Raw genomic sequence first — 115,083 nt, 5'->3', positions numbered from 1 at the left:
CGACTCGGGTCTGGTGATCCGGGTCGAGTCCGACGCGCAGAAGTACGGCGACGAGTTCCTGGCCGGGTTCGGGAAGACCGCCCGGGACGGGCTGCACCTGAAGGCCGCGGCGGTCCGCGACACCTGTGACGTCGTGATCAGCAACGTCGTCGTCATCGACGCGGTGCTCGGCATCCGCAAGGTGTCCATCGGCATCCGCGAGGGCCGCATCCACGCCATCGGCCGGGCCGGCAACCCCGACACCCTGGACGGGGTCGACGTGGTCGTGGGCACGGGCACGACCATCGTGTCCGGCGAGGGGCTGATCGCCACCGCCGGAGCCGTCGACACCCATGTCCACCTGCTGTCGCCGCGGATCATGGAGGCGTCCCTCTCCTCCGGGGTCACCACGATCATCGGGCAGGAGTTCGGCCCGGTGTGGGGCGTCGGCGTCAACTCGCCGTGGGCGCTCCGGCACGCGTTCAACGCGTTCGACGCGTGGCCCGTCAACATCGGCTTCCTCGGCCGCGGTTCGTCGTCCGACCCGGCTCCGCTGGTGGAGGCGCTGGCCGAGGGCGGTGCCTCGGGTTTCAAGGTGCACGAGGACATGGGCGCCCACACCCGCGCCCTGGACACCGCGCTGCGGGTCGCCGAGGAGCACGACGTACAGGTCGCCCTGCACAGCGACGGGCTGAACGAGTGCCTCTCCGTCGAGGACACCCTGCGGGTCCTGGAAGGCCGTACGATCCACGCCTTCCACATCGAGGGCTGCGGCGGCGGCCATGTGCCCAACGTGCTGAAGATGGCCGGTGTCCCCAACGTCATCGGCTCCTCCACCAACCCGACCCTGCCGTTCGGCCGGGACGCGGTCGCCGAGCACTACGGAATGATCGTCTCCGTCCACGACCTCAAGACCGACCTGCCCGGCGACGCCGCCATGGCCCGCGACCGCATCCGCGCCGGCACCATGGGCGCCGAGGACGTCCTGCACGACCTCGGCGCGATCGGCATCACCTCCTCCGACGCCCAGGGCATGGGCCGCGCCGGTGAGACCGTCCGCCGCACCTTCGCCATGGCCGGGAAGATGAAGGCCGAACTCGGACCCCTGGACGGCGACGGCGAGGGCGACGACAACGCCCGCGTCCTGCGCTACATCGCCAAGCTGACCGTCAACCCGGCCATCGCCCACGGCCTCTCCCACGAGATCGGCTCCCTCGAACCCGGCAAGCTCGCCGACATCGTGCTGTGGCGCCCCGCGTACTTCGGCGCCAAACCGCAGCTCGTCCTCAAGTCAGGCTTCCCCGCCTGGGGCGTCACCGGCGACCCCAACGCCGCCACCGACACCTGCGAACCCCTCGTCCTCGGCCCCCTCTTCGGCGGCCACGGGGCCACCCCCGCCGACCTCTCCGTCGCGTTCGTCGCCCGTGCCGCCCTCGACCAGGGCCACGACACCCTGCCCACCCGGCGCCGCCGCGTCGCCGTGCGCGGCACCCGTGGCATCGGCCCCGCCGACCTGCGGCTGAACGCCCGTACCGGCGCGGTCGACGTCGACCAGCGCACCGGCCTCGTCACCCTCGACGGCGATCCGCTGCGCTCCGAACCCGCCGACTCCGTCGCCCTCAACCGCCTCTACTTCCTCTAGGGAGCCGTGACATGACCACCCCGGCAGCCGACGGCTTCCGCATGCCCGCAGAGTGGACCCCGCACGAGCGCACCTGGATGGCGTGGCCGGGCCCCAACGCCACCTTCGCCGAGCCCGGGAGCCTCGCCGCCGCCCGCCGCGCCTGGGCCGGGGTCGCCCGCGCCGTCCGCCGCTTCGAACCGGTCACCGTCGTGTGCGGGCCCGGACAGTCCGGGGAGGCACGAGCCCTGCTCGGCGAGGGCGTCGACACCGTCGAACGCGACCTGGACGACGCCTGGATGCGCGACATCGGGCCCACCTTCCTCACCGACGGCGCGGGCCGGCTGGCCGCCGTGGACTGGACGTTCAACGGCTGGGGCGCCCAGGAGTGGGCCCGCTGGGAGCACGACGCGAAGATCGCCGGGCACGTCGCCGGTCTCGCGGGCGCGCAGACGTACCGCTCGGACCTGGTCAACGAGGGCGGCGCCATCCACGTCGACGGCGAGGGCACCGTCCTGCTCACCGAGACCGTCCAGCTCGGCCCCGAGCGCAACCCGCACCGGACGAAGGAGGAGGTCGAGGCGGAGATCCACGCCCACCTCGGCACCCGCAAGGCGATCTGGCTGCCCCGCGGCCTCACCGCCGACTACCCCCCGCACGGCTTCGGCACCCTCGGCCACGTCGACATCGTCGCCGCGTTCGCCCGCCCCGGCGTCGTCGTCGCCCACCACCAGCCCGACCCGGCCCACCCCGACCACGAGATCACCCGCGAGGTCATCGGCATCCTCAGGTCGGCGACCGACGCCCACGGCCGCCCGCTGGAGGTCGTCGAGGTGCCCGCCCCGACCGTCCTGGAGACCGACGGCCACTGGGCCGACTACTCCTACATCAACCACTACCTGTGCAACGGCGGCGTCGTGCTCTGCGGCTTCGACGACCCCCGCGACGAGACCGCCGCCGGGATCTTCCGCCGGCTGTTCCCGCGGCGCACGGTCACCCTGGTGGACGCCCGGCCCGTCTTCGCGGCCGGCGGCGGCATCCACTGCATCACCCAGCAGCAGCCGAGGGTCCCCTGACGGCCCCCGTCGGGTACAACAGACGGGTGAACGTCCAGGTCCGCGCGGCCCGCGGCCGCCGTCCCGGCGGCCCGCCGCACCCGCTGCCCGCGCCGTCCCCCGGGCGCGCCGCACCGCCCGAGAACCGCCAGCCCGACGCCGTAGGGACGGTCACCGCATGAGCCCGGCCTCCTCCTCCCGCCGCCGCACCCCCGCCCCGCCGCGCGAGGAGGTGCTCGCCGCCGCGATGGACATGATCGCCGAGCGCGGCCTGGAGAAACTGACCATGGCGGGACTCGGCGACGCGGTCGGGATGAGCAGCGGACACCTGCTCTACTACTTCCGCTCCAAGGACGAACTGCTGCTCCAGGCCCTGGAGTGGAGCGAGGGCCGGCTCGGCGCCGAGCGCGCCCGGCTGCTCACCCGGCCGGGCGGCGCGCGCGAGCGGCTGGAGGCCTACGTCGAGCTGTACGTCCCCGACGGCGACCGCGACCCGCACTGGACGCTGTGGCTGGAGGTGTGGAACCGCTCGCGCGGCGCCGGCGACGACGCCCGCGAACGGCAGGCCGCCATCGAGGGCGCCTGGCACCGCGACCTCGTCGCCCTGATCGCCGAGGGCGTCTCGCGCGGGGAGTTCCGGCCCGTGGACGCCGACCGCTTCGCCACCCGGCTGCGCGCCCTCCTCGACGGCTTCTCCATCCACGTCGCCGTCGGCCTGCGCGGCACCGACCGCGAGCGGGTCCTCGCCCATGTGAGGGAGTTCCTCACCGGCGCCCTGCTCACGCCGGACGCCTGAGCCCCCCCGGCGCCCCGCGCGCCCCACTTGTCCCGCGTGCCCCACGCAATCTTGTCCCGCGTGCCCCACGCAATCCGCTGCCCCACGCGTCCCGTGCGCCCCACGCCTCCCGCTCGCACCTTGTGTCCCGTACGCACCTCGTGCCCCTGCCGTCCCACGGGGCGGGTCGCGCGAGCCCGCATCCTGAGACGGACGGTGAGACGAGGGGCACTCTGTGCCAGACTGCCCCTCGTGCTCTCGTTCGCCATGATTATGGGCAGCAGGCGCGCCGGTCCGCAGTGACCACCTCGCACGACCAGGTGCGGGTGGCACCGTCGTCCTCGACCCGCGCGCAGACCTCTCGCACCCGCGAGGGGTTTTTCGTTTTCCGGCCCACCTTCAGCCGGAGACGTGGCGCGAGGGACCATGGGGGACGGTGGAGCCGGTCATCCGGAAGACCGACATCTCCGACAGGAGCCTTGAGACCATGACGGAAACCAGCGAACTCGACGACTCGTTCCACGTCTTCGACACCACGCTGCGCGACGGCGCGCAGCGCGAGGGCATCAACCTCACCGTCGCGGACAAGCTGGCCATCGCACGGCACCTCGACGACTTCGGCGTGGGATTCATCGAGGGCGGATGGCCGGGCGCGAACCCCCGCGACACCGAGTTCTTCGCCCGGGCCCGGCAGGAGATCGACTTCCGCAACGCCCGGCTCGTCGCCTTCGGCGCCACCCGCCGCGCGGGCGCCAGAGCCGCCGACGACCCGCAGGTCAGGGCGCTCCTGGAATCCGGCGCCCCGGTGATCACCCTGGTGGCCAAGGCGCACGACCGGCATGTGGAGCTGGCCCTGCGCACCACCCTGGACGAGAACCTGGAGATGGTCCGCGACACGGTCTCCCACCTGTGCGCGCAGGGCCGCCGGGTCTTCGTCGACTGCGAGCACTTCTTCGACGGCTACCGCGCGAACCCGGAGTACGCCAAGGCCGTCGTCCGGACCGCCGCCGAGGCCGGCGCCGACGTCGTCATCCTCTGCGACACCAACGGCGGGATGCTCCCCGCGCAGATCCACGCCGTCGTCGCCACCGTCCTCGCCGACACCGGCGCCCGCCTCGGCATCCACGCCCAGGACGACACCGGCTGCGCCGTCGCCAACACCCTCGCCGCCGTCGACGCGGGCGCCACCCACGTGCAGTGCACGGCCAACGGCTACGGCGAGCGCGTCGGCAACGCCAACCTCTTCCCGGTCGTCGCCGCCCTGGAGCTGAAGTACGGCAAGAAGGTCCTGCCCGACGGACGGCTGCGCGAGATGACCCGGATCTCGCACGCCATCGCCGAGGTCGTCAACCTCACCCCCTCCACCCACCAGCCCTACGTCGGCGTCTCCGCCTTCGCGCACAAGGCCGGCCTGCACGCCTCCGCGATCAAGGTCGACCCCGACCTGTACCAGCACACCGACCCCGGCCTGGTCGGCAACACCATGCGCATGCTCGTCTCCGACATGGCCGGCCGCGCCTCGGTCGAGCTGAAGGGCAAGGAGCTGGGCATCGACCTCGGCGGCGACCGCGAGCTGATCGGCCGGGTGGTCGACCGGGTCAAGGAGCGCGAGCTCAAGGGCTACACCTACGAGGCCGCGGACGCCTCCTTCGAGCTGCTGCTCCGCGCCGAGGTGCAGGGCAAGCCGCTGAAGTACTTCGAGGTCGACTCATGGCGGGCCATCGTCGAGGACCGCCCCGACGGCACCCACGCCAACGAGGCCACGGTCAAGCTGTGGGCCATGAGCGAGCGCATCGTCGCCACCGCCGAGGGCAACGGCCCCGTCAACGCCCTCGACCGGGCGATGCGCGTGGCCCTGGAGAAGATCTACCCGCAGCTCGCCAAGCTGGACCTGGTGGACTACAAGGTCCGCATCCTGGAGGGCAAGCACGGCACGAACTCCACCACCCGGGTGCTGATCTCCACCAGCGACGGCGCCGGCGAGTGGTCCACGGTCGGCGTCGCGGACAACGTCATCGCCGCCTCCTGGCAGGCCCTCCAGGACGCCTACACCTACGGTCTGCTGCGCGCGGGAGTGGAGCCGGCCGCCGCCCAGTAGCGACCGGCGCGGCGGGCCCGCGAGCGGGTCAGGGGGCCCGCCAGACGTTGTCGTAGGCGTCCTCCTCGATCCGGCGGCGCTGGCGCACGGCCTCCAGCTCGGTCAGGGCCTCGCCGACGGCGGCCAGGACGGTCGCCACCTGGTCGTCGGTGATCTCGGCCGTCTGCGTCCCGGAGGTGTCCTCGATGCCGAGGGCCTCCGCCAGATCCACCAGGACCGGTTCGTGCGCCGCCCAGCGGTCGGCCGCGCGGCGGCGGTCCGGCGAGTCCGGGGGAGCGGAGTCCGCGGAGCGCCGGCGCAGCCAGTGCCGCCGGGTCCCGGCGGGCGTCTCCCGCTGCTCCAGATCGGTGGCGTAGGCGTCGGCGAGACCGCGTCCGCGCCGCCACAGCCAGTCCTCCACCGTCTCGTACGGCGTCTGCCGCACGAGAGAGGCCGAGGCCCCGTCGAGCAGCACGTCACCCGTGACGCGCTCGGCCGAGGGCACGACCCGGGCGTCCTCCACCACCAGCGCGCCCACCTCCAGCAGGTCGAGCAGCTCGGCTCCGGCGAGGGCGAGCGACAGGTCGCCCTGGGCGGGCCGGCCGGCCGCCGGGGCGTCCAGGGCGACGATCAGCAGGTCCTGGGCTGTGGTCATCTGCGGCTCCCGATGGCATGGCGCGCTGCGGCCTCGTACCACCACCATGTCGTCCGGGACGCCGATCCGCAGCCGGACCGCCCGATCCGCGGGCTCACGGCGCCCCGGAACCGCCGCGGGCCACGGGGCCGCGGGGCCGCGGCCCGCCGTGGCTCACGGTGCCGCGGAACCGTCGCCGGGATCGTTGGGGTGGGGCTCCAGCGGGGTGATCTCGAAGGTCATCCACGGCGCCAGCGGCAGGGTGCCGAGCACCTTCGCGCGCAGCTCCTCCTCGTCGGCCGCCCGCCAGACGCCGACGCTGCGCAGCTCGCCGACCGGCCGCCACAGCCGCGCCAGATGTCCGGCGGCCGCGAGCTCCCGGGCCCGGACGGCCTCCGCCGCCCTCCGCCGGTCCGCCTCCTGCGGCGCGGTGCCCTCGGGCACGGTGGTGGTGATCCTGACCAGGAACTCACGCATGACCGGCTCCCTTCCGCGAACGGCCCGGCCCGGATGCGGTGCCGGATCCCTCCGCCATCGTCCGCCCGCGGCCGCTCCCGGGCCACAGCCCGGCAGCGGCCGCGCGGACGGACGGCGGACCGCCGCGGGCGCGGGGCTACTGCAGATGCCACTTCTGGTTGGCGGCCCCGGTGCACGACCAGATCTGGGCGCGGGCCCCGTTCGCCGACGAGTTGTCCGTCACGTCCAGGCACTTGCCGGCGGCGGTGTTCACGACGTCGCCCGTGGCCGGGTCGTAGCTCCACCGCTGCGCCCCGGTCCCGTTGCAGTCGTACAGCTGCGTCTTCGCGCCGTCCGCGGTCGAACCCCCGGTCACGTCCAGGCACTTGCCGAGAGCCTGCACGGACCCGTCGGTCTGTACGGTCCAGGCCTGCGCCGCGCTGCCGTTGCAGTCGTAGAGCTGCACCGCCGTACCGTTCGCGCTCGAACCGCCCGCCACGTCCAGGCACTTGCCGGCCAGGCCCGTGAAGGCACCGCTGCGCGCGCCGCCGCCCGACGGGGTGCCGGACCAGGTGAAGGTCGCCGAGGTCCGCGCCGGCAGGGAGTACGTGGCGTGCTGCCCGCCCCAGCCGACGGTGACCGTCCGCGCCGAGGTGGACCCGTTGTACGCGATCAGCGCCTTGCTGCCGTCCGGGTTGCGCCAGGCCACGTTGGGCACGGCGGCGGACGCGGTCGAGGCGATGCGCTGGGCGCCGGGCCGCACGAACTTCGTCAGGTGCCCCATGTCGTAGTACTCGACGGTGTAGTCCACGCTCCCGCCCTGCGCGTCGCCGTTGTGCACGGTGACCAGGCCGGTGCAGGTGCCGCAGCCTCCGTTGTGCGGGCCCATGTTCTGGTCCACCGCCAGCGACCACTTGGTCACCGACTTCGCCCAGTTGCGGGTGTAGTCGATGATGTTCGACATGTCCTCGCGCTGCTGGTCGGCGATCCAGGTGCCGCCGGAGTGCTCGGTGCCGAAGGCGTCCAGGCCGGGGTACCGGTCGTGGACGGCCGTCTGCTTCGCGATGTCGCCGCCGTACCCGTGCCAGGCGATCCCGCCGAAGTTGGGGTGGGCGCGCACGGCGGGGTCGTCCACGGTCTGCGCGGCGTAGGAGTCGTAGGTGTCCCAGTTCCAGTCGTGCGCGAGCACCTTCGTGGACAGGCCCGCCGCCTGGAGCTTCGGCAGCAGCTCGCTCTTGGTGAAGTAGGCCAGCCCGCTCGCGTTCCAGCTCATCGACGGATAGCCCGAGCAGCACGTCGGCTCGTTCTGCGCGGTGACGTAACCGACGTCCACGCCCTGGGCCTTGTACGCCTGGAGGTACTTCACGAAGTACGAGGCGTACGCCCCGTAGTCCTCGGCCTTCAGCCAGCCGCCGTTCAGCGAGCCGCTGTCCTTCATCCACGCCGGGGCCGTCCACGGCGACGCCATCACGGTCAGCGCGGGGTTCAGCTGGACCGCCTGCCGGGTCAGCGGGGCGACGTCGGCGAGGTCGTGCGCGAGGGAGAACTTCGCCAGCGAGGGGTCGCTCTGCCCGGCCGGCACGTCGTCGTAGGTGTACCCGGAGCGCGCGAGGTCCGAGGCGCCCATCGGGTTGCGCAGGAAGGACAGCCCGATCCCGTCGGCCGGCGAGAACAGCTTGCGCATGGTCGCGTCCCGCGTCGCCTGCGACAGCGCCCCGCTGCTGTTCATCAGCCACGCCGCGGTGTCCGTGAAGGAGGCGCCGCCGCCGGTGAACGTCTGGTACCGGGTGTTCTCGTCCACGGTGATGTTCTCGCCGGCGCCCCCGGCCCCGGACTGGAAGGCGAACGGGGTCTGCGCCTGGAGGCCGCGTACGACGTGCCGTCCCGCGGAGTCGTCGGTGGTGGTGAGCCAGACCGTCACCTGCTCACCGGCCGCGTGCGCGGGGATGCCCGCGGCCGTCAGTCCGGCGGTGGCGAGCAGCCCGGCCAGCAGCAGCCGGGCAGCGCGCAGGGGTCGTCTCATGGTGCGCCGTCCCTTCATGAGGTGGGGGGTGGGGAGGCGTGCGAGCCGTGAGTCAATGACGGCTCGGCGGGCGCGTCAAGGGGTCGCGCATTCAGAAGCCGAACACGCGACCGCGCCGATCCGGCCGCCCCGTGAGCCCCCGTCACTTCTGACGTGAACTCTTGACGGCTTCATGAGGCCCGAGTTAACTCACGCCCTGATCTAAGTCATGAGTGAATCGAGAGCCCCCAGAGGGTGTCTCCGCGGCCCGCACCGCGAGGACCGCGCGGACACCCGCCAGAGAGCCAAGGGAAGGGTCCATGCGAAGAACCGCCCTGCTCGCCTCCGCCGCTCTGCTGACCGCGCTCCTCCCGCTGACCGCCGCCGCCACCGCCTCGGGCGCCGCCGATCCGCCGCCCGTGCCCGTCGACCGCTTCGAGGGCGAGGTGCCCTTCGCCGCCCAGCCCGCCGAGGGGATCTTCACCTGGGGCGGCGACGCCGACGACCCGCCCGCGCTCCGGCTGGCGGACCGCCCCGACGCCCCCGAGGGCGCCAAGGTCCTCACCGGCACCTACGACATCAGCGGCTACGGAGGCTTCACCCACGACTTCGCCGCCGGCGAGCCCGCCCACGACTGGTCCGCGCACCGGGGCATCCGCTTCTGGTGGGAAGGCCGGAACACCGGCAAGAAGATCGCCTTCGAGATCAAGGACGGCGGCGCCAACGGCGAGGCGTCCGAACTGTGGACGACGTCCTTCACCGACGACTTCACCGGCTGGAAACAGGTCGAGATCCCGTTCGGCGACTTCACCTACCGTACGGACTACCAGCCCGTCGGCGGCATCGACCACGTCCTGGGGCTGACCGCGATGTGGGGGTACGCCCTCACGCTCCCCACCGGCGTCCAGGGCAGCTTCGCCATGGACGACGTCGAGCTGTACGGCCGGGCCGACCAGTCGCTGCGCGCCTCGGTCACCACCGGCGCGACGGTCCTGCCGGTGAAGGAGGGCGGCACGGCCACCCTGAAGGTCGGCGTGTCCACCACCGGCGCGGCCCCCCTCGACGAACCCGTGACGGTCGCCTACGCGACCGGCGGCGGCACCGCCGAGCCCGGCAAGGACTACACCTCCGCCTCCGGCACCCTCACCTTCCCGGCCGGCACCGCCTCCGGCGCCTCGCGGACCGTCCAGGTCCACACCCTGAAGGACAAGGCCGCCGAGTCCGCCGAGTCGATCCCGGTCACGCTCACGGTGACCGGCGCCAAGGCTCCCGCCGAGACCCCGCAGGTCGTCATCGACGCCCACGGGCTGCCGTACCTCGACAGCCGGCTGCCCGTGAAGAAGCGGGTGGCGGACCTCCTCGGGCGCATGTCCCTGGCGGAGAAGGCCGGCCAGATGACCCAGGCCGAGCGCGGCGCGGTCGGCACGGGCGGCGACATCACCGCCTACGGCCTCGGCTCGCTGCTCTCCGGCGGCGGCTCCACCCCGACGCCCAACACCCCCGCGGCCTGGGCGCGGATGATCGACGACTTCCAGCTGCGGACGCGGGCCACCCGCCTCCAGATCCCGCTGATCTACGGCGTCGACGCGGTGCACGGCCACAACAACCTCGTCGGCGCCACGGTCATGCCGCACAACATCGGCATCGGCGCCACCCGCGACCCCGCGCTCGCCGAGCGGACGGGCGCCGTGACGGCCGCCGAGGTCCGGGCCACCGGCATCCCCTGGGACTTCGCGCCCTGCCTGTGCGTCAGCCGCGACGAACGCTGGGGCCGCTCCTACGAGTCCTTCGGCGAGGACCCGGCGCTGGTCGAGTCCATGGAGACGGTCGTCCAGGGCCTCCAGGGCCGCGCCGACGGCAAGGACCTGGGCCGCGGCGACAAGGTCCTCGCCACCGCCAAGCACTTCGCCGGCGACGGCGGCACCGCGTACGGCTCCTCGACGACCGGGTCCTACAAGATCGACCAGGGCGTCACCCGGGTCACCCGCCAGGAACTGGAGGCCGTCCACCTCGCGCCGTTCGCCACGGCCGTCGACCGGGGCGTCGGCACGGTCATGCCGTCGTACTCGTCCCTGGACGTCATCGGCGACGGGCAGGGCCCGGTGAAGATGCACGCCCGCGCCGACATGATCAACGGCGTCCTCAAGGGCCGCATGGGCTTCGACGGCTTCGTGATCAGCGACTGGAACGCCATCGACCAGCTCCCCGGTGACTACGGCTCCCACGTCCGCACGTCGGTGAACGCGGGCGTGGACATGATGATGGTGCCGTACTCCTACAAGGACTTCACCGGCACGCTGACCGCCGAGGCCGGCGCCGGCCGGATCACCGCGAAGCGGATCGACGACGCGGTCTCCCGCATCCTCACGCAGAAGTTCCGCCTCGGCCTGTTCGAGCACCCCTACGCCGACACCCGCGGCGCCGCCGCCATCGGCTCCCCGGCCCACCGGGCGGTCGCCCGCCGGGCCGCGGCCGAGTCCCAGGTGCTGCTGAAGAACAGCGGCGGCCTGCTGCCCCTGAAGAAGAGCCAGAAGGTCTACGTCGCCGGTTCGAACGCCGACGACATCGGCAACCAGACCGGCGGCTGGACCGTCACCTGGCAGGGCGCCCCGGGGAACACCGTGCCCGGCACCACCGTCCTGCAGGGCATGCGGGAGGCCGGCGGTAACGTCACCTGGTCCAAGGACGCCTCCGCGCCGACCGGCGGGTACGACGTCGGCGTGGTCGTCGTCGGCGAGACCCCGTACGCCGAGGGCGTCGGCGACGTCGGCAACGGCCACAGCCTGTCCCTCACGGCCGCCGACCAGGCCGCCGTGGACAAGGTGTGCGCGGCCATGAAGTGCGTGGTGCTGATCGTCTCCGGCCGCCCGCAGCTGATCGGCGACCGGCTCGACGGCATCGACGCGCTGGTGGCCTCCTGGCTCCCCGGCACCGAGGGCGAGGGCGTCGCCGACGTCCTGTACGGCAAGCGGCCCTTCACCGGGCAGCTCCCCGTCACCTGGCCGAGGTCCGAGGCCCAGCTCCCCGTCAACGTGGGCGACACGTCGTACGACCCGCAGTACCCCTACGGCTGGGGTCTGACCACGCTCACCCGGGTGCCGGACGGCGGCGCGGCCGAGCTGCGCGCGCTCGGCCGGGCGGCCGCGGCGGCCGAACGGACCGGCTCGGCCCGCACCGGGCGGGAACTGGTCGCCGAGGCGCGGCTGATCGTCCAGCGCGCGGCCGGGCAGCGGATCACCGAGGCGCTGTCCAAGCCCTTCGCCGACGCCGACCACCTGCTGCTGACCGGCCGGTACGGGAAGGCGGTGGAGAAGCTGGCGCAGGCCTACCGGGCCGCCTGACCCGGAGGCCCGCTCCCGGCCGCCCCGCCCGGCACCGGGCACATGTGCCGAGTATGGACGGATTCGGGATGGTTGAGGAGGCTTTCGGGTAGCTTCGAAGCATGAAGGCCGTCCCGCGGACCCGAAGCCTCCCGGCCCTGCTGCTGGCCGTACTCGCGCTGGCCGTCCTGGCCGCGCTCGCTCCCGGAGCGAGCGCGGCCACCGGCGTCTCCACGATCGGCGAGGCCCTGCGCAAGAGCCCCGTCTACGTCGACCCGGCGGCCTCCGGACAGCTGTCCGCGGCCGACGCCGACGCGCTGGCCCACCGCATCAAGGACGCGAACAAACCCCTGTTCGTCGCGGTCCTCCCGGCGGGCACCCCGACCGAGGGGCTCCTGGGCAAGGTGCGCACCGCCACCGGCGTCACGGGCCTGTACGCCCTCCGCGTCGGCGACCGCCTCTACGCCGGCTCCGACCCCTCGGTCATGCCGACGACCGCGCGCCGCAATCTGGTGGCCAGCGTCCAGGGCGAGGACACCAAGGCCCAGCTGACCGACTTCACCGACCGCGCCCTGGCCAACATGGGCGGCCGCGCGCCCGCGAGCTGGGGCACCGTGCACGGCGAGGGGGTGTCCACGACCGCCCTGATCGTCGCGGGCGCGGTCGTGGTGGCCGGCGGCGCGGGCGCCTACGCGCTGGTCCGGCGAGGCCGCCGGCGCCACGAGGAGGAGCAGCGGGCCGCGCTGGAGCGGCTGCGCGTCGTGGTGGACGAGGACATCACCGCCTTCGGCGAGGAACTCGACCGGCTGGACTTCCATCCCGCCGAGCCGGGTGCCGACGACGCCATGCGCGCGGACTACGAGCGCGCGCTGGACGCCTACGAGAACGCCAAGCGGCGGATGGCCGAGGCGAGCAGACCGGAGGACGTCCGCCCGGTCACCGAGGCGCTGGAGGACGGCCGCTTCTCGCTCACCGTACTGGCCGCCCGCCGCGCGGGCCGTCCGCTGCCCGAGCGGCGCCCGCCCTGCTTCTTCGACCCGCGCCACGGCCCGTCCGTGGCCGACGCCACCTGGATCCCGCCCGGCGGCAGCTCCCGGGAGGTCCCGGTCTGCGCCGCGGACGCGACCCGTCTGGCCGACGGCCGCGACCCGGTGGTCCGCGAGGTCGACACCGCCTACGGCCGCCGCCCCTACTGGGACGCGGGCCCCGCCTACGGCCCCTGGGCGGGCGGCTACTTCGGCGGCGGGATCCTTCCCGGCCTGCTCGTCGGCACCCTGCTGGGCAGCGCGATGGCCACCCCGTCCTACGCGGCCGACTACGGCAGCGGGTACGGCGACTTCGGCGGAGGCGGCTACGAGGGCGGCGACGTCTCCGGCGCGGACTTCGACCCCGGCGGCTTCGGCGACGACGGCGGCTTCGGTGACGGCGGCTTCGGCGGAGGCGACTTCGGGGGCGGGGATTTCGGCGGAGGCGATTTCGGCGGCAACTGAGGGACCGCGGGGGAGCGCCGGGGCTCAGCCGGCCCCTCCCGCACGAGCGCCCGCCCTTCCTTCTCGGGGAGGGGCGGGCGGGTGCGGATGCGCCCGGGGCGCGGGAGCCGGCGGGGGAGCGGGGGTCACGCCTTCTTGATGGCGGAGATGTCGAAGATCAGCTTGATCTTGTCGGAGACGAGGACGCCGCCCGTCTCCAGCGCCGCGTTCCAGGTCAGGCCCCAGTCGGAACGCAGGAGCTCGCTCTTGCCCTCGAAGCCGACACGCTCGTTGCCGAACGGGTCCTTCGCCGCGCCGTTGAACTCCAGGTCGATGGTGATCGGCTTGGTCACGCCGAGGATCGAGAGGTCACCGGTGATGCGGTAGTCGTCGCCGCCCAGGTGCTCCGCCTTGGTGGAGCGGAAGGCCATGACCGGGAACTCGTCGGTGCGGAAGAAGTCGGCGGACTTCAGGTGGGTGTCACGGTCGGGGTTGCCGGTGTCGATGCTGTCCATCTGGACGTCGAGGGTGGCGGAGGACTTCGCGGGCTCGGCACCGTCGAGGTGCAGCGTGCCGGAGAAGTCCGTGAAGCCGCCCTTGACGTTGGTGATCATCGCGTGGCGGGCCACGAAGCCGATCGTGGTGTGCGCGGGGTCGATGGTGTAGTCGCCGGTCAGCGCGGAGAGGTCCGCGGCGGGCACGCCGGAGGCGGTGGGGGCGGCGGTTTCCTTGCGGCTGAAGATACCCATGAGGTGCTCCTTGGAGAGGTCTTGCGGCGGGGTGCGGGGGATGCGCGGCACGGGTGCGGAGGGCCGCGCGCCGATTCTGTTTAACGTTCAACGAAACCGACGGATACGACCGTAGACCCTTTCGGTTCAATATTCAACATCATCCGCAGAGTGTTCTCAGGGTAACGCACAGTGATGTCGTACGCCCTCTGGCGGACGCGCGTAGAACTCGGGCACCATCTGCATGCACCACCTGCACAGCCGCCCCACAGGACGCTCGGCCAACCGCAGGAAGGTTCCCCCATGAAGCTCCGCTCCGCCGTGACCGCGCTCGCGCTCGTCGTCGCCCCCGGTGTCGCCGTCGTCGGTACCGCCACCGATGCCTTCGCCGTCACCAAGATCAGCCAGGCCACCGCCGAATCGATGTTCCGCTCGTCCGGGATCACCTGGTCGTCGTCGGGCGGCTGCACCAACCGCAACAACTCGACCTGTACGTCCTTCGACCAGCTCAACCTCGCCACCGCGCAGGGCGCCCAGACCCTGAAGAGCTCCAGCGGCTGCGCCCTCAACATCACCGGGGGGACCGAGACCGGCCACGCCTCCGGCACCTACTCGCACTGGAACGGCTACAAGCTCGACTACGGCAAGAACACGTGCATCACCAACTACATCAAGAACAGCTTCACTTACATCGGTCTGCGCGGCGACGGCTACCCGCAGTGGCAGGCGGCCTCCGGCAACCTCTACGCCGACGAGGGCAGCCACTGGGACGCGACGTACTACACCTGCGGCTGCTGATCCCCCGGGATCGGTGACGGCCGCGCGAGCGGCAGGCGGCGCCCCGGACCCGACCGGGGCGCCTCCGCCGCGTCCGCGGCAGGCGGTACGGTGGGGGTCGCCGCCTCGCGGCCCTCGCGCCGCCCCGCCGCGCACCCTCCCGGACGCCCGCGGACTCTTTCGGCGGGCACCCGTCCGAGGCCCCGTTTTCACTCCGGCGATGGCATGTGGGCTCTCGGAGTGAGCTCACTCACGGGTGATGCCTTTGTGGCACCCCTACAACGGCAGTGGCCCCTGAGCAGTCGGAACGGCTGCATGTTGGTGTGGTTCTGTTCAGTGCTACCAGGAAAACGCTCCGGAGACTGTACGGAGTCGACGGCTCGCAATCCGCGGTGCTCTTCGTAAGGTCACTACATGACCGTTTTGGAAGAGACGAAGGGTGAGCCGACGGCCGAGCCGGCGGACGCGCGCGGCCGGGTCGCCGAGCTGCACGAGATCCGCGCCCAGGCCGTGGCGGGTCCCAGCGAGAAGGCGACCGCGGCACAGCACGCCAAGGGCAAGCTGACGGCCCGCGAGCGCATCGAGCTGCTCCTCGACTCCGGCTCCTTCCAGGAGGTCGAGCAGCTGCGCCGGCACCGGGCGACCGGGTTCGGCCTGGAGGCGAAGAAGCCCTACAGCGACGGTGTCATCACCGGCTGGGGCACGGTCGAGGGCCGCACGGTCTTCGTCTACGCCCACGACTTCCGGATCTTCGGCGGCGCGCTGGGCGAGGCCCACGCCACCAAGATCCACAAGATCATGGACATGGCCATCGCGGCCGGTGCCCCCCTGGTCTCCCTGAACGACGGCGCGGGCGCCCGTATCCAGGAGGGCGTCTCCGCCCTCGCCGGCTACGGCGGCATCTTCCAGCGCAACACGAAGGCCTCGGGTGTCATCCCGCAGATCTCCGTGATGCTCGGCCCCTGCGCGGGCGGCGCGGCCTACAGCCCCGCCCTGACGGACTTCGTCTTCATGGTCCGCGAGACCTCGCAGATGTTCATCACCGGTCCGGACGTCGTGAAGGCGGTCACCGGCGAGGAGATCACCCAGAACGGCCTCGGCGGCGCGGACGTGCACGCCGAGACCTCGGGTGTGTGCCACTTCGCCTACGACGACGAGGAGACGTGCATCGCCGAGGTGCGCTACCTCCTGTCGATGCTGCCGCAGAACAACCGCGAGAACCCGCCCCGCGCCGAGTCCGGCGACCCGGTGGACCGCCGCGGCGACGCCCTGCTCGACCTGGTCCCGGCCGACGGCAACCGGCCGTACGACATGACCAAGGTCATCGAGGAGATCGTCGACGACGGCGAGTACCTCGAGGTGCACGAGCGCTGGGCCCGCAACATCATCTGCGCCCTCGCCCGGCTGGACGGCCAGGTCGTCGGCATCGTCGCCAACCAGCCCCAGGTCCTCGCGGGCGTGCTGGACATCGAGGCGAGCGAAAAAGCTGCGCGCTTTGTCCAGATGTGTGACGCTTTCAATATCCCGATCGTCACCTTCCTGGACGTCCCCGGATTCCTCCCCGGTGTCGACCAGGAGCACGGCGGAATCATCCGTCACGGCGCGAAGCTCCTCTACGCCTACTGCAACGCGACCGTCCCGAGGATCTCCCTGATCCTGCGCAAGGCCTACGGCGGCGCCTACATCGTGATGGACAGCCAGTCCATCGGAGCCGACCTGACGTACGCCTGGCCGACGAACGAGATCGCCGTCATGGGCGCCGAAGGTGCCGCCAACGTCATCTTCCGCCGTCAGATCGCCGAGGCCGAGGACCCCGAGGCGATGCGGCAGAAGATGGTCAAGGAGTACAAGGCCGAGCTCATGCACCCGTACTACGCGGCGGAGCGCGGCCTGGTGGACGACGTCATCGACCCCGCGGAGACCCGCGAGGTCCTCGTCAAGTCCCTGTCGATGCTGCAGTCGAAGCACGCCGACCTGCCCTCGCGCAAGCACGGCAACCCGCCGCAGTAACCGACCGGACCGGCCGCGGAAACCCCGCGGACTCCTCTCTCACGGAGATTGACACCCATGAACCTGCCTGACATCCGCGTCGAGAAGGGCCACGCCGACCCCGAGGAGGTCGCCGCCATCACGGCCGTGCTCCTCGCCCGCGCCGCCGCCCAGCCGGCCCCTCAGGCCCACCGCGGCCGCCCCCGCGCGGGCTGGCGCCGCCTGGAGCGCGAGCCCGGCTTCCGCGCCCCGCACAGCTGGCGCTGAGTCTCTCTCCGAGCCCGTCCGAAGGCCCCGCCCCTCCCCTCAGGGAGGAGCGGGGCCTTCGCCGTACCGGGATCCGCCCCGGGCACGCCGGAGGCGCGGGTACGGCGAAGGGGCCCTCTCCGGGAGGAGAGGGCCCCTTCGGGGGAGACCGGATTACCGCAGGCGGGCCATGAGGGCGTGCTCGACCAGAGTGATCAGCGCGCTCTTGGCGTCCGCGCGGTGGCGGGCGTCCGTGGTGATGATCGGCGTGTCGGGGCCGATCTGGAGCGCCTCGCGCACCTCGTCCGGCTGGTACGGCTGGCTGCCGTCGAAGCCGTTGAGGGCGATGACGAACGGCAGACCCGAGTTCTCGAAGTAGTCGACCGCGGGGAAGCAGTCGGCGAGACGCCGGGTGTCGACCAGGACGATCGCGCCGATGGCGCCGCGTACGAGGTCGTCCCACATGAACCAGAAACGGTCCTGACCGGGGGTACCGAAGAGGTACAGGATCAGGTCCTGGTCCAGGGTGATACGACCGAAGTCCATGGCGACCGTGGTCGTCTTCTTGTCACCGGTGTGGGTCAGGTCGTCGATGCCCGCGGACGCGGACGTCATGACGGCCTCGGTACGCAGCGGGTTGATCTCCGAGACGGCGCCGACGAACGTGGTCTTGCCCACGCCGAAGCCGCCCGCCACCACGATCTTCGCGGACGTGGTGGAGCGGGAAGGCCCTCCGCTAGAGCTTGCGAAGTCCACTGAGCACCCTTTCGAGCAAAGTCACGGCTGGCTGGCCACCGGCGTTCTCGTCGCCGCCGGGCTGATGGATGGCGACCAGGCCCGCCTCCGCCAAGTCGGCGACGAGGATCCTGGCCACGCCGAGGGGGATCGTGAGGAGGGCCGAGACCTCGGCCACCGACTTGATCTCCCGGCACAGGTTGCAGATCCGCTGATGCTCGGGCAGCTGGCCCTGCATCTGGTGCGGAGCGGCGGTGGTGTGCACCAGCGCCTCGATGGCGAGCTGGTAGCGCGGGCGCGTCCGGCCGCCGGTCATGGCGTACGGGCGCACCAAGGGGTTGCTGGCCCCCGCCGGAGCGGACGCCGGCTCGGAACGGCGCGGGGGCGGCTGTACCGGCTGGATCCGAGGCGCGGCCGGCTGCTCGTACGGCGAGGGACCGGGTCCCGGTGCGTACGGCTGCTGGTGGCCAGGGGCGGAGGGGAAGTTGTACGGGTTCGCCGAGCCGTCGTTCTGACCCTGAACAGGTCCGTACGACCAATTGCCCGAAGACGATCCGCCTGGGGGTGTTGCCACTTTCTCCTCCTCCGACTGTGCCGGGCACCCATCGCTGTGGAGCCGCGTCCCGAAACCTTACGGCCCTGGGACGCGAACCCGCACCGTCCGATTGCTAGTTGAGAAGGCTTCCCTGGAGCTCCGCACGGAGATCCGGGGTGAGGACCGTGCCCGCGCGGTCCACCAGAAGGGCCATCTCGTACCCAATGAGACCGATGTCCGCTTCGGGGTGGGCAAGAACCGCGAGAGCGGAACCGTCGGATACGGACATGAGGAAGAGGAATCCTCGCTCCATCTCCACAACTGTCTGGTTCACGGCACCTCCCTCGAAGATCCGGGAGGCGCCTGCCGTCAGAGACGTCAGACCGGAGGCGACGGCCGCGAGCTGGTCGGCGCGGTCGCGGGGGAAGCCTTCGGACATTGCCAGAAGGAGTCCATCGGCGGAGACCACCACGGTGTGGGACACCCCCGGGGTGTTGTCCACGAAGTTGGTGATCAACCAGTTCAGGTTCTGTGCCGCCTGGCTCATCGGGCTCACACTAACGCTCCTGGTTGTAGGTGCTGTCAGGACCGAAGCCCTGGCCGTTCGTTTCACTGCCTGCGCTGCGTCCGCGCTGGACGCCCCGACGCAGGTTGCTCAGTCGGCCCCGGACGTCCTCCGGGGCGCGGGAGACCTGGGGGCCTCCCTGGGGGGTGGTCTCCGCGGCGCCCTCGACCAGATTGGCCTTGGGCACCCGCCGCGGCAGGCCGGAGGAGGTGACCCCGCCCGCCTTGGGCTTCCGCAGCTGCGAGGCCTGCTGCCAGCGCTCGTCGTTCGCCGAACGCCAGTCGCTGTCACCGCCGTCGTTGTCGGCCGGAGAGTTCGCCGGCGCGGGGGCCGGCGTCTCCGCCCGCATGGGCGCCGTACCGTTCGAGCCGCTCGCCCCGTGGGAACCGTTCGCGAGAGGACCCCGGCGGGGCAGCCCGGCATCGGTCATCCGGTGGGGGGTGGAGGGGGACGGGCCCGGTCGGTCGAAGCCTACGCGGTTCCGCTCGTCCACGTCACCGGCCTGCGGTGATTCCGCTTCCGGAGCGTACTGGGCCGGGTAGCCGTTCTGGAACCCGGCGTCGTTCTGGAAGCCGTTCTGCTGCGGCCAGTCGTCCTGAGCGGGCTCCGCGAACGCGGGGTCGGGATAGCCGCCGCCGGCCTGGAAGCCGTCGTTCTGCGCCATCCCGCCGTTCGGCGCGAAGTACTGGTCGTCGTACGGCTTTTCGTACGACTCCTGCTGCTGCTCCTGGTACGCCTGCTGGGGCTGCTCCTGGTACGCCTGCTGCCCGTCGAACGCACCGGGCTGCGCCGGCTGCTCGTTGTACCCGGTGGTGCTGCCGTCGTAGCCGGTCTGCCGCGCCCCGAACTCGTCGGGGTACGCCTGCTGCGGCTGGTCGGACTGCGGTCCGTGGGTCTGGGCCTCCAGCGCCGCGCGGCGGTCGCCGCGGCTGAGCGAGCGGTTGACCGGGTCCAGGTCGCGGATGTCGTCCGGGACCTCGTAGCGGCTGTCGTCGAAGCCCAGTTCGGCGGCGGTGCGCAGCTGAGGCTGCTGCGGCTGCGGCTGGTTGAAGCTCTCACCCTGGAACTGCTGCTCCGGGATGATCTGGGAGACCGTGAACTCCTCGCGGTCCAGCTGCGTCTCGCCACCGCCACCGTGGGTGATCGCGTCCGGCAGCATGACCAGGGAGGTCGTACCGGCCTGCTCGCCCGAGGGGCGGAGCTGGACACGGATGCCGTGCCGGTCGGACAGCCGGCCGACCACGAACAGACCCATGCGCTGGGAGATCGCGGCGTCCACGGTCGGCGGGTTCGCCAGCTTGTGGTTGATGTCCGCGAAGTCCTCGGCGGTGAGGCCGATGCCCTTGTCGTGGATCTCGATCATCACGCGGCCGTCGGGAAGACGGGTCGCGGTGACGCGGACCTTGGTCTGCGGGGAGGAGAACGTGGTGGCGTTCTCCAGCAGCTCGGCGAGCAGGTGCACGAGGTCGGTGACCGCGCGGCCGTGGATCTCGGCCTCCGGGACGCCGGACAGCTCGATGCGCTCGTACTGCTCCACCTCGGAGGAGGCGGCGCGCAGGACGTCGACCAGCGGGACCGGCTGGTCCCAGCGGCGGCCCGGCTCCTCGCCGGCGAGGACGAGGAGGTTCTCGCCGTTGCGGCGCATACGGGTCGCGAGGTGGTCCAGCTTGAAGAGGTTCTCCAGCTGGTCCGGGTCGGCCTCGTTGTTCTCCAGGTCGGTGATCAGGGTCAGCTGACCCTCGATGAGCGACTGGTTGCGGCGCGACAGGTTGGTGAAGATCGCGTTGATGTTGCCCCGCAGCAGGGCCTGCTCGGCGGCGAGCCGGACCGCCTCGCGGTGGACCTGGTCGAAGGCGCGGGCGACCTCGCCGATCTCGTCCTTGGTGTGGATCGGGATCGGGGCGACCCGGGTGTCGACCCGGCCGGGGTCGGTGCGGGAGAGCTGGTCGACCAGCATCGGCAGACGCTGCTCGGCGATGCCGAACGCGGCGTTGCGCAGCTGGCGCATCGAGCGGCTCATCTGGCGGGCGACGTTACCGGCCAGGAAGAAGGCGAGCAGCAGCGCGAGGACGACGGCCGCACCGGTGATGAGCGCCGAGGTCTTGGCGTCGTCGGCGATGCCGGAGGCCTCGGTCACGGCCTTGTCGGACATGTCCGACTCGATCGACCCGTAGGCGTCGAACTTGAGGGTGTTGACCGCCCACCAGTTGGCGGGGGTGATGCCCTGGGTGGCCGCCAGCTGCTGGCGCTCCGTGGGGTCGGCGGTCTTCAGCGAGGCGAGCGCGACCACCATCGCCTGCGGGTTGGCCGGCGGCGGGACATAGTTCGGGTCCTTGGCCTTGGCTTCCTTGGCCAGCTCCGTGGCCTTGGCCGTGACGTCCTGCGTCTCGGCGTTGAGCCGGTCGGCGTCGGCCTGGGTGCCACCGCCGAGGTACTCCTCGGAGGCGATGCCCTCCAGGTAGGCGTACGAGGCGAGGGCCGTGCGCTGGCTGGTCAGACCCGGCTGGTCCGGACCCGGCTTGATCAGCATGTGCATGCCGATCGAACGTTCGAGGGAGAGCGCGGCCTTGGTCAGCGAGATCGCGTAGACGGTACGGCCGTAGGACGTGATGTTGCCGGTACCCAGACCGAGCTCGTTGGCGAACTCCATCAGCGGGTGGGCGATCTTGACGTAGCCCTCTTCGGTCTGCACACCGGGGAACTTCGACGTGTACGCGTCCTGGCGCAGCGTCTGCAGGTCGGGCTCGGTGTCGCTGAAGAGCTTCAGACGGCGGTCCAGGCCGGCGGTGTGCGGAGCGTCCTGCGCGACCTGGTGGAAGACCGTGGCGGCCTTGTCGGTCCTGGCGCGGATCCCGGCCACCGCCTGCTTGTCGGCAGCGGTCTCCAGCTTGCCCTTCAGCAGGTACTGAGCGGTCATGTCCCGCTCGTTGTACAGCTGGTTCGCGTAGGAGAGCGACGCCTGCACCAGGCGCGCGGTCTTCTCCGCGTCCTGTGCGTCCTGCCAGGTGTCGATCGAGCTCTTCACCTGGAAGCCGCCCATGACCAGGCCGACCGCCACGGGTATGAGCAGGATCGCGTTCAGGCGGGTCGGCACTCTCCAGTTGCGCGGGGAGAAACGGCCTCCGCTCGACGCGGGGGGTTCCTCCGGCTCAGCGCTGGGTACAACTGGGCTTGGCGCCGCAGCGCGCGGCGGCGGGGTGAAGTTGCCCCGCGCCGACGGCTCGGGACCGTTCTTGCTTCGCCTCACTCGACCAACAACCTCTCGGCGGGTCGGCACCTTCGACGTGCCGCAGTCTCTCAGAGCCCCTTTTGTCGTCGACGGCTCAGTACGACGTCGACCAACGGGCAGTTCAGGCATTCCAGCACGTGGACCAGCGCAGTTCCAAACGTTGGAGAGCGCCGGACCATGCCCTTGTACGTCCCAGATAAAACGGTCATAAAGAGCGAGCCCCGCCAAATGGCGGGACGTTTGTGCGCGGACAGGCATCGTGCGACCGCGTCGCGTGGCCGATGCCCGCCGATTCCTCTGCCGAACTGTTATGAACACCGGAGCCGACCGTGTCAAAGGCCACAGTCGGCTCCAGGTCTTCTACGACAACTGCCGTATGGCAAGTCCCACTTGAGGGTCAGCGCAGGCGGGCCATGAGGGCGTGCTCGACCAGAGTGATCAGCGCGCTCTTGGCGTCCGCGCGGTGGCGGGCGTCCGTGGTGATGATCGGGGCGTCCGGACCGATCTGGAGCGCCTCGCGCACCTCCTCCGGCGTGTACGGCTGGCTGCCGTCGAAGCCGTTGAGGGCGATGACGAACGGCAGACCGGAGTTCTCGAAGTAGTCGACCGCGGGGAAGCAGTCGGCGAGACGCCGGGTGTCGACCAGGACGATCGCGCCGATGGCGCCGCGTACGAGGTCGTCCCACATGAACCAGAAGCGGTCCTGACCGGGGGTACCGAAGAGGTACAGGATCAGGTCCTGGTCCAGGGTGATACGACCGAAGTCCATGGCGACCGTGGTCGTCTTCTTGTCACCGGTGTGGGTCAGGTCGTCGATGCCCGCGGACGCGGACGTCATGACGGCCTCGGTACGCAGCGGGTTGATCTCCGAGACGGCGCCGACGAACGTGGTCTTGCCCACGCCGAAGCCGCCCGCCACCACGATCTTCGCGGAGGTGGTGGTCCGGCCCGAGTCAGAGCTTGCGAAGTCCACTGAGCACCCTTTCGAGCAGCGTCACATCAGGAGCGCCGCCGTTGTTCTCGTCGCCACCAGGCTGGTGGATGGCGACCAGGCCGGCCTCGGCGAGGTCGGCCACCAGGATCCGGGCCACACCGAGCGGCATGGTCAGCAGCGCGGAGACCTCCGCGACCGACTTGACCTCGCGGCACAGGTGGCAGATGCGCTGATGCTCCGGGAGCATCCCCATGAGCGCTGCCGGATCGGCCGTGGTGCTGATCAGCGCCTCGATGGCGAGCTGATAGCGCGGCCGGGTCCGGCCACCGGTCATCGCGTAGGGGCGAACCAGCGGCTGGTCGCCCTCATCTCCGTACGGTTCCGCGTACGGATCATGAGAGGCGGTGGGCGGGGTCATGAATCCTCCGGGCGGGACAGCAAGTTGGTCAGTCGTGCCGTCTGACGGGGCCGGTGGGGGGATTGTGGCGGCCGGACGGTGGTTTTGTGAGGTGGGTGGTGCCGGGGCGGGTCAGTGGAGCAGACTGCCTTGGAGTTCGGCGCGCAGATCCGGAGTGAGTACCGCGCCCGCACGCTCGACGAGCAGTGTCATCTCGTAGCCGACGAGGCCGATGTCGCACTCGGGGTGGGCCAGGACCGCGAGGGACGACCCGTCCGAGACGGACATGAGGAAGAGGAACCCGCGTTCCATCTCCACGACGGTCTGCGCGACGCTGCCGCCCTCGAAGATCCGGGAGGCCCCGGCCGTCAGGGAGGTAAGCCCGGACGCGACTGCCGCCAGCTGGTCGGCGCGGTCACGCGGGAAACCCTCGGACATCGCCAGCAAGAGGCCGTCGGCGGAGACCACCACTGTGTGGGACACCCCCGGGGTGTTGTCCACGAAGTTGGTGATCAACCAGTTCAGGTTCTGTGCCGCCTGGCTCATCGGACTCAACTAACGCTCCTGCTGGTGAGTGGGGCTCGGGAAGCTGCCGGTCTGGCCGCCGCCGGCCTGACGGCCCTGAGCGATACCCCGACGGAGATTGGTCAGACGGCCGCGTACGTCATCAGGCGCACGCGAGACCTGCGGACCGCTCTGCTGCTGTTGCTGTTGCTGCTGTGCCGCCCCCGGGACGAGGTTCGCCCGGGGCACCCGGCGCGGAAGGCCGGAGGTCGTGATGCCGCCCGCCGCGGGCTGCCTGACACGCTCCGCCTGCCGGACGAGTTCGTCGTTCGGAGACGTGCGCCAGGAGCCGTTGGCCTGGGCGGAGGGGGAGGCGGAACGCTGCGGGGCGGCCGCGGGGGCGGCCGTCTGCTGCGCCTGCTGCTGCGCGGGAGCCGCCTGCTGCTCCTGCGGACCGCCGTGGAACCAGTTGGTCTCCAGGTTGTCGTACAGCGGGGTACGACCGTCGCCCTGGCTCGGAGCCGCCGGGAGCGCCCAGTTGTCGGCCGGGCGCGCCTGGTTGTCCTGGCGCTGCGGGGCCGCCTGGCGCTGGGCGCCGAAGTCACCCTGAACGCCGGGCTGCGGACGCTCGTACTGACCGGTGTCCGACGGGTTCTGGGCGGGACGGCCCGGCAGCGCGTGCTGTCCGGTGGAGCCCGCGTCGTAACCGCCGTCGTACGCCTGGGGAGCGGCGAACTGGCCCGTGTGGTGCTGCTGGTCCTGTGCGCCGCCGTACTGCTGCTCCTGCGGGACCGCGAACTGGCCCGTGTGGTGCTGCTGGTCCTGTGCGCCGCCGTACTGGCCCGCGTGCTGCTGCTCCTGCGGAGCGGCGAACTGGCCGGTGTGGTGCGGCTGGTGCGCGGGCGCCGGCGTGCCGAACAGGTCGGGGCGCTGGAACTGGCCGCTGTTGTCCTGCTGGGCGTACTGGTTGCCCTGCGGGGTGCCGGGCCGCTGGAACTGGCCCGTCTGCTGCGACTGGTCCGCGCCGGGACGGGCGAACTGGCCGGTTTCCTGAGGGCCGTTGTAACCGTTCAGGTCGCCACGGGCGAACTCGCCGGTGGAGGACGGGTCCTGGCCCGCGCCGATGCGAGGCATCTCCGCGGTCGCGCCCGGACCCTGCCGGTCGTCGACGCGCGGCATGCGCCCGGTGCGGCCCGGGGCCTGCTCGTCGTGGCCGCGCGGAGCGTCCAGCGAGGCACGCGAGACCGGAGCCTGGCCGGTGTCGCCCCACTCCGGGGTGCGCTGCTGCGGACCGCCGGGCAGCTCGGCCCGCGGGCCGCCGCGCGGCGGCAGCTGGGGCTGACGGTTCTGGTCGTTGCCGCCACCGCGCTGCGCGGCCGGACCGCGGCCGCCGAAGGCGTCCTGCTGCGGACCGCCGGTGCCTGCGGACTGGAGACCCTGCGGGGCACCCGGCGTCTGGCCGGCGCCGAAACCGCCGGCGCCTCCGGGAGCCTGCCGGTTCTGCTGGCCCTGCTGGCCCGCGCCGGGACCCTGCTGGCCGCGGGCACCGCCCGGAGCACCCGGGCCCGCCGGACGGCCGCCCTGGCCGGTGCCGGGCAGCGCGGCCCGGGGACCCTGGCCGGCGCCGACCTGGCCGCGCGGGCCGGGACCGGCGGTGAGACGTCCGCCGCCGGCGGGCGGGACGCCGAGAGCGCCGCCCTTGCCGCCGTTGTTGCGGCGGGCCGCCGCGGCACCCGCGGCAGCCTGCGCGGCGGCGGGGCCACCGCTCGACACGGGCGCGCCGGGCTTGCCGGGAACGGGCTTCTTGCCGCCCTGGGCCACGTCGACGGGCAGCATGACCAGCGCGGTCGTACCACCGGAGTCGGACGGGCGGAGCTGGATGCGGATGCCGTGACGCTGCGACAGACGGCCGACCACGAACAGACCCATGCGGCGGGAGACCGACACGTCCACGGTGGGCGGCGCGGCGAGGCGCTCGTTGATCGCGGCGAGGTCCTCGGGGGACAGACCGATACCGGTGTCGTGGATCTCGATCAGCACACGGCCGTCGGGCAGCGCGTGACCGGTGACCTTGACCTTGGTCTGCGGCGAGGAGAACGAGGTGGCGTTCTCGAGCAGCTCGGCGAGGAGGTGCACGAGGTCGTTGACGACGCGGCCGGCGACCTCGGTGGTCGGCACCGAGGCCAGCTCGATGCGCTCGTACTGCTCCACCTCGGACGCGGCGGCGCGGAGCACGTCGACCAGCGGGACCGGGCGGGTCCAGCGCCGGCCGGGCTCCTCACCGGCGAGGACGAGGAGGTTCTCACCGTTACGGCGCATACGCGTCGCGAGGTGGTCGAGCTTGAAGAGCGAGGACAGCTGGTCCGGGTCGGCCTCGCGGGACTCCAGTTCGGAGATGAGCGAGAGCTGACGCTGGATGAGGCCCTGGGAACGGCGCGAGAGGTTGGTGAACATCGCGTTGACGTTGCCCCGGAGGAGGGCCTGCTCGGCGGCGAGGCGGACGGCCTCGCGGTGCACGTCGTCGAAGGCCGCGGCCACCTGGCCGATCTCGTCCCGGGAGTGCACACCGACCGACTCCACGGACGTGTCGACGTCCTGCGGGTCGGACTCGGACAGCTGCTTGACCAGCTCGGGCAGACGGTCCTGGGCGACCTTGGTGGCGGTCTCCTGCAGGCGGCGCAGCGAGCGGATCATGGAGCGCGCCACGACGAAGGCGCCGACCAGCGAGACGCCCAGCACCAGCAGGATCAGCGCACCGGAGATGATGGCTTCCTGCTCGGAGGTGGACTTCAGCTCACGGGCCTTCTGCTCCATCTGCTCCAGCAGCTGGCGCTCGATGTTCTTCATCTGCTGGATCTTGGTGGTGCTGTCGTCCACCCAGTCCAGGTACGAGCGGACCTGCTGGCCGGCCAGACCGTCGCGGCTCTCGAAGGTGCGCTTCGCGTAGCTGTCCGAGGCCTGGATGATCGAGTTGGTGCCGTCGATCGGCTGGAGCAGGACCTCGGCGTCCTTGTCGGAGTAGATCTGCCGGAAGATGTTGAGCTCGGAGGCCTCGCTGTCGTACGCCGACTGGCCGTACAGGCGGTCGTTCTCCGAGAGCTTGGCGGCGGTGGTGCGCGGGTTGGTCGGCAGCGCCGCGGCGATGACGGCCCGCTGCACCGACGCGTACTCCTTGGCGGTGGAGAACGCCGCCAGGGCGCGGGTGCGCTGGATCATCTCGGGGTTGCTGGACGCCTCGGCCATGTCCTGCGAGAGGCCGATCAGCTGGGTGATCAGCCGGTGGTAGGCCTCGACGGTCTGCGTCGAGTTCTGCGGCGAGGTGTAGGCGTCGTGGCGGATGCGCTCGAGGTTGTCGAGCTGTCCGACCAGACCGACCAGGGCGTCACGGACACCCTGGAGGTTGCCGTCCTTGCTCGCCGAGTCGATGGTCTCGGCGGAGGTCTTGAACGTGTCCTCGGCGCGGTCGGTCTTCTGCCGCAGACCCTTGATGGAGTAGTTGTTCGCCGCCAGGCCGTGGCTCAGCGGACCGGCGGACTGGTCGCGCTCGTCCTGGAGCGCGGCGGCCAGCTCGGTCGCCTGCTGGGTCATCTCCGTCAGCAGCTGCATGTTGTCGAGCTGCTGGATGTCGTTCATGGAGTCGCCGATACGCAGCGCGCCCAGCGACGTGGCCGCGACCACGGGCAGGGCGAGCAGCGACACCAGGCGCGTGGAGATGCGCCAGTTGCGCAGTGCCATGCGCGAACCGGGTCCTGGGACCCCCTTGGCGGCGGTGGTGACCGGCGTCGGACTCACCGGCCCCGAGGCACCCGCCGAGGCGGAGGTGCCGGCGCGCCCGGAGCGCTCGCCACCGTCACTGGACGGGGTCGTACCCGGGCCCTGGGCGTGCTGGGGCGAGGAGCCGCGGTCGGTCCCGCCGTGCGGCTCCGGCTCCGCCGAAGCGCTGCCATCCCTCTTGAAACGTCCCTGCACTAGCGTCGCAACCTCTGGACCAGGCGCCCCCCCGCGTGAACGAAGGGACACGGTGTCGGCGTCGTGGAGAGCGCCCTGAATACGCCCCCCAAATGGTCTTGAGTGGCCGGCGCAGCATTCCCCCAGCCCGCCGCCACTCGGCGCTGCGTTGCGCCCCCTGCGCGCCGGCTCGATCCCGCGGCGGTTCCGAGGAATTCCAGCACAGTGCAGGATCTCCAACAAGGGCCGTGGCCCGAGGTGTGCTCTCTGTCACAGAAAGTGAGGGGTGGGCAACGGTGCGTACAGGCTGTTCCGGTTCAAAAGGGGGCGTACCTCTGCGAGTCGACGCGCTGTGACGGGTGTCCCAGTCGCCATGATCAGGAGCGGAATGGCGGCTTCAGTGGCCCAATGTCCCTTTCGTGCAGGACGGTTGAGGGTCCGAGTTGACCGGTTTGTACTCGCGGGCGTGAGCAAACTCACACGTCGATCAAGGGCAGTTCACGGCTCTGGCGGCGAATCGGATGTTTAGCCTGGCGCTTTACAGGATGACCTGATCTGCCGAGCCCACAGGACGACAACGGTGAAGACGACGATGATGTTCCGCAACATAGCCAACCCGCGGCGCACGACGCTGGCGCACCTCGACGACGCCGGCGAGCTGCAGATCCCGGAGCTGCCGGAGCACTCCATCGACCTCCCGGCCCAGACCGCCAACCCCCGCCGCACCATCCTGATGGAGATCCCGGCCGGCGCCGGCGTCGCCGCCGAGTAGCCGAGCGGCCCCGACGGTCCGAGAGCGCGGCCCGGAAGATCACGCACCTGGCGTGGTCCTCCGGGCCGCGCTCCTTTTGTTCCCGCCCCCTGGCGTCCGTCTGGTTGTTCCCGCCCCCTGGCGCCCGTCTGGCGTCCGTCGTGGGGCACCCGTGCGCGGCGGACCTTCCGTGCCGGCCCCTCTCCCCTTCATACAGGTGGCCCAGCGGCACAAAGACGCTTCCGGCGTCTTCCCGGCCCCGCTCATCCCGGGCGGGGGAAAGCCCGGCCCCTTTCCCCCGCCCCGGCCGGGAATGCGGGGCGCGGGCCACCGGACCCCTATTCCTTACCGTCGTCGCCATGAACGGTCCTCCGCCACGGAAAAGACCCGCGGAGCTTCCCGGGCGGCCGGACGGGCAGCCTGATGGGCGGGCCGCCGGCCGGACGGGCGGGCGGCCGGTCGGACGGGCGGAGGGTGTGCGGCATCGCGACGGGGCCGGACGGCCGGACGCCCTGACGGTCCCGGGCGGAGCCGGAGGCGTGCCCCGTGCCGGGCCCGGTCCGGCGGCACCCCTGGGGCCCCGCCCCCCTGAGCCCCGGCCCCCGGAGCCTCCCGGCCGGAGCGTCCCGCCCCCTGGGGGCCCGGAAGTGATTTCCGGGTCGATATCCACCCCGTATCCGCCCCGGCCGATTGCGGTTACCGCCGCGGACCGGACCGGAACTCACAGAATTCGGAATTCCGGCGGGCCGTTTCCCGGGCCCCGAAATCGCCCCCGCCACGCCACACGACCGAACGCCGGACCCCCGGACCGGTTAACCTGGGGCGTCAGTAAGCCGGTTCTCAGTGAGAGGCGCAAGGATCCCGTGCGCATCGCCAGGTTCTCCATCGACGGGAACGTCGCCTTCGGCGCGGTCGAGGGTGACAAGCAGGACGAACTCGTCCTCGACATCATCAAGGGCATTCCGTTCGCGGACCACGAGCTGTCCGGGACGAAGGTGCCGCTGAGCAAGGTCAGACTGCTGCCGCCGGTCCTCCCCAACAAGGTCGTGGCCTTCGGCCGCAACTACGCCGACCACGCCAAGGAGCTGGGCCACGAGGTGCCGGAGGCCCCGTTCGCCTTCTTCAAGCCGTCCACCTCGGTGATCGGCTCCGGCGACGAGATCCAGTACCCGTCCTTCTCGACGGACCTCCACTACGAGGCCGAGCTGGCCGTCGTCATCGGCCGCATGTGCCGGGAGGTCCCGCGCGAGCGCGTCAAGGACGTCATCCTCGGTTACACCTGCGCCAACGACCTCACCGCCCGTGACGTGCAGAAGCGCGAGAAGCAGTGGGCCCGCGCCAAGGGCTTCGACACGGCCTGCCCGCTCGGCCCCTGGGTCGAGACGGACCTCGACCTCGCCCGCGCGAACGACCTGACGATCCAGCTCACCGTGAACGGCGAGCAGCGTCAGCTCGGCAGCACGAGCCAGATGATCAACCCCATCGAGGACCTGATCGTCAACATCTCCGAGGCGATGACGCTGCTCCCGGGCGACGTCATCCTCACCGGAACCCCCGCAGGAGTCGGCTCCCTGCACGTCGGCGACGAGGTCGCCGTCACCATCGAAGGCATCGGCACTCTCACCAACAAGGTTGTCAAGCGTGGCTAGCGCACCTGTACGCGTCCGTTTCTGCCCGTCCCCGACCGGTAACCCCCACGTGGGCCTGGTCCGCACCGCCCTGTTCAACTGGGCGTTCGCGCGGCACCACCAGGGCACGCTGGTCTTCCGCATCGAGGACACCGACGCGGCCCGCGACTCGGAGGAGTCGTACAACCAGCTGCTGGACTCGATGCGCTGGCTCGGCTTCGACTGGGACGAGGGCCCCGAGGTCGGCGGCCCGCACGCGCCCTACCGCCAGTCGCAGCGCATGGACATCTACAAGGACGTCGCCGGGAAGCTGCTGGACGCCGGCCGCGCGTACCACTGCTACTGCTCCCAGGAGGAGCTGGACACCCGCCGCGAGGCCGCCCGCGCCGCCGGCAAGCCCTCCGGCTACGACGGCCACTGCCGCGATCTGAGCGACGCGCAGGTCGAGGAGTACAAGGCCCAGGGCCGCGAGCCGATCGTCCGCTTCCGGATGCCCGACGAGGCGATCACCTTCGAGGACCTGGTCCGCGGCGAGATCACGTACCTCCCGGAGAACGTCCCGGACTACGGCATCGTGCGCGCCAACGGCGCCCCGCTGTACACGCTGGTCAACCCGGTCGACGACGCGCTGATGGACATCACCCACGTCCTGCGCGGCGAGGACCTGCTCTCCTCCACCCCGCGCCAGATCGCCCTCTACAAGGCGCTCATGGACCTGGGCGTCGCGCAGCGGATCCCGGCCTTCGGCCACCTGCCGTACGTGATGGGCGAGGGCAACAAGAAGCTCTCCAAGCGCGACCCCGAGTCGTCCCTCAACCTCTACCGCGAGCGCGGCTTCCTGCCCGAGGGTCTGCTCAACTACCTGTCCCTGCTGGGCTGGTCGTTCTCGGCGGACCAGGACATCTTCTCGATCGAGGAGATGGTCGCGGCCTTCGAGATCTCGGACGTGAACCCCAACCCGGCGCGCTTCGACCTGAAGAAGTGCGAGGCGATCAACGCCGACCACATCCGCATGCTGGACGCCAAGGACTTCGCCGAGCGCTGCGCCCCGTGGCTGAGGGCCCCCTTCGCCCCCTGGGCGCCGGAGGACTTCGACGAGGCCAAGTGGGAGGCGATCGCCCCGCACGCCCAGACCCGTCTGAAGGTGCTCTCCGAGATCACCGACAACGTCGACTTCCTCTTCCTCCCCGAGCCGGCCTTCGACGAGGCCAGCTGGACGAAGGCGATGAAGGAGGGCTCCGACGCCCTGCTGCGCACCGCCCGCGAGAAGCTGGAGGCCGCGGACTGGACGTCGGCCGAGTCCCTCAAGGAGGCCGTCCTGGCCGCCGGTGAGGCCCACGGCCTCAAGCTCGGCAAGGCCCAGGCCCCGGTCCGTGTGGCCGTGACCGGGCGCACGGTCGGCCTGCCCCTGTTCGAGTCCCTGGAGATCCTGGGCAAGGACACCACGCTGGCCCGCATCGACGCCGCGCTGGCGAAGCTCGCCGCGTAACGCACACCGCACGCCGGAGGGGCGGCACCCGGAGATCCGGGTGCCGCCCCTCCGTCGTACGCCCCTCACCCGCCGCCCGCCCGTACCGGGGCGGTCCCCCTGTTGGCGCAACCCGCCTCCCCGGACCGGAACGCGGTCCTATGGTGGGCGGTGTGACGATCAGAGCCGTGGTCTGGGACGTGGACGACACCCTCTTCGACTACACGACCGCCGACCGGGAGGGCATGCGCGCCCACCTCGCCGCGGAGGGGCTGCTGGAGGGGTACGGCGGCCCGGAGCGGGCGATCGCACGGTGGCGCGAGGCCACCGAGCTGCACTGGGAGCGCTTCGCGGCCGGCCACGGCACCTTCGAGGGGCAGCGCCGCGACCGGGTCCGCACCTTCCTGGACGCCTCCCTGAGCGACGACGAGGCCGACGTCTGGTTCCAGCGCTACGTCGGTCACTACGAGGCCGCCTGGAGCGTGTTCCCCGATGTGCTGCCCGCCCTGGACGCCCTCGCCGCCGGCTACCGCCACGCGGTGCTGTCCAACTCCAGCCTGAAGGTCCAGGAGCGCAAGCTGCGCACCCTGGGCCTGCGCGACCGCTTCGAGACCATGCTGTGCGCCGCCGAGCTGGGCGTCTCCAAGCCGGAGGCCGGCGCGTTCCTGGCCGCCTGCGAGGCGCTGGAGCTGCCCGCGCACGAGGTGGCGTACGTCGGCGACCACCCGGAGATCGACGGGCGCGGGGCGGCCGGGGCCGGGCTGCTGTCGGTGTGGATCGACCGGGGCGGGCCGTTCGGGGAGGACGCCGGCGGACCCCTCGCCCACCGGATCACGACCCTCGCCGAACTCCCCGCGGTCGTCCGTGCGGATACCCGTTTTGGAGCCCCGTCCACCTTCGGGTAATGTTCTTCCTGCGCCGAGGGAAACGGGCCGAAAGGGCCGGAACCCGAGGAGCACGCTAGAACGAGATCCCCCGCACAGGGGCTTGAGTTCCAGTGGCCTATGGTGTAATTGGCAGCACGACTGATTCTGGTTCAGTTAGTCTTGGTTCGAGTCCAGGTAGGCCAGCTCGCAGAGCTCATCTGCAAAGCCCCCGTTGTGTAGCGGCCTAGCACGCCGCCCTCTCAAGGCGGTAGCGCCGGTTCGAATCCGGTCGGGGGTACTGGTTCCGGTCTTACGTCGGAGCCGCTAGGGCCCCCGTTGTGTAGCGGCCTAGCACGCCGCCCTCTCAAGGCGGTAGCGCCGGTTCGAATCCGGTCGGGGGTACGACTGGTCTAAACCATCATTGGTCTATGGTGTAATTGGCAGCACGACTGATTCTGGTTCAGTTAGTCTTGGTTCGAGTCCAGGTAGACCAGCTCGGACCTGCGGAAACGCAGGTTCTAGGCCCCCGTTGTGTAGCGGCCTAGCACGCCGCCCTCTCAAGGCGGTAGCGCCGGTTCGAATCCGGTCGGGGGTACAGAAGACGAAGGCCCTCCACTCAAGTGGAGGGCCTTCGTCGTCGTCCGGGGCCGTGGCGTCACGCCGGCCCCTCCGCCGGCGCCCTCGCGCGGCGCGTCAACTGCGCCCGGGCCGCGAGCAGTTCGCCACCATGCGACTCCGCCCCGGGAAGAGCCGCCGCGGCGTTGAGGCGGCTCTGTCCCGGGGCGGTGCGGTCGCGGAAGGATCAGCCCGAGCGGCGCAGGGCCTCGGACAGGCGGGCGGCGGAGTCGATCACGGCCTGGGCGTGCATACGGCCCGGGTGGCGGGTCAGCCGCTCGATGGGGCCGGAGACCGAGACGGCGGCCACCACGCGGTTGGACGGCCCCCGCACCGGCGCCGAGACCGAGGCGACGCCCGGCTCGCGCTCGCCGATGGACTGGGCCCAGCCGCGGCGCCGCACACCCGACAGGGCCGTCGCCGTGAAGCGGGCACCCTGCAGTCCGCGGTGCAGCCGCTCCGGCTCCTCCCAGGCGAGCAGGATCTGCGCCGAGGAGCCCGCCTTCATGGTCAGCGTGGAGCCCACCGGGACGGTGTCCCGCAGGCCGGACAGCCGCTCGGCCGCCGCCACACAGATCCGCATCTCGCCCTGCCGGCGGTAGAGCTGCGCGCTCTCCCCGGTGACGTCCCGGAGATGCGTGAGCACCGGGCCGGCCGTGGCCAGCAGACGGTCCTCGCCCGCCGCGGCGGCCAGCTCCGCCATGCGCGGTCCGAGGATGAACCGGCCCTGCATGTCGCGCGCCACCAGGCGGTGGTGTTCCAGGGCCACGGCCAGCCGGTGGGCCGTGGGTCGTGCCAGTCCGGTGGCCCCGACCAGACCCGCGAGGGTGGCCGGACCGGACTCCAGAGCGCTCAGGACGAGGGCTGCCTTGTCCAGAACGCCGACGCCGCTACTGTTGTCCATGAAACGATACTCACGTCTCACTCTGTGAAACGCAAGTTCAATTTTCGGCGGAACGCGCAACCCTTGGTCGACAGAGGCCCGCATTTTCACGGGACCGGTGACACATGCCCGAGAGCAGCGGCGAGCGAGCCGAAGGGGTGCGCCGGTACCGAGGGGCCGAACGCGCGGAGGCCCCTAGGGGCGAGCACGATCGGCCCCTCGGCACCGGCTGGAGCGCCCCGGAGACGAGCGAGCCCCGGGAAAAGGGGAAAGCGATGGGTAGGACACTCGCGGAGAAGGTCTGGGACGACCATGTCGTCCGGCGCGCCGAGGGCGAGCCCGACCTCCTCTACATCGATCTGCACCTGCTGCACGAGGTGACGAGCCCGCAGGCCTTCGACGGCCTGCGCAAGAACGGCCGCCGGATCCGCCGCCTCGACCTCACCCTCGCGACCGAGGACCACAACACCCCGACCCTGGACATCGACAAGCCCATCGCCGACCCCGTCTCGCGCACCCAGCTGGAGACCCTGCGCAAGAACTGCGCCGAGTTCGGGGTGCGGCTGCACCCGCTGGGCGACGTCGAGCAGGGCGTCGTCCACGTGGTGGGACCGCAGCTGGGCCTGACCCAGCCCGGCACCACCGTGGTCTGCGGCGACTCGCACACCTCCACGCACGGCGCCTTCGGCGCGCTCGCGTTCGGCATCGGCACCTCCCAGGTGGAACACGTGCTGGCCACCCAGACGCTGCCGATGGCCCGCCCGAAGACCATGGCGATCACCGTCGAGGGCGAGCTGCCCGACGGCGTCACCGCCAAGGACCTGATCCTGGCGATCATCGCGCGGATCGGCACCGGCGGCGGTCAGGGCTACGTCCTGGAGTACCGCGGCTCCGCCGTCGAGAAGCTCTCGATGGAGGCGCGGATGACCGTCTGCAACATGTCCATCGAGGCCGGCGCCCGCGCGGGCATGATCGCCCCCGACGAGACCACCTTCGCCTACCTCCAGGGCCGCCCGCACGCCCCCGAGGGCGCCGAGTGGGACGCCGCGGTCGAGTACTGGCGGACCCTGCGCTCCGACGACGACGCCGAGTTCGACGCGGAGGTCGTCATCGACGCCGCCGAACTGTCGCCGTTCGTCACCTGGGGCACCAACCCCGGCCAGGGCGCACCGCTTTCGGCGGCCGTCCCCGACCCGGCATCGTACGAAGACGCTTCGGAGCGCCTGGCCGCCGAAAACGCCCTGGCGTACATGGGGTTGGAGGCCGGACAGCCGCTGCGCTCCATCGAGGTGGACACCGTCTTCGTAGGCTCCTGCACCAACGGCCGCATCGAGGACCTGCGTGCCGCCGCCGCGGTCCTGCGCGGCCGCAAAGTCGCCGACGGCGTACGGATGCTGGTCGTCCCCGGCTCCGTACGGGTCGGGCTGCAGGCCGTCTCCGAGGGCCTGGACGCGGTCTTCAAGGAGGCCGGCGCCGAATGGCGGCACGCGGGCTGCTCGATGTGTCTCGGCATGAACCCGGACCAGCTGGCCCCGGGCGAGCGCTCCGCCTCCACCTCCAACCGCAACTTCGAGGGCCGGCAGGGCAAGGGCGGCCGTACGCACCTGGTGTCGCCGCAGGTCGCGGCCGCCACCGCCGTCCTGGGCCACCTGTCCGCGCCCGCCGACCTGTCCGACGCCCCCGTGCCCGCTGGAGTCCGATAACCATGGAAGCCTTCACCACCCACACCGGCCGGGCCGTCCCGCTGCGCCGCGGCAACGTCGACACCGACCAGATCATCCCTGCTCACTGGCTCAAGAAGGTGACCCGCGACGGGTTCGAGGACGGGCTGTTCGAGGCCTGGCGCAAGGACCCCTCCTTCGTCCTCAACCGGCCCGAGCGGCAGGGCGCCACGGTCCTGGTCGCCGGCCCCGACTTCGGCACCGGCTCCTCCCGCGAGCACGCCGTGTGGGCGCTGCAGAACTACGGCTTCAAGGCCGTGATCTCTTCCCGCTTCGCGGACATCTTCCGGGGCAACTCGCTGAAGAACGGGCTGCTCACGGTGGTGCTCGACCAGAAGGTCGTGGACGCGCTGTGGGAACTGACCGAGGAGGACCCGCAGGCGGAGATCACCGTCGACCTCCAGGACCGCGAGGTGCGCGCCAAGGGCGTCACCGCCTCCTTCGACCTGGACGAGAACTCCCGCTGGCGGCTGCTGAACGGCCTGGACGACATCTCCATCACCCTCCGGAACGAGGCCGACATCGCCGCCTTCGAGGCCAAGCGGCCCACCCACAAGCCGCGGACGCTCCAGAACTGACCCACAAGGGCCCGCCCGGCCCGTCCGGCACCCCCGGACCGACGGGTTTCGGCCACCTCGAACCCAGGCTGTACCCCCGATCGCCACGATTGGGGGTACAGCCGTTTTCGCGTCCGGATGAACTCGCGCGCGACGGGCGGGGTGCTCAACTTCCCACGTTAAGCGGGGCGTTGCCGGGGTACGCGACCGTTGGGCCGGTGGCGCCCCAAAGGCCCTGGAGGGCCGGGAACGGCGGCAGTTGCCCCCTGCGCAGGCGACAACTCGCCCCAGATGGCACAATCTGTGCATGGGACACGACGGCCAACTCCAGCTCTATGCGGCAGTCGCGGACCAACTGAAAGAAGCGCACACAAGAGTGCGCGCACTGCAAGTCCCGGAGGGCGTACGGATGGCGCTGACCCGGAAGCTGCTGGTCATTACGGCCGTGGCCAAGCACGATCTCGCCGACGCGGCAAGGCGTCTCGAACGGTTCGCCGGGGACCTCGACGAGGGTCGACTCCCCGAAGAGGACCGCTGAAGAGTCCGAGACAACCGAATCCGTTGCGGCACAAGGGTGATAAGCCCGTTTCGTGTTTGATTTGCGGTATATATCTGCCTAACGTGCGAAAAAGCTTGAACACATACGTTCTGGCGATGTCTCCGAAGGGGAAGACGTGAACAAGGCGCAGCTCGTAGAAGCGATTGCCGACAAGATGGGCGGCCGCCAGCAGGCCGCCGATGCTGTCGACGCCGTCCTGGACGCCATCGTCCGCGCCGTCGTCGCGGGCGACCGGGTCTCGGTCACCGGCTTCGGGTCCTTCGAGAAGGTGGACCGCCCCGCCCGTTACGCGCGCAACCCCCAGACGGGCGAGCGTGTTCGGGTCAAGAAGACGTCCGTGCCGCGCTTCCGTGCCGGTCAGGGCTTCAAGGACCTGGTCAGCGGCTCGAAGAAGCTGCCGCGTGGTGGCGAGGTCGCCGTGAAGAAGGCGCCCAAGGGCAGCCTGACCGGTGGCGCTTCCGCGACGGTGAAGAAGGCCGCGGCCAAGAAGGCCACGAAGGCCGCCGCGAAGAAGACCACCGCCGCCAAGAAGGCCACGCCGGCGAAGAAGACCACCACCGCCGCCGCCGCAAAGAAGGCCACGGCGAAGAAGGCCACCGCCAAGAAGACCACGGCGGCCGCCAAGACCACCGCCGCGAAGAAGACCACCGCCAAGAAGGTGGCGGCCAAGAAGGCCCCGGCGAAGAAGGTCACCGCCAAGAAGGCTCCCGCCAAGAAGTCGACGGCGCGCAAGACCACCGCCAAGAAGACCACCGCCCGCAAGGCCTCGTAAGCAAGGTCGCCAGGGCACACACGCGCCGGGCCGGACTCCCTGGGGGAGCCCGGCCCGCGGCGTATGCGGTATGTGTGACGTACGTGGCGCGTGTGACGCAGGGGAGGGTCTGCAAGGCCTGGAAGGCCAACAGGACCTAGAAGGTCTGGAGGGTCACCAGGGTGATCCGGCCGCCGTCGCCCTCGTCGCCGGCTCTCTCGATCCGCACCCGCTGACCGGGCCGCAGCAGTCTGAGCCCGCCCGCGTCGAAAGCCGCCGCGTCGAAGGGCACCGGGGTGCCGTCGTCCAGCAGCACCTGTCCGCTGCGGGTGCCGGGGTCGTACGTGTATGCGGTCGCCTGCATGACGGCAGCCTACTGCCCGGCGATCGCCAGCCGCGCGCTCACCACCGCGGTGCGCGGGCCCACGCCCAGCGTCAGCGCCGCCCGCAGATCGGCGCCGGTGTCCACGTCCTGCCGTACGGAATCCACCCCGGCCAGCTCCAGTTCCGCCGCTCCCGAGGCCCGGTGCCGCACCCGGGAGGCGGTGCCGAAAAGCGGGCGCAGGGCGTGACCGGGGGCCGCCGCGAGCAGGGTGGTGCCGAGAGCCGCCGCGTCCGGGAGAAATGCCCGCGGAAATACGGCGGCCGCTTCCAGGACGCGTGACAATTCCAGCGGGCGCAGGGCCGGCAGGTCGGCGTTCAGCGCGGCCACGGCGGACCGGGGCCGCAGGGACCTGACGACGGTCTCCCCGTGCTCCAGCGCGGCGTTCAGGCCGGTTCCCGGGGTGTCCGGGACGATCCTGGCGCCCAGTGCGGCCAGCTCGCGGCCGGCCAGCTCGTCGTCCGTGACGACCGCCACATCCGCGACCGCCGGGCAGTCCAGCGCCGCGGCCACCGTGTCCTGCGCGAACGCGAGGACCAGCCGTGGGCGCACCCCGTCCGAAGCGGTGTCCGCAAGCCTGCTCTTGGCCCGCGCCAGAGGCTTCAGCGGGATGACCAAGGTCCACTGCACCGGCGTACCGTCCCTCTCTCTCCGCGCCCATTGTCACCCGGCCCTTCCGGTGGGGGCGGCGGCGGGGCGTACCGTGTTCTCGACAGACCGGCGGCCTGGGGCGACACTTGTGCGGCCCCTCGGCGGCCCCCCGCCCGAGGTGACAAGCCCTTGAGGCCCTAGAGGAAGGTGTCCGCGTGCCCCGCCGCAGAATCGGCTTCTGGTACCGCTTCGCCGCGGTGATCTGCAAACCGCCACTGGCGGTTCTGCTCAAGCGGGACTGGCGTGGAATGGAGCACATGCCGGCCGAGGGTGGATTTATCACCGCGGTGAATCACAATTCCCACGTGGACCCGTTCGCGTACGCCCATTATCAGTACGACACCGGCCGGGTTCCGCGATTCCTGGCGAAGAGCGGCCTTTTCAAGAAGGGATTCGTCGGTGCCGTCATGCGCGGTACCGGGCAGATCCCCGTCTACCGCGAGAGCACGGACGCGCTCAGTGCTTTCCGGGCCGCCATCGACGCCGTCGAGCGCGGCGAGTGCGTCGCCTTCTACCCCGAGGGCACCCTCACCCGCGACCCCGACGGCTGGCCCATGACCGCCAAGACCGGTGCCGCCCGCGTGGCCCTGCAGACCCGGTGCCCGGTCATCCCGGTCGCCCAGTGGGGCTGCAACGAACTGCTCCCGCCCTACGCGACGAAGCCGCACCTCTTCCCGCGCAAGACCCACCGCGTCCTCGCCGGGCCGCCGGTGGACCTCTCCCGGTTCTACGGCCGGGAGATGACCGCCGAGATCCTCAAGGAGGCCACGGAGGTCATCATGGCCGCCGTCACCCGCCAGCTGGAGGAGATCCGCGGCGAGAAGGCCCCCGAGACGCCGTACGACCCGCGGCGCGAGCGGATCGAGCAGCGCCGCCGCACCCAGGCCCAGACCGAGGCCCAGGCCGAGGTCCAGGGCCACGCACCAGCCAAGCAGCCGGAAGGGCAGGGTAAGTGAGCAAGCCGGACAAGCCGGTCAAAGCTGCCGTCTTCAGTGCCGGTTCGTGGGGCACCGCCTTCGCCATGGTGCTCGCCGACGCCGGGTGCGAGGTCACCCTGTGGGCGCGCCGCACCGAGGTCGTCGAGGCGATCAACACCACCCGGACGAACCCGGACTACTTTCCCGGCGTCGAACTCCCGCGGAACATCCGCGCCACCGCCGACCCCGCGGAGGCCGCCGCGGGCGCCGACTTCACGGTGCTGTCCGTGCCCTCGCAGACCATGCGCGCCAACCTCGCCGAGTGGGCCCCGCTGCTGGCCCCCGGCACCGTCCTGGTCTCCCTGATGAAGGGCGTCGAGCTCGGCTCCACCATGCGCATGAGCGAGGTCGTCGAGGACGTCACCAAGGTCGGCGCCGACCGCGTCGCCGTGGTCACCGGCCCCAACCTGGCCCGTGAGATCGCCTCCCGCATGCCCGCCGCCGCCGTGGTCGCCTGCACCGACGAGGCGGTCGCCCGGCGGCTCCAGGCCGCCTGCCACACGCCGTACTTCCGGCCGTACACCAACACCGACGTGATCGGCTGCGAACTCGGCGGCGCGGTCAAGAACGTCATCGGCCTCGCGGTCGGCATCGCCGACGGCATGGGCCTCGGCGACAACGCCAAGGGCTCGCTCATCACCCGCGGCCTCGCCGAGACCACCCGGCTCGGCATGGCGCTCGGCGCGGACCCGCTGACCTTCTCCGGACTCGCCGGCCTCGGCGACCTGGTGGCCACCTGCTCCTCGCCGCTGTCCCGCAACCACACCTTCGGCACCAACCTCGGCCGGGGCATGACCCTGGAGGAGACCATCGCGGTCACCCGCCAGACCGCCGAGGGCGTCAAGTCCTGCGAGTCCGTGGTGGATCTGGCGCGCCGGCACGGGGTGGAGATGCCCATCGCCGAGACGGTCGTGGACATCGTGCACGAGGGCAAGCCGCCGGTGGTCGCCCTCAAGGAGCTGATGTCGCGCAGCGCCAAGCCCGAGCGGCGCTGAGCCGGTCGGCCGAGCCGACGCTGTCCCGGGGCTCTACCAGCGGGTACGCTCAACGCGATATGAGCACCGAGAACCTCCCCCAGAGCCCCGGGCAGCCGTCCCGCAAGCCGCGTGTGGCCGTCGTCTTCGGCGGCCGCAGCTCCGAGCACGGGATCTCCACGGTCACCGCCGGCGCCGTCCTGAACGCCATCGACCGGACCAAGTACGACGTCCTGCCGATCGGCATCACCAGGGAGGGGCGCTGGGTCCTGACGGCCGACGAGCCGGCGCGGATGGCGATCACCGACCGCCGCGTCCCCGCGGTCGAGGAACTGGCGGAGTCCACCGAGGGCGGCGTGGTGCTTCCCGTCGACCCCGCCGTGCGCGAGGTCGTCTACAGCGAGCCCGGCTCGGTGCCCAAGGCCCTCGGCGAGGTCGACGTGGTCTTCCCGGTCCTGCACGGGCCCTACGGCGAGGACGGCACCCTCCAGGGCATGCTGGAGCTCTCCGGGGTGCCCTATGTCGGCTGCGGGGTGCTCGCCTCGGCCGTCGGCCAGGACAAGGAGTACATGAAGCGGGTGTTCACCTCCTTCGGGCTCAAGGTCGGCCCGTACGTGGTGATCCGCCCCCACGAGTGGGAGCGCGACGAGCCCGCCGCCCGCCGCAAGATCGTCGAACTCGCCGCCGAGCACGGCTGGCCGCTCTTCGTGAAGCCTGCCCGCGCCGGCTCCTCGATCGGCATCACCAAGGTCGACGACCCGGCCGGCCTGGAAGAGGCCGTCGCGGAGGCCCGGCGCCACGACCCGAAGATCATCGTGGAGGCCGCGCTGCGCGGCCGCGAGATCGAGTGCGGGGTCCTGGAGTTCGAGGACGGCCCGCGCGCCTCGGTCCCGGCCGAGATCCCCCCGCCGAGCGCCCACGCGTACTACGACTTCGACGCCAAGTACATCGACTCCACCCCCGGCGTCGTCCCGGCCCCGCTCAGCGACGAGGAGACCGCCGAGGTGCGGCGGCTCGCGGTCGAGGCGTTCGAGGCGGCCTCCTGCGAGGGCCTGGTCCGCGCGGACTTCTTCCTCACCGAGGACGGCGAGTTCGTGATCAACGAGATCAACACCATGCCCGGCTTCACGCCGATCTCGATGTACCCGAAGATGTGGGAGGCCACCGGCATCGGCTACGCCGAGCTGGTGGACCGCCTGGTGCAGGCCGCCCTGCGGCGTTCCACCGGGCTGCGCTAGCGGCTCCGGCTCCGGGGGCACCGCCCCCGGTCCCGCCGTACCCGCGCGGTCAGCGCATGGAGGCGATCCCCCCGGGGATCGCCTTCTTCACGGCCGGGGCCAGGTCGATCAGCACCTGGGAGCTGTGGTCCGGCCCGGACCGGTCCCCGGACAGCGTCACCTGCACGTAGGCACGGCGGTTGGCCGTGGTGAACCGCCACGATCCGCCGTCCTGCTTCTCCATCAGCCACTCCACGCCGTCGACCCCGCCGGCGATGGCGTCCGGGTCGTCGCCCTGGGCCACCCTGCCGTCGATCATCTTCGGCGGCCGGACCACGCCGCAGCGCAGTATGATCGCCGGGCCTCCCCAGCCCGCCGTGTAGACGGACCGGGGAACGGGGTCGTCGCGGTGCTCGCCGTCCACCTTCCCGGGCAGTTCCCGGTGCAGCTGGCGGCACAGGGGGGCGGTCCTGGCGTCGGGGCGGGGAACCGCCACCGTGGCGTCGTCCGCCGACGAGCAGCCCGCGACCGCGATCAGCAGGGCGGGCGCGAGCAGGGCGAGCGGCCGGTGACGGAAGAAGTTCACCGGCCAAGGGTAGACGGGGGCTACAGATGCACGACCGGACAGGTCAGGGTGCGCGTGATGCCGTCCACCTGCTGGACCTTCGCGACCACCATGCGGCCGAGATCGTCGACCGTGTCGGCCTGTGCGCGCACGATGACGTCGTAAGGACCCGTCACGTCCTCGGCCTGGATCACTCCGGGAATTCTGCTGATCGTCTCGGCGACGGTCGACGCCTTGCCGACCTCCGTCTGGATCAGGATGTACGCCTGTACCACGGAACCTCCAGGGCGGCCACGAGGATCATGTGGGGAAAAGGAACGCCACGGTATCGCGTCGCCGCTCTCCGGGGGGAGACCTGCGGGGACCGGGCTTGCGCGCCAGGGTGCAGGCACGACAGAGGTTGACGGCCACCTCGACCGTATCGGGGACACTGAAGAGGCGCGACCGGGCACGGACCGGCACAGAGACGGCCGGCACGCACCGGCACAGAAGGGGCTTGAGGCCATGAAGGGCACAGTGGGCGAGCTGGGTGAGTTCGGGCTCATCAGGGAGCTGACCTCACGTCTCACCAGCACCCCGGCGGTCCGGGTCGGCCCGGGTGACGACGCCGCGGTGGTCGCCGCCCCGGACCGCCGGGTGGTGGCCAGCACGGACATCCTGCTGGAGGGACGGCACTTCCGCCGCGACTGGTCCACGGCGTACGACGTCGGACGCAAGGCGGCGGCACAGAATCTCGCGGACATCGCCGCCATGGGCGCGGTGCCGACCGCGCTGCTGCTCGGCCTGGTCGTACCGGCCGAACTGCCGGTCACCTGGCCCACCGAACTGATGGACGGCCTGCGCGACGAGTGCCAGGTCGCGGGCGCCTGCGTGGTCGGCGGCGACGTCGTGCGCGGCGACCAGATCATGGTGTCGATCACCGCGCTCGGCGATCTGCGCGGCCAGGAGCCGGTGACCCGGGCCGGCGCCCAGCCCGGCGACCTCGTCGCCGTCACCGGCTGGCTGGGCTGGTCCGCGGCCGGCTACGCGGTGCTCTCCCGCGGCTTCCGCTCGCCGCGCGCCTTCGTCGAGGCCCACCGGCGTCCCGAGCCGCCGTACCACGCGGGTCCCGCGGCCGCCGGGCTCGGCGCGACCGCGATGTGCGACGTGAGCGACGGACTCATCGCCGACCTCGGGCACATCGCCGAGTCCAGCAAGGTGCGTATCGACATCCGCTCCGGCGCGATCGACATCCCCACGCAGATGAACGACATCGGTCAGGCCGTGGGGGTCGACCCGATGCAGTGGGTGCTGACCGGGGGAGAGGACCACGCGATCGTGGCCACCTTCCCGCCGGACACCAAACTCCCCGCCCGCTGGAAGGTGATCGGCGAGGTGCTCAACCCCTCGGCGCTTCCCCAGGTGACCGTCGACGGCGCCCCCTGGACCAGCAAGGGCGGCTGGGACCACTTCGGAGACATAGAGTCGTGATACCCCGTGTACTGACCGTGGCCGGCTCGGACTCCGGCGGAGGCGCCGGCATCCAGGCCGACCTGAAGACGATGCTCGCGCTCGGTGTGCACGGGATGAGCGTGATCACCGCCGTGACCGCGCAGAACTCCGTGGGTGTGCAGGGCGCCTGGGAACTGCCCGTGGAGGCGGTGCGGGCGCAGTACCGCAGCGTCGTGGACGACATCGGTGTCCAGGCCGTGAAGACCGGCATGCTCGCCTCGGCGGAACTGGTCGAGGCGGTCGCCGAGTTGATCTCCGGCACGGACGTGCCGGCCGTGGTGGACCCGGTGGGCGTCTCCAAGCACGGCGACCCGCTGCTCGCCGCCTCGGCGCTGGACTCGGTCCGCACCAGGCTGCTCCCGGCGGCGACCGTGGCGACTCCGAACCTGGACGAAGTGGCCCAGCTCACAGGGGTCCTGGTCGAATCGGAGGGCGATCTGCCGCGGGCCGCCGAGGCCGTGCTGGCGTACGGGCCGCGCTGGGTGCTGATCAAAGGCGGTCATCTGTCCGGCGAGGCCGTGGACCTGCTCACGGACGGCTCCGAGGAGCACTGGCTGCGGGCGCCCCGGCACGACAACCGGCACACCCACGGCACGGGCTGCACCCTCGCCTCGGCCATCGCCTCGGGCCTGGCCAAGGGCCGTTCCGTGCCGGAGGCGGTCGGCGAGGCCAAGGAGTACGTCACCGGGGCGATCGCCGCCGGGTTCCCGCTGGGAGCGGGGATCGGGCCGGTGGACCACGGCTGGCGGTTCAGGACACGAGGCTGACGGCGGGGGCCGTCGCCCGGCGGGGGATCCACCCGCCGGACGACGGCCCCTGTGACGTGTGAGGTACGGCGGACGGCCCGGCCGGGCACAGCAAAAAGCCGGCCCACCGTGAGGTGGACCGGCTCAGTGCGGCGAACCAGCAGTGGCCGCGCTGTACGTCAGCGCGCGACCTTGCCGGCCTTGATGCACGAGGTGCAGGCGTTCACGCGCTTCGGCGTCCCGCCGACCACGGTACGCACGCGCTGGATGTTCGGGTTCCAGCGACGGGGCGTACGGCGGTGCGAGTGCGAGATGTTGTTGCCGAAGCCCGGCCCCTTGCCGCAGACGTCGCAGTTGGCAGCCACGGGTCACTCCAAAGACTTCAGATGCACTTACGGTTGATCCCGGCATGCCGGGATCAAGATCCGAAGATCTATGATCTCTAGTGGCGTTGCCAGGGGGAATGGCCCGACCGGGATCGGGCAACCGGAGCAGCATACAACGGCTGCTTCCGTACAACGAAACTACCATGGCTGATCGGGCTTCCGTTCCCGGCCCTCTTCCGGAGGGCACCTCCGCTCGGTCTACGCTGCGTCCACGTCCAGCCACTCAGGGAGGCGCAGGTGGCGCAGGTGCCGCAGACATTCCTCGATGCTCTCGCGGTGCGCGCCTGGTGCGGTCTGGCACTCGGGGCGCTGGCGCGGGCGCGCGAGGAGATCGACGCGATCAACGTCTATCCCGTCGCCGACGGGGACACCGGGACCAATCTCTGTCTGACCCTGGAGTCGGCGGCGGACGCCGTGGAGGCGCTGTTCGCCGGGCAGGGCACGGGCGCCGAGCCGCCCCCGCTCGCGGACGCCGTGCGCGCGATGGCCCACGGGGCGCTCATCGGGGCCCGGGGCAACTCCGGGACGATCCTGGCGCAGATCCTGCGGGGCATGGCACAGGTGCTGGCCGCGGAGGGCGCGACGGCACAGGGCCGCTCCGGCGCCGCGGACGCCGCGAACGGCACGGCCGCCCAGAGCACCGCCGGCGCCGGACGCCCGTGCGGCGGCGGTGACCTGTCTCACGCCGACGGCAAGGGGCTCGGCCTGGCCCTGCGGTGCGCCGCAGACTCCGCCCGCGAGGCCGTGGCCCACCCGGTCGAGGGCACCGTCCTGACGGTCGCCTCCGCCGCGGCGGACGCCGCCGAGCGGGCCGGGGGCGACTGCGGGTCGGTCGCGAGGGCCGCCTACGAGGGCGCGCGGACCGCCCTGGCGGCGACCCCGGGCCAGCTGCCGGCGCTCCGGCGGGCCGGAGTGGTGGACGCGGGCGGACGCGGGCTCGTGGCGGTGCTGGGGGCACTGGTGGAGGCGGTCACGGGGGAGGCGCCCGGTGAGGCGGAGGCGCCCGTTGAGGCGGAGGCGCCCGTTGAGGCGGTCGCGCGGGCGGAGGAGCCCTCCGGCGCCACCGTCCCCGCCGCCCGCACGCGCGGGGAGGATGTCCCCGGACCCGCCGATTCCTGCGCCGAGGGTTCCGGGGCGGGCGGCCCCGCCTTCGAGGTGATCTACCTCCTGGAGGCGGGGGACGAGGCCGTGGCGCGGCTGCGGGCGCGGCTCGACGACCTCGGGGACTCCCTCGTCGTCGTCGGCGGCGACGGGCTCTGGAACGTCCACGTGCACGTCGACGACGCCGGTGCCGCCGTGGAGGCGGGGGTCGAGGCGGGCCGGCCGTACCGGATCCGGATCACGCACTTCGGGCTCGACGACGTGCACACCGGCGGCGAGGGGCCGCCGCGCGAGCGCGTCCAGCGGGCCGTCGTCGCCGTCGTGCCCGGCGAGGGGCTGGCCGGGCTGTACGCCGAGGCCGGCGCCACCACGATCCTGGCCCGCCCCGGGGAGCCGCCCGCCGGCGGTGAGCTGCTGCGGGCTCTGCGCCGGGCCCACGCGCGCGAGGTGGTCCTGCTGCCCAACGACGCCGAGCTGCGCCACACGGCCGCCGCGGCCGCCGAGCAGGCCCGCGCCGAGGGCATCCGGGTCGCCCTGATCCCGACCCGCTCGGCCGTCCAGGGCATCGCGGCACTCGCCGTGCACGAGCCGGACCGGCGCTTCGACGAGGACGTCGTCCAGATGACCTCGGCGGCCGGCGCCACCCGCTACGCCGAGGTCGTCGTCGCCGAGCGCCAGGCCTGGACGTCGGCCGGGATCTGCCAGGCGGGCGACGTCCTCGGTCTCATCGACGGCGACGTGGCGGTGATCGGCCCGGACGTCACCGCCACCGCCGAGACCGTCCTGGACCGCATGCTCCGGGCGGGCGGCGAACTGGTCACCCTCGTCACCGGCGACGACACCCCCGAGACCGTCGCCACCCATCTCGAGACCAGGGTCCGCGAGACCTACCTCGCCGTGGACACCGTCGTCTACCGGGGCGGCCACCAGGGCGCCCTCCTCCTCATCGGCGTGGAATGACCCCACCCCGGCGGGCCCTGCCGCCCCGATGGCCAGGAGGCCGGGTGGCAGGGCCGGCCACCCCTCAACGTTCCGGGGTGGCCTCGGGCGGGCCGAGGATGTCGGCGGCCTCGGCGCGACGGGCGCGCGTGGTTTCGTCGCCGGGAACGGTGTCCTCGTAGGCCGCGAGCACCGCACGCGCGCGGGACGCGGCCTCGGCGGGCCGGTCCAGGGCGGCGGCCAGCCGGGCCGCGGCGAGTTCCGCCCCGGTACGGCTGTGCAGTCCCTCCGCGCCCAGCGAACCGAACACCTCCGCCGCGCGGTCCATCCGGACCAGCGCCTCCCCGAGCGCCGCCCGGATCACCCCCTCCTCGGTCTCCCCGGCGACCGAACGGGCCAGCAGCTCACCGAACTGGCGGTGCGTACCGCCCAGTTCGGCGGCGAGCTGCTCCCGGGCCACCGGGTCGGCGGCGTCCTGGAGCGCGCGCTCGCAGGTGCTCACCGCCTCCGCCATCAGCTCCCGCGCGCCGTCGGCCCCGGAGCCCCCGCGCAGCGCCAGCCACCCGCGGGCCCGCACCGAGCGGACGAGGAAGAGCGGGTTGCCCAGCTCCCGCCACAGCTCGCCCGCCCGCAGATACGCCCGCTCCGCCTCCGCCACCAGACCCGCGTCGCTCAGGGACTCCGCGGCGAGGTGGGCCAGCGTGGCGTGGTCCTGCTGCTCGGGCCAGTGCCGGGCGATGTCGGCGGCCCGCAGCCGCCGCTCCGCGGCGTCCCGGTGCTCGCCCAGCTCGCTCAGGCAGTCCCCGAGCCACCACCACGCCTGGACGACCGCCCCCTCGCCGTGCGTCTCGGCCGTCAGGTCGGGCAGCACCGACTCCAGCACCTCCGCCGCCTCCGCGCACCGCCCCTGGCGCAGCAGGAACCCGCCCAGCTGATGCCGCGCCCAGGCGCCCAGCGTGACGCTCTCGTCCGCCTCGTCGGCCCAGTGCGCGGCCTGGAGCGCGTGCTCCGCCGCTTCCCCGGCCGCGCCCCGGGCGCCCGTCACCTCGGCGAGCTGGAGATGCAGCTGAGCCCGCCCGGCCGCCTCCACGTACGGTCCGCCGTGCTCCAGCGCGGCCCGCAGCGCCCGCTCGGCCTCGGCCGGATCGGTGAGGTGGGACAGCGCGGCGACCCGCACCTCGTACTCCACCGCGCACCACGGCAGCCCGGCGTCCACGTACGCGGCGGCGGCCTCCCCGAACAGGCCCACCGCCCGCCGTACGTCCCCGGACCGCTCCGCCAGCTCGCCCAGCATCGCCCGCGCCTCCGCGCCCCGCGCCGCCAGCCGCACGTCGTCCCCGGCCCGCCCGTCCACGAGCGCCAGCACCTCGCGCACGGCCCGCTCGGCCGCGGCCCCGGCGGACGTGACGGACGCGGCCGCGGCGGACGCGGGCTCGGCCCCGGCGGACGCGCCACCGCCCTCCGCGCCCGGCGCGTGCCGTGAGGGCTCCGCGCCGGGGGCCGTCCCCGAGCCCTCACCGTCCGGGCCGGTCCCCGGGCCGCTGTCGGCGGCCCCCGTCCGCTCCGGCGCCCCGTCCGCCCCGCCGGTCCCGTCCGCTCCGGCCGCCCCGGCCGCCTTTTCGTCGACGCGCCGCATCAGCACGCGCGCGTGGCTCATCAGCACCGATGCCGTCTGCCGTACCCCCGTGGCCTCCGCCGCGTACAGCGCGAGCGCCTCGTCACGCAGGGCGTCGACGGCCGTCAGAGCGGTGTCCACGTCGCCGGCCAGGGCCCGCATGTACGCCCCGCGCGCGCGGGCCGCCAGCGCCTCACCGGGGTCGCCCGCCTCCGCGTACAGCGCGGCCGCCCGGTCGAACAGGGGTATGCCCCCGGGGCCGAGCGACATCGCCTCGTGATCGGCGACCGCCCCGCGGTCCCACGGGTCCAGCCCGGTGTCCCCGGTGTCCTCGGTGTCCTCGGTGTCCCCGGCGGCCCGGCCGACCGCCGCCCAGGCCTCCAGCGCGTGCGGGCGCAGCGTCTCCGAGAGACGGCGGGCCTCCGCGACCAGCGCGGGCAGACCGGCGGGACCCGGCTCGGCCGCCGCGGCCTCCGCCACCGGCACGGGCGGGTTCACCGGAGACACCGCCGGCCGTACCGTCCGCACACCCAGCGGCAGCCGGTCCACCAGCGGCCGCCGGGCCAGCCGCGCGCGGACGGCGTCACCGACGGCCGGGGTGCCGTTGCGGGCGTCGAACCGGCCGGCCAGCTCCAGGGTCCCCGCACGCGCGTGGGCCGCGAGTTCCGCCGCGGTCCAGGTCCGTCCCGCGGGCCCCGGCACCCGCTGTCCGCCCAGGCCGAGCGCGGTCAGGCGGTCCATGAGCAGGGTCACCGCGGCCAGGAAGTCCATCCGGCTGCGCGGCTGCCCGTCGTCCGTGAAGTACGCGGGCCGTTCGGCGAGCAGCTCCAGACCGCGCGCCTCGTTGCCGGTCAGCGCGCAGAACTCCACATGGTCCGCGAAGGCGCCCCGCATGCTCTCCATGGGCCGCACCAGCCGGAACCCGCGCAGATGATGGGCCCGCGCCTCGTCCACGCGGCCCAGGCGCAGCAGCGGCACCAGCGAGGACGCCAGGACCGTGTGCGGCTCGTGCGCGCAGCTGTACTCGCCCTCCAGCACCGGCCGCCACAGCTCCAGCGCCTCGGCGTCCCGGCCCAGTTCGGCCTGCCACACACCCTGCCCGTGCAGTTCACAGGCGGGGCAGTCGGCCATCTCGTCCCGGTCCGCCGCCAGCCACGCGGCGTACGCCCGCCGCGCCCGCGCGCGGTCACCGATGTGCTGGGCCACACTGAACTCGGCGCTGCGCACGGCCCGTTCGGAGTGGCCCGCGAGCCGGTAGCGGTGCGCCATCTCGGCGAGCCACTTCTCGGCGGAGGCGAGCGGGATGTGCGGCTGGTCCAGCATGCCCGCCGACACCCACTTGAAGACCCAGTGCAGCGAGTGCGCCTCGTACGCGTCGAAGTCCCCGGGCCGCTCGTCCCACATCCGCAGCAGCCGCGCGAACGGCACGAACATGCGGTCCTTCTCGGAGCTGTAGTTGTAGACCTTCAGCTGATGCCCGAGCACCTCGATCACGGCGAGCGGGATGCCCAGCCCCTCCGCCGCGGCCAGCAGCTCCTCCGCGCGCGCGTTGCGGGCCGGCCCCTCGGGGCGCTCGGAGTTCTCCGCCATGGCCCGGCGCAGCGCGTCGAAGTCCGTGATCCCGGTCATCGGCGACCGTCCTCCCCGTGTGTGGCCCACTCCAGCAGGCCGATGAACGCCCGGTTCAGCAGCGCCGAGTCGGCCGGCCGCAGCGGACGCTGCGCCATCAGCAGCGCCTGCCCGTACAGCGACTCGGCGGCGGTGCCGACCAGTTCGGGATCCCTGAGCGAACTGATCCTGCGGATCAGCGGGTTGAGGTGGTTGAGCACCAGACGCGCACGCGGGGCGCTGCCGCGCAGCGAGCCCAGGATGCCCGCCCACAGGTCGTCGGCCCGCTCCTCCGCCTCCGCCCGCGCCTGCTCGTGCCGCGCGCCGCGGTCGTCCAGGTGCAGCGCGGGCACCGACAGCGGATGGAACGCGCGCAGCACCACGTCGCAGCCCAGCGGGTCCAGCCTCGCCCGGGCGGCGGCCAGGAAACCGGACAGCGCCAGTTCCTCGGCCGGGTCGACGGCGTCCAGGTGGGCGGTCACGGTGTCCGCGTCCAGCTCGGCGACCACCGTCCCCGGCCGCACCGACGGCAGCGCCTCGACCAGCTCGCTGTCGTACGTGTAACCGCCGTTGACCACCCCGACGCCCTGCGCGGCGGCGATCGGCGCGACCTGCCGGTACTCCTCGACCGTCCGCGTGAAGTGCACCACCGGGTGCCGCCGCGCGAACTCCTCCAGCGACAGCTGCCCGTCGGTCGTCTCGAACGGCAGCCAGGGCAGCATCGTGCGCAGCATGTCCCGGTCGTGCCGGGCCAGCGACTTCACGCCCAGGTGGTGCACCGCGAGGAACGCCGACAGCCGCTCCGGATCGCCCGTCGCGAGCCCCGTCAGCCAGGACCTGATCCGCTCGCCGAGCGCCTCACGCACGACGGCGAGCGTCTCGTCCTCGTACAGCGACTCGCGCGAGGCAGTGGGCCGCAGGCTGTCGGTGTCCAGCACACAGCGCACGAAGAACGCCCAGTCGGGCAGCAGCTGTTCGGCCCGCTCGGTCAGCAGCATGCCCTTCAGATGCACCCGGTGCGAGGCCCGCTGCGCCGGACCGACCGCCGACGGCAGCACGTACGCCACACCCCGGACCCCGGCCGGCGGCACGTCCAGGCCGATCGAGTCCAGCGGGGTGAAACCGAAGAGATCGTGACAGTGCGCGGCCAGCGCCACCCGGCGCGCGGCGGGAGAGGGGTACGGGCGGTCCCAGGGCGCCGGGAGCTCCGTGACCGCCTCGCCGTCCACCCGGACGTCGCAGGGCAGCAGCGAGCCGAAGTCCCGCGCCAGGGCACGCACCCGCCCGGGCGCCAGCCACTCGGCCGCACCCGCCCGCGCCACCAGGTGCACGGTGGTGCCCGGCTCGGTGCGGGCCGAGTCCGGGAGCGTGCGGACGGTGTACGAGCCGTCGTCGGCCGCCGTCCACTCCACCGGCGGTGCCCCGGGCTCGCGGGCGCTGCGGCTGACCACCCGGATGCGCTCGGCGACCACGAAGCAGGCCAGCAGCCCGATGCCGAACTGCCCGAGGAACTCCGAGCGCGCCTCCTGGAGCCCGTCCGCGCGCTTGGAGCTGCGGCCGATGGTCGCCAGCAGGCTGTGCACGTCCGACTCGGTGAGTCCGACGCCGCTGTCCTCCACCCGCAGCGCGGCGCCCCCGTCGGACGCCGTGTACAGCCGCACCCGCGCCGGGGCCGAGGGGTCCAGGGCCCGCCGGGCGGTGACGGCGTCCACGGCGTTCTGCAGCAGCTCGCGCAGATAGACCTTGGGGCTGGAGTAGAGGTGATGGGAGAGCAGGTCCACCAGACCACGCAGGTCGACCTGGAACGTATGAGGTGTCTGGGGTCCCGGGGAAGCCGGGGATGACTGTGGGGTCTGGGAGTCCATCGTCGCAGCGCCGGTGGGGGGAAGCAGAGTGCGGCGCGGGGTCGGGCGGTCCGGGTGGGGCGGTGACCGCGGGATGGCCGGAGCGCGCCATCCTAGGCCCTGTCGTCGAACTCCCGCCTGCTCTGCGACGCCATGCGCACACTCTCGCCGCACCGGGCCCCGGCCCGCGTACGTCCGGGACGAGGGCCGGGGCCCGGTGCGCGGGGGAGACGGGGGCCGGTGCACAGAGGAGACGGTGCACAGAGGAGATGGTGCACAGAGGAGACAGTGGAGGCGGTGCACAGAGGGGACGGCGACACCCGCGCGGCACGAAAGGGCCGGTGCGCGGGGAGCGTGTACGCCATTGTCGGTGCCGTGGTGTGCAATGGATCCCGTGTCCGCACTGCGAGAAACCCTGAAACAGCCGCTGAAGTCAGTGCTCGGCCCCGCCACCGCGAAGGTGATGGCCGAGCACCTCGGCCTGGACACCGTCGGCGACCTCCTGCACCACTACCCGCGCAGATACGAGGAGCGGGGCCAGCTCACCCACCTCGCCGACCTCCCCATGGACGAACACGTCACGGTGGTCGCCCAGGTCGCCGACGCCCGGCTGCACAGCTTCGCCTCGGCCAAGGCCCCACGCGGCAAGGGCCAGCGTCTGGAAGTCACCATCACGGACGGCCACGGCCGCCTCCAGCTGGTCTTCTTCGGCAGCGGTGTGCACAAGCCGCACAAGGAGCTGCTGCCGGGCACCCGCGCGATGTTCTCCGGCAAGGTCTCCGTCTTCAACCGCCGTCTCCAGCTCAACCATCCCGCCTACGAGCTGCTGGGCAAGGGTGCGGGGGACGACGAGGACGCGGCCGGGACCGCCGAGACCGTCGAGAACTGGGCCGGCGGCCTCATCCCGATCTACCCCGCCACCGCCAAGCTGGAGTCCTGGAAGATCGGCAAGGCCGTCCAGACGGTCCTGCCCAGCGCCGTGGAGGCGCTCGACCCGCTGCCGCCCGCCCTGCGCGAGGGCCGGGGCCTGGTCACCCTCCCCGAGGCCCTGCTCAAGATCCACCGCCCGCACAGCAAGGCCGACATCGCCGACGCCCGCGCCCGCCTGAAGTGGGACGAGGCCTTCGTCCTCCAGGTCGCCCTGGCCCGCCGCCGGCACGCCGACTCCCAGCTCCCTGCCGTCGCCCGCCGCCCCAAGCCGGACGGCCTGCTCACCGCCTTCGACGACCGCCTGCCCTTCACCCTGACCGAGGGCCAGCAGAAGGTCTCCAAGGAGATCTTCGACGACCTCGCCACCGAACACCCGATGCACCGCCTGCTCCAGGGAGAGGTGGGCTCGGGCAAGACCATGGTGGCCCTGCGCGCCATGCTCGCCACCGTCGACGCGGGCGGTCAGGCCGCGATGCTCGCGCCCACCGAGGTGCTCGCCCAGCAGCACCACCGCTCGATCACCGAGATGATGGGCGAGCTCGCCGAGGGCGGCATGCTCGGCGGCTCCGAGCACGCCACCAAGGTCGTGCTGCTCACCGGCTCCATGGGCGCCGCCGCCCGCCGCCAGGCCCTGCTGGACATCGTCACCGGCGAGGCCGGCGTCGTCATCGGCACCCACGCCCTGATCGAGGGCAAGGTCCAGTTCCACGACCTCGGCCTGGTCGTCGTCGACGAACAGCACCGCTTCGGCGTCGAACAGCGCGACGCCCTGCGCGGCAAGGGGAAGCAGCCCCCGCACCTGCTCGTCATGACCGCCACCCCCATCCCGCGCACGGTCGCGATGACCGTCTTCGGCGATCTGGAGACCTCGGTCCTCGACCAGCTCCCGGCCGGCCGCTCCCCGATCGCCACGCACGTGGTGCCCGCCGCCGACAAACCCCACTTCCTGGCCCGCGCCTGGGAGCGGGTCCGCGAGGAGGTGGAGAACGGGCACCAGGCCTACGTCGTCTGCCCCCGCATCGGCGACGACGAGGAGGCGGCCGAGACCAGGAAGGGGAAGAAGTCCCCCGAGGACGAGGCGGAGAAGCGCCCGCCGCTCGCCGTCCTCGACGTCGCCGGCCACCTGGCGCAGGGTCCCCTCCAGGGACTCAGGGTCGAAGTGCTGCACGGCCGCATGCACCCCGACGACAAGGACGCCGTCATGCGCCGCTTCGCGGCCGGCGAGACGGACGTCCTGGTCGCCACCACGGTCATCGAGGTCGGCGTCAACGTCCCCAACGCCACCGCCATGGTGATCATGGACGCCGACCGCTTCGGTGTCTCCCAGCTCCACCAGCTGCGCGGCCGCGTGGGCCGCGGTTCGGCGCCCGGCCTCTGCCTCCTCGTCTCCGAGATGCCCGAGGCCAGCCCGGCCCGCCAGCGGCTGAACGCCGTCGCCTCCACGCTCGACGGCTTCGAGCTCTCCCGCATCGACCTCGAACAGCGCCGGGAGGGCGACGTCCTCGGCCAGGCCCAGTCCGGCGCCCGCACCAGCCTGCGGGTCCTGGAGGTCATCGAGGACGAGGAGATCATCGCGGAGGCGAGGGAGGAGGCCACGGCGGTCGTCGCGGCCGACCCCGACCTGGCCGGGCTCCCGGGCCTGCGCACGGCCCTGGACGCCCTCCTGGACGAGGAGCGCGAGCAGTACCTGGAGAAGGGCTAGGGGGCGTCTCCCCGGGCGGGCCGCGGACGGGACCGGGGAGCGTGCCGGCCGGTCACCGAGCCGGTACACCCCCGGCCACCGGCCGCCCGTACCCCCACGGCGATCAAGCACCCCCTTCCCCGGGCTGCCAGACTGGCCCCATAACGCCGCCTATCGAAGAAGGACCCCGAAATGACCCGCGTGATCGCCGGCGCAGCCGGTGGACGCCGCCTGGCCGTTCCGCCAGGGACCGGCACCCGGCCGACCTCCGACCGCGCACGCGAGGGCCTCTTCTCCACCTGGCAGTCCCTCCTCGGCGGCCCCCTGGACGGTGAACGCGTCCTCGATCTCTACGCCGGCTCCGGAGCCGTGGGCCTGGAGGCGCTGTCCCGGGGCGCGGGCCACACCCTGCTCGTCGAGGCGGACGCCCGAGCGGCGCGGACCGTCCGCGAGAACGTGCGGAACCTGGGCCTTCCGGGCGCCGAGGTGAGAGCGGGCAAAGCGGAACAGGTCGTCAGGACCGCGCCGCCCGCCGAGCCGTACGACCTGGTCTTCCTGGACCCCCCATATGCGGTCACAGACGACGATCTTCGGGAGATTCTGCTCACACTCCGCTCGGAGGGCTGGCTCGCCGCCGAAGCCCTCGTCACCGTGGAGCGCAGCACCAGAGGCGGCGAATTCCGCTGGCCGGACGGCTTCGAGGCACTGAGGTCCCGTCGCTACGGCGAGGGAACGTTTTGGTACGGTCGCGCCGCCTCTACGTGCGAAGACGCACGATGACCGGACCGGAGAGCGAGGGATCTCAAGTGCGCCGCGCCGTCTGTCCCGGGTCGTTCGACCCGATCACCAACGGACATCTCGACATCATTGCCCGCGCCTCCCGCCTGTACGACGAGGTGTTCGTCGCGGTGATGATCAACAAGTCCAAGAAGGGCCTGTTCGACGTCGAGGAGCGGATCGAACTGATCCGCCAGGTCACCGCCGACTACGCCAACGTCCGCGTCGAGGCCCACCACGGCCTCCTCGTCGACTTCTGCAAGCAGCGGGACATCCCCGCCATCGTCAAGGGTCTGCGCGCCGTCAGCGACTTCGACTACGAGCTCCAGATGGCCCAGATGAACATGGGCCTCACCGGGGTGGAGACGCTGTTCGTGCCCACCAACCCCACCTACAGCTTCCTGTCCTCCTCGCTGGTCAAGGAGGTCGCGGCCTGGGGCGGCGACGTCTCCCACCTGGTGCCGCCGCAGGTCCTGGACGCCCTCGCCGGACGCCTGACGGCGAACTGAGCCCGCACGGCGGGGCCGGTGGAGGCCCGGCGAGGCCCACGACGGCAGGGCGAGGCCGCCGCGGGTCCGCGCGAAGGTGACAACGCGTCACCCGGTGTCCGGCGGCGGGGCCATGGCCGTACAGTCGTGCCGTCCGTCTTCAACACAGCTGTAGAGAGTGGCGAGCGCCGGTGGACGTCCAGATGAAGCTCGACGAGATCGTCTCCGCGGTCTCCAGCGCCCGGTCCATGCCCATGTCCGCCTCGTGCGTGCTCAACCGTGCCGAACTGCTCGCGCTCCTCGACGAGGTGCGCCAGGCGCTGCCCAGCTCGCTCGCCCAGGCCCAGGAACTCATCGGCGACCGCGAGCAGATGGTCGAGCAGGCCCGCGTCGAGGCCGAGCGGATCATCGGTGACGCCCACGCCGAGCGCGGCTCGCTGATCTCCGACACCGAGATCGCCCGCCGCTCCCAGAGCGAGGCCGACCGGATCCTCGCCGAGGCCCGCACGGAGGCCGAGGAGGTCCGCGCCGAGGCCGACGAGTACGTCGACTCCAAGCTCGCCAACTTCGAGGTCGTCCTCACCAAGACCCTGGGCTCGGTCGGCCGCGGCCGCGAGAAGCTCCTCGGTACCGGCACCGGCCTCGACGAGGACGGCTACGAGGACGAGGACGCCCCCGAGCGCAGCCAGGACCCCGAGACCCTGCGGCACAACGCCGACGCCTACGTGGACGCCAAGCTCGGCGCCTTCGAGGCCGTCCTCGCCGCGACCCTGGAGGCCGTCGGCCGCGGCCGGCAGAAGCTGCACGGCCGGATCGCCACGGACGACCTCGGCGCCCTCGCGGACGACACCACGACCTACCAGCACTCCAGCGACGCCGACTACCTCGCCGACCTCGCGGCCCTCTCCGACGACGCCCAGGCCGAGCGCCCGGGCCGCCAGGCCGCGCGGCCCAAGCCGTCGTACGAGCCGCAGCCCGAGCCGTCGTACGAGCCCCAGCCCGTCTACGGCTACCAGCAGCAGCCGGACGCCTACGACCAGCAGCCCGACGCGTACGAGCAGCAGGACCCCTACTCCCCCACCTCCGGCTACGCTCCGGCGGGAGGTGCCCCCACCTTCCCGCAGCAGGGCGGCTACGCCCAGCAGGACCCCTACGGCTACCCGCAGGCCGACCCCTACGCCGCGGCCGGCTACGCCCAGAACGGCGGCGCCCCGGCCTACCAGGGCTACGACGGCCGGCAGGCCGGTTACGACCCGAACCAGGCGCAGCAGCCGCACCAGCCCCCACAGCAGCCGCACCAGTCCCAGCAGGGATACGCTCTCGACGAGACCAGCCTGTTCGACACCAGCATGATCAGCGCGGAGCAGCTGCGCGCGTACGAGCAGGGGCGCGGGCTGTAGAACGGCCGGCACGGGCCGCTGGGCGGGGAGCGCGGGTCCGATCCGCCGCTCCGTGGGCCCCGGGTTCCCGGGGTGCGGCAGCCGGATTGGGCCCTGAGCGAAAGGTCCAGTATCCTGGCTCTTCGGTCACGTGTATGCCCGTGATCGGCGCTGCCCGGAACACCGTGGGGCGGCGTCCCTTCGAGTTCGAAGATCGAAAGCAGGAATGGCTTCCAACGCTCGCCTCGACCACCGCAACCCCCTCGTGATCGATACGCACGAGCTGGGCCGGCGGCCTGGTGCGCTGCAGCGCCTGACCCGCGAGATCGACGCCCCCCGCGACTTCGGTATCGAGGGCGTCATCGGAGTGCCGGAAGGCGCCCCGGTGGAGCTCGACCTCCGGCTCGAGTCGGTCATGGAAGGGGTGCTTGTCACAGGCACCGCCCGTGCACTGGCGAAAGCGGAGTGCGTAAGGTGTCTGGAGCCCTTCGAGTACGAGCTCGATGCGGACTTCCAGGAGATGTTCTCGTACCCTGACGCCGACGACCGGGGCCGCGTGATCGCGGAACCGGGCGACGACGCCGAGGACGACGAGGACAGGCTCTACATCGAGGACGGCCTGATCGACCTCGAGCCTGTGCTGCGTGATGCGGTGGTGCTCGCACTGCCGATGCAGCCGGTGTGCCAGGACGACTGTCCGGGTCTGTGCTCCGAATGCGGAGCGCGGCTCGCGGACGACCCGGACCACCACCACGACGCCGTCGACATCCGTTGGGCGGCATTGCAGGGACTCGCCGGTTCACTCGAAGACGGCGAGAAGGACGAGATGAGCGGCGGCGCGCTTCCTTCAGCACGCGCCGACGAGAAGCAGGAGAAGTAGCCGTGGCTGTTCCGAAGCGGAAGATGTCGCGCAGCAACACGCGCCACCGCCGGTCGCAGTGGAAGGCTGCGGTCACCCCCCTGGTTGCGTGCGAGCGCTGCCACGAGCCCAAGCAGCAGCACATCGCGTGCCCGTCTTGCGGCACCTACAACAAGCGCCAGGTCCTCGAGGTCTGAGCGGGCTGGTGAGAGGCACTGTGTCCACTGCCAAGAAGAACACTTCCCGCGTGAGCGGGGGTGGACCGGCGGACAACCAGGCCTCGTCCCACACGCTTCTGGAAGGGCGGCTCGGCTACCACGTCGAGTCCGCCCTTCTGGTGCGCGCGCTGACCCATCGTTCCTACGCGTACGAGAACGGCGGTCTGCCGACGAACGAGCGGCTGGAGTTCCTCGGGGACTCCGTGCTCGGCCTCGTCGTCACGGACACGCTGTACCGCACCCACCCCGACCTGCCCGAAGGCCAGCTGGCCAAGTTGCGGGCCGCGGTGGTCAACTCTCGTGCGCTGGCGGAGGTCGGCCGTGGGCTCGACCTGGGCGCCTTCATCCGGCTCGGCCGCGGTGAAGAAGGAACGGGTGGCCGGGACAAGGCATCCATTCTCGCCGACACCCTTGAAGCGGTGATCGGCGCGGTCTATCTCGATCAGGGCCTCGACGCGGCGTCCGAGCTGGTTCACCGGCTCTTCGACCCGCTGATCGAGAAGTCCTCGAACCTCGGAGCCGGCCTGGACTGGAAGACCAGTCTCCAGGAGCTCACCGCGACGGAGGGACTCGGCGTGCCCGAGTACCTGGTCACGGAGACCGGCCCCGACCACGAGAAGACCTTCACTGCTGCTGCCCGCGTCGGAGGCGTCTCGTACGGCACCGGCACCGGCCGCAGCAAGAAGGAGGCGGAGCAGCAGGCCGCCGAGTCCGCCTGGCGGTCCATCCGGGCCGCCGCGGACGAGCGGGCCAAGGCGGCCGAAGAAGCCGCCGGGCAGGGCGATCCGTCGTCCGCTGCCACCGCCTGACCTGAAGAAGCAGTAGTCCGAGCGCCCGTCCCCGTCGGTCACGGCGGGGCGGGCGCTCGGTTCATCCACCGGTCCGCACCGGTCCGTTCCCCGTACGGCCCGCGGACCCGACGGGGGTCCTGATGCCCGAGTTGCCCGAGGTCGAGGTCGTCCGGCGCGGTCTGGAGCGATGGGTCGCCCATCGCACCGTCGCCGCCGCCGAGGTGCTCCACCCCCGTGCCGTACGACGGCACACGGCGGGCGCCGAGGACTTCGCGCGCCGCCTCGAAGGCCACACCGTCGGCACCCCGAGCCGCCGCGGCAAGTACCTGTGGCTGCCGCTGGAGGACACCGACCAGTCGGTCCTCGCCCACCTCGGCATGAGCGGCCAGCTCCTGGTCCAGCCGCACGCGGCGCCCGACGAGAAGCACCTGCGGGTCCGGGTCCGCTTCGCCGACGCCGTCGACACCGAGCTGCGCTTCGTCGACCAGCGCACCTTCGGCGGCCTGTCGCTGCACGACAACACCCCCGACGGCCTGCCCGACGTCATCGCGCACATCGCCCGCGACCCGCTCGACCCCCTCTTCGACGACGAGGCCTTCCACCAGGCCCTGCGGCGCAAGCGGACCACGATCAAGCGGGCCCTGCTGGACCAGTCGCTGATCAGCGGCGTCGGCAACATCTACGCCGACGAGGCGCTGTGGCGCGCCGGCATCCACTACGAGCGTCCGACCGCGCATCTCACGCGCCCGGTCACCATGAGCCTGCTCGGCCATGTCCGGGACGTGATGAACGCGGCCCTCTCCGTCGGCGGCACTAGCTTCGACAGCCTGTACGTCAACGTCAACGGCGAGTCGGGCTACTTCGACCGGTCCCTGGACGCGTACGGCCGCGAGGGCCTGCCCTGCAACCGGTGCGGCACGCCCATGCGGCGCCGCCCGTGGATGAACCGGTCCAGCTACTTCTGCCCGAAGTGTCAGAAGGCGCCGCGCGTCTCGTCGTAACGGGCGCGGGCGGCCAGGACGTCGTCCATGGAACCCTCCACGCAGTGGATCAGCGCCAGCAGCCGTTCGGCGACGGCGCGGCCCAGGGCGGTCAGTTCGTAGTCCACGCGGGGCGGGTTGACCGGCTGCGCCTCGCGGTGCACCAGGCCGTCGCGCTCCAGCGCGTGCAGGGTCTGGGAGAGCATCTTCTCGCTCACCCCGTCGATGCGGCGGCGCAGCTCGTTGAAGCGCAGCGAACCCTCGTACAGCGCGCCGAGCGTCAGTCCGCCCCAGCGTCCCGTGACGTGCTCCAGCGTGCCGCGCGAGGGGCAGGCCTTGGCGAACACGTCGTAGGCGAGGTCGTCCTGGTCCTGGGTGCGGCCGCTCATGGAACCAGCGTACGCGAGCACAGCGCTCACCGCGAGTTTGCACTAACCAAAAGTTAGTGCTTTCCTTTGGTTACCGCCGCGCCGCGGTGTGCCGAGGTGCGGGCTCTCTTGGGCCCTCATCCCCTTTTCTTCCGGTTTATCCATTCTCCGCTGCTCAAGGAGCGCATCACCATGACCGTTCCCGCCCCTGTCGTGTCCATCGCCTACCACTCCGGCTACGGCCACACCGCCGTCCTTGCCGAGGCCGTCCGCGCCGGTGCCGCCGAGGCGGGCGCCGAGGTGCACCTGATCAAGGTCGACGAGATCACCGACGCGCAGTGGGAGATCCTGGACCGATCCGACGCGATCGTCTTCGGCTCGCCCACCTACATGGGCACGGCCTCCGGCGCCTTCCACGTCTTCGCCGAGGCCACCTCCAAGCGCTGGTTCGGGCAGGACTGGAAGGACAAGCTGGCCGCCGGCTTCACCAACTCCGGTTCCAAGAGCGGCGACAAGCTGAACACCCTGCAGTTCTTCCAGGTCCTCGCCGGCCAGCACGGCATGAACTGGGTCAACCTCGGTCTCCACCCGGGCTGGAACAGCAGCGAGTCCTCCGAGAACGACCTCAACCGCCTCGGCTTCTTCGCCGGCGCCGCCGCCCAGACCAACGTGGACCAGGGCCCGGAGGGCGTCCACAAGTCCGACATCGCCACGGCCGAACACCTGGGCCGCCGGGTCGCGGACACGGCAGCCGTCTTCAACCGCGGCCGCGCCGCGGCCTGAAGCCCTCGGCCGGCCCCGGCCCGGCCACGGCCGGGTCACGCCTGAGCCTGGTCGCCCGGGGCCTGGTCGCCCGGGGACGGGTCGCGGCCTGAAGCCCGGTCGCCCGGGGCCGGGTCACGGCCTGAAGCCCGGGGTGCCGTACGCGCGGATCGCCGCGGTGACCCCGATCCCCGCGCGGTCGGGTTCGCCGCGGCGGCGCGCCCCTGGTACCGGATCCCTCCTGCACCTCTGCGAGGATGCCGCGCGGGAGTGACCGGTCGCGGGTGGAGGGGGAACGGTGATGCTTCGCGGGGTGCTCGCGCTGATGGCGGGCGGCTTTCTCACCCTGGTCGCCGGCGGCTTCCGCAACCTGGACGTGTGGGTGTGGGACCGGGCGGACGCGTACTTCTCGCCGCATCACAGGACCGCGTGGGGAACACCCTGGAAGAGCCTCGGGCGCATGAGGCTGCAGTGCGGGGTCGTGGGAGCCGGACTGCTGATCCTGGGCCTCGCGATCACACTGTCCCGGCTCTCTCAGTAGCCGAAGTCCTCAGTCCACCAAGGGCCGCCCGGGCCGAAGTGGACGCCGACGCCGAGGGTCTTGAAGTCGCAGTTCAGGATGTTGGCGCGGTGGCCGGGGCTGTTCATCCAGGCCTGCATGACGGCTGCCGCGTCCGACTGGCCGCGGGCTATGTTCTCCCCGCCGAGACCGGTGATGCCGGCCTTCGCCGCCCGGTCCCACGGGCTGTGCCCGTCGGGGTCGGTGTGGTCGAAGAAACCGCGCGCGGCCATGTCGGCGCTGAAGGAGGCGGCCAGCGCGCTCAGCGCGGAGTTCGCCGACACGGCGCTGCAACCGGCCTTCGCCCGCTCGTCGTTGACGAGGTTCAGCACCTCCGCCGCGGCGACCGTCTCCACCGAGACCGTCACCGGGGCGGAACTCGCCCGCGGTGGCGCCGGAGACTTCGGCGCGCTCGGCGAGGAGGTGCTTCCGGGCGCCGGGGTGGCGGTGGTGGCCGCGCCCGCAGTCGCCGACGGGGACGGAGTGGCCGTGGGGGAAGGGGCCTGCTTCTCCGGGGATGCGGTGGCGGCCGCGGACGCCGGGAGTCCGGGCAGGGACGGCAGCCGGACGCCGCCGCCCGTCCCGAGGCCGCCGGCCGAGGACTCGGCGCTGCCCGAGGAGCCGCCCTGCTCGGTGGCGGAGTTGCCGGGGGAGTCCACGGCCCGTACGTGGCCGCCGCTGCCCGAACCGCCGCCCAGCCGGTAGTTCTGCAGCCCGGGTATGAGGCCCGCGGCCACCGCGACCGTGCCGAGCGCCACGGCCGCGGTCACCCCGAGCAGCCCCGTGCGTACGGGCGGCACGGCCTTCCTCCGCCGCCGGTGGCCTCGCGGCCCGCGCCCCGTGGGGCCAGTGCCGTTCGCGGCGGCCGTCGGGGAGCTCGTGTGCGCGCCGCCGAGCGAGGTGAGGCGGGTGCGCGTGCCGCCGGCCCCACCGCCGGGCGGGACACCAGGCCCTCTCCCGGGCGTACTGCCGGCCCCGCCGCCGAGCGCGCCGTCGGAGCCTTCACCGGCCCCGCCCGGCCGCTCGCAGGCGTCGTCGGTCCCGAACAGGTACGCCGTGCTGCGCGCGTTGGTCTCGGCGTACGCCTCGGAGTTCGGATACGGGGCGATGCCCGGACGGAAGCCGTCGTCCGTCGGTGAGCGCCGCCCGCGAGCCGCCGCACCGGAGCCCGAGCCGGGCCCACCGCCGGAGCCCGCGCGAGAGTCCCCGGGGAAGCCGGTCCCGGAGAAGTCCGCGGGGAAGCCGGCGCCCGAGCCGTGGCCGGGGGAGCCCGCCGGTGAGCCGGCGCCCGAGCCCGCGCCGGAGGAGCCCGCGCCGGACGCGTCCGTACCGGAGGAGCCCGTGCCGGAGGGGTCCGCGTCGGCGCGCCCGGCTGCGGAGCGGCGGTGGCGTCCCATGCCCTTGCCCTCTTCCTCGTTCTCGCGGTCGGCCGGCGCCGTGACGGCGGACGAAGCCCTCTGGCCGATCCGACTCACTCGATCGAGTGAGTTTCATATGAGATGTATCGGATCGGGACGCTACCGCATGGCCCGGGGGGAGGGTGCGGAGCGGTGGACACCGGCTGGTTAGGTTGCCTCCATGAGTGAGGACGTACGGATGGTGGCCTGGGTTCGCGGCCGCGTCCAGGGTGTGGGTTTCCGCTGGTTCACCCGCGCGCGGGCGCTGGAGATCGGCGGGCTGAGTGGTTTTGCTCTCAATCTGGGCGACGGACGCGTCCAGGTGGTCGCGGAAGGATCGCGCGAGAACTGCGAGGGACTGCTCGACTGGCTCCAGGGTGACGACACGCCCGGACGCGTAGACGGCGTCACCGAGATCTGGGACACACCGCGCGGCGGCTACGACGGCTTCGCCATCCGCTGAGACGTTTCCGTAAAGCCCCGCAGGTGGGGGCGGAACAAGTTGCTCCGGGCATGTGCCCGGAGCAGAAATGGCCTGGTGGTTGCCAAGAACGCCGCCGCGTGGCAGGCTCCCCAGATACAGCTGGTCACCACTCCCTGAGGGCCCCGCAGGAGACACAGCGCCACCGCACAGCCGGTCGCGCGCCCCGGGTTCGCCCGCCAATACAGGGTGTGATCGTGTTGACCGTCAAACTTTTTGGTGAGACGCTGAAAGCCCCGCGCACCTTAGCTGTTTGGCATGTAGAGCGGCAGAGCAACACTCCAGTGTGTCAAGCACCGCGGGTGCGATCCCTCACGACCCACACCGCATCGGTCGGTCACTCAGTGTGGAGGACCATCCATCATGGCAAAGGCGCTTCTCGGTTACGTCGGCGGCTCCGACCCGCGACTCCTCGCCGAGATGCGACGGCTGCAGCAGCGTGTCCAGGACCTGGAGTCCGAACTCGGACGCATCCAGGCGGAGAACGACGCGCTGACGGCTGCCGCCTCTCAGGACAGGATCATGGAGAGCATCGACGCACACCAGGCGGAGCCTGCGCTCACCTGATCGCTGCATCGCTCCACGAAAGCAGAAGCAGTGGTTGGGCAGCCCCTATCAACCGCTCAATGATCAGACAACACAAGCCCAGTTGTCAGAGCTGCAAGGGACGCTTCGGCGTCCCTTCCTTCTTTCCCCCGTGCATCCTTTCACGTTCTTCAACATCTGGTGTGCCCTGCATGTTCATGGGCGAAACCGTAGGGGTTGCGAGTGTTCGCCCCTTGAGATAGCGACGGACGGTAAAGTCCCACGGCGTGCACCTCAAGGCTTTGACCCTGCGTGGGTTCAAATCGTTCGCCTCGGCGACCACGCTCCGGTTCGAACCGGGGATCACGTGCGTCGTCGGGCCGAACGGCTCGGGCAAGTCCAACGTGGTGGACGCGCTCAGCTGGGTCATGGGCGAGCAGGGTGCCAAGTCGCTGCGCGGCGGCAAGATGGAGGACGTCATCTTCGCCGGCACCACCGGCCGCCCGCCGCTGGGCCGCGCCGAGGTGTCCCTGACCATCGACAACTCCGACGGGGCGCTGCCCATCGAGTACGCCGAGGTCACCCTCACCCGGATCATGTTCCGCAACGGCGGCAGCGAGTACCAGATCAACGGTGACACCTGCCGGCTGCTGGACATCCAGGATCTCCTCTCCGACTCCGGCATCGGCCGGGAGATGCACGTCATCGTCGGACAGGGCCAGCTCGACTCCGTGCTGCACGCCGATCCGATGGGCCGCCGCGCCTTCATCGAGGAGGCCGCGGGTGTGCTCAAGCACCGCAAGCGCAAGGAGAAGGCGCTGCGCAAACTCGACGCGATGCGGGCCAACCTCGCGCGCGTGCAGGACCTCACCGACGAACTGCGCCGTCAGCTCAAGCCGCTGGGCCGCCAGGCCGCCGTCGCGCGCCGGGCCGCGGTCATCCAGGCCGACCTGCGCGACGCGCGTCTGCGGCTGCTCGCCGACGACCTCGTACAGCTGCGCGAGGCGCTCAGCACCGAGATCGCCGACGAGGCCGCCCTGAAGGAGCGCAGGGAGAGCGCCGAGGCCGAGCTGAGGAAGGCCCTCCAGCGGGAGTCCCTCCTGGAGGAGGAGGTACGGCGGCTCACCCCGCGCCTCCAGCGCGCCCGCGAGACCTGGCACGAGCTGTCCCAGCTGGCCGAACGCGTGCGCGGCACCGTCTCGCTGGCCGACGCCCGGGTGAGGAGCGCCGACGCGGCGCCCCCCGAGGAGCGGCGCGGCCGCGACCCCGAGGACATGGAACGCGAGGCCGCCCGCGTCCGCGAGCAGGAAGCCGAACTCGAAGCCGCCCTGGAGGCCGCCCGCCACGCGCTCGACGACACCGTCGCCCACCGCGCCGAGCTGGAGCGGGACCTGGCGGTCGAGGAACGCCGGCTGAAGGACGCCGCCCGCGCCATCGCCGACCGGCGCGAGGGCCTGGCCCGGCTGTCCGGACAGGCCAACGCGGCCCGCTCGCGCGCCGCGTCCGCCCAGGCCGAGATCGACCGGCTGGCCGCCGCCCGCGACGAGGCCCAGGAACGCGCGGCCGGCGCCCAGGAGGAGTACGAGACGCTCAAGGCCGAGGTCGACGGCCTCGACGCGGACGACGCCGACATAGGTGAACGGCACGAGCAGGCCAGGCGCCTGCTCACCGGGGCCGAGGCCGCCCTGAGCGCCGCCCGCGAGGCCGTCACCGCCGCCGAACGCCGGCGCGCCGCCACCCAGGCCCGCCACGAGACGCTCTCCCTCGGCCTGCGCCGCAAGGACGGCACCGGCACCCTCCTCCAGACGCGCGACCGGCTGACCGGAGTCCTGGGCCCGGCGGCCGGACTGCTCACCGTGACCCCCGGCCACGAGACCGCCCTCGCCGCGGCCTTCGGAGCAGCCGCCGACGCGGTCGCCGTGAACGGCACCGGGGCCGCCGCCGAGGCCATCAGACTCCTCCGCAAGGAGGACGGGGGCCGCGTGACCCTGCTGACGGCGGGGTTCCCGGACGACCTCGGCCGCCCCGGCGGCGCCCCCGGTCCCCGCGGCTCCCTTCCCGCCGTCGACCTCGTGCGCGGGCCCGCCGAACTGATGCCGGCCGTACGGCGGCTGCTGCGCGGGATCGTCGTCGTCGGGACGCTGGAGGACGCGGAGGACCTGGTCCACGCGCACCCGGAGCTGACCGCGGTGACGGCGGAGGGCGATCTGCTCGGAGCTCACTTCGCCCAGGGCGGATCGGCCGGGGCGCCGAGCCTGCTGGAGGTGCAGGCCTCGGTGGACGAGGCGGCACGGGAGCTGGCGGAGCTGGCCGTGCGGTGCGAGGAACTGGCCGAGGAGCAGCGTGCCGCGGCCGGGCAGCGCGCGGAGAGCGCCGCGCTCGTCGAGGAACTGGGGGAGCGGCGGCGGGCGGCCGACCGGGAGAAGTCCGCCGTGGCCCAGCGGCTGGGGCGGCTCGCGGGGCAGGCGCGGGGCGCCGCCGGAGAGGCCGAGCGCTCGGCCGCCGCGGCCGCGCGTGCGCAGGAGGCCCTGGAGGCCGCCGTACTGGATGCCGGGGAGCTCGCGGAGCGGCTGGCGGTGGCCGAGGAGGCACCGGCCGACGAGGAGCCCGACACCTTCGCGCGCGACCGGCTGGCCGCCGACGGAGCCAACGCGCGCCAGACCGAGATGGAGGCCCGCCTCCAGGTCCGTACCCACGAGGAGCGGGTCAGGGGGCTCGCGGGGCGGGCCGACTCCCTCGACCGGGCCGCCCGCGCCGAACGCGAGGCACGCGCGCGTGCGGAGCAGCGGCGGGCGCGGCTGCGGCACGAGGCCGCCGTCGCCGGGGCCGTCGCCTCCGGGGCGCGGCAGCTCCTCGCCCACATCGAGGTGTCCGTCGGGCGGGCCGACCGGGAGCGGGCCGCGGCCGAGGCCGCCAAGGACCTGCGCGAGCGGGAACTGGCCGCCGCGCGCGGCGAGGGACGCGAGCTCAAGTCCGAGCTGGACAAGCTGACGGACTCGGTGCACCGGGGTGAGGTCCTCGGTGCCGAGAAGCGGCTGCGGATCGAGCAGCTCGAAGCCAGGGCGCTGGAGGAACTGGGCGTCGAACCGGCGGGGCTGGTGTCCGAGTACGGCCCGCAGCAGCCGGTGCCGCCGTCGCTCCCCGCCGAGGGCGAGGAGCCGCCCGAGACCGGACCCGGGGGAGGCTCCGCCGCGGCCGGGGACCCGCGCGACCTGCCCAGGCCCTTCGTGCGGGCCGAGCAGGAGAAACGGCTCAGGGCCGCCGAACGCGCCTACCAGCAGCTCGGCAAGGTCAATCCGCTGGCCCTGGAGGAGTTCGCGGCGCTGGAGGAGCGGCACAAGTTCCTCAGCGAGCAGCTCGAAGATCTCAAGAAGACCCGCGCCGACCTCCTTCATGTGGTGAAGGAGGTCGACCAGCGGGTCGAACAGGTCTTCACCGAGGCGTACCGGGACACCGCCCGCGAGTTCGAGGGCGTCTTCGGCCGGCTGTTCCCCGGCGGTGAGGGGCGGCTGATCCTCACCGACCCCGACAACATGCTCACCACCGGCGTGGATGTCGAGGCCCGGCCCCCGGGCAAGAGGGTCAAGCGGCTCTCCCTGCTCTCCGGCGGCGAGCGGTCGCTGACCGCCGTGGCCCTCCTCGTGTCGATCTTCAAGGCGCGGCCCAGCCCCTTCTACGTCATGGACGAGGTCGAGGCCGCCCTCGACGACACCAATCTCCAGCGCCTGATCCGGATCATGCAGGAGCTCCAGGAGTCCTCGCAGCTCATCGTGATCACGCACCAGAAGCGCACGATGGAGGTCGCGGACGCGCTCTACGGCGTCTCGATGCAGGGTGACGGTGTGTCAAAGGTCATCTCGCAGCGGCTGCGCCAGGTCTAGTTCAAGATCAAATAACGTCTCCTTCACTTCTTGAACGCGAGGTGGGGGACTCGTATCGAAAAGCTCACACTCGTTGAGCTATTGACTTCGAAACTTGAAGGCATAGTCTCTGCAACGTTGTATTTACCTTCAGGTGTGAGCGGCGCCAACCTGTGCGCCACTGGAAACCTGGAAGGGCTCACCCCCACCCCGGCAGCGTTGCCGGTGGCCCGAGGAGTTACTAAGTGACCAGCACAGCGCAGGCGCCCTCGCCCGGAGCCAGGGCGGCTCATCCCGAGCATCTCGGGCATGTCATCTTCATCGCCGCGGCCGCCGCCATGGGCGGTTTCCTCTTCGGCTACGACAGCGCTGTGATCAACGGTGCCGTCGAGGCGATCCGTGGCCGCTACGACATCGGCCCCGCGGCGCTTGCCCAGGTCATCGCCATCGCCCTGATCGGCTGCGCCGTCGGCGCCGCGACCGCCGGCCGCATAGCCGACCGGATCGGCCGCATCCGCTGCATGCAGATCGCCGCCGTCCTCTTCACCATCAGCGCCGTCGGCTCCGCGCTGCCCTTCGCGCTGTGGGACCTCGCGTTCTGGCGCATCATCGGCGGCTTCGCCATCGGCATGGCCTCCGTCATCGGCCCCGCCTACATCGCCGAGGTCGCCCCGGCCGCCTACCGCGGTCGTCTGGGTTCCTTCCAGCAGGCCGCGATCGTCATCGGCATCGCCATCTCGCAGCTGGTCAACTGGGGCATCCTGAACGCCGCCGGCGGCAACCAGCGCGGTCACCTGATGGGCATCGAGGCCTGGCAGGTCATGCTCGGCGTCATGGTCATCCCGGCCGTCCTCTACGGCCTGCTCTCCTTCGCGATCCCCGAGTCGCCGCGCTTCCTGATCTCCGTCGGCCGCGAGGCCCGCGCCCGTGAGGTGCTCGCCGAGGTCGAGGGCAACAGCGTCGACCTGGACGCCCGCGTCGCCGAGATCGAGCACGCCATGAAGAGCGAGCACAAGTCCTCCTTCAAGGACCTGCTCGGCGGCAGCTTCTTCTTCAAGCCGATCGTCTGGGTCGGTATCGGCCTGTCGGTCTTCCAGCAGTTCGTCGGCATCAACGTCGCGTTCTACTACTCCTCGACGCTGTGGCAGTCGGTCGGTGTCGACCCGTCGCAGTCGTTCTTCTACTCCTTCACGACGTCGATCATCAACATCGTCGGCACCGTGATCGCGATGATCTTCGTGGACCGCGTCGGCCGCAAGCCGCTCGCCCTCATCGGCTCCGCCGGTATGGCCCTCGGCCTGGCCCTGGAGGCCTGGGCGTTCAGCGCCCACCTGGTCGACGGCAAGCTGCCGCACACGCAGGGCCTGGTCGCGCTGATCGCCGCCCACCTGTTCGTGCTCTTCTTCGCCCTGTCCTGGGGTGTGGTCGTGTGGGTCTTCCTCGGCGAGATGTTCCCGAACAAGATCCGCGCCGCCGCCCTCGGTGTGGCCGCCTCCGCGCAGTGGATCGCCAACTGGGCCATCACCGCGAGCTTCCCGTCGCTGGCCGACTGGAACCTCTCCGGCACCTACGTGATCTACGCGATCTTCGCCACGCTCTCCATCCCGTTCGTCCTGAAGTTCGTCAAGGAGACGAAGGGCAAGACGCTGGAGGAGATGGGCTGAGCCCACCCCCTGAGCCGAGGAGAAGGGCCAAGTCCCCGCTGCCCCTCTCCTCGTACCTTCCCGCCGCCCCCGCACCGGTCACTGCCCGGAGCGGGGGCGGCGGTCTGCTGTCCGGGGGCGGACAGCAGACCGCCGGTCGAGGGGCCGCCTCCGGTCGCCGGTCGAGGGGCCGCCTCCGGTTGCCGGTCGTGGGGCCGGCTCCGGTCGCCGGGGCCTGGTGGGCGCGTGCGGGTCGCTCCGCGGTGTGCGGGGGGCGCGCCCGATCCGGCCCTCGTGCGCGCTGTACGACGGGCCGTCGCGCACGGGTCCGTCGTGTCGGGCCGTCGTACAGCCGCCGGGCGTGCATCGGCGCGGAGTCCGGAGCGGGCAGGAGCGGGCGGGGCGGTCCACGCCGTACCGGTGCGCCGGGGCCTGTCCGCGCGGGGTCGTACGGCCGCCGCTCGGACGGACGCCCCCGGTGGCGGGCACGTGCGGGCGGTGCGGCGGTAGGCCATGGCGGCCCGGGGCCTGCGTGGGCCTCGCGGCCTGCCGGGTCACTTCCCTGGTCCCGCCCACCGGGGGCCTGTCCCGGTCCCGCCCACCGGGGGCCTGTCCCGGTCCCGCCCACCGGGGGCTCGCCCTGCTCCCGCCTGTTCCGGTCCCGCCCGCCCTGCTCCTGCCCTGCTCCGGCGCTGCTCTTGGTCAGGCTCCGCCCAGGCCTGCCGTTTCCACCGAGGTCTGTCGGGGCCTGCCGAGGTCCGCCCGGCTCCGTCGGGGCTTGTCGGGTGCCGTGCCCCGGGTATGCGAAAGTCCCCCTCCGGTGCAGCTCGGTGGAGGGGGACTTCGGCCGGTCGTGCGGGGGAGCGGCCGGGTCGGTCAGACGCCGGCGGACACGCTTTCCGCGGCGGCCTCGGCGGGCCCGGCCGTCTCTGCCGCCTCGTCGGGGCCGGCGGACGGCGCCGGAGCGGCCACCGCCGGCTTGGGCAGCACCAGGTACAGCACGCCCGAGATCACGATCGCGGCGATCCAGCCGAGGCCGTACCGGCCGATGACGTTGTTCTTCGCGAGCGGGCCGGTGAACCAGTCCGAGGTGGTGAACATCAGGCCCATGACCAGACCGATCGCCCACGCGGCCACGGCGGTGGGGGAGAAGCCCGCCCGGTACCAGTAGGCGCTGGTGCGGGTCGTGTCGGCCATGGCCCGGCCGTCGTAGGACCTGCGCCGGAACATGTCCGCGCCGAAGACACCGGTCCAGGCGGAGAAGGCCACCGCCAGCATCGACAGGAAGGCGATGAAGGAGCCAAGGAAGCTGGTCGCCACCAGCATCAGGACGCCGCCCAGGGCCAGCGAGATGACGGCGTTGACGGAGACCGCCCAGTGCCGGGGGATCCTGAAGCCGAGGGTCTGGGCGGTGAAGCCGGCCGAGTACATCGACATCGAGTTGATCAGCAGCATGCCGACCACGGCGATCAGCAGGTACGGCACCGCGATCCAGAGCGGCAGGATCTTGCCGACGAAGGAGACCGGGTCGGAGGCCGTGGCCAGGTCCGGCGTCGCGACCGCCATCACGGCGCCCATCAGCACCAGCGGCATCACGACGATGCCGGCGCCGCCCATCGTCGTCCCCACGATCGCCTTCGACGAGGCCGTGCGCGGCAGATAGCGCGTGAAGTCCGGCGCGGAGGGGATCCAGCTCACGCCACCCGCCGCGATCATGCCGACGGCGGTGATCAGGGAGGCCGTGGAGCCGGCGCCCTGGTGCATCACCGCGGACCAGTGGGTGTGCACGGCGAGGTAGCCGAGGACCAGCACCGAGAAGACACCGAAGAGGTAGGTCGCGTACTTGCTGCACGTGCGCACGGCGCCGATGCCGAGACCGGAGATCGCGAAGGTCGCGATGACGAAGAGCAGCAGGGTGACCAGGTCCAGTACCGGGCTCGCCTTGATGCCCAGGCCGAGGTCCAGGATCGTCAGCAGGGCGTACGCGCCGGTCACGGCGTTGATGGTCTCCCAGCCCCAGCGGGCGACCCAGATCAGCGCGCCGGGCAGCAGATTGCCGCGCTGGCCGAACACCGCTCGCGACAGCGCCATGCCGGGCGCCGCGCCGCGCTTGCCGGCGATGCCGATGAAGCCGACCAGACCGTAGGAGACCGCGGGCGCGACGAACGCGACGACGAGCGCCTGCCAGAAGTTCAGGTGGTACGCCACCACCAGGCTCGCGCCCATCGTGAGCAGCAGCACACTGATGTTCGCGCCCACCCAGGTCGGGAACAGTCCGCGGGTCTTCGCCGTGCGTTCCGCATCGGGTACCTGCTCGATGCCGCGGGTCTCGAGTGCGCCTTCGGTCTCGGCCGTTGCGCTCATGGCCGTCTTGCTCATGGCGGTTCTGCTCATGAAGAGGTGTGCCCTAGCGGTGGGGGGAAGGGGACGACGGGACCGCGCGCGCGGTGGACGGGACACTCCGCGCCGCAAGGAAACCCAGGCCATCGTACTTTAATCCGACTACTTCACCCGAGTGGCATTTGTCTCCTGTGCGAAGCTCCAAGCGGGGACAGGCCGGGAGTACGCACAAGCGGGGGTGGGCCGCACCTCATGGCCGATACTGGAGCCGTTATGGAAACCGTCATCCTTGCTGTAGTCATCGCTGTGGTGGTGCTCGCGGCGCTCGGCGGGCTCATCGTCGGCAGCCGGCGCCAGAAGACGCTGCCCCCGCCGCCGCCCTCCACGCCCGACATCACCGCGCCCCCGGCCGAGCCGCACGTCGGCGACGAGGCCGAGACACCGCGCGACGAACCGCGCCGGTCGATCGAGGAGGTGGACCTTCCGGGCGCGGGCGCGACCGTCGCCGTGGAGGAACCCCCCGCGGTCGAGGCCCCCGAGATCGAGATCCCGGAGCCCACCGCCGGCCGGCTCGTCCGCCTGCGCGCCCGCCTGTCCCGCTCCCAGAACGCCCTCGGCAAGGGGCTGCTCACGCTGCTGTCGCGCGAGCACCTCGACGAGGACACCTGGGAGGAGATCGAGGACACGCTGCTCACCGCCGATGTCGGTGTGCAGCCCACCCAGGAGCTGGTGGAGCGCCTGCGCGAACGCGTCAAGGTGCTCGGCACCCGCACCCCCGAGGAACTGCGCACCCTGCTCCGTGAGGAGCTGCTCAAGCTCATCGGCACGGACGTCGACCGCACCGTGCGGACCGAGCCCGAGGACCGCAAGCCGGGCATCGTGATGGTCGTCGGCGTCAACGGCACCGGCAAGACCACCACCACCGGCAAGCTCGCCCGAGTCCTGGTCGCCGACGGCCGCACCGTCGTCCTGGGCGCCGCCGACACCTTCCGCGCCGCCGCCGCCGACCAGCTCCAGACCTGGGGCGAGCGCGTCGGTGCCCACACCGTGCGCGGGCCGGAGGAGGGCGACCCCGCCTCCGTCGCGTTCGACGCGGTGAAGGAGGGCAAGGAACTCGGCGTCGACGTCGTGCTCATCGACACCGCCGGCCGCCTGCACACCAAGACCGGCCTCATGGACGAGCTGGGCAAGGTCAAGCGGGTCGTGGAGAAGCACGCGCCGCTCGACGAGGTGCTGCTCGTGCTGGACGCCACCACCGGCCAGAACGGTCTGGTCCAGGCCCGCGTGTTCTCCGAGGTCGTCGACATCTCCGGCATCGTGCTCACCAAACTGGACGGCACCGCCAAGGGCGGCATCGTCATCGCCGTCCAGCGCGAGCTGGGCGTGCCGGTCAAGCTGATCGGACTCGGCGAGGGCGCGGACGACCTGGCGCCGTTCGACCCCGAGGCGTTCGTGGACGCGCTCATCGGCGACTGAGCGGCCCGTGGACTTACCGACCGCCCGCGCGAGAAGCGCCCGCCCCAGGATGCAGCTGGGGGCGGGCGCTTCGTCATGTGCGGGGAGTGCGGCAAGCGGGACGGGTTCAGGAGACGGCGGGGCGGAGGCGGCGGAAGCGGCGGAAGCGGCGGAAGCGGGGTGGGCGCGGGGAGCGGCCGGCCGTGGCGCCCCGCGCCTCAGGATCCGGCTCGAGACCGGTGGGCCACGTACGCCAGTGTGCCCAGCAGCAGCCGGGCCGCCGGAGGCCTGGTCGCGGAGTCCAGCGCGGGAGGCCGCAGCCAGCGCACCGGGCCGAGACCGCCGAGGTCGGAGGGCGGGGCGGTGATGTGCGTCCCCGGGCCGAGGCCGGTCAGGTCCAGGGCCGAGGGGTCGTCCCAGCCCATGCGGTACAGGAGCCGGGGGAGTTCGGCGGCGGCTCCGGGGGCGACGAAGAAGTGGGCGCGGCCGTCCGGGGTCGCGGCGACCGGGCCGAGCGGAAGACCCATGCGCTCCAGGCGGACGAGAGCGCGCCGGCCGGCCGCCAGGGCGACCTCGATGACGTCGAACGCGCGGCCGACGGGCAGCAGTACGGAGGCTCCGGGGAACTCCGACCAGGCCTTGGTCACCTCGTCGAGCGTGGACCCGGCCGGCACCTCGGAGGCGAATCCGAGCGGATGCGCGCCCGGCGCCCGGCACCCGGCGTGCCCGCAGGAGCAGGCTCCCGCCGCCGCCCGCGCGCCCGGCACGACGTCCCAGCCCCAAAGTCCGGTGAACTCGGCGACGGCGATGCACTCCGACGCGCGACCGCGCCGGCGTGTGCCGGTGCGGATCTCCCGGATGCCACCGATCGTGAAGCCCATGCCCCCTCCAACGGGTCCAGCGCGCCGGCGGTTACGACACGGAGCGAGACGAAAGCGGAGTGTGACGCTACGGCTTCGCTTCCCCCGCGCCTGTGAGGCCAAGGCGGCGCCTTGCGGCACTCGAGGTGGTGCATGGGAGCCCGCGCGCCCCGGGATGCATCACTCCGCCCACTACCGGCTGTCCTATGTCAAGTGAATCGCGTGGAGGCGATCGTGAGTTCATTCGAAGGGGTGGCGAATGGTGGCGTTTCCAGGGTCACCATGGCTGGGCCGGTGATCGTAGGATTACTGTGAGTGTGCGAGTCCCAGGGGCACATGCACTCGTGGGTATGCCCGAGGCAAGTCGCCGACGCGTTCGAAGGGTGAGAACCACCGGACGGGAGGCCCTATTTACCGGCATTCTGATAGGGCTTGGCGCACTCGGTGACAAGTGGTCTCAGGGATGGGGGCGTTCCAGTGGGCGGCAACGGCGGTAGCGGGGCGAACGCTGAGAAGCGCCCCAACGAGCTGCTCGGCTCGTGGTTCGTGCGCAGCGGCTGGTCCAAGGGCGAGCTGGCCCGCCAGGTGAACCGCAGGGCACGCCAGCTGGGTGCCAACCACATCTCCACGGACACCTCGCGGGTGCGCCGCTGGCTCGACGGCGAGAACCCGCGCGAGCCCATCCCGCGCATCCTGTCCGAGCTGTTCTCCGAGCGCTTCGGCTGTGTCGTCTCCATCGAGGACCTCGGCCTGCGCGCCGCACGGCAGTCACCCTCCGCGACCGGTGTCGACCTGCCCTGGACGGGCCCGCAGACGGCGGCCCTGCTCGGCGAGTTCTCGCGCAGCGACCTCATGCTGGCGCGGCGCGGCTTCCTCGGCACCTCGCTGGCGCTCTCCGCCGGACCCTCCCTCATCGAGCCCATGCAGCGCTGGCTCGTGCCGGCCCCCCTCTCCGCGGCCACGGCCGAGCCCGAGTCGCCCCACGAGTCCCGCAGGCCCGGCCGGCTCTCCGCGCCCGAGCTGGAGCTGCTGGAGTCCACCACGCGCATGTTCCGCGAGTGGGACGCCCAGTGCGGCGGCGGCCTGCGCCGCAAGGCGGTCGTCGGCCAGCTGCACGAGGTCACCGACCTCCTCCAGGAACCCCAGCCCGAGGCCACCACCCGCAAGCTCTTCAAGGTCGCCGCCGAACTCGCCGAACTCGCCGGCTGGATGTCGTACGACGTCGGGCTCCAGCCCACCGCGCAGAAGTACTTCGTCCTCGCGCTGCACGCCGCCAAGGAGGCCGGCGACAAGCCGCTCGGCTCGTACGTCCTGTCCAGCATGAGCCGCCAGATGATCCACCTCGGCCGGCCCGACGACGCCCTGGAACTGATCCACCTCGCCCAGTACGGCAGCCGCGACTGCGCGAGCCCGCGCACCCAGGCGATGCTGTATGCGATGGAGGCCCGCGCCTACGCCAACATGGGCCAGCCCGGCAAGTGCAAGCGGGCCGTCCGCATGGCCGAGGAAACGTTCGCCGAGGCCGACGAGTGGGACGACCCGGATCCCGACTGGATCAGCTTCTTCTCCGAGGCCGAACTGCACGGGGAGAACTCCCACTCCTTCCGCGACCTCGCCTATGTCGCCGGCCGCAGCCCCACCTACGCCTCCCTGGCCGAGCCGCTGATGCAGCGGGCCGTGGAGCTGTTCGCCAAGGACGGCAAGCACCAGCGGTCGTACGCGCTCAACCTGATCGGCATGGCCACCGTGCACCTGCTGCAGCGCGATCCCGAGCAGAGCACGGAGTACGCCAGGCAGGCCATGGAGATCGCCACGAAGGTCCGCTCCGAGCGTGTGAACACTCGTATCCGAAAGACGGTCGACACCGCCGTGCGCGACTTCGGCGACCTCACCGCCGTCGTCGACCTCACCGACCAGCTCGCCGTCGACCTGCCCGAGACCGCCGCGGCGGTCTGACCTCCCCGTCCCCGTCACAGCCACCCGCGCGACACCCACGCCCCGGCCGCGGCCGGTCCTCCCGAACAGCACCGACTCGGCTCCCCCATGCCAGGTCATCGAGAGGCCGCCGCGGCCGGCCCATGTCCCGCGCCACCCGCGCTTCACCGCCACGTAACACACAGGGCGTCTTCGTCACCCCGGCGAAACAACGAGGGGCTCCCACGGAAACCGCGCTGCGTCACTCTCATGCGCACAGCCGGCCAGCCCCCACCGACCGGACCGCCCCGGCACCGCCCGCACGGGCCGTACCCACCGACGAGGAGACGCCGATGGCCCCAGCCATCACGCTTGCCGCGGAGGCACCCAAGCTGTCCGCCGCGAACACGGGCTTCATGCTGATCTGTTCCGCCCTGGTGCTGCTCATGACCCCGGGCCTGGCCTTCTTCTACGGAGGCATGGTCCGCGTCAAGAGCACGCTCAACATGCTGATGATGAGCTTCATCAGCATCGGCATCGTCACGATCCTCTGGGTGCTCTACGGCTTCTCCCTCGCCTTCGGCACCGGTTCCAGCCTCATCGGCTGGAATCCCGACTGGCTCGGGCTCAGTGACATCGGCCTGACGGAGCTGTGGGACGGCTACACCATCCCGATCTTCGTCTTCATGGTCTTCCAGCTGATGTTCGCCGTCATCACCCCGGCCCTGATCAGCGGCGCCATCGCCGACCGCGTCAAGTTCACGGCCTGGTCGCTCTTCGTCGTCCTGTGGGTCACGGTCGTCTACATCCCGGTCGCCCACTGGGTCTGGGGCGCCGACGGCTGGGCCTTCAAGCTCGGCGTGATCGACTTCGCCGGCGGTACGGCCGTCCACATCAACGCCGGTGCCGCCGCCCTCGGCGTCATCCTGGTCATCGGCAAGCGCGCCGGCTTCAAGAAGGACCCGATGCGCCCGCACAGCCTCCCGCTGGTCATGCTCGGCGCGGGCCTGCTGTGGTTCGGCTGGTTCGGCTTCAACGCCGGCTCCTGGCTCGGCAACGACGACGGCGTCGGCGCGCTGATGTTCGTCAACACCCAGGTCGCCACCGCCGCCGCCATGCTGGCCTGGCTCGCCTACGAGAGGATCCGGCACGGCGCCTTCACCACCCTGGGCGCCGCCTCCGGCGCGGTCGCCGGACTCGTCGCCATCACCCCGTCCGGCGGCGCGGTCTCCCCGCTCGGCGCGATCGCCGTCGGCGCCATCGCCGGCGTGGCCTGCGCCGCGGCCGTCGGTCTGAAGTTCAGGTTCGGCTACGACGACTCCCTCGACGTCGTCGGCGTCCACATGGTCGGCGGCATCATCGGCTCCCTGCTCATCGGCTTCTTCGCCACCGGCAAGGGCCAGTCCGCCGCGACAGGCGTCTTCTACGGCAACCACAGCTTCGACCAGCTGTGGAAGCAGTGCGCCGGCGTCTTCGCGGTCCTCGCCTACTCCCTGGTCGTCTCCGCGGTCCTCGCCTTCCTGCTCGACAAGACCATCGGGATGCGGGTCTCCCAGGATGAGGAGATCTCCGGCATCGACCGCGCCGAGCACGCCGAGACCGCATACGACTTCAGCGGCGCGGGCGGCGGTGTCGCCGGCTCCGCCGCCCCGGCCCCGGCCGCCTCGCAGACCAGGAAGGTGGACGCATGAAGCTCATCACCGCCATCGTCAAGCCCCACCGGCTCGACGAGATCAAGGAAGCCCTCCAGGCCTTCGGCGTCCACGGTCTGACCGTCACCGAAGCCAGCGGCTACGGCCGCCAGCGCGGGCACACCGAGGTCTACCGCGGCGCCGAGTACACCGTCGACCTGGTCCCCAAGATCCGCGTCGAGGTGCTGGCCGAGGACGATGACGCCGAACAGCTCATCGACGTCGTCGTCAAGGCCGCCCGCACGGGCAAGATCGGAGACGGCAAGGTCTGGTCCGTGCCGGTCGAGACCGCCGTACGGGTCAGGACCGGCGAGCGCGGCCCCGACGCGCTCTGACACACGCAAGGACAGGAGTCGCTGAGTGACGTCCACGAATGTGCCGAAAGAAGCGGATGCCTCGGGACCCAGCGGCTACGCGGCGGCCCGGCTGCGCCTCCTCACCGAGGGGGCGCGGTCCGGGCCGCCGCGCCGTGCCGCCCTCGCCGAGCTGACCGACGGCTGGCTGGCGGCCCTGTTCGGCGCCGCAACCGAGGGCCTGCGCGGCGTCTCCCTCGTCGCCGTCGGCGGCTACGGCCGCGGCGAGCTGTCCCCGCGCAGCGACCTCGACCTCCTGCTGCTGCACGACGGCAACGACCCCGCGGCCGTAGCCGCCGTAGCCGACCGCCTCTGGTACCCCGTCTGGGACCTCGGCCTCGATCTCGACCACTCCGTCCGCACCCCCGCCGAGGCCAGGAAGACCGCCGGTGAGGACCTCAAGGCCCACCTCGGCCTCCTGGACGCCCGCCACCTCGCCGGCGACCTCGGCCTGACCGCCGGACTGCGCACCGCCGTCCTCGCCGACTGGCGCAACCAGGCGCCCAAGCGCCTGCCCGAACTCCGCGACCTGTGCGCCGAGCGCGCCGAACGCCAGGGCGAGCTGCGCTACCTCCTCGAACCCGACCTCAAGGAGGCACGCGGCGGCCTGCGCGACGCCACCGCCCTGCGCGCCGTCGCCGCCTCCTGGCTCGCCGACGCCCCCCGCGAGGGCCTCGCGGACGCCCGCCGCCGCCTCCTCGACGTCCGCGACGCCCTGCACCTCACCACCGGCCGCGCCACCGACCGGCTCACCCTCCAGGAACAGGACCAGGTCGCCGCCGAACTCGGCCTCCTCGACGCCGACACCCTGCTGCGGCAGGTCTACGAGGCGGCCCACGTGATCGCCTACGCCGCCGACGTCACCTGGCGCGAGGTGGGACGCGTCCTGCGCTCACGGGCCATGCGCCCGCGGCTGCGCGCCATGCTGGGCGGCGCCAAACCCTCCGCCGAGCGCACCCCGCTCGCCGAGGGCGTCGTGGAACAGGACGGCGAGGTGGTGCTCGCCCGCACCGCACGCCCCGAACGCGACCTCGTGCTCCCCCTGCGCGCCGCGGCCGCCGCGGCCCAGGCGGGCCTCCCGCTCTCCCCGCACGCCGTACGGCGCATGGCCGCCACCGCGCGCCCGCTGCCCGCGCCCTGGCCCGCGGAGGCCCGCGAACAGCTCGTGACCCTGCTCGGCTCCGGCCGCCCGACCGTCGAGGTCTGGGAGGCCCTGGAGGCGGAGGGCCTGATCAGCCGCCTCCTGCCCGACTGGGAACGGGTCCGCTGCCGCCCGCAGCGCAACGCCGTCCACATCTGGACCGTCGACCGGCACCTGATCGAGACCGCCGTCCGCGCCTCCGCGCTGACCCGCCGCGTCGGCCGCCCCGACCTGCTCCTCGTCGCCGCCCTGCTGCACGACATCGGCAAGGGCTGGCCCGGCGACCACTCGGTGGCCGGTGAGATCATCGCCAAGGACGTCGCCACACGCATCGGGTTCGACCGCGCCGACGCGGCCGTCCTGTCGGCCCTCGTCCGCCACCATCTGCTCCTCGTCGAGACGGCCACCCGCCGTGACCTGGACGATCCCGCCACCGTCCGTGCCGTCGCCGAGGCCGTCGGCACGCAGAGCACCCTGGAACTCCTGCACGCCCTCACCGAGGCCGACGCCCTGGCCACCGGACCCGCCGCCTGGTCCTCCTGGCGCGGCTCCCTCGTCGCCGACCTCGTCCGGCGCGTGTCCGCCGTCCTCGCCGGAGACACCCCCGACGAACCCGAACCCGCCGCGCCCACGGCGGAACAGGAACGGCTCGCCATCGAGGCCCACCGCACCGGCGGCCCCGTCCTCGCCCTGCGCGCCCAGCCCGACCCCCCGCCGGACGCCGAACCCACCGGCGAGCCCGAGCCGCTCGGCGTCGAACTGCTCATCGCCGTCCCCGACCAGCCCGCCGTACTGCCCGCCGTCGCCGGCGTCCTCGCCGTGCACCGCCTCACCGTGCGCACCGCCGAGCTGCGCACCCTGCGCCTGCCCGACGGCGTCGACGACGGCAGCGTCCTGCTGCTGAACTGGCGCGTCGCCGCGGAGTACGGCTCCCTGCCCCAGGCCGCCCGGCTGCGCGCCGACCTGGTGCGCGCTCTGGACGGCTCCCTCGACGTCGACGGCCGGCTCGCGGAGCGGGACGCGGCCTACCCGCGCCGCCGCGGCTGGCCCGCGCCGCCGCCGAGGGTGACCGTGGCCCCGGCCGCCTCCCACCACGCGACCGTGATCGAGGTGCGCGCCCAGGACGCCCCGGGGCTGCTGTTCCGGATCGGGATGGCGCTGGAGAAGGCGGGGGTGCGGGTGCGGAGCATGCACGTGAGCACCCTCGGCTCCAACGCCGTCGACGCCTTCTACGTCACCAGCGGGGCGGGCGTGCCCCTGGTCGGGGAGGACGCCGCGGCCATGGCCCGGGGACTGGAGGAGACATTGCGGGGATGACCCTGCCCCGGTGACTTCGGCGCCGGGATACTCTGGAGGGCGATTCCCAGTAGCCATCCCCGACCCCGAGGACCGCGAGCGCCGTGTTCGACACTCTCTCCGATCGCCTGTCAGCGACTTTCAAGGGCCTGCGCGGCAAGGGGCGGCTCAGCGAAGCGGACATCGACGCCACCGCACGCGAGATCCGCATCGCGCTCCTCGAAGCCGACGTGGCCCTGCCGGTCGTCCGCACGTTCATCAAGAACGTCAAGGAGCGGTGCCTCGGTGCCGAGGTCTCGAAGGCGCTGAACCCCGCCCAGCAGGTCCTGAAGATCGTCAACGACGAGCTCGTCACGATCCTGGGCGGCGAGACCCGCCGGCTCCGCTTCGCCAAGCAGCCGCCCACCGTGATCATGCTGGCCGGTCTCCAGGGTGCCGGTAAGACCACCCTCGCGGGCAAGCTCGGCCGCTGGCTGAAGGAGCAGGGCCACTCCCCGCTCCTCGTCGCCGCCGACCTCCAGCGCCCCAACGCCGTCAACCAGCTGAGCGTCGTCGCCGAGCGCGCCGGTGTCGCGGTCTACGCCCCGGAGCCGGGCAACGGCGTCGGTGACCCGGTCAAGGTCGCCAAGGACTCCATCGACTTCGCGAAGTCCAAGGTCCACGACATCGTGATCGTGGACACCGCCGGCCGCCTCGGCATCGACCAGGAGATGATGCAGCAGGCCGCGGACATCCGCGACGCCGTCTCCCCGGACGAGATCCTGTTCGTCGTCGACGCGATGATCGGCCAGGACGCGGTCAACACCGCCGAGGCGTTCCGCGACGGCGTCGGCTTCGACGGCGTGGTCCTGTCCAAGCTGGACGGCGACGCCCGCGGTGGCGCGGCCCTCTCGATCCGCCAGATCACCGGCAAGCCGATCATGTTCGCGTCGAACGGCGAGAAGCTCGACGACTTCGACGCGTTCCACCCGGACCGGATGGCCTCCCGCATCCTCGACATGGGTGACCTGCTCACCCTGATCGAGCAGGCGGAGAAGACGTTCAGCCAGGAAGAGGCCCAGAAGATGGCCTCCAAGCTGGCGTCGAAGAAGGGCCAGGACTTCACCCTGGACGACTTCCTGTCCCAGATGGAACAGGTCAGGAAGATGGGCAGCATCAGCAAGCTGCTCGGCATGCTCCCCGGCATGGGCCAGATCAAGGACCAGATCAACAACATCGACGAGCGCGACGTCGACCGTACGGCCGCGATCATCAAGTCGATGACCCCGGTCGAGCGCCAGGACCCGACGATCATCAACGGCTCCCGCCGCGCCCGTATCGCCAAGGGTTCCGGTGTCGAGGTCAGCGCCGTGAAGAACCTCGTCGAGCGGTTCTTCGAGGCCCGCAAGATGATGTCCCGCATGGCCCAGGGCGGCGGCATGCCGGGCATGCCGGGGATCCCGGGCATGGGCGGCGGCCCCGGCCGCAGCAAGAAGCAGCCGAAGCAGGCCAAGGGCAAGCAGCGCTCCGGCAACCCGATGAAGCGCAAGCAGCAGGAGCTGGAGGAGGCCCGGCGCCGCGAGGCCGCGGCCCAGGGCGGCAACGCCTTCGGCGTTCCGCAGCAGGGCTCCCAGGACTTCGAGCTCCCGGACGAGTTCAAGAAGTTCATGGGCTGACCTGCCCCGACGCACGTCCCCGAGTGCGCCCTTCTCCGGAAGGGCGCCCTCGGGCGTTCGTGCGGGTGCCGGGCGCCGGAGGGTGGCGTAACGTCCCGATATGACCAACCCCGCGCCGCCACGCAAGTCGCCCGACCAGCCCTGGCGTACCGAAGGCGCTCCGGAGGACTCGCCGAAGAAGTCCGGCGGGCGCGGAATGCGGGGCGGGAGCTGGTGGCGGCTGCTCCTCGCCGCGCTGGTCGTCTACCTGATCGCCAACCTGGTGCTGTCCAGCATCGGCGAGGCCAACGAGCCGACGATCTCGTACACCGAGTTCAGCAAGCAGGTGAACGCCGACAACGTCTCCAAGATCTACGCCAAGGGCGACGCCATCCAGGGTCAGCTCAGGAAGGAGCAGGCCAAGCCGGGCGGCAGCGGGAAGTACAGCAAGTTCAACACCCAGCGGCCGGCGTTCGCGGGGGACCAGCTGTGGCAGACCCTCACCAAGCACAACGTCACCGTCACCGCCGAGCCGGTCGTCCAGCACCGCAGCTTCCTCTCCAACCTGCTGCTCTCCCTGGCGCCGATCGTGGTGCTGGTCGCCGTCTGGCTGTTCATCGCGCGCCGCATGAGCGCCGGGCTCGGCGGCGCGGGCGGCATGCTCGGCCGCAAACCGCCCCCCAAGCCGGTGGAACTGGTGCCGGGGCAGAAACGCACCACCTTCGACGACGTGGCCGGCATCGACGAGGTCGCGGGCGAGCTGAACGACGTCGTCGACTTCCTGAAGAACCCCGACGACTACCGCCGCATGGGCGCCAAGCTGCCCCGCGGCGTCCTGCTCGCCGGGCCGCCCGGCACCGGCAAGACGCTGCTCGCGCGGGCGGTCGCGGGGGAGGCGGGCGTGCCGTTCTTCTCGGCCTCCGCCTCGGAGTTCATCGAGATGATCGTGGGCGTGGGCGCCTCCCGGGTGCGGGAGCTGTTCGCGGAGGCCCGCAAGGTCGCCCCCTCGATCATCTTCATCGACGAGATCGACACCATCGGCCGGGCCCGGGGCGCCGGTTCCGGCATGGGCGGGCACGACGAGCGCGAGCAGACCCTGAACCAGATCCTCACCGAGATGGACGGCTTCTCCGGGTCCGAGGGCGTGATCGTCATCGCCGCGACCAACCGCGCCGACGTCCTGGACCCGGCGCTGACCCGGCCCGGCCGCTTCGACCGGGTGGTCCAGGTCTCGCCCCCGGACCGCGGCGGCCGTGAGGCCATCCTGGAGATCCACACCCGCGACATCCCGCTCGCCCCCGGCGTCGACCTCGCCCAGGTCGCCCGTACGACACCGGGCATGACCGGCGCCGACCTGGCCAACCTCGCCAACGAGGCCGCCCTCCTCGCGGTCAAGCGCAAGCAGCACGCGGTGACCCAGTCGGACATGTCCGACGCCCTGGAGAAGGTCCAGCTGGGCGCGGAACGGCCGCTGGTGATGCCCGAGGAGGAACGCCGGCGCACCGCGTACCACGAGAGCGGCCACGCGCTGCTCGGCATGCTCCAGCCCGGCGCCGATCCCGTCCGCAAGATCACCATCGTGCCGCGCGGCCGGGCGCTCGGCGTCACGCTGTCCACGCCGGACGCCGACAAGTACGCGTACACCGAGGAGTACCTGCGCGGCCGGATCATCGGCGCCCTCGGCGGCATGGCCGCGGAGAACGTCGTCTACGACGTGATCACCACCGGCTCCGAGAGCGACCTGGAGCAGGTCACCAACATCGCGCGCGGCATGGTCTCCCGCTGGGGCATGAGCGAGGAGGTGGGCCGTCTCTCCGCGCTCCCCAACGACGCCCAGCAGGCCTACGGGCTGGCCGCCGCCCCGCAGACCCTCGACGTCATCGACAGCGAGATGCGCCGCATCGTCGACGAGTGCTACGAGGAGGCCTGCCACAAGCTGCGCGAACACCGCGGGCAGCTGGACGCGCTCGCGAAGGCGCTCCTGGAGAACGAGACGCTGGAGGAGGCGGACGCCTACCGCATCGCCGGCATCCCCCGGTTCACCAAGGACCACGACACCGGACCCCAGGACGCCGACGCGCACGACGATGCCGGCGCGCACGACGCCGGGACCCAAGGCGCCGGGACCCAGGACGCCGGGGTGCGCCACACCGGGACCCACGACACCGGGACCCGTCCCGAGCCCGGCCCGGAGCACGGTTCCGGGCGTGCCACCGGTCCGGAATCGGGGCCCGGCACCGGTCCGGGTCCCGGGGACAGACCCTAGGGAACCCGGGCGACGAGGTAGCGGAACACGTTCGGCATCCACACCGTGCCGTCCGGGCGCCGGTGCGGATGCAGGGCCTCCACCAGCTCCTTGTCCACCTGCTTGCGGTCGGTCGCCGCGATCGCCGCGTCGAACAGCCCCGTCGACAGCAGACCCCGTACGGCGCTGTCGCTGTCGGCGTAGCCGAACGGGCAGGCCACCCGGCCGGAGCCGTCCGGCCGCAGCCCGGCGCGCTGGGCGACCTCCTCGAGATCGTCGCGGCGGGCGGGCCGCCAGCTGCGCGCGCTGCGCAGCGGGTCGGCCAGCTTCGTCGCCACCCGCAGCACCGACGCGGTGGCGCACCGCTCCGGCGGCCCCCAGCCGGCCAGGACCACGGCCGTCCTGCGTTCCATGAGCGGCAGCGCGGAGGCCAGCAGTTCGGCGAGCCCCTCGGAGTCACCGGCGAGGCAGCCGATCGGCTCGAAGACGGTCACCAGCGAGTACGCGGGCGCCCCGGTGTCCGCCGCGTCCCCGGGCGTGCCCTCGACGAGCCGGGCCTCCGCCCGCGCGCGCGTGCCCCGCTGCGTGTCCGGACGCAGCCGCTCGCGCGCGAGGGCGAGCAGTTCCGGACACGGGTCGATCCCGGTGACCGCGGCGCCCCGGGCGAGCGCCGTGAGCAGGGCGAGCCCGGAACCGCAGCGCAGACCCAGCAGCCGGGTGGCCGGGCCCACCTCGAGCCGGTCGTAGACGGCCTCGTGGAGCGGGACCAGCATCCGCTCCTGGATCTCGGACCAGTCACGCGCGCGTGCGCACACGTTCACGCGGGGTGGCCGGGAACCCGCGTGCGACAGGTGCTCCCGCACGAGCGTAGGTGTCATAGTCAAGCGCCCCAATCCGCCGACAGTTCGACGCAGTGCCCGATCGCGTGGCCCCCGTGCCGTGCGTGCGCACTTCCCACGTATGCCAGGTAACTCCCGGCTCGCGAAGTCGTCCAGGGGTCGTGAGGGCCGGCTTGCCCGCGACCGCCCGATGTGGCGAGATTTCACATCCCGGCAACCTGGGGGAAGGGGCGGTGCGGGGCCGGGCGGGAGCACCCGGTAACGTCACCGTCGTGACGGACGAACGTCACGGTCGTCACAGACGCTGTACGAGGTACGGGCCGGGCCGCCGGAGCGGCCGGAACGCCTCTTGCGTATCCGCCGGCCCCAGCCGTGCCGGTGTGCCGACGGAGGCTACGCGCGGGGTCGTACGGGGGACTACGCACCGACTTGGCACGAGCTGTGCGGCTTCTCCGCAGTTCGGCGCACCCGCCCTCCTCGGGACGCATCAGCGGCAACTGACGGGTTAGTGCAAATTATTTGGGATGGCCCGGAATAGGAACACAGCGGTACCTCCGCTCGTTGTGATTACGTGAGCACGACACAGACACCACCTGTTCTCGCCGCGGAGCTGGCACAGGCGTGGGCCGACATTCAGCGGTACCACCCCGAGCTGCCCGACCTCGCCGCGCCGGAGTCCCTGATCGGAGAGTCGTCGTCCGCGTGCGGACACGAGCTCTCCTTCGAGCGACTGCTTCATGAGGCAGTCCACGGCATCGCCGCCGCCCGAGGGGTTCGCGACACCTCCCGGGCCGGCCGCTACCACAACCGCCGCTTCCTGGCCATCGCCGAGGAACTGGGCCTGGACCACCCCGAGGAGCCGCACCCGAGCAGCGGTTTCTCCCTGGTCACGCTCAACCCCGAGGCGAAGCGCCGCTACCGTCCGACCATCGAGAGGCTCCAGCGCGCGCTGAAGGCCCACACGGTGGCCACCTCCGCCGACACCTCCCGCACCTTCCGCGGCCCGGCCGCGCGCCACGGTTCCTCGGGTGGCGGCGTCCGCGTCAAGGCCGTCTGTGACTGCGGGCGCAACGTCCGGGTGGTCCCCTCGGTCCTGGCCCAGGCGCCGATCGTGTGCGGCGGCTGTGGCAAGCCGTTCCGCATCCCGGAGGGCGTGGGGGCGGCGGCGGGCTAGGACCCCGGCTGCTCGTGGCAGCCGAGGCCCGCCCCGGCACCGTTCCCTCCGCCGGCAGGGTGACGCACCCGACGTACCTCCCGTCCGCGCCGGGTGCCGCCCAGCCGTGCCCCGGGCCGCCGGGATCCCACGGCGGGAAGCGACCCGCGGGGTGTGGCACAATGGCTAGCTGTACTCGACAGTCGCACAGGAACCCTCTCTCCTCCGGCTGACGCGTCCGTCGGGCATATCGGGTACCGCAACCCCACGCGGCAGCTCGCCGTGCCCACCACGTCAAAACCAGGAGAATCCACTCCCGTGGCAGTCAAGATCAAGCTGAAGCGTCTGGGCAAGATCCGTTCGCCTCACTACCGCATCGTCGTCGCCGACTCCCGTACCCGCCGTGACGGCCGGGCCATCGAGGAGATCGGCAAGTACCACCCGACCTACAACCCGTCGGTCATGGAGGTGGACGCCGAGCGCGTCGCCTACTGGCTGGGTGTCGGCGCGCAGCCGACCGAGCCGGTTCTCGCCATCCTGAAGAAGACCGGCGACTGGCAGAAGTTCAAGGGCGAGCCCGCCCCGGCGCCGCTGCTCGTGGCCGCTCCGAAGGCCGCGCGTCCGTCGTTCGAGGCTCTCGGCGGTGACGACGAGGGTAAGGGTGAGGCCATCACCCAGAAGAAGAAGGCTGAGAAGAAGGACGAGGCCGCGGCTGAGTCCGAGTCGGCCGAGGCCTGAGCATCATGCTCGAAGAGGCGCTTGAGCACCTCGTGAAGGGCATCGTCGACAACCCCGACGATGTGCAGGTCGCCTCGCGCGACCTGCGCCGGGGGCGCGTGCTGGAGGTCCGGGTCCACCCCGAAGACCTCGGCAAGGTGATCGGCCGCAACGGTCGCACCGCGCGTGCTCTGCGTACCGTCGTGGGCGCCATCGGCGGCCGCGGTGTCCGTGTCGACCTCGTCGACGTGGACCACGTTCGCTGACGCTTCATAGCAACCGGCTCGGGCCGGGGAGGGCCACTGGGCCGTCCCCGGCCCGCAGTCGTATGACAGGAGATATGGACTCGTGCAGCTGGTAGTCGCGCGGATCGGCCGTGCTCATGGCATCAAGGGCGAGGTCACCGTCGAGGTACGTACCGACGAGCCGGAACTGCGGCTCGCCCCGGGCGCCGTCCTGGCCACCGACCCGGCCTCGACCGGGCCCCTCACCATCGCCACCGGCCGCGTGCACAGCGGCCGCCTCCTCCTGCGCTTCGAGGGCGTCAGCGACCGCACCGGCGCCGAAGCCCTGCGCAACACCCTGCTGATCGCCGACGTCGACCCCGAGGAACTCCCCGAGGACGAGGACGAGTACTACGACCATCAGCTCATCGACCTCGACGTGGTCACCTCGGACGGCACCGAGGTCGGCCGCATCACCGAGATCTCGCACCTGCCCTCCCAGGACCTCTTCATCGTCGAGCGTCCCGACGGCAGCGAGGTGATGATCCCCTTCGTGGAGGAGATCGTCGCCGAGATCGACCTGGAGGAGCAGAAGGCGGTCATCACGCCCCCGCCGGGCCTGATCGACGACCGCGCGGAGGTCGCCTCCACGCGGGACGCGGAGGCTGCCGAAGGCGCCGAGGGTGCTGAAGGTGCCGAGGGCGCTGAGGGTGCTGAGAGTGCCAAGGGTGCCGAAGGCACCGGACCGGCCGGGGAAGAGTCGTAAATGCGCCTCGACGTCGTCACGATCTTCCCCGAGTACCTCGAACCGCTGAACGTCTCCCTCGTCGGCAAGGCCCGCGCGCGCGGGCAGCTCGACGTGCACCTCCACGACCTGCGGGACTGGACCTACGACCGGCACAACACGGTCGACGACACGCCCTACGGCGGCGGCCCCGGCATGGTCATGAAGACCGACCCCTGGGGCGACGCGCTCGACACCGTCCTCGCCGACGGCTACGAGACGGGCGACCGGGCCCCGGCGCTGATCGTCCCGACCCCGAGCGGCCGGCCGTTCACCCAGGAACTGGCCGTCGAGCTCTCCGAACGCCCCTGGCTGATCTTCACACCGGCCCGCTACGAGGGCATCGACCGCCGTGTCATGGACGAGTACGCGACCCGCATGCCCGTCTACGAGGTCTCCATCGGCGACTACGTCCTCGCCGGCGGCGAGGCGGCCGTCCTCGTCATCACCGAGGCCGTCGCACGGCTGCTGCCGGGCGTGCTCGGCAACGCCGAGTCCCACCGGGACGACTCCTTCGCGCCCGGCGCGATGGCGAACCTCCTGGAAGGGCCCGTCTACACCAAGCCGCCCGTGTGGCGCGGCCGTGACATCCCGGAGGTGCTGCTCAGCGGCCACCACGGGAAGATCGCCCGCTGGCGCCGTGACGAGGCCCTGCGGCGCACGACGGTCAACCGGCCCGATCTGATCGAGGGCTGCGACCCCAAGGCCTTCGACAAGAAGGACCGCGAGATGCTCTCCATCCTGGGCTGGGCCCCGGACCCGGAGGGCCAGGCCCACGGCCGATTTTGGCGCAGGGCCGAGGCCATGGAAGAATAGACAGCTGTTGTGCGTCCGTCCGGCGTGCGCCCCTGCCACAGGGGGACACGACGCCCGCATCGACACGCACGGCACACCCCTTGTACATCTATCTCCCGTTGATGACCTGTGGCATCAGCGAAGAAAGCAGACGATATGTCTCACCTGCTCGACACCGTCGACGCCGCGTCGCTGCGTACCGACGTCCCGGCCTTCCGCCCGGGTGACACCGTCAACGTCCACGTCCGCGTCATCGAGGGCAACCGCTCCCGTGTGCAGCAGTTCAAGGGCGTTGTCATCCGCCGTCAGGGCAGCGGTGTCCGCGAGACCTTCACGGTCCGCAAGGTCTCGTTCTCCGTCGGCGTCGAGCGCACCTTCCCGGTGCACACCCCGATCGTCGAGAAGATCGAGCTCGTCACCCGCGGTGACGTGCGTCGCGCCAAGCTGTACTACCTCCGTGAGCTGCGCGGCAAGGCCGCGAAGATCAAGGAGAAGCGCGACAACTGAGTGCCTTACCGGGGTCACAGCGGAGCCGGATAACATCTGGCTCCGATGGACACCGAAGCACAGTCGACGCAACGCGACCGTTCCTCCCGCCCCGGCATTCCGGGACCGGAGGAGCGGTCGCGTTTCGCGTTGCCGGGCCGGATCGCGGACCGGGTGCCGGGCGGCCGGATCACCCTCGGCGTCCTCGTGTGCCTCGTGTTCCTGCTGCTCCTCAACACGTTCGTGGTGCAGCCGTTCCAGATTCCCAGCGGATCCATGGAGCGGGGGTTGAGGATCGGGGACCGCGTTCTCGTAAACAAGTTGGCGTACCGTTTCGGTGCCCGGCCGCGCCGCGGTGACGTGGTCGTCTTCGACGGCACCGGGTATTTCGGGGACGCCGACTACATCAAGCGCGTTGTCGGAGTGGGGGGCGACCATGTCGTCTGCTGCGACAGGCAGGGGAGGCTCGAGGTGAACGGCCGGGCGGTCGACGAGACGGCGTTCCTGTATCCCGGGGACAGACCGTCCGCCGTGCCCTTCGACGTCCTCGTGCCCCCGGGCCGGCTCTTCCTGCTCGGTGACCACCGCGCCCGCTCCAGCGACTCCCGCGACCACCTCGGCTCGCCGGGCGGCGGGATGGTCCCCGTCGACGCCGTGATCGGCCGGGCCGACTGGATCGCCTGGCCGTACCCCCACTGGGCCGGCATCCGGCGGCCCGCCGCCTACGCGCGCGTGCCCGCCGCCGCACCGGACCCGGCCGCCCCGGGGAAGAACGACTCACGACCGGAGGGCGTCCATGGGTAACCGTGGCAGACCGCACGGCGCTCCCAGCTCGCCGGCCGAGAACCTGCTGCCCACCGGCTCCCGCCGGACCTCGAAGCCGGGCAGCGGACGTTCACGCGCCGACCGGCGCAAGCTCCAGCGCAAGGTCAAGCGCAAACGGAGGCGTTCGGCCGTACGGGAGATCCCGCTCCTGGTCGGCGTGGCGGTCCTCATCGCGCTGGTGCTGAAGACCTTCCTGGTCCAGGCGTTCGTGATCCCGTCCGGCTCCATGGAGGAGACGATCCGGATCGGCGACCGGGTCCTGGTCGACAAGTTCACGCCGTGGTTCGGCTCCGAGCCGCACCGCGGGGACGTCGTCGTCTTCCACGACCCGGGCGGCTGGCTGGCGGGCGAGCAGACGGCCAAGAAGAACGACCCCGTCGTCGTCAAGCAGGTCAAGGAAGGCCTCACCTTCATCGGACTGCTGCCCTCCGACAACGAGAAGGACCTCATCAAGCGGGTCATCGGCGTCGGCGGGGACCACGTCAAGTGCTGCGACGCGCAGGGCCGGGTCACCGTCAACGGTGTGCCGCTCACGGAGGGGGACTATCTCTACCCCGGCAACGCCCCCTCCCTGATGCCGTTCGACGTCACGGTGCCCAAGGGACGCCTGTGGGTGATGGGCGACCACCGCGGCAACTCCGCGGACTCGCGCTACCACCAGAACACGTCGTACAAGGGAACCGTCGCCGAGACCTCGGTGGTCGGCCGTGCCATGGTGATCGGGTGGCCGTTCGGCCACTGGACCCGCCTGCGGGAACCTAAAACCTTCGCAAGCGTTGGCGACTCCGTGTCGGGCGCGTCTGCGGCTCCCTCGCCGTCGCATAGGGTTGCCTCCGACGATCCGAACAAGGCAATGACCCAGCTCCCGACCCCTGCGGAACTCCCGCTCGTTATGGGAGTGGTGGGCCTGCACCGGCTGCGGGGCAGGCGGCGGCACAGAGTGAGGAGTTGGCGTGGGGGATGTGGCGGTTGGCGCACGGTCGGGACACGACGGCGAGGAGCACCGCGGGCACCCTGCGGACGCGAACGGCCCCGGTCAGGACGGCACCATGAACTCCGCGAACGGCTTCGCGGCGTCCGGCGACGGCACGCCGGAGGAGCAGCGGCCCCGGACCGGGAGTGAGGGCCAGGACAAGGACGAGGCGGCACGCGAGCCGAAGAAGCCCCGCTCCTTCTGGAAGGAGCTGCCGATCCTGATCCTCATCGCGCTGGTCCTGGCGCTGCTGATCAAGACGTTCCTGGTCCAGGCGTTCTCCATCCCGTCGGACTCGATGCAGAACACCCTCCAGCAGGGTGACCGCGTCCTGGTCGACAAGCTCACCCCGTGGTTCGGGTCCAAGCCCGAGCGCGGCGAGGTGGTCGTCTTCCACGACCCCGACAACTGGCTGGCGGGCGAGCCCACGCCCACCCCGAACGCCGTGCAGAAGGCGCTCAGCTTCATCGGCCTGATGCCCTCGGCCGAGGAGAAGGACCTGATCAAGCGCGTGATCGGGGTCGGCGGCGACACGGTCGAGTGCAAGGGCACCGGCCCGCTGCTGGTCAACGGCAAGGCGCTGAACGAGGAGTCCTACGTCTACGCGGGCAACACTCCGTGCAGCCAGGACGACCAGGGCGGCCAGTTCAAGGTGAAGGTCCCCAAGGGCTTCATCTGGGTGATGGGCGACCACCGCCAGAACTCCCGCGACTCCCGCTACAACCAGGCCGACAAGAACCACGGCATGGTCCCCGTCGACAAGGTCGTCGGCCGCGCCATCGTCAAGGCCTGGCCCATCAACCGCTGGGGCACGCTGCCCATCCCGGACACGTTCGACCAGCCCGGCCTGGACAAGCAGCAGGCCTCCGCGGCCGCGTCCCTCCCGGTGGCCCCGCAGGGCGTCGCCCTCGTGGGCGTGCTGCCGGTGGCCGTGTGGCGGCGCCGGCGGCGTGCCGCGTCCGCCCCGACGCGCTGAACGGGCGACGGGTGCCGCGTCCGCGCCGACCGCGGACGTGACACCCCGGTGAGCCCGGTGAGCACCGGGCCGACGTGGCACCCCCCCGGTGGGCACCGGGCGGCCGTGCATCACCGGGTGATCCATCGGGTGCATCGGGCGGTCCGCCGGGTGGTCCGGGGTAGGTCTGTGTACGGTCCGTGCGAGGTGGGTGCGAGGTCCGTGCGGACTCCGCGGTCCGGATGTCCGGTAGCCGGTTCCCGGCCGCTGGGAGGGCTGGGCCCGGCCGGTACCGCCGGGTAGGGTGCGGGTCCATGAGTGGCGAGAGCACGAACACGGCACCGGCCCGCGGCAGCCGGGCGGGGCAGATCCTGTCCGGGGTGGCCGTCGCACTGGGCCTGGCGCTGTTCCTCGGCGGATTCGGCTGGGGGGCATGGGTCTACCGGCCGTACACCGTGCCCACCAGCTCCATGAGCCCGACCATCGCCGCCGGCGACCGCGTGCTGGCCCAGCGGGTCGACGGCTCCGAGGTCCGCCGCGGCGACGTGGTCGTCTTCAAGGACAAGAGCTGGGTCACCAACGCCGACGTCGTCAAGCGCGTCGTCGCGGTCGGCGGCGACACCGTCTCCTGCTGCACCGACGGCCATCTCACCGTCGACGGCAAGCAGATCAAGGAGCCCTACCTCCCGGAGGGCTCCCTCGCCGAGATCAAGAACTTCCCCACCGTGACCGTGCCCAAGGGCCGGCTGTTCCTCCTCGGCGACGAACGCCAGGGCTCGCTGGACTCCACCGCCCACCTCACCGACGCGGCCGGGGGCACGGTGTCCCGCGGCGCGGTGTCCGCCCGCGTCGACTCCGTCGTCTGGCCGATGAAGGGCGTGCTCGGGCGCCCCACGGGCTTCGAGTCCCTGGGTGCGCTCTCGCAGCCCGGCCCGGTCCGGATCATCGAGCTGATGATCGTCGCGGGCGCCGTGCTGGTGATGGCCGGCGGCGCGTACGGCCCGATCGAGGCGCGCCTGGTCCGCTCCCGCTCCCGTGCCCGCACCGCCCCGGAGCCCGCCGGTGTCCGCTGAGGCCGCACGGCCCCCGGCCGAGGCGCCCGGGGACCTGCGCAAGGTGGCCCGGGTGGTGCTGCTCGACCCCGAGGACCGGATCCTCCTCCTGCACGGCCACGAGCCCGACGATCCGGCCGACGCCTGGTGGTTCACCCCCGGCGGCGGGCTGGAGGGCACGGAGACCCGGGAGGAGGCCGCGCTGCGGGAACTCGCGGAGGAGACCGGCATCACCGAGGTCGAACTCGGTCCGGTGCTCTGGCGCAGGCGCTGCTCCTTCCCGTTCGCCGGGCGCCGCTGGGACCAGGACGAGTGGTACTACCTGGCCCGGACGAGGCAGACGGCCACCGCCGCCCTCGGGCTGACGGAACTGGAGCGGCGCAGTGTCGCCGGAGCGCGCTGGTGGACGTGCCGGGAACTGACCCGGGCGCATGAGACGGTGTATCCGACCAGACTCGCCGGGCTGCTGCGTACGCTGCTCGACGAAGGTCCCCCCGCCAGACCCGTCACTCTGGACACGGAAATCGTCTGAGGGTTCGTCGGACTGGCGCACAATGGTGGGATCGCACGGCTGAAGGGGAACATGCCATGAGCGCCGAGGACCTCGAGAAGTACGAGACCGAGATGGAGCTGAAGCTCTACCGGGAGTACCGAGACGTCGTCGGTCTGTTCAAGTACGTGATCGAGACCGAGCGGCGCTTCTACCTCACCAATGACTACGAGATGCAGGTGCACTCGGTCCAGGGCGAGGTGTTCTTCGAGGTGTCCATGGCGGATGCCTGGGTCTGGGACATGTACCGACCGGCTCGGTTCGTCAAGCAGGTTCGCGTCCTGACGTTCAAGGACGTGAACATCGAGGAGCTCAACAAGAGCGACCTCGAACTTCCGGGCGGCTGACGAGCGGGGTGACCCGCCGGCGGGGCCCGCCGGGGTGCAGGGGGCGCCTGCCGGGGTGCAGGGGGTGCCCGCCGCCTCGCCGTCCGGGGGTGCCTGCCGGGCCGGCCCGCCGTGGCCTGCGGTTTCCCGTTCGGGTGACGGAGTTCTCCACAACCGCCGGATCATCCACCAAGATCCACTTCTTGCGGCGCGACGCGTGACGGTTGGCACCGGAGGTGGTGCCGACATGAACAAGGCACGCAAGGGACTCGGCAGGTACGGCGAGGATCTGGCCGCGCGGCGGCTGGCCGCGGCCGGCATGGAGATCCTGGAGCGCAACTGGCGCTGCGGGCGGACCGGCGAGATCGACATCGTGGCGCGGGACGGGGACACCCTCGTCCTGTGCGAGGTGAAGACCCGCAGCGGCGGCCGCTATCAGCATCCGATGGCCGCCGTCACACCCGAGAAGGCCCGGCGCCTGCTGGGCCTGGCCGAGCGCTGGATCCAGGCCCACGGAGGAGCCCCGCCGGGAGGCGTCCGCATCGACCTCGTCGGTGTCCTGCTGCCCCGGCGCGGCGCACCCGCCGTCGAGCACGCGCGGGGGGTGGTCTGAGATGGCGTTCGCGCGCACGTGCTCCGTGGCCCTGGTCGGCGTCGAGGGCGTCGTCGTGGAGGTCCAGGCCGACCTGGAACCCGGGGTGGCCGCCTTCACGCTGGTGGGCCTTCCGGACAAGAGCCTCACCGAGAGCCGGGACAGGGTCCGGGCGGCGGTGGTGAACTCGGGCGGCGAGTGGCCGCAGAAGAAACTCACCGTGGGACTCAGCCCCGCCTCGGTGCCCAAGTCCGGCTCCGGCTTCGACCTGGCCGTGGCCTGCGCGGTGCTCGGCGCCGCCGAACGCATCGACCCCCGGGTCCTCGCCGACATCGTCATGATCGGAGAACTCGGGCTGGACGGCAGGGTACGGCCGGTCCGGGGCGTCCTGCCCGCGGTGCTCGCCGCCGCCGACGCCGGATACGAGCAGGTCGTCGTTCCCGAGTGCGCCGCCGCCGAGGCCTCCCTGGTCCCCGGGGTGTCGGTGCTCGGCATCCGCAGCCTGCGCCAGCTGATCGCCGTCCTCGCCGACGAGCCCGTGCCGGAGGAGGAACAGGACGCCCAGGGCCGCCCCGACTCCCTGACGGCCGGCCTGCGGGTGCCCGGCACCGGCGCGGCCACGGGGATGCGGGGCATCGGCGCCGCGCACTCCGGCCCGGACCACGACCTGGCCGACGTCGTGGGCCAGCCCTCGGCGCGCACGGCGGTGGAGATCGCCGCCGCGGGCGGACACCACCTGTTCCTCGAAGGTCCGCCGGGCGCGGGCAAGACCATGCTCGCCGAGCGGCTGCCCGGAGTGCTTCCCCGGCTCGCCCGGGAGGAGTCGCTCGAAGTCACCGCGGTGCACTCGGTGGCCGGGCTGCTGCCCCCGGGCAAGCCGCTCATCGACGTCGCGCCCTACTGCGCCCCGCACCACTCGGCGACCATGCAGTCACTGGTCGGCGGCGGCCACGGCATCGCCCGGCCGGGCGCCGTGTCCCTGGCCCACCGGGGCGTGCTGTTCCTGGACGAGGCCCCCGAGTTCCACGGCCGGGTCCTGGACGCCCTGCGGCAGCCGCTCGAGTCCGGGTACGTGGTGATCGCGCGCAGCGCCGGGGTGGTCCGGTTCCCCGCCGGATTCCTGATGGTGCTGGCGGCCAACCCCTGCCCCTGCGGGCAGTTCTCGCGGCGCGACGCCCTGTGCGACTGCCCGCCGTCGGTGATCCGCCGCTACCAGGCCCGGCTGTCCGGGCCGCTGCTCGACCGTGTCGACCTGCGCGTCGAGGTCGATCCGGTCACCCGCGCGCAGCTCACCGCGCCCGGCGCCCGGGGCGAGCCCACCGCGACCGTCGCCGACCGGGTGCGCGAGGCCCGGCAGCGGGCGGCCGCCCGGTTCGCCGGGACGGCGTGGCGCACCAACGGCGAGGTGCCGGGACGGGAGCTGAGGAGCCGGTTCCACGCCGCCGCCGGGGCCATGGAGGAGGCCGAACGCAGCCTGGAGAGAGGCGTGCTCACCGTCCGCGGGATCGACCGGGTGCTCCGCGTCGCCTGGACGGTCGCGGACCTCGCCGGCCACGACCGCCCGGACGCCGGCGATGTCGCCCTCGCCCTGCACCTGCGCACCGGGGTCCCGCGGGGCGCGCCCCTGACAGCGGGGGCACCGACGTGACCGGAGCCGCCGGTCCGGACGGGGGACCGCTCGGGCGGGCGTTCCTCGCCCGGGTGCTCGAACCGGGGGACGAGGTGGGCGGGCGATGGCTCAGGGAGTTCGGGGTCGAGGAGGTGGTGCGGCGGCTGCGTGACGGCGGAAGACCGCTGCCGGGGGTGAGCGGGGTGCGGTGGTCCGGCCTCGCGGCGCGGGCCAGGGCGGCGGATCCGGAGCGGGATCTGGAGACGGCCGGGGCCGCCGGGGTGCGGTTCGTGTGCCCGGGGGACACCGAGTGGCCCGCACAGCTCGACGACCTGGGGGACGCGCGCCCCACGGGACTGTGGGTGCGCGGCCGGCCCAGCCTGCGGATGTGGGCGCTGCGGTCCGTGGCCGTCGTCGGGGCGCGCGCCTGCACCGCGTACGGCGCCCACGTGGCGGCCACCCTCGCCTCGGAGCTCGCGGAACGCGGATGGGTGGTGGTGTCCGGAGGCGCGTACGGGATCGACGGCGCCGCCCACCGTGGCGCCCTCGCCGCCCAGGGAGCCACCGTCGCCGTCCTGGCCTGCGGGGTCGACCGCCCCTACCCGCGCGGGCACGCCGCGCTGATCGGCCGGATCGCGGAACAGGGACTCGTCGTGGGGGAGTTGCCGCCGGGCGATCACCCCACACCGAGCCGGTTCATCCTGCGGAACCGGGTGATCGCCGCGCTGACCCGGGGCACGGTCGTCGTGGAGGCCGCCTGCCGCAGCGGCTCGCTCGCCACCGGGCGTGCCGCGCAGCGCCTGGGCCGGTACACCATGGGCGTCCCCGGCCCCGTCACCAGTGCGCTCTCCGCCGGCGTGCACGAACTGCTGCGCGGCGAGGCGGTCCTGGTCACCGACGCCGCGGAGGTGGCCGAACTCGTGGGCGCCATCGGCGAGCTGGCCCCGGCCCGGCGCGGCCCCGTCCTCCCCCGGGACCTGCTGGAGCCGGCCGCCCGGTCCGTCCTCGCCGCCCTCCCCGGGGACCGCGCGGCCTCCGCGGAGGAGGCCGCACGCGGCGCGCGGACCTCGCGGGACGAGGCCATCGCGAGGCTGTACGAGCTTCGAGCACTTGGTTACGTCGAACGACACGGCGACGGCTGGAAGTTGACACGCCAGGCGATGATCTCGGTCCGGCAGGGTCGCCGTCCATGCTGACGGACCGTGTTCGGCCGTCCGGAGTAATCCCGTACCCCCTTGGCTTTTCCCGGAGTTGGCGCCTCGGGGCGATCACGCAGAGCGAGGTCCGGCGCGCGGAGGTCCGGCCCGCGGAGGGGCTCCGCGCACGGGTGGAGCCTCGCCGTTCGCACACCGCGACTCCTCAGTCACGCTACGCTCACGAAAGCCCGCGGTGCAGACCGCGCCGACCCGGCACCGGACCGACGCCGGGCCGCCGGCTCACCCGGGTGGCCCACAGAGGCCCACGGCCTTCCCCGCGACCCCTACGACCTCCCGCGGCCCCCCACCGCGGCCCCTCGGCACCATCCCGCTCGACACCGCAGCATCCCGCTCCGTACCGGTTGTACCGCTCGATCCGGCTCCACCCGCTCGATCCCGCTCCGGCGCGATCCACCCCGCAGCACTTCACGGCACTTCACAGCACTTCACGGCAGAACGGCACAAGGCGACGAATGCCCCAGCACACCTCCGGGTCCGACAGGGCGGCGGTCCCCCCGGCCGCCCGCGACGGTGGCAGCGTGCGGCCGCCCGCTCCCTCGACGCTCGACGAGCTGTGGCGGTCGTACAAGGCGACGGGGGACGAACGGCTGCGGGAGCAGCTGATCCTGCACTACTCGCCCCTCGTCAAATACGTGGCCGGCCGGGTCAGCGTCGGCCTGCCGCCCAATGTCGAGCAGGCCGACTTCGTCTCCTCCGGGGTGTTCGGACTGATCGACGCGATCGAGAAGTTCGACATCGACCGGGAGATCAAGTTCGAGACGTACGCGATCACCCGGATCCGGGGCGCGATGATCGACGAGCTGCGCGCGCTGGACTGGATCCCCCGGTCCGTACGGCAGAAGGCGCGCAATGTGGAGCGGGCCTACGCCACCCTGGAGGCGCGCCTGCGGCGTACGCCCACGGAGGTGGAGGTGGCCGCCGAGCTGGACATGGAGGTGGAGGAACTCCACGCCGTGTTCAGCCAGTTGTCGCTGGCCAACGTGGTCGCCCTGGAGGAGCTGCTGCATGTCGGCGGCGAGGGCGGGGACCGGCTCAGCCTCATGGACACGCTCGAGGACACCGCCGCCGACAACCCGGTGGAGGTCGCCGAGGACCGGGAGCTGCGCCGGTTCCTGGCGCGCGCGATCAACACGCTCCCCGAGCGGGAGAAGACCGTCGTCACCCTGTACTACTACGAGGGGCTGACCCTCGCCGAGATCGGCAACGTGCTCGGGGTGACCGAGAGCCGGGTCAGCCAGATCCACACCAAGTCGGTACTCCAGTTGCGGGCCAAGCTGGCGAGCTTCGGGCGCTGACCAGTCCCGTCCCGGGCACGGGGTCCGTAAAGTGGTCGACGTGCCAAGGATTCGTGCGGCCTCCGTGGCCGAGCACCGGTCGATGCAGCGAGCCGCCCTGCTGGACGCGGCTCGCTCCTTGCTGTCCGAGGGCGGGACGGAGGCGCTGACCTTCCCGGCCCTCGCCGAGCGGACGGGGCTCGCCCGGTCGTCCGTCTACGAGTACTTCCGGTCGCGGGCCGCCGTCGTCGAAGAGCTGTGCGAGGCCGACTTCCCCGTGTGGGCGGCGGAGGTCGCGGCGGCCATGGAGCAGGCGGACACCGCCGAGGCGAAGGTCGAGGCGTACGTGCGCCGGCAGCTCGCGCTCGTCGGGGACCGGCGGCACCGGGCCGTCGTGGCGATCTCGGCCAGCGAGCTGGACCAGGGCGCCCGGGAGAAGATTCGCGCCGCGCACGGGGGGCTCGTCGCGATGATCGTCGAGGCGCTCGGCGACATGGGCCACGAGCGGCCCCGGCTCGCCGCGATGCTGCTCCAGGGCGTCGTGGACGCGGCCGTGCGGCGGATCGAGCTGGGAGTGGCCGAGGAGCCGTCCGAGATCACCGAAGCAGCCGTCGTCATGGCGCTGCGAGGCGTACGGGGCTGAGCCGCGGCACGGAGGCCGCGCCCGGGACCCCGGCGGCTCCGGTACGGCGTGCGCCGCCGAGCGACCGGCACCGCCGCCCGGCCGTGCGCGTCCCGCCCGGCTCGTATGCCCCCACCCCGCTGTGCGTTCCCCACCCCGTCGTACGTACCCGGTCGGCCAGGCGCGCCCGTCCCGCCGTACGCGCCCGGTCGGCCAGGCGCCGTGCGCCCGGCCGTGCGCCTGGCCGGCGCGGAGGCGGTGGCACGTCCAGTACTGGTAGCAGCCTCGGTGGGGTAGGGCGCAGCAGGCCGGGCGGCAGCAGGGACAGCGGGTTCAGGTAGGCGTCGCCGCGCCGCAGGCCCCAGTGCAGGCAGGCGCCGGGGCAGTGCGGCCCGGCCGGCCCGGCCGTGCCCACCACGTCGCCCGCCGCCACCACGTCACCCTCGCGCAGCGACGGGACCACCGGCTCGTACGTCGTACGGAGATCCGTGCCGGACAGCTCCACCGAGACCACCCCCTGCCCGGCCACCCGCCCCGCGAAGGACACCCTCCCCGGCGCCACCGCGCGCACCGGGGCGCCCGCCGGCGCCGCCAGGTCCACCCCGCGGTGCCCGGGGCCGTACACCGTCGCGGGCGGCTCCCAGCCGCGCAGCACCACCGGCCGTACCCCCACCGGCCACATCCGGGCGACAGCCGGAACCGGCGCCTGCGGAGCGGGCGGGGGCGCAGGGCGCGGGGCTCCCGCCCAGGCCGTCCAGGCCAGAAAAGCCATGGTCAGCACCGCCGAGACCACCGGCGGAACGGCCCACCACGTCACAGATCGCCTTGCTCGTCGCATGCGGACACCGTCCCGCAACCCCGGTGATCACGGCGGAGCCTGTGGACCACCGCCCGGTTGTGGACAGTGGCGTCACCCGGCACTCCCGGCGTCCCGTACACTTCTTCTGGCGATCCGGGTCACCGGGTCGACTTCGCACGCCCCGATACGAGGTCCGGAGACGGTTCGTATCAGCGCCCCTCGGTCCTTCGCGGCTCGGCGCAACGCGGGCGTCAGGCGCGACCGCCGTCCGGCGGACGCGGCACAACCGAGAAACTCAAGGAGATGGCCATGGCCGTCGTCACGATGCGGGAGCTGCTGGAGAGCGGCGTCCACTTCGGTCACCAGACCCGTCGCTGGAACCCGAAGATGAAGCGCTTCATCTTCACCGAGCGCAACGGCATCTACATCATCGACCTGCTCCAGTCGCTGTCGTACATCGACCGCGCCTACGAGTTCGTCAAGGAGACCGTCGCCCACGGCGGCACGGTCATGTTCGTCGGTACGAAGAAGCAGGCGCAGGAGGCCATCGCCGAGCAGGCGACGCGCGTCGGCATGCCCTTCGTCAACCAGCGCTGGCTGGGCGGCATGCTCACCAACTTCTCGACCGTCTACAAGCGTCTGCAGCGCCTCAAGGAGCTTGAGCAGATCGACTTCGAGGACGTCGCCGCCTCCGGTCTGACCAAGAAGGAGCTGCTGGTCCTCTCCCGCGAGAAGGCCAAGCTCGAGAAGACCCTCGGTGGTATCCGCGAGATGCAGAAGGTGCCCAGCGCCGTCTGGATCGTGGACACCAAGAAGGAGCACATCGCGGTCGGCGAGGCCCGGAAGCTCAACATCCCGGTCGTCGCCATCCTCGACACCAACTGCGACCCCGACGAGGTCGACTACAAGATCCCGGGCAACGACGACGCCATCCGCTCCGTCACCCTGCTCACCCGCGTGATCGCCGACGCCGTCGCCGAGGGCCTCATCTCCCGCTCCCGCGTCGCCACCGGTGACAAGGGCGAGAAGGCCGCCGCCGCCGAGCCGCTGGCCGAGTGGGAGCGCGACCTGCTCGAGGGTGAGAAGAAGGACGAGGCCGTCGAGGCCGCCGCCGAGACCCCCGCCCCCGACGCCAAGGTCTCCGAGGCCGTCGAGGAGGCCGCCGCCGAGGTGGCCGAGGGCGAGCAGGCCTGACAACGGCGTTGACGGTGGGGGTGGCATGAACCCCGCCCCCACCGTTCACCCGTAGGCAGTCACGACGCCCGCGATCAGGCCCAGGCCGGTCGCGGGCCCGTGCGGATCTCCGATCTTTCAAGACTCCAGAAAGACTCACAGACTCATGGCGAACTACACCGCCGCCGACGTCAAGAAGCTCCGTGAGCTCACCGGCGCCGGCATGATGGACTGCAAGAAGGCGCTCGACGAGGCCGAGGGCAACGTCGAGAAGGCCGTCGAGGCGCTGCGCATCAAGGGCCAGAAGGGCGTCGCCAAGCGCGAGGGCCGCTCCGCCGAGAACGGCGCCGTGGTCTCCATCATCGCCGACGACAACTCCACCGGCGTCATCGTCGAGCTGAAGTGCGAGACGGACTTCGTCGCCAAGGGTGACAAGTTCCAGGCCGTCGCCAACACGATCGCCGAGCACGTCGCCAAGACGAACCCGGCCGACATCGAGGCCCTGCTCGCCTCCGAGATCGAGCCCGGCAAGACCGTCCAGGCGTTCGTGGACGAGGCCAACGCCAACCTCGGCGAGAAGATCGTCCTGGACCGCTTCGCGCAGTTCTCCGACGGCTTCGTCATGGCCTACATGCACCGCACGATGCCCGACCTGCCCCCGCAGATCGGTGTCCTCGTCGAGCTGGACAAGCCGAACGCCGACGTCGCCAAGGGCATCGCCCAGCACATCGCCGCCTTCGCGCCGAAGTACCTCTCCAAGGACGAGGTCCCGGCCGAGGTCGTCGAGACCGAGCGCCGCGTCGCCGAGGAGACCACCCGCGCCGAGGGCAAGCCCGAGGCCGCGATCGCCAAGATCGTCGAGGGTCGCGTCAACGGCTTCTTCAAGGACGCCACGCTGCTCGGCCAGCCGTACGCGCTGGACAACAAGAAGTCGGTCCAGAAGGTTCTGGACGAGGCCGGTGTCACCCTGAAGCGCTTCTCGCGCATCAAGGTCGGCATCTGAGTCCGTACCGCGATCGACGCGCGACCCCGGTAGGGTCGACAGCAGTCGTCCGCGCACACTGCCGCACCCGGGCATCTGGCGGACGGCAGCAGATCTGACGAGGAGGCCATTGCCGCGTATGGGAGCGAACAGCGACCGCACCGGCAATGGCCTTCTTCGTATGTGCACCACATGAAAGAGGCGGGATCCCCATGACCACCAAGGCCCAGAAGAGCGACGACGGCAAAGTACGCGGCCGGTTTCTGCTGAAGCTGTCCGGAGAGGCCTTCTCCGGTGGCGGGGGCCTCGGCGTCGACCCCGACGTGGTGCACAAGATCGCCCGCGAGATCGCGGCCGTCGTCCGTGACGGCGCCGAGATCGCGGTCGTCATCGGCGGCGGCAACTTCTTCCGCGGCGCCGAGCTCCAGCAGCGCGGCATGGACCGTGCCCGCTCCGACTACATGGGCATGCTCGGCACCGTGATGAACTGCCTCGCCCTCCAGGACTTCCTGGAGAAGGAGGGCATCGACAGCCGCGTGCAGACCGCCATCACCATGGGCCAGGTCGCCGAGCCGTACATCCCGCTGCGCGCCGTGCGCCACCTGGAGAAGGGCCGCGTGGTCATCTTCGGCGCCGGCATGGGCATGCCGTACTTCTCGACCGACACCACCGCCGCGCAGCGCGCCCTGGAGATCGACGCCGAGGCGCTGCTCATGGGCAAGAACGGCGTGGACGGGGTCTACGACTCCGACCCCAAGACCAACCCCGACGCCGTCAAGTTCGACGCTCTCGGCTACGGCGAGGTCATCACCCGCGACCTGCGGGTCGCCGACGCCACCGCCATCACGCTGTGCCGCGACAACAGCCTTCCCATCCTCGTCTTCGAGCTGCTGGCCGAGGGCAATATCGCGCGGGCCGTCAAGGGTGAGAAGATCGGCACGCTTGTGGGTGACCAGGGCAGCCGGGACTGACCGGCACACCCCGTTCGCCCGGGGTGCGCCAACCGTCCGGAGGACCGGGGGTACGCCCCCCGGCCGGAGGATGGACAATGTCCTGCCGGTCGGGAACCGTGCAGGAAGAAGACGCGACGCAGCCGGCCGGCGCCCCGACGGGGATCCGCTGCCGGGCCTTACTCAAGACACGCAGGAGCAAGTGGTGATCGAAGAGACCCTCCTCGAGGCCGAGGAGAAGATGGAGAAGGCCGTCGTGGTCGCCAAGGAGGACTTCGCCGCGATCCGCACCGGCCGTGCGCACCCGGCGATGTTCAACAAGATCGTGGCCGACTACTACGGTGCCCTGACGCCGATCAACCAGCTGGCCTCGTTCTCCGTGCCGGAGCCGCGCATGGCGGTCGTGACCCCGTTCGACAAGAGCGCGCTGCGCAACATCGAGCAGGCGATCCGCGACTCCGACCTGGGCGTCAACCCCAGCAACGACGGCAACATCATCCGTGTGGTGTTCCCCGAGCTGACCGAGGAGCGCCGCCGCGACTACATCAAGGTCGCCAAGACCAAGGGCGAGGACGCGAAGGTGTCCATCCGCTCGGTCCGCCGCAAGGCCAAGGACGCCATCGACAAGCTCGTCAAGGACGGCGAGGTCGGCGAGGACGAGGGCCGCCGCGCCGAGAAGGAGCTGGACGACACCACGGCGAAGTACGTCGCCCAGGTCGACGAGCTCCTGAAGCACAAGGAAGCCGAGCTCCTCGAAGTCTGATGAGCGACTCTTCCTGGGGGGCGCCGCCGCAGGCGGGGCAGGCCGGGTACTGGGGGCCCACCACTGGTGGGCCTGTCCAGGGGGCTGCCCCGGCGGGTCCCGCATACGATGCGCCCGAGGCGCAGCAGACTCGCCCCATGCCCATCGCGCCCGACGTACCCGCCTACGGCGGAGACCAGGACGACGAGCGGGGGGCCGGCTCGCCGAGCGGCCCCGCGTTCCGGGACGGGACGTCGTACCAGCCGTCGCACGCCCCGCAGAGTTCACCGCTGAGTTCCCCGCAGATCTCCCCCCAGAGTCCCTCGCAGAATCCGGAGCCCATGCCCGACGCCCCGCAGCCGGCGCCCGCGCCGCAGAAGAAGAGTGCGGGCCGTGACCTGGGCTCGGCCATAGGAGTCGGCGTCGGGCTCGGCGTGGTGATCATCGCGTCGCTGTTCGTCGTCAAGGCCGTGTTCGTCGGCGTGGTCGCCGTCGCCGTGGTCGTCGGACTGTGGGAACTGACCAGCAGGCTCCAGGAGCGCAAGGGCATCAAGGCACCCCTGGTGCCGCTCGCGGTCGGCGGCGCGGCGATGGTCGTCGCCGGGTACGTCCGCGGTGCCGAGGGCGCGTGGGTGGCGATGGCCCTGACGGCCCTCGCGGTGCTGGTCTGGCGGATGACGGAACCGCCGGAGGGCTACCTCAAGGACGTCACGGCAGGCGTCTTCGCCGCGTTCTACGTGCCGTTCCTGGCCACGTTCGTCGCGATGATGCTCACCGCGGACGACGGCCCCTGGCGCGTCCTGACCTTCCTGCTCCTGACGGTGGTCAGCGACACCGGCGCCTACGCCGTCGGCTGGCGCTTCGGCAAGCACAAGCTCGCCCCGCGCATCAGCCCCGGCAAGACCCGCGAGGGCCTGCTGGGCGCGGTGCTCTTCGCGATGGTCGCGGGCGCGCTGTGCATGCAGTTCCTGATCGACGGCGGCAGCTGGTGGCAGGGCCTCCTGCTCGGCCTCGCGGTCGCGGCCAGCGCCACGCTCGGCGACCTGGGCGAATCCATGATCAAGCGTGACCTGGGCATCAAGGACATGGGTACCCTGCTCCCCGGTCACGGCGGCATCATGGACCGTCTGGACTCCCTGCTGCCGACCGCCCCGGTGGTGTGGCTGCTGATGGTGGTGTTCGTCGGCTCCGCGTGACCGCACGTCGTACGACTCCGGGCCCCATCCTGCTCAGCAGGGCCGGGGCCCGCTGTCGTCCCCGCCGGTGGACGGAAGCGGTCCGCCGGTCTTGTATGATTCTTCCTATCGCCCGAACCGGCCGGAACATCCGGAATCTACGGAACGTTCGGTGAGGGAGACGACAACAGAAGAACACGCACTCGTAGCTCAATGGATAGAGCATCTGACTACGGATCAGAAGGTTGCAGGTTCGAATCCTGCCGAGTGCACAGCAAACCGGAGGCCCTGTGGAGTGATCCACAGGGCCTCCGGCTTTTTCCTTGACGGCAGTGTTTGACGGCAACCGCCCCCGATGGGCGGGCGAAGACCGATGACGGCAACGCCAGCTGCACGAGGTCGGCCTTCAGGCACTTGCCCGAGTCCGCGGCGTAGTCGCTGCGTCCGGGGTTCTGTTCGTCGTAGGAGGCGACGGCCGGCGGGTCGGAGTCGAAGCTGTCGCTCGGCGTGCCCGCCTCGTAGGCGGTGGTGATCGTCCGTCGCCGCGGCGGGGGAGACGTTCGCCACGGGCACGAGCCCGAGCAGCATGCCGGTCACCAGCGCCCGGGCGGCGAGCCGTCTTCTGCGGGTGGGTATGGCCATCCGCGGACCTTCGATCAGATGTGTCTGACGCATCGTCAGTCACGTGAGTGACGAACGCCAACAGTCCTGATCGAAGAGCGGCATGTACGTGTCGGCCAGGCAGGATCGCGCCAGGCTGAGCTCTGTTCGCCCCGGATCCCGAAGCCGGCCGGCGTCCCCATGGCGCAGCCGCGGTCCTCACGAAAAAAAGCGTGGTGAGCGCAGATCGCTCGGCGGACAATGGCGGCATGACGCTGACGATCTGGGTCGATGACTGGCAGATCCAGTGCTGTGGCGAGAGCTTCGGCCCGGGGGATGTCGTCTCGTGGAGGCTGCTGGAAGTCGACTCGGAGGACTACGCCGACATCGTCGGTACCGACCGAGCGGCCGAGATCGACTTTCGCGAGGAGCATCACGGCCGGGAGGAGGAGCGCGCACCGACCCGGCTGGAGGTGCTGACGGCCGCCGAGGTGCACTGCCGTTACGAGGTGCCCCCGGGCGCCACGTCCGACCTGTACCAGCCGGTTCCGGGCACCACCGCGCTGGTTCCGGTCGAGAAGAAGGCGGACGGGTGGGCGAAGAGCCGCCCGGACACCAGTTTCGTCGGCTACCTGGTGACCGCCCGGCGCGTGTCGAATTGACCTTGGTGGGGCAGCTTTTTGCGGTCGAACCACGGCGCCCTGCCTGACCTCTCGGCCGTCGTGGGGATAGGTGGTGGGGGTGCAGGTCGGATGCCGGGCGTACGCGAGTGCCTTGGCAACCCCCAGGCCGGCAGGAGGGCGAGATCTGTGCAGATAGCCGGAGTCGACTTGTACGTCAACAACCCGGTCATGGCTTTGGGGTCCCCGGACTGGATTCGCAACGATCTGGAGTTGGGTGGCGCTCCCGCTGCGTCCTCCGACACTCACGTCATTGTCCGTGTACAGGCACAGACGGTTCTGATCAAGGTGCGGTTGTTCCAAGACCATGGTCAGGGTGTCGCCGCCGATCCTTCGTTCACCACGGTCTTCGACGGATCGCTCTACTTGGCAGACCGGCGCTTCGTGATCGGTGACGTGCTTGGCGAGAGTCGATTCGTCAAGTACATCGGGGGACCGCAACGGTGGTCGGTGCGGGTGGCAGTCGACGATCCGAAGGGGTACGCGCGTGCTGCCGACGTGGTTCTTCGAGTGGAGGAGCAGAGGTGACTTCCCCGTCAAGACTGCGTGCGACGGCTGACACCAGCAGCTGACACCGAAAAGCACGGACAGTCCCGTTGACCGAGTGATCAGGTGCTGACTTCCAGGCGATGACCGTTACGCGGACTGCGGTGACAATCCTCGCAGGAGGCAAGCGTGAGACCGGAGGCCGGCCCAGTTCTCCGCGGGCATCCCTCAGTAGTCGGAGGTGGCGCAAACGCGCAGGCGGTGAGGGGCGAACAGAACCCGCCGCAAGGCCGGCAGGAGGCGGAGGCCGGGCCGTCCGACGCCACTCGGTCACGGCCGGTGACGACTGCTGACGACAGTGGCATGGATCGGCAGCCGCAGGTCACCCATGTGGATCTGAGACACTGGTATCACCATGCCCAAGCCCGGAGAACTCACTTTCGTCGCCCCGCGCGGAGCCAAGAAGCCGCCGCGGCACCTTGCCGACCTCACGCCCGCCGAGCGCAAGGACGCGGTGGCCGAGATCGGCGAGAAGCCGTTCCGCGCCAAGCAGCTCTCGCAGCACTACTTCGCGCGGTACGCGCACGACCCCGAGCAGTGGACCGACATCCCGGCCGGCTCGCGGGACAAGCTTCGCGAGGCGCTGTTCCCGGAGCTGATGTCGGTCGTGCGGCACCTGTCGACCGACCAGGGGGACACCCGCAAGACCCTGTGGCGGCTGTTCGACGGCACGCTCGTCGAGTCCGTCCTGATGCGGTACCCGGACCGGGTCACCATGTGCATCAGCTCGCAGGCCGGATGCGGCATGAACTGCCCGTTCTGCGCAACCGGCCAGGCCGGACTGGACCGCAACCTGTCCACCGCGGAGATCGTCCACCAGATCGTGGACGGCATGCGGGCGCTGCGCGACGGGGACGTGCCCGGCGGCCCGGCGCGGCTGTCCAACATCGTCTTCATGGGCATGGGCGAGCCCCTCGCCAACTACAAGCGGGTCGTCGGTGCCATCCGCGCGCTGACCGACCCCGCGCCGGACGGCCTCGGCCTGTCGCAGCGCGGCATCACCGTGTCGACGGTCGGCCTCGTGCCCGCCATCCACCGGTTCGCCGACGAGGGCTTCAAGTGCCGTCTCGCGATCTCCCTGCACGCCCCCGACGACGAGCTGCGCGACACCCTCGTCCCCGTGAACACGCGGTGGAAGGTGCGCGAGGTGCTGGACGCCGGGTTCGACTACACGGAGCGGTCCGGCCGCCGGCTCTCCATCGAGTACGCGCTGATCAGGGACATCAACGACCAGGCCTGGCGTGGTGACCGGCTCGGCCGGCTGCTCCGCGGCAAGCCCGTGCACGTCAACCTCATCCCGCTCAACCCGACGCCGGGCTCCAAGTGGACCGCCTCGCGGCCCGAGGACGAGAAGGCGTTCGTGGAGGCCATCGCCTCCCATGGCGTTCCGGTGACCGTCCGGGACACCCGCGGCCAGGAGATCGACGGCGCCTGCGGCCAGCTCGCGGCCACCGAGCGGTAGGGCCCCGCCGCAGGGGGCTCACCGGCTCCCACCGGCCCAGCCCCACAGCGCCTGTGTGGTCCGCTCGCGCCTGGCTGTAACCTGGGCCGCGCGGACAACTTCATACAGAGACATCTTCATATTCCGACAGGGGAGCGCCACAGCGCTGAGAGTGCGGCATCGGGCCGCAGACCCTCTGAACCTCGCCCAGGTCATTCTGGGTAGGAAGTTCGGTCATCACTCGAGCTGTTGTGCCCTGCCCGGGTTCCCTCGCGGAGCCCGGGCAGGGCCGCGTCTCTTCCTGGCCACCCCCAGGAGGACAACCAGTGCACATCAAGACCCTCGCGGCCGCGGCGGCCGGGATCGGCCTGCTGGCCATGCCGGTGCTCACCGCGTGCGGAGCGAACGGCACCGCGGACACCGCCGGCTCCACGACCGTGACCCTGGTCAGCCACGACTCGTGGAGCGTGTCCAAGAACGTCGTCAAGGACTTCGAGAAGCGCTCCGGCTACAAGGTCCGCGTCCTGAAGGACGGCGACGCCGGACAGGCCGTGAACAAGGCGATCCTCACCAAGGGCCACCCGCAGGGCGACGTCTTCTTCGGCGTCGACAACACCCTGCTCTCCCGCGCCCTCGACAACGGCCTCTTCCAGCCGTACCGGGCCAAGGGCCTCGACACCGTCGACCCGGCCTTCCGGCTCGACGCGGGAAGGAACCGCGTCACGCCCGTCGACCACGGCGACATCTGCGTCAACTACGACAAGGCCTGGTTCGCCAAGCACCGGCTGACCCCGCCGCGGACCTTCGCCGACCTCGCCGAGCCCGCGTACCGCAACCTCCTGGTCACCGAGAACGCCGCCACCTCCTCGCCCGGCCTCGGCTTCCTGCTCGGCAGCGCCGCGCGGTACGGAGACAAGGGGGACAAGGGCTGGCAGGGCTACTGGAAGAAGCTGAAGGACAACGGCGTCAAGGTCGTCGACGGCTGGGAGCAGGCCTACTACCAGGAGTTCTCCGGCTCGTCCGAGGGGAGGAAGGCGGGCGGCGACCGTCCGCTCGTGGTGTCGTACGCCTCTTCGCCGCCCGCCGAGGTCATCTACGCCGGCAAGCGTCCGGCCACCGCGCCCACAGGGGTGGCCACCGGCACCTGCTTCCGGCAGACCGAGTTCGCCGGACTGCTGAGCGGCGCCCGTAACAGCAAGGGCGGCAAGGCGTTCATCGACTTCCTGCTGACCCGCGAGTTCCAGCAGGACATGCCGCTGAACATGTTCGTGTACCCCGTGGTGAAGGGCGCGAAGGTGCCGGCCGAGTTCACCGAGTACGGCCCGGCCGCCGAGCACCCCGAGACCATGGCCCCCGCCAGGATCGCCGCGGGCCGCGACCAGTGGGTCAGGGCATGGACGTCGCTCGTACTGAAGTGACCCCTCCCACGAGGGGTGCCCGCGGGAGCGCGGCGCGGCTCGGCCTGATGGCCCTGCCCGTCGCGTTCTTCGCGGTGTTCTTCGCCTGGCCGGTCGCCGCGATCGTGGCGACCGGGCTGAAGGCGGACGGTTCCTGGCACCTCGGGCGGATCGCGGACGTCGTCACGCAGCCGGACATCCGGCACGTGCTGTGGTTCACCACCTGGCAGGCCCTCGCGTCCACCGCGCTGACCCTGCTGCTCGCGCTGCCCGCCGCCTACGTCTTCGCGCGCCTCGACTTCCCCGGCAAGCAGGTCCTGCGGGCCGTGGTCACCGTCCCGTTCGTGCTGCCCACCGTCGTCGTCGGCACCGCCTTCCTGGCCCTGGTCGGGCACGGCGGGCTGCTGGACGAGCTGTGGGGCGTACGGCTGGACACCACGGTGTGGGCGATCCTGCTGGCCCACGTCTTCTTCAACCACGCCGTGGTCGTACGCACCGTCGGCGGCCTGTGGGCCCAGCTCGACCCCCGGCAGGAACAGGCCGCCCGGATGCTGGGCGCGTCCCCGCTGCGGGCCTGGCGGAAGATCACGCTGCCCGCTCTCGCCCCCGCCGTGGCCGCCGCCGCGCTGATGGTGTTCCTGTTCACCTTCACCTCCTTCGGCGTCGTCCAGATCCTCGGCGGCCCCGCCTTCTCCACCCTCGAAGTGGAGATCTACCGCGAGACCTCCGAGGTCTTCGACCTGGCCACGGCCGCCGTCCTCACCCTCGTGCAGTTCGCCGCGGTCGGCGCGATCCTCGTCGTGCACGCCTGGACGGTACGGCGGCGGGAGAGCGCCCTGCGCCTGGTGGACGCCTCCGTCACCGCCCGCCGGCCGCGCGGCGCGGGGCAGTGGACCGTGCTCGCCGGGGTCCTCCTCACCATCGCCCTGCTGGTGGTGCTGCCCCTCGTGGTGCTCGTACGGCGCTCCCTCGACGCGCCCGGCCTCGGCTACTACCGGGCGCTGGCCACCTCCGGGGACGGGACCTTCCTGGTGGCGCCGCTGCACGCGGTGTGGACCTCGCTGGAGTACGCCGCCGCTGCCACCGCGATCGCCGTCCTGGTCGGCGGCCTCGCCGCCGCCGCGCTGGCCCGCCGGGACGCGGGGCGGCTGGTGCGCGGCTTCGACGCCCTGCTGATGCTGCCGCTCGGCGTCTCCGCCGTGACCGTCGGCTTCGGTTTCCTGATCGCCCTGGACGAGCCGCCCCTGGACCTGCGGGAGTCGTGGATCCTGGTCCCGCTCGCCCAGGCGCTGGTCGGCGCCCCCTTCGTCGTACGGACCATGCTGCCCGTGCTGCGCGCGGTGGACGGCCGGCTGCGGGAGGCGGCGGCCGTGCTCGGCGCCTCGCCCTGGCGGGTGTGGCGGGAGGTGGACCTGCCGATGGTGCGCAGGGCCCTGCTGGTCGCGGCCGGGTTCGCGTTCGCCGTCTCGCTCGGCGAGTTCGGCGCGACCGTGTTCATCGCCCGGCCCGACGACCCGACGCTCCCGGTCGCTGTCGCCCGGCTGCTGAGCAGGCCCGGAGACCTCAACTACGGCCAGGCCATGGCCCTTTCCACGATTCTGATGGTGGTGTGCGCGGCCGCGCTGCTCGTCCTGGAGCGGCTGCGCACCGACCGTACGGGGGAGTTCTGATGCCGTCGGACCCGACAGGGGACCAGTTGCTGAGCCTGCGCGGCGCGACCGTGCGCTTCGGCGGGCGGGCCGTGCTCGACGCGGTCGACCTGGACGTCGCCGAGCACGAGGTGGTGTGCGTGCTCGGGCCCAGCGGCAGCGGGAAGTCGACCCTGCTGCGGGCGGTGGCCGGTCTCCAGCCGCTGCACTCCGGGCGGGTGCTGCTCGACGGCCGCGACCAGGCCGGCACGCCCGCGCACCGGCGCGGCGTCGGCCTGATGTTCCAGGACCATCAGCTCTTCCCGCAGCGGGACGTCGGCGGCAACGTGGCCTTCGGGCCGCGCATGCACGGGGTGCCGAGGCGGGAACGGGAGGCGGCGGTCGAGGAGTTGCTGGAACTGGTCGGGCTGCCCGGGTCCGCCCGCCGCGCGGTCGCGGCCCTGTCCGGCGGCGAGCAGCAGCGGGTGGCCCTGGCGCGGGCGCTGGCCCCCCGGCCCCGGCTGCTCATGCTGGACGAACCGCTCGGCCAGCTGGACCGCTCCCTCAGGGAACGGCTCGTGGCCGAACTCCGGGACCTGTTCGGCCGGCTGGGCACGACCGTGCTCGCGGTGACCCACGACCAGGGCGAGGCCTTCGCGCTCGCCGACCGCGTGGTGGTCATGCGGGACGGGCGGATCGCCCAGTCCGGGACGCCGCTGGAGGTCTGGCAGCGCCCCGCCGACGAGTTCGTCGCCCGCTTCCTCGGCTTCGACAACGTGGTCGCGGCGCGCGTCACGGACGCGGCCGCTGACACCCCCTGGGGGAAGCTGCCCGTCCCCGGGGGCTCGCCCCGGGGCGACCGTCCCCTGCTGGTCAGGCCCGCCGGGGTGCGGCTCGTGGAGGCCGGCGAGGGCCTGCCCTGCACGGTGACCGCGCGCACCTTCAAGGGCACCCATGTCTCCGTGCGCCTGCGGCCGCGGGACGGCGGACCGCTCCTGGAGGCGGCCTGCCCGCTCAGGGACGCACCCGGCACCGGCACCGAGGCGCACGTCGCCTTCGACCCCGCGGAAATCGTCGTGCTCGGCGGATCATGACTTCTCTAGGGTGAGCCCATGAAGCCGCTCGCACATGATCGCTATTGCGACGAGATCGCTCATCGGGTGAACCGCCTGAGAGACGTGGTGACTTCGGGCGCCGACCTGTCGGCGACCGTGCCCACCTGCCCGGAGTGGTCGCTGGAACAGCTCCTACGGCACGTGGGCGCGGGGGTGTCCCGGGCGGACGCCCTGGTGCGCGCCCGCTCCCGGGAGAACATCCCGGCGTCCGAGGTGCCCGGGGCGGCGGGCCCGCGGGAGTGGGGTGACGCGCCGGCCCTGGACAAGTGGCTGGGGGAGGCGGGGGAGTCGTTCGTCGCCGCGCTGCGCGAGGCCGGCCCGGACGTCCCCGTGTGGACCTGGATGGGCCTGCGCACCACCGGTGTCTGGGCCCGCCGGATGACCCACGAGACGGTCGTGCACCACGCCGACGCCGCGCTCGCCGCGGGCCTGTCCTGCGAGATCGCGCCCGAGGTGGCCGCCGACGGGCTCGACGAGCTGCTGGAGCTGACCCTCCTGGTGCTGCCGCTCCGGGGCCGGGACGGGGCCCTGCGGGAGGGGTCGGCGCGCTCGGTGCATCTGCACGCCACCGACACCGGCGCGGCCCTGGACGCCGAGTGGCTCATGGAGTTCGGCGCGGGCGGCCTCGGCTGGCGGCGCGGTCACGAGAAGGCGGCCGTCGCGCTGCGCGGCCCGCTCACCGCGCTCCTGCTCGCCTCCTACCGGCGCCTGCCGCCGGACGCCCCCGGCCTGGAGGTGCTCGGCGACCGCGAGGTCCTGGACTTCTGGCTCCAGCGGGCCACCTTCGGCTGACGGTTCCGTGGGCGCCTTCGGCTGACGTGGCCGTCAGCGCCGTAGGGCGTGCGGCGCCGTAGGGCGTACGGCGCCGGCGTGCGGCGCCCAGGCCCGGCGGCGTGCGCACACGGCGGCGGCCCGCCCCCGTGGATTCGGGGACGGGCCGCTGAGCTGTACAGAAGGTGTGCGCAGAGCCTGGCGTCAGCCGGCGCTCTTCGCGCCACGGCGGCGCATGCCGAAGAACACGGCGCCACCACCGATGACGACCAGCGCACCGGCGACACCGGCGATCATGCCGGTGTTGGAGTTCGCACCGGTCTCGGCGAGGTTGGAGTCACCGACCTCGGGAGACGGGGCGTTGCTCTCCTGCGCCGCCGGGGCGGCGCTGCTGCTCGCGGAGTCCGACGGAGCCGGGGACTCCGAGGCCTCGGCGGACTCGGAGGCGCTGGCGGAGGCCGCGGGAGCCGGGGTGGTCGGCTTCGTGTCCTCCGTCGGAGCAGTCGTGGACTCCTCCTTCTTGCAGGCGGTCGACGGGGTCGTCAGCTCGGGGCTGATGTCGGAGTCGACGTTGAACCTGTCGGTCTTGACGTGGATGCGGTAGGCCGTGGAGGCCTTCCAGTCCACCTCGAAGGTGACCTGGGCGCCCTGGCGGGTTCCCTTGACACCTTCCTTCTGCGCGACCTGGGTCTCGTTACCGGCAGCGGTCTTCTCGAACACCGTGATGGTGGCGGGAGTACCGGAGCTGTCGATGTCCGTGACCACGATCTGGCCCTTGTCGCCGGCGCAGTTGGCCTCGGCCTTGAAATCACGGATGTTGCACGCGGACGCGGTGCTGGACAGACCCAGCGCCAGCGCGGCCGAAGCGGAGGCAACACCCAGGATGCGCGCGGAACGGCGCGCGTTACGGCGAGTTATGGACACGTTTGTCCTTTACAGAGTGCATAACTGCGGGGGGTAGAGGGGGACTTGGGCGGCCCACGAGCTGCGCACCAGTGCCCCCACGAGACCCTCAGGTTTATAAGTGCGTCGTAAGAGGTGTCAATCTGTAAGGCGTCAACGGGCGTTGACTTTACCGTCTTGTTAGCGAGCCAGACGTTTGATCGCCCCCGCGGCGTCCTCGATCGCGTCGACCAGGGCGATGCGCGACTCCATGGACCGCCCCCGCGCCAGCGCCCGCAGCAGCGGCCAGGC

The 115,083-nt window shown here is 71.9% G+C and carries 100 protein-coding genes, 6 tRNA genes, 1 pseudogene and 1 riboswitch (2 of these 108 only partly in view); of the genes and pseudogenes, 79 read left to right on the top strand and 28 right to left on the bottom strand.

The features are described from left to right. From ACIPRD_RS00985 to cimA, 4 genes are all read left to right on the top strand, one after another. Positions 1-1,621, top strand: partial view of an urease subunit alpha gene (locus ACIPRD_RS00985; RefSeq protein ID WP_401558862.1) — the 3' portion only. 62 nt of this gene lie to the left of the window's left edge; 1,621 of the gene's 1,683 nt are visible here — the last part of the coding sequence; its start codon lies beyond the left edge, outside the window; its stop codon occupies positions 1,619-1,621. A gap of 11 nt (positions 1,622-1,632) precedes the next feature. After that, on the top strand, positions 1,633-2,676 hold the full coding sequence (locus ACIPRD_RS00980; protein ID WP_401558860.1) for an agmatine/peptidylarginine deiminase: 1,044 nt from the start codon (positions 1,633-1,635) through the stop codon (positions 2,674-2,676). A gap of 157 nt (positions 2,677-2,833) precedes the next feature. Beyond that, positions 2,834-3,451: a TetR/AcrR family transcriptional regulator gene (locus ACIPRD_RS00975; RefSeq protein ID WP_401558857.1), complete on the top strand. Its 618-nt coding sequence runs from the start codon at positions 2,834-2,836 to the stop codon at positions 3,449-3,451. Between the two features lie 466 nt (positions 3,452-3,917). Continuing rightward, positions 3,918-5,528: a citramalate synthase gene (gene cimA, locus ACIPRD_RS00970; protein ID WP_356404069.1), complete on the top strand. Its 1,611-nt coding sequence runs from the start codon at positions 3,918-3,920 to the stop codon at positions 5,526-5,528. A gap of 28 nt (positions 5,529-5,556) precedes the next feature. Here cimA and ACIPRD_RS00965 read toward each other — a convergent pair whose 3' ends face one another. The 3 genes from ACIPRD_RS00965 to ACIPRD_RS00955 all read right to left on the bottom strand — a co-directional run bounded on the left by ACIPRD_RS00965 (position 5,557) and on the right by ACIPRD_RS00955 (position 8,620). After that, complete coding sequence (locus ACIPRD_RS00965) at positions 5,557-6,162, bottom strand: GPP34 family phosphoprotein (protein WP_356404071.1); 606 nt, start codon at positions 6,160-6,162, stop codon at positions 5,557-5,559. Between the two features lie 153 nt (positions 6,163-6,315). After that, positions 6,316-6,618, bottom strand: coding sequence for a muconolactone Delta-isomerase family protein (locus ACIPRD_RS00960; protein WP_401558853.1), 303 nt, complete (start codon positions 6,616-6,618; stop codon positions 6,316-6,318). A 136-nt stretch (positions 6,619-6,754) separates the two neighbouring features. After that, positions 6,755-8,620 carry a ricin-type beta-trefoil lectin domain protein gene (locus tag ACIPRD_RS00955; RefSeq protein ID WP_401558850.1) on the bottom strand — a complete coding sequence of 622 codons (1,866 nt, stop codon included), beginning with the start codon at positions 8,618-8,620 and terminating at the stop codon, positions 6,755-6,757. A gap of 299 nt (positions 8,621-8,919) precedes the next feature. On the opposite strand from ACIPRD_RS00955, the gene ACIPRD_RS00950 reads away from it, so the two are divergent. Further along, positions 8,920-11,940 (top strand): glycoside hydrolase family 3 protein, encoded by a 3,021-nt coding sequence (locus ACIPRD_RS00950; protein ID WP_401558847.1) that lies wholly within the window; start codon positions 8,920-8,922, stop codon positions 11,938-11,940. Between the two features lie 101 nt (positions 11,941-12,041). Continuing rightward, positions 12,042-13,409 (top strand): hypothetical protein, encoded by a 1,368-nt coding sequence (locus ACIPRD_RS00945; RefSeq protein ID WP_401558845.1) that lies wholly within the window; start codon positions 12,042-12,044, stop codon positions 13,407-13,409. A 125-nt stretch (positions 13,410-13,534) separates the two neighbouring features. Here the strand turns inward: ACIPRD_RS00945 and ACIPRD_RS00940 are convergent, their stop codons facing one another. Continuing rightward, positions 13,535-14,137 (bottom strand): YceI family protein, encoded by a 603-nt coding sequence (locus ACIPRD_RS00940; RefSeq protein ID WP_356404081.1) that lies wholly within the window; start codon positions 14,135-14,137, stop codon positions 13,535-13,537. A 282-nt stretch (positions 14,138-14,419) separates the two neighbouring features. On the opposite strand from ACIPRD_RS00940, the gene ACIPRD_RS00935 reads away from it, so the two are divergent. The 3 genes from ACIPRD_RS00935 to ACIPRD_RS00925 all read left to right on the top strand — a co-directional run bounded on the left by ACIPRD_RS00935 (position 14,420) and on the right by ACIPRD_RS00925 (position 17,149). Next, complete coding sequence (locus ACIPRD_RS00935; protein ID WP_356404083.1) at positions 14,420-14,914, top strand: hypothetical protein; 495 nt, start codon at positions 14,420-14,422, stop codon at positions 14,912-14,914. 393 nt (positions 14,915-15,307) lie between these two features. Further along, entirely contained in the window at positions 15,308-16,903 is a 1,596-nt protein-coding gene (locus ACIPRD_RS00930; protein WP_356404085.1) for an acyl-CoA carboxylase subunit beta, read from the top strand. Positions 16,904-16,960: 57 nt separating this feature from the next. Continuing rightward, the gene (locus ACIPRD_RS00925; protein WP_356404087.1) at positions 16,961-17,149 is read left to right on the top strand and encodes an acyl-CoA carboxylase subunit epsilon; all 189 of its coding nucleotides are present in this window, start codon (positions 16,961-16,963) and stop codon (positions 17,147-17,149) included. A 153-nt stretch (positions 17,150-17,302) separates the two neighbouring features. On the opposite strand, the gene ACIPRD_RS00920 is transcribed toward ACIPRD_RS00925, so the two are convergent. The 8 genes from ACIPRD_RS00920 to ACIPRD_RS00885 all read right to left on the bottom strand — a co-directional run bounded on the left by ACIPRD_RS00920 (position 17,303) and on the right by ACIPRD_RS00885 (position 27,996). Further along, positions 17,303-17,884, bottom strand: a complete 582-nt coding sequence (locus ACIPRD_RS00920) for an ATP/GTP-binding protein (protein ID WP_307622619.1) — start codon at positions 17,882-17,884, stop codon at positions 17,303-17,305. After that, positions 17,865-18,437, bottom strand: a complete 573-nt coding sequence (locus ACIPRD_RS00915) for a DUF742 domain-containing protein (RefSeq protein ID WP_356404090.1) — start codon at positions 18,435-18,437, stop codon at positions 17,865-17,867. The genes ACIPRD_RS00920 and ACIPRD_RS00915 overlap by 20 nt, the downstream gene beginning before the upstream one ends. 94 nt (positions 18,438-18,531) lie before the next feature. After that, entirely contained in the window at positions 18,532-18,945 is a 414-nt protein-coding gene (locus ACIPRD_RS00910) for a roadblock/LC7 domain-containing protein (protein WP_330460004.1), read from the bottom strand. 10 nt (positions 18,946-18,955) lie between these two features. Continuing rightward, a complete protein-coding gene (locus ACIPRD_RS00905) occupies positions 18,956-22,210 on the bottom strand; it encodes a nitrate- and nitrite sensing domain-containing protein (protein ID WP_356404093.1) in 3,255 nt (1,084 codons plus the stop codon). 379 nt (positions 22,211-22,589) lie between these two features. Continuing rightward, complete coding sequence (locus tag ACIPRD_RS00900; RefSeq protein WP_356404095.1) at positions 22,590-23,165, bottom strand: ATP/GTP-binding protein; 576 nt, start codon at positions 23,163-23,165, stop codon at positions 22,590-22,592. Beyond that, positions 23,146-23,544, bottom strand: coding sequence for a DUF742 domain-containing protein (locus ACIPRD_RS00895; RefSeq protein WP_356404097.1), 399 nt, complete (start codon positions 23,542-23,544; stop codon positions 23,146-23,148). Before ACIPRD_RS00895 ends, ACIPRD_RS00900 begins: the two co-directional genes overlap by 20 nt. Positions 23,545-23,655: 111 nt before the next feature. After that, positions 23,656-24,069 carry a roadblock/LC7 domain-containing protein gene (locus ACIPRD_RS00890; RefSeq protein ID WP_356404099.1) on the bottom strand — a complete coding sequence of 138 codons (414 nt, stop codon included), beginning with the start codon at positions 24,067-24,069 and terminating at the stop codon, positions 23,656-23,658. Between the two features lie 9 nt (positions 24,070-24,078). Then, positions 24,079-27,996 (bottom strand): nitrate- and nitrite sensing domain-containing protein, encoded by a 3,918-nt coding sequence (locus tag ACIPRD_RS00885; protein WP_401558836.1) that lies wholly within the window; start codon positions 27,994-27,996, stop codon positions 24,079-24,081. Between the two features lie 559 nt (positions 27,997-28,555). Here ACIPRD_RS00885 and ACIPRD_RS00880 point away from each other — a divergent pair. The 9 genes from ACIPRD_RS00880 to ACIPRD_RS00840 all read left to right on the top strand — a co-directional run bounded on the left by ACIPRD_RS00880 (position 28,556) and on the right by ACIPRD_RS00840 (position 33,283). Beyond that, on the top strand, positions 28,556-28,747 hold the full coding sequence (locus ACIPRD_RS00880) for a hypothetical protein (RefSeq protein WP_356404103.1): 192 nt from the start codon (positions 28,556-28,558) through the stop codon (positions 28,745-28,747). 842 nt (positions 28,748-29,589) lie between these two features. Then, positions 29,590-30,375: a fumarylacetoacetate hydrolase family protein gene (locus ACIPRD_RS00875; RefSeq protein WP_356404105.1), complete on the top strand. Its 786-nt coding sequence runs from the start codon at positions 29,590-29,592 to the stop codon at positions 30,373-30,375. After that, positions 30,359-31,843 carry a glutamate--tRNA ligase gene (gene gltX / locus ACIPRD_RS00870; protein ID WP_356404107.1) on the top strand — a complete coding sequence of 495 codons (1,485 nt, stop codon included), beginning with the start codon at positions 30,359-30,361 and terminating at the stop codon, positions 31,841-31,843. Before ACIPRD_RS00875 ends, gltX begins: the two co-directional genes overlap by 17 nt. 152 nt (positions 31,844-31,995) lie before the next feature. Next, positions 31,996-32,727 (top strand): HAD family hydrolase, encoded by a 732-nt coding sequence (locus ACIPRD_RS00865; RefSeq protein WP_356404109.1) that lies wholly within the window; start codon positions 31,996-31,998, stop codon positions 32,725-32,727. A gap of 93 nt (positions 32,728-32,820) precedes the next feature. Then, a tRNA-Gln gene (locus ACIPRD_RS00860) sits at positions 32,821-32,892 on the top strand. A gap of 21 nt (positions 32,893-32,913) precedes the next feature. Beyond that, positions 32,914-32,986: transfer RNA gene (locus ACIPRD_RS00855), tRNA-Glu, on the top strand. Between the two features lie 31 nt (positions 32,987-33,017). Next, positions 33,018-33,090, top strand: a tRNA-Glu gene (locus ACIPRD_RS00850). 20 nt (positions 33,091-33,110) lie between these two features. Then, a tRNA-Gln gene (locus ACIPRD_RS00845) sits at positions 33,111-33,182 on the top strand. A 28-nt stretch (positions 33,183-33,210) separates the two neighbouring features. Continuing rightward, positions 33,211-33,283: transfer RNA gene (locus tag ACIPRD_RS00840), tRNA-Glu, on the top strand. Positions 33,284-33,490: 207 nt separating this feature from the next. On the opposite strand, the gene ndgR is transcribed toward ACIPRD_RS00840, so the two are convergent. Further along, positions 33,491-34,207: an IclR family transcriptional regulator NdgR gene (gene ndgR, locus ACIPRD_RS00835; protein WP_356404111.1), complete on the bottom strand. Its 717-nt coding sequence runs from the start codon at positions 34,205-34,207 to the stop codon at positions 33,491-33,493. 254 nt (positions 34,208-34,461) lie between these two features. On the opposite strand from ndgR, the gene leuC reads away from it, so the two are divergent. The 4 genes from leuC (at position 34,462) to ACIPRD_RS00815 (ending at position 37,795) form a co-directional block, all read left to right on the top strand. After that, positions 34,462-35,889: a 3-isopropylmalate dehydratase large subunit gene (leuC, locus tag ACIPRD_RS00830; RefSeq protein WP_356404113.1), complete on the top strand. Its 1,428-nt coding sequence runs from the start codon at positions 34,462-34,464 to the stop codon at positions 35,887-35,889. A gap of 2 nt (positions 35,890-35,891) precedes the next feature. After that, complete coding sequence (leuD, locus tag ACIPRD_RS00825; RefSeq protein ID WP_401558831.1) at positions 35,892-36,485, top strand: 3-isopropylmalate dehydratase small subunit; 594 nt, start codon at positions 35,892-35,894, stop codon at positions 36,483-36,485. 286 nt (positions 36,486-36,771) lie between these two features. Continuing rightward, the gene (locus ACIPRD_RS00820) at positions 36,772-37,002 is read left to right on the top strand and encodes a hypothetical protein (RefSeq protein WP_356404117.1); all 231 of its coding nucleotides are present in this window, start codon (positions 36,772-36,774) and stop codon (positions 37,000-37,002) included. Between the two features lie 136 nt (positions 37,003-37,138). Continuing rightward, entirely contained in the window at positions 37,139-37,795 is a 657-nt protein-coding gene (locus ACIPRD_RS00815; protein ID WP_356404119.1) for an HU family DNA-binding protein, read from the top strand. 136 nt (positions 37,796-37,931) lie between these two features. On the opposite strand, the gene ACIPRD_RS00810 is transcribed toward ACIPRD_RS00815, so the two are convergent. Both ACIPRD_RS00810 and cofC read right to left on the bottom strand, forming a co-directional pair. After that, positions 37,932-38,138 (bottom strand): hypothetical protein, encoded by a 207-nt coding sequence (locus ACIPRD_RS00810; protein ID WP_356404121.1) that lies wholly within the window; start codon positions 38,136-38,138, stop codon positions 37,932-37,934. Between the two features lie 9 nt (positions 38,139-38,147). Beyond that, a complete protein-coding gene (cofC, locus tag ACIPRD_RS00805) occupies positions 38,148-38,786 on the bottom strand; it encodes a 2-phospho-L-lactate guanylyltransferase (protein ID WP_356404123.1) in 639 nt (212 codons plus the stop codon). A gap of 176 nt (positions 38,787-38,962) precedes the next feature. On the opposite strand from cofC, the gene ACIPRD_RS00800 reads away from it, so the two are divergent. Genes ACIPRD_RS00800 through ACIPRD_RS00790 form a run of 3 tightly spaced genes read left to right on the top strand, consistent with a single transcriptional unit; the run spans position 38,963 to position 41,996 of the window. Next, complete coding sequence (locus tag ACIPRD_RS00800) at positions 38,963-39,763, top strand: lysophospholipid acyltransferase family protein (protein WP_356404125.1); 801 nt, start codon at positions 38,963-38,965, stop codon at positions 39,761-39,763. Then, entirely contained in the window at positions 39,760-40,779 is a 1,020-nt protein-coding gene (locus tag ACIPRD_RS00795) for an NAD(P)H-dependent glycerol-3-phosphate dehydrogenase (protein ID WP_356404127.1), read from the top strand. The genes ACIPRD_RS00800 and ACIPRD_RS00795 overlap by 4 nt, the downstream gene beginning before the upstream one ends. A gap of 59 nt (positions 40,780-40,838) precedes the next feature. Further along, the gene (locus ACIPRD_RS00790) at positions 40,839-41,996 is read left to right on the top strand and encodes a D-alanine--D-alanine ligase family protein (RefSeq protein ID WP_356404129.1); all 1,158 of its coding nucleotides are present in this window, start codon (positions 40,839-40,841) and stop codon (positions 41,994-41,996) included. 49 nt (positions 41,997-42,045) lie between these two features. On the opposite strand, the gene ACIPRD_RS00785 is transcribed toward ACIPRD_RS00790, so the two are convergent. Together ACIPRD_RS00785 and ACIPRD_RS00780 are read right to left on the bottom strand one after the other, a co-directional pair. Continuing rightward, entirely contained in the window at positions 42,046-42,561 is a 516-nt protein-coding gene (locus tag ACIPRD_RS00785) for a DUF3515 domain-containing protein (RefSeq protein ID WP_356404131.1), read from the bottom strand. Between the two features lie 20 nt (positions 42,562-42,581). After that, the gene (locus tag ACIPRD_RS00780; RefSeq protein WP_356404133.1) at positions 42,582-42,815 is read right to left on the bottom strand and encodes an Lrp/AsnC ligand binding domain-containing protein; all 234 of its coding nucleotides are present in this window, start codon (positions 42,813-42,815) and stop codon (positions 42,582-42,584) included. A gap of 229 nt (positions 42,816-43,044) precedes the next feature. On the opposite strand from ACIPRD_RS00780, the gene ACIPRD_RS00775 reads away from it, so the two are divergent. Both ACIPRD_RS00775 and thiD read left to right on the top strand, forming a co-directional pair. Continuing rightward, positions 43,045-44,010, top strand: a complete 966-nt coding sequence (locus tag ACIPRD_RS00775; protein WP_356404135.1) for a thiamine-phosphate kinase — start codon at positions 43,045-43,047, stop codon at positions 44,008-44,010. Further along, positions 44,007-44,798, top strand: coding sequence for a bifunctional hydroxymethylpyrimidine kinase/phosphomethylpyrimidine kinase (gene thiD / locus ACIPRD_RS00770; RefSeq protein WP_356404137.1), 792 nt, complete (start codon positions 44,007-44,009; stop codon positions 44,796-44,798). Before ACIPRD_RS00775 ends, thiD begins: the two co-directional genes overlap by 4 nt. Before the next feature lie 158 nt (positions 44,799-44,956). Here the strand turns inward: thiD and rpmB are convergent, their stop codons facing one another. After that, positions 44,957-45,142: a 50S ribosomal protein L28 gene (gene rpmB / locus ACIPRD_RS00765; protein ID WP_356404139.1), complete on the bottom strand. Its 186-nt coding sequence runs from the start codon at positions 45,140-45,142 to the stop codon at positions 44,957-44,959. Between the two features lie 258 nt (positions 45,143-45,400). Between rpmB and ACIPRD_RS00760 the strand changes: the two genes are divergently transcribed. Beyond that, complete coding sequence (locus ACIPRD_RS00760; protein ID WP_401558821.1) at positions 45,401-47,224, top strand: DAK2 domain-containing protein; 1,824 nt, start codon at positions 45,401-45,403, stop codon at positions 47,222-47,224. A gap of 64 nt (positions 47,225-47,288) precedes the next feature. Here ACIPRD_RS00760 and ACIPRD_RS00755 read toward each other — a convergent pair whose 3' ends face one another. Next, entirely contained in the window at positions 47,289-50,447 is a 3,159-nt protein-coding gene (locus ACIPRD_RS00755; protein ID WP_401558819.1) for a tetratricopeptide repeat protein, read from the bottom strand. Continuing rightward, positions 50,444-52,291, bottom strand: a complete 1,848-nt coding sequence (locus ACIPRD_RS00750) for an HSP90 family protein (protein WP_401558816.1) — start codon at positions 52,289-52,291, stop codon at positions 50,444-50,446. The genes ACIPRD_RS00755 and ACIPRD_RS00750 overlap by 4 nt, the downstream gene beginning before the upstream one ends. A 364-nt stretch (positions 52,292-52,655) precedes the next feature. Between ACIPRD_RS00750 and recG the strand changes: the two genes are divergently transcribed. The 8 genes from recG to mutM all read left to right on the top strand — a co-directional run bounded on the left by recG (position 52,656) and on the right by mutM (position 60,394). Beyond that, positions 52,656-54,902: an ATP-dependent DNA helicase RecG gene (gene recG / locus ACIPRD_RS00745; RefSeq protein ID WP_356404148.1), complete on the top strand. Its 2,247-nt coding sequence runs from the start codon at positions 52,656-52,658 to the stop codon at positions 54,900-54,902. A gap of 171 nt (positions 54,903-55,073) precedes the next feature. Continuing rightward, positions 55,074-55,661 (top strand): 16S rRNA (guanine(966)-N(2))-methyltransferase RsmD, encoded by a 588-nt coding sequence (gene rsmD, locus ACIPRD_RS00740; RefSeq protein ID WP_356404150.1) that lies wholly within the window; start codon positions 55,074-55,076, stop codon positions 55,659-55,661. 26 nt (positions 55,662-55,687) lie between these two features. Further along, a complete protein-coding gene (coaD, locus tag ACIPRD_RS00735; RefSeq protein WP_401559984.1) occupies positions 55,688-56,167 on the top strand; it encodes a pantetheine-phosphate adenylyltransferase in 480 nt (159 codons plus the stop codon). A gap of 170 nt (positions 56,168-56,337) precedes the next feature. Next, positions 56,338-57,546 (top strand): cell division initiation protein, encoded by a 1,209-nt coding sequence (locus ACIPRD_RS00730; protein WP_356404154.1) that lies wholly within the window; start codon positions 56,338-56,340, stop codon positions 57,544-57,546. Between the two features lie 205 nt (positions 57,547-57,751). Next, the gene (locus ACIPRD_RS00725; protein ID WP_356404156.1) at positions 57,752-58,405 is read left to right on the top strand and encodes a DUF177 domain-containing protein; all 654 of its coding nucleotides are present in this window, start codon (positions 57,752-57,754) and stop codon (positions 58,403-58,405) included. A 2-nt stretch (positions 58,406-58,407) separates the two neighbouring features. Beyond that, a complete protein-coding gene (rpmF, locus tag ACIPRD_RS00720) occupies positions 58,408-58,581 on the top strand; it encodes a 50S ribosomal protein L32 (RefSeq protein WP_015657589.1) in 174 nt (57 codons plus the stop codon). 8 nt (positions 58,582-58,589) lie between these two features. Continuing rightward, the gene (rnc, locus tag ACIPRD_RS00715; protein WP_401558811.1) at positions 58,590-59,411 is read left to right on the top strand and encodes a ribonuclease III; all 822 of its coding nucleotides are present in this window, start codon (positions 58,590-58,592) and stop codon (positions 59,409-59,411) included. 122 nt (positions 59,412-59,533) lie between these two features. After that, positions 59,534-60,394: a bifunctional DNA-formamidopyrimidine glycosylase/DNA-(apurinic or apyrimidinic site) lyase gene (mutM, locus tag ACIPRD_RS00710; protein ID WP_356404160.1), complete on the top strand. Its 861-nt coding sequence runs from the start codon at positions 59,534-59,536 to the stop codon at positions 60,392-60,394. Here mutM and ACIPRD_RS00705 read toward each other — a convergent pair. Further along, entirely contained in the window at positions 60,367-60,762 is a 396-nt protein-coding gene (locus tag ACIPRD_RS00705; protein ID WP_356404162.1) for a helix-turn-helix domain-containing protein, read from the bottom strand. The genes mutM and ACIPRD_RS00705 overlap by 28 nt on opposite strands. A gap of 171 nt (positions 60,763-60,933) precedes the next feature. Between ACIPRD_RS00705 and ACIPRD_RS00700 the strand changes: the two genes are divergently transcribed. Together ACIPRD_RS00700 and ACIPRD_RS00695 are read left to right on the top strand one after the other, a co-directional pair. Further along, on the top strand, positions 60,934-61,524 hold the full coding sequence (locus ACIPRD_RS00700; protein ID WP_356404164.1) for a flavodoxin family protein: 591 nt from the start codon (positions 60,934-60,936) through the stop codon (positions 61,522-61,524). Positions 61,525-61,801: 277 nt separating this feature from the next. Next, positions 61,802-62,044, top strand: coding sequence for a hypothetical protein (locus ACIPRD_RS00695; RefSeq protein ID WP_401558807.1), 243 nt, complete (start codon positions 61,802-61,804; stop codon positions 62,042-62,044). Here ACIPRD_RS00695 and ACIPRD_RS00690 read toward each other — a convergent pair. Then, the gene (locus tag ACIPRD_RS00690) at positions 62,038-63,537 is read right to left on the bottom strand and encodes a CAP domain-containing protein (RefSeq protein WP_401558805.1); all 1,500 of its coding nucleotides are present in this window, start codon (positions 63,535-63,537) and stop codon (positions 62,038-62,040) included. The genes ACIPRD_RS00695 and ACIPRD_RS00690 overlap by 7 nt on opposite strands. A gap of 103 nt (positions 63,538-63,640) precedes the next feature. Here ACIPRD_RS00690 and ACIPRD_RS00685 point away from each other — a divergent pair, with 103 nt between their 5' ends. The 4 genes from ACIPRD_RS00685 to ACIPRD_RS00670 all read left to right on the top strand — a co-directional run bounded on the left by ACIPRD_RS00685 (position 63,641) and on the right by ACIPRD_RS00670 (position 69,989). After that, a complete protein-coding gene (locus ACIPRD_RS00685) occupies positions 63,641-63,922 on the top strand; it encodes an acylphosphatase (RefSeq protein ID WP_356404179.1) in 282 nt (93 codons plus the stop codon). 381 nt (positions 63,923-64,303) lie between these two features. Next, positions 64,304-64,507 carry a hypothetical protein gene (locus tag ACIPRD_RS00680; protein WP_067004905.1) on the top strand — a complete coding sequence of 68 codons (204 nt, stop codon included), beginning with the start codon at positions 64,304-64,306 and terminating at the stop codon, positions 64,505-64,507. Positions 64,508-64,752: 245 nt separating this feature from the next. Further along, the gene (gene smc, locus ACIPRD_RS00675) at positions 64,753-68,346 is read left to right on the top strand and encodes a chromosome segregation protein SMC (protein ID WP_401558800.1); all 3,594 of its coding nucleotides are present in this window, start codon (positions 64,753-64,755) and stop codon (positions 68,344-68,346) included. 224 nt (positions 68,347-68,570) lie between these two features. Further along, positions 68,571-69,989 carry a sugar porter family MFS transporter gene (locus tag ACIPRD_RS00670; RefSeq protein ID WP_356404184.1) on the top strand — a complete coding sequence of 473 codons (1,419 nt, stop codon included), beginning with the start codon at positions 68,571-68,573 and terminating at the stop codon, positions 69,987-69,989. 855 nt (positions 69,990-70,844) lie between these two features. Here the strand turns inward: ACIPRD_RS00670 and ACIPRD_RS00665 are convergent. Further along, entirely contained in the window at positions 70,845-72,332 is a 1,488-nt protein-coding gene (locus tag ACIPRD_RS00665) for a cytosine permease (RefSeq protein ID WP_401559981.1), read from the bottom strand. A 249-nt stretch (positions 72,333-72,581) separates the two neighbouring features. Here ACIPRD_RS00665 and ftsY point away from each other — a divergent pair, with 249 nt between their 5' ends. Beyond that, on the top strand, positions 72,582-73,784 hold the full coding sequence (gene ftsY / locus ACIPRD_RS00660) for a signal recognition particle-docking protein FtsY (protein ID WP_401558796.1): 1,203 nt from the start codon (positions 72,582-72,584) through the stop codon (positions 73,782-73,784). Positions 73,785-73,981: 197 nt separating this feature from the next. Here the strand turns inward: ftsY and ACIPRD_RS00655 are convergent, their stop codons facing one another. Then, positions 73,982-74,644: a bifunctional DNA primase/polymerase gene (locus ACIPRD_RS00655; RefSeq protein WP_356404190.1), complete on the bottom strand. Its 663-nt coding sequence runs from the start codon at positions 74,642-74,644 to the stop codon at positions 73,982-73,984. Positions 74,645-75,100: 456 nt separating this feature from the next. On the opposite strand from ACIPRD_RS00655, the gene ACIPRD_RS00650 reads away from it, so the two are divergent. The 6 genes from ACIPRD_RS00650 to ftsH all read left to right on the top strand — a co-directional run bounded on the left by ACIPRD_RS00650 (position 75,101) and on the right by ftsH (position 84,918). Next, positions 75,101-76,579: a tetratricopeptide repeat protein gene (locus ACIPRD_RS00650; RefSeq protein WP_356404192.1), complete on the top strand. Its 1,479-nt coding sequence runs from the start codon at positions 75,101-75,103 to the stop codon at positions 76,577-76,579. Between the two features lie 311 nt (positions 76,580-76,890). After that, the gene (locus ACIPRD_RS00645; protein ID WP_356404194.1) at positions 76,891-78,228 is read left to right on the top strand and encodes an ammonium transporter; all 1,338 of its coding nucleotides are present in this window, start codon (positions 76,891-76,893) and stop codon (positions 78,226-78,228) included. Further along, complete coding sequence (locus ACIPRD_RS00640; RefSeq protein ID WP_356404196.1) at positions 78,225-78,563, top strand: P-II family nitrogen regulator; 339 nt, start codon at positions 78,225-78,227, stop codon at positions 78,561-78,563. Before ACIPRD_RS00645 ends, ACIPRD_RS00640 begins: the two co-directional genes overlap by 4 nt. Positions 78,564-78,588: 25 nt before the next feature. Continuing rightward, positions 78,589-81,039: a [protein-PII] uridylyltransferase gene (locus ACIPRD_RS00635; protein ID WP_356404199.1), complete on the top strand. Its 2,451-nt coding sequence runs from the start codon at positions 78,589-78,591 to the stop codon at positions 81,037-81,039. Positions 81,040-81,122: 83 nt separating this feature from the next. Beyond that, positions 81,123-82,673 carry a signal recognition particle protein gene (ffh, locus tag ACIPRD_RS00630; protein WP_356404201.1) on the top strand — a complete coding sequence of 517 codons (1,551 nt, stop codon included), beginning with the start codon at positions 81,123-81,125 and terminating at the stop codon, positions 82,671-82,673. A 100-nt stretch (positions 82,674-82,773) separates the two neighbouring features. After that, positions 82,774-84,918: an ATP-dependent zinc metalloprotease FtsH gene (ftsH, locus tag ACIPRD_RS00625; protein ID WP_401558791.1), complete on the top strand. Its 2,145-nt coding sequence runs from the start codon at positions 82,774-82,776 to the stop codon at positions 84,916-84,918. Here ftsH and ACIPRD_RS00620 read toward each other — a convergent pair. Further along, the gene (locus ACIPRD_RS00620; protein WP_401559978.1) at positions 84,915-85,775 is read right to left on the bottom strand and encodes a class I SAM-dependent methyltransferase; all 861 of its coding nucleotides are present in this window, start codon (positions 85,773-85,775) and stop codon (positions 84,915-84,917) included. The genes ftsH and ACIPRD_RS00620 overlap by 4 nt on opposite strands. 532 nt (positions 85,776-86,307) lie before the next feature. Between ACIPRD_RS00620 and ACIPRD_RS00615 the strand changes: the two genes are divergently transcribed. The 17 genes from ACIPRD_RS00615 (at position 86,308) to ACIPRD_RS00535 (ending at position 99,911) form a co-directional block, all read left to right on the top strand. Beyond that, a complete protein-coding gene (locus ACIPRD_RS00615) occupies positions 86,308-86,910 on the top strand; it encodes a hypothetical protein (protein ID WP_356404205.1) in 603 nt (200 codons plus the stop codon). Positions 86,911-87,207: 297 nt separating this feature from the next. After that, the gene (gene rpsP, locus ACIPRD_RS00610; protein ID WP_356404207.1) at positions 87,208-87,627 is read left to right on the top strand and encodes a 30S ribosomal protein S16; all 420 of its coding nucleotides are present in this window, start codon (positions 87,208-87,210) and stop codon (positions 87,625-87,627) included. A gap of 5 nt (positions 87,628-87,632) precedes the next feature. Continuing rightward, complete coding sequence (locus ACIPRD_RS00605) at positions 87,633-87,872, top strand: RNA-binding protein (protein ID WP_161180513.1); 240 nt, start codon at positions 87,633-87,635, stop codon at positions 87,870-87,872. Positions 87,873-87,954: 82 nt separating this feature from the next. Next, positions 87,955-88,596, top strand: a complete 642-nt coding sequence (gene rimM / locus ACIPRD_RS00600) for a ribosome maturation factor RimM (protein ID WP_401558787.1) — start codon at positions 87,955-87,957, stop codon at positions 88,594-88,596. Beyond that, on the top strand, positions 88,597-89,430 hold the full coding sequence (gene trmD / locus ACIPRD_RS00595) for a tRNA (guanosine(37)-N1)-methyltransferase TrmD (RefSeq protein ID WP_401558785.1): 834 nt from the start codon (positions 88,597-88,599) through the stop codon (positions 89,428-89,430). A 135-nt stretch (positions 89,431-89,565) separates the two neighbouring features. Beyond that, a complete protein-coding gene (rplS, locus tag ACIPRD_RS00590) occupies positions 89,566-89,916 on the top strand; it encodes a 50S ribosomal protein L19 (protein ID WP_356404214.1) in 351 nt (116 codons plus the stop codon). A gap of 45 nt (positions 89,917-89,961) precedes the next feature. Beyond that, complete coding sequence (gene lepB / locus ACIPRD_RS00585) at positions 89,962-90,699, top strand: signal peptidase I (RefSeq protein ID WP_401558783.1); 738 nt, start codon at positions 89,962-89,964, stop codon at positions 90,697-90,699. Continuing rightward, the gene (gene lepB, locus ACIPRD_RS00580) at positions 90,692-91,843 is read left to right on the top strand and encodes a signal peptidase I (RefSeq protein WP_356404218.1); all 1,152 of its coding nucleotides are present in this window, start codon (positions 90,692-90,694) and stop codon (positions 91,841-91,843) included. Before lepB (ACIPRD_RS00585) ends, lepB (ACIPRD_RS00580) begins: the two co-directional genes overlap by 8 nt. Then, positions 91,770-92,669: a signal peptidase I gene (gene lepB / locus ACIPRD_RS00575; protein ID WP_401558780.1), complete on the top strand. Its 900-nt coding sequence runs from the start codon at positions 91,770-91,772 to the stop codon at positions 92,667-92,669. The genes lepB (ACIPRD_RS00580) and lepB (ACIPRD_RS00575) overlap by 74 nt, the downstream gene beginning before the upstream one ends. A gap of 293 nt (positions 92,670-92,962) precedes the next feature. Next, a complete protein-coding gene (lepB, locus tag ACIPRD_RS00570) occupies positions 92,963-93,721 on the top strand; it encodes a signal peptidase I (RefSeq protein WP_356404222.1) in 759 nt (252 codons plus the stop codon). Further along, positions 93,711-94,232 carry an NUDIX hydrolase gene (locus ACIPRD_RS00565; protein ID WP_401558778.1) on the top strand — a complete coding sequence of 174 codons (522 nt, stop codon included), beginning with the start codon at positions 93,711-93,713 and terminating at the stop codon, positions 94,230-94,232. The genes lepB (ACIPRD_RS00570) and ACIPRD_RS00565 overlap by 11 nt, the downstream gene beginning before the upstream one ends. A 56-nt stretch (positions 94,233-94,288) precedes the next feature. Then, positions 94,289-94,597 (top strand): DUF2469 domain-containing protein, encoded by a 309-nt coding sequence (locus tag ACIPRD_RS00560; protein WP_003965949.1) that lies wholly within the window; start codon positions 94,289-94,291, stop codon positions 94,595-94,597. 226 nt (positions 94,598-94,823) lie between these two features. Continuing rightward, on the top strand, positions 94,824-95,189 hold the full coding sequence (locus tag ACIPRD_RS00555; RefSeq protein ID WP_401558776.1) for a YraN family protein: 366 nt from the start codon (positions 94,824-94,826) through the stop codon (positions 95,187-95,189). A 1-nt stretch (position 95,190) separates the two neighbouring features. Then, on the top strand, positions 95,191-96,816 hold the full coding sequence (locus ACIPRD_RS00550; RefSeq protein WP_401558773.1) for a YifB family Mg chelatase-like AAA ATPase: 1,626 nt from the start codon (positions 95,191-95,193) through the stop codon (positions 96,814-96,816). Continuing rightward, positions 96,813-97,973: a DNA-processing protein DprA gene (dprA, locus tag ACIPRD_RS00545; protein WP_401558771.1), complete on the top strand. Its 1,161-nt coding sequence runs from the start codon at positions 96,813-96,815 to the stop codon at positions 97,971-97,973. Before ACIPRD_RS00550 ends, dprA begins: the two co-directional genes overlap by 4 nt. Positions 97,974-98,446: 473 nt before the next feature. Then, positions 98,447-99,289 carry an RNA polymerase sigma factor WhiG gene (gene whiG / locus ACIPRD_RS00540; RefSeq protein WP_356404232.1) on the top strand — a complete coding sequence of 281 codons (843 nt, stop codon included), beginning with the start codon at positions 98,447-98,449 and terminating at the stop codon, positions 99,287-99,289. 64 nt (positions 99,290-99,353) lie between these two features. Next, entirely contained in the window at positions 99,354-99,911 is a 558-nt protein-coding gene (locus tag ACIPRD_RS00535) for a helix-turn-helix domain-containing protein (RefSeq protein ID WP_356404368.1), read from the top strand. A gap of 232 nt (positions 99,912-100,143) precedes the next feature. Here the strand turns inward: ACIPRD_RS00535 and ACIPRD_RS00530 are convergent. Continuing rightward, positions 100,144-100,728, bottom strand: a pseudogene (locus tag ACIPRD_RS00530) (murein hydrolase activator EnvC family protein); the annotation flags it as partial. 270 nt (positions 100,729-100,998) lie between these two features. Between ACIPRD_RS00530 and rpsB the strand changes: the two are divergent. The 13 genes from rpsB (at position 100,999) to ACIPRD_RS00465 (ending at position 113,910) form a co-directional block, all read left to right on the top strand. Continuing rightward, the gene (rpsB, locus tag ACIPRD_RS00525) at positions 100,999-101,883 is read left to right on the top strand and encodes a 30S ribosomal protein S2 (protein WP_356404234.1); all 885 of its coding nucleotides are present in this window, start codon (positions 100,999-101,001) and stop codon (positions 101,881-101,883) included. A 145-nt stretch (positions 101,884-102,028) separates the two neighbouring features. After that, on the top strand, positions 102,029-102,865 hold the full coding sequence (tsf, locus tag ACIPRD_RS00520) for a translation elongation factor Ts (RefSeq protein ID WP_356404236.1): 837 nt from the start codon (positions 102,029-102,031) through the stop codon (positions 102,863-102,865). Between the two features lie 191 nt (positions 102,866-103,056). Beyond that, positions 103,057-103,815: a UMP kinase gene (gene pyrH / locus ACIPRD_RS00515; RefSeq protein WP_356404238.1), complete on the top strand. Its 759-nt coding sequence runs from the start codon at positions 103,057-103,059 to the stop codon at positions 103,813-103,815. Positions 103,816-103,999: 184 nt separating this feature from the next. Then, positions 104,000-104,557 (top strand): ribosome recycling factor, encoded by a 558-nt coding sequence (gene frr, locus ACIPRD_RS00510; RefSeq protein WP_190193406.1) that lies wholly within the window; start codon positions 104,000-104,002, stop codon positions 104,555-104,557. Beyond that, positions 104,557-105,732, top strand: a complete 1,176-nt coding sequence (locus ACIPRD_RS00505; RefSeq protein WP_401558765.1) for a phosphatidate cytidylyltransferase — start codon at positions 104,557-104,559, stop codon at positions 105,730-105,732. The genes frr and ACIPRD_RS00505 overlap by 1 nt, the downstream gene beginning before the upstream one ends. Positions 105,733-105,910: 178 nt before the next feature. Beyond that, a tRNA-Arg gene (locus ACIPRD_RS00500) sits at positions 105,911-105,983 on the top strand. 597 nt (positions 105,984-106,580) lie between these two features. Then, positions 106,581-106,973 carry a DUF6578 domain-containing protein gene (locus tag ACIPRD_RS00495; protein ID WP_401558763.1) on the top strand — a complete coding sequence of 131 codons (393 nt, stop codon included), beginning with the start codon at positions 106,581-106,583 and terminating at the stop codon, positions 106,971-106,973. Between the two features lie 147 nt (positions 106,974-107,120). Continuing rightward, entirely contained in the window at positions 107,121-107,519 is a 399-nt protein-coding gene (locus ACIPRD_RS00490; RefSeq protein ID WP_401558760.1) for a hypothetical protein, read from the top strand. 373 nt (positions 107,520-107,892) lie between these two features. Continuing rightward, the gene (rlmN, locus tag ACIPRD_RS00485; protein ID WP_356404247.1) at positions 107,893-108,999 is read left to right on the top strand and encodes a 23S rRNA (adenine(2503)-C(2))-methyltransferase RlmN; all 1,107 of its coding nucleotides are present in this window, start codon (positions 107,893-107,895) and stop codon (positions 108,997-108,999) included. A 118-nt stretch (positions 109,000-109,117) separates the two neighbouring features. After that, a riboswitch (TPP riboswitch) is annotated at positions 109,118-109,224 on the top strand. An 80-nt stretch (positions 109,225-109,304) separates the two neighbouring features. Beyond that, complete coding sequence (locus tag ACIPRD_RS00480; RefSeq protein WP_401558757.1) at positions 109,305-110,396, top strand: thiamine ABC transporter substrate binding subunit; 1,092 nt, start codon at positions 109,305-109,307, stop codon at positions 110,394-110,396. 47 nt (positions 110,397-110,443) lie between these two features. Continuing rightward, positions 110,444-112,045 carry an ABC transporter permease gene (locus tag ACIPRD_RS00475; RefSeq protein ID WP_401559975.1) on the top strand — a complete coding sequence of 534 codons (1,602 nt, stop codon included), beginning with the start codon at positions 110,444-110,446 and terminating at the stop codon, positions 112,043-112,045. Next, complete coding sequence (locus tag ACIPRD_RS00470) at positions 112,045-113,097, top strand: ABC transporter ATP-binding protein (protein ID WP_356404253.1); 1,053 nt, start codon at positions 112,045-112,047, stop codon at positions 113,095-113,097. Before ACIPRD_RS00475 ends, ACIPRD_RS00470 begins: the two co-directional genes overlap by 1 nt. Before the next feature lie 18 nt (positions 113,098-113,115). Further along, on the top strand, positions 113,116-113,910 hold the full coding sequence (locus ACIPRD_RS00465; RefSeq protein ID WP_401558754.1) for a maleylpyruvate isomerase family mycothiol-dependent enzyme: 795 nt from the start codon (positions 113,116-113,118) through the stop codon (positions 113,908-113,910). Positions 113,911-114,093: 183 nt separating this feature from the next. Here ACIPRD_RS00465 and ACIPRD_RS00460 read toward each other — a convergent pair whose 3' ends face one another. Together ACIPRD_RS00460 and ACIPRD_RS00455 are read right to left on the bottom strand one after the other, a co-directional pair. After that, complete coding sequence (locus tag ACIPRD_RS00460; protein ID WP_356404258.1) at positions 114,094-114,813, bottom strand: LAETG motif-containing sortase-dependent surface protein; 720 nt, start codon at positions 114,811-114,813, stop codon at positions 114,094-114,096. 159 nt (positions 114,814-114,972) lie between these two features. Further along, on the bottom strand, positions 114,973-115,083 hold the end of the coding sequence (locus ACIPRD_RS00455) for an LOG family protein (RefSeq protein WP_401558751.1). 1,014 nt of this gene lie beyond the right edge of the window; 111 of the gene's 1,125 nt are visible here — the last part of the coding sequence; its start codon lies beyond the right edge, outside the window; its stop codon occupies positions 114,973-114,975.

This window comes from Streptomyces sp. NPDC090108 (assembly GCF_044747185.1).
In the GTDB taxonomy this organism is placed as follows: domain Bacteria; phylum Actinomycetota; class Actinomycetes; order Streptomycetales; family Streptomycetaceae; genus Streptomyces.
This window is presented reverse-complemented; position numbering and strand designations above follow the sequence as displayed.

Coding starts and splice junctions, on each gene's coding strand:
- ACIPRD_RS00645 (WP_356404194.1), top strand. CDS start 76,891: ATGGCCCCAGCCATCACGCTTGCCGCGGAGGCACCCAAGCTGTCCGCC.
- ACIPRD_RS00560 (WP_003965949.1), top strand. CDS start 94,289: ATGAGCGCCGAGGACCTCGAGAAGTACGAGACCGAGATGGAGCTGAAG.
- ACIPRD_RS00700 (WP_356404164.1), top strand. CDS start 60,934: ATGACCGTTCCCGCCCCTGTCGTGTCCATCGCCTACCACTCCGGCTAC.
- ndgR (WP_356404111.1), bottom strand. CDS start 34,207: ATGGACAACAGTAGCGGCGTCGGCGTTCTGGACAAGGCAGCCCTCGTC.
- ACIPRD_RS00495 (WP_401558763.1), top strand. CDS start 106,581: ATGACGCTGACGATCTGGGTCGATGACTGGCAGATCCAGTGCTGTGGC.
- lepB (WP_356404218.1), top strand. CDS start 90,692: ATGGGTAACCGTGGCAGACCGCACGGCGCTCCCAGCTCGCCGGCCGAG.
- ACIPRD_RS00555 (WP_401558776.1), top strand. CDS start 94,824: ATGAACAAGGCACGCAAGGGACTCGGCAGGTACGGCGAGGATCTGGCC.
- tsf (WP_356404236.1), top strand. CDS start 102,029: ATGGCGAACTACACCGCCGCCGACGTCAAGAAGCTCCGTGAGCTCACC.
- lepB (WP_401558783.1), top strand. CDS start 89,962: ATGGACACCGAAGCACAGTCGACGCAACGCGACCGTTCCTCCCGCCCC.
- ACIPRD_RS00895 (WP_356404097.1), bottom strand. CDS start 23,544: ATGACCCCGCCCACCGCCTCTCATGATCCGTACGCGGAACCGTACGGA.
- ACIPRD_RS00930 (WP_356404085.1), top strand. CDS start 15,308: ATGACCGTTTTGGAAGAGACGAAGGGTGAGCCGACGGCCGAGCCGGCG.
- ACIPRD_RS00810 (WP_356404121.1), bottom strand. CDS start 38,138: ATGCAGGCGACCGCATACACGTACGACCCCGGCACCCGCAGCGGACAG.
- ACIPRD_RS00640 (WP_356404196.1), top strand. CDS start 78,225: ATGAAGCTCATCACCGCCATCGTCAAGCCCCACCGGCTCGACGAGATC.
- ACIPRD_RS00950 (WP_401558847.1), top strand. CDS start 8,920: ATGCGAAGAACCGCCCTGCTCGCCTCCGCCGCTCTGCTGACCGCGCTC.
- ACIPRD_RS00975 (WP_401558857.1), top strand. CDS start 2,834: ATGAGCCCGGCCTCCTCCTCCCGCCGCCGCACCCCCGCCCCGCCGCGC.
- ACIPRD_RS00935 (WP_356404083.1), top strand. CDS start 14,420: ATGAAGCTCCGCTCCGCCGTGACCGCGCTCGCGCTCGTCGTCGCCCCC.
- ACIPRD_RS00775 (WP_356404135.1), top strand. CDS start 43,045: ATGAAGGGCACAGTGGGCGAGCTGGGTGAGTTCGGGCTCATCAGGGAG.
- lepB (WP_356404222.1), top strand. CDS start 92,963: ATGAGTGGCGAGAGCACGAACACGGCACCGGCCCGCGGCAGCCGGGCG.
- ACIPRD_RS00965 (WP_356404071.1), bottom strand. CDS start 6,162: ATGACCACAGCCCAGGACCTGCTGATCGTCGCCCTGGACGCCCCGGCG.
- ACIPRD_RS00890 (WP_356404099.1), bottom strand. CDS start 24,069: ATGAGCCAGGCGGCACAGAACCTGAACTGGTTGATCACCAACTTCGTG.
- leuC (WP_356404113.1), top strand. CDS start 34,462: ATGGGTAGGACACTCGCGGAGAAGGTCTGGGACGACCATGTCGTCCGG.
- rplS (WP_356404214.1), top strand. CDS start 89,566: ATGTCTCACCTGCTCGACACCGTCGACGCCGCGTCGCTGCGTACCGAC.
- ACIPRD_RS00820 (WP_356404117.1), top strand. CDS start 36,772: ATGGGACACGACGGCCAACTCCAGCTCTATGCGGCAGTCGCGGACCAA.
- rsmD (WP_356404150.1), top strand. CDS start 55,074: ATGACCCGCGTGATCGCCGGCGCAGCCGGTGGACGCCGCCTGGCCGTT.
- pyrH (WP_356404238.1), top strand. CDS start 103,057: ATGACCACCAAGGCCCAGAAGAGCGACGACGGCAAAGTACGCGGCCGG.
- ACIPRD_RS00705 (WP_356404162.1), bottom strand. CDS start 60,762: ATGAGCGGCCGCACCCAGGACCAGGACGACCTCGCCTACGACGTGTTC.
- ACIPRD_RS00550 (WP_401558773.1), top strand. CDS start 95,191: ATGGCGTTCGCGCGCACGTGCTCCGTGGCCCTGGTCGGCGTCGAGGGC.
- ACIPRD_RS00980 (WP_401558860.1), top strand. CDS start 1,633: ATGACCACCCCGGCAGCCGACGGCTTCCGCATGCCCGCAGAGTGGACC.
- lepB (WP_401558780.1), top strand. CDS start 91,770: ATGAACTCCGCGAACGGCTTCGCGGCGTCCGGCGACGGCACGCCGGAG.
- ACIPRD_RS00470 (WP_356404253.1), top strand. CDS start 112,045: ATGCCGTCGGACCCGACAGGGGACCAGTTGCTGAGCCTGCGCGGCGCG.
- ftsY (WP_401558796.1), top strand. CDS start 72,582: ATGGAAACCGTCATCCTTGCTGTAGTCATCGCTGTGGTGGTGCTCGCG.
- recG (WP_356404148.1), top strand. CDS start 52,656: ATGGATCCCGTGTCCGCACTGCGAGAAACCCTGAAACAGCCGCTGAAG.
- ACIPRD_RS00505 (WP_401558765.1), top strand. CDS start 104,557: ATGAGCGACTCTTCCTGGGGGGCGCCGCCGCAGGCGGGGCAGGCCGGG.
- ACIPRD_RS00605 (WP_161180513.1), top strand. CDS start 87,633: ATGCTCGAAGAGGCGCTTGAGCACCTCGTGAAGGGCATCGTCGACAAC.
- rpsB (WP_356404234.1), top strand. CDS start 100,999: ATGGCCGTCGTCACGATGCGGGAGCTGCTGGAGAGCGGCGTCCACTTC.
- ACIPRD_RS00750 (WP_401558816.1), bottom strand. CDS start 52,291: ATGGACTCCCAGACCCCACAGTCATCCCCGGCTTCCCCGGGACCCCAG.
- cimA (WP_356404069.1), top strand. CDS start 3,918: ATGACGGAAACCAGCGAACTCGACGACTCGTTCCACGTCTTCGACACC.
- ACIPRD_RS00755 (WP_401558819.1), bottom strand. CDS start 50,447: ATGACCGGGATCACGGACTTCGACGCGCTGCGCCGGGCCATGGCGGAG.
- rlmN (WP_356404247.1), top strand. CDS start 107,893: ATGCCCAAGCCCGGAGAACTCACTTTCGTCGCCCCGCGCGGAGCCAAG.
- trmD (WP_401558785.1), top strand. CDS start 88,597: ATGCGCCTCGACGTCGTCACGATCTTCCCCGAGTACCTCGAACCGCTG.
- ACIPRD_RS00475 (WP_401559975.1), top strand. CDS start 110,444: ATGGCCCTGCCCGTCGCGTTCTTCGCGGTGTTCTTCGCCTGGCCGGTC.
- mutM (WP_356404160.1), top strand. CDS start 59,534: ATGCCCGAGTTGCCCGAGGTCGAGGTCGTCCGGCGCGGTCTGGAGCGA.
- leuD (WP_401558831.1), top strand. CDS start 35,892: ATGGAAGCCTTCACCACCCACACCGGCCGGGCCGTCCCGCTGCGCCGC.
- ACIPRD_RS00680 (WP_067004905.1), top strand. CDS start 64,304: ATGGCAAAGGCGCTTCTCGGTTACGTCGGCGGCTCCGACCCGCGACTC.
- ACIPRD_RS00790 (WP_356404129.1), top strand. CDS start 40,839: ATGAGCACCGAGAACCTCCCCCAGAGCCCCGGGCAGCCGTCCCGCAAG.
- ACIPRD_RS00465 (WP_401558754.1), top strand. CDS start 113,116: ATGAAGCCGCTCGCACATGATCGCTATTGCGACGAGATCGCTCATCGG.
- ACIPRD_RS00655 (WP_356404190.1), bottom strand. CDS start 74,644: ATGGGCTTCACGATCGGTGGCATCCGGGAGATCCGCACCGGCACACGC.
- ACIPRD_RS00925 (WP_356404087.1), top strand. CDS start 16,961: ATGAACCTGCCTGACATCCGCGTCGAGAAGGGCCACGCCGACCCCGAG.
- ACIPRD_RS00945 (WP_401558845.1), top strand. CDS start 12,042: ATGAAGGCCGTCCCGCGGACCCGAAGCCTCCCGGCCCTGCTGCTGGCC.
- ACIPRD_RS00940 (WP_356404081.1), bottom strand. CDS start 14,137: ATGGGTATCTTCAGCCGCAAGGAAACCGCCGCCCCCACCGCCTCCGGC.
- whiG (WP_356404232.1), top strand. CDS start 98,447: ATGCCCCAGCACACCTCCGGGTCCGACAGGGCGGCGGTCCCCCCGGCC.
- ACIPRD_RS00620 (WP_401559978.1), bottom strand. CDS start 85,775: ATGACACCTACGCTCGTGCGGGAGCACCTGTCGCACGCGGGTTCCCGG.
- ACIPRD_RS00910 (WP_330460004.1), bottom strand. CDS start 18,945: ATGAGCCAGGCGGCACAGAACCTGAACTGGTTGATCACCAACTTCGTG.
- ACIPRD_RS00725 (WP_356404156.1), top strand. CDS start 57,752: ATGGCTTCCAACGCTCGCCTCGACCACCGCAACCCCCTCGTGATCGAT.
- ACIPRD_RS00665 (WP_401559981.1), bottom strand. CDS start 72,332: ATGAGCGCAACGGCCGAGACCGAAGGCGCACTCGAGACCCGCGGCATC.
- ACIPRD_RS00960 (WP_401558853.1), bottom strand. CDS start 6,618: ATGCGTGAGTTCCTGGTCAGGATCACCACCACCGTGCCCGAGGGCACC.
- ftsH (WP_401558791.1), top strand. CDS start 82,774: ATGACCAACCCCGCGCCGCCACGCAAGTCGCCCGACCAGCCCTGGCGT.
- ACIPRD_RS00955 (WP_401558850.1), bottom strand. CDS start 8,620: ATGAGACGACCCCTGCGCGCTGCCCGGCTGCTGCTGGCCGGGCTGCTC.
- ACIPRD_RS00685 (WP_356404179.1), top strand. CDS start 63,641: ATGAGTGAGGACGTACGGATGGTGGCCTGGGTTCGCGGCCGCGTCCAG.